The sequence below is a fragment of the Planctomycetota bacterium genome (assembly GCA_018242585.1).
GTDB lineage: Bacteria > Planctomycetota > Planctomycetia > Pirellulales > PNKZ01 > JAFEBQ01.
The window spans coordinates 1-115,343 of sequence record JAFEBQ010000007.1 but is presented as its reverse complement, the minus strand read 5'-3'; the positions used below and the strand labels follow the sequence as shown (position 1 = coordinate 115,343).

The window sequence follows — 115,343 nt, the reverse complement described above, 5'->3', positions numbered from 1 at the left end:
ATACAACGACGGCACGTTGATCAATGTGCCAACAATGCGACCGTCGACGCTTTCCAGCACCCAGCCCACCGGCCAATGGTCCTTCACGCGCGGCCAGACCGGGTTCTTCAGCCACAGATCGCGCCAGTCGCTCTCTTGCAAGCTCCCCAGCGAGTTCTGCCACTCGACGCGCGAAATCTGATCGTACTCGTCCAGCGTGGCCAGACGAATGCGCGGCGATCGAGTGAGCGTGGCGGTGGACATGCTTAGGTGCGGTAGGTCAAAGGGAGGGATCGCAAGCCGCGCAGCCCCAAGTTGTCGCGCCACGACAAGGGTTCATCGGTCAGTTCCAGCACGGGGAACCGCCGCAGCAAGGTCTCGAACGAGATCACCGCTTCGATTCGCGCCAGCGGCGCGCCAAAGCAGAAGTGGGCCGCCCAACCAAAGGCCAGGTGCCGGTTGTCGGGGCGATCGAAGTCAAGTCGATCGGGTTCGGGGAACCGCTCGGGGTCGCGGTTGCCCGCCGCCATCACGGCGATCACCGCTTGCCGCTTGCGAATCAGCTTGCCGCCCAGCATCGTGTCCTCCGGCGCTAAGCGCGCCGTGTGCTGACTTGGGCTTTCGTAACGCAACAACTCCTCGACCGCGGCTGGCATGATCTCGGGCTCGCGGCGCAGGCGTTCCATCTGGTCCGGGTTGCGCAGCAGCGAGAGCATGCCGTTGCCGATCAGGTTTGTCGTCGTCTCCAGGCCGCCGACCATCGTGACGATGCAGTTGGCGATCACTTCGTCTTCGGTCAGCCGGTCACCATCGATTTCGGCGTTCAACAACGTATGGACCAACCCCTCGCGCGGCGTCACGCGCTGCTCGCGGATGCGCTCTTGGAAGTAAGCCGACAGGTTTTCGACCGCGCGCTGCACGCCGGGCAGCCGATCGGGATTGTGTTGAAAATTGCCCAACATTTCGGCAAACGTCACCGACCAATCCTTCAGGTTCTGATGATCTTCAACCGGCACGCCCAGCATCTCGGCCGTCACGATCGCCGGCAGCGGCTCGGCAAAGTCGGCCAGCATGTCCAGCCGGCCCGTGCCGCGGGCGATGATGTCATCGACCAGCTTGGTGGCGATTTCCTGGATGCGATCATGTAGTACGCGAACCCGCGCCGGCACAAACGCCCCAGCGGCCAGCTTGCGCAACCGCGAGTGGGCCGCGCCGTCGCGGAACAGCATCTGCTTGACCATCACGGCCGCGATCGGGCTCACCTCGGGCGCGCCCAGCGCGGCAAAGAACTCGGGCGTCGGCGCGCGCTCAGCCGAGAACTTGCTGAGCACGGTGATCACGTCTTCGTACCGCGTGACGATCCACGCGTGCAGGTATGGATCCCAGTGAACCGGGTTTTCACTGCGCAGCCGAGCGTAGAGCGGGTACGGGTTCGCCAGCACTTCGGGATCGAGCAAGTGGTACAGGCTCAACGGCAGTTCAGCGGTTTCAACCACGGGCGTTCTCCTGCATGCGGCGAATCTCGGCGGCCAACGTCGCGGCCGTCGGCGCATTGAACAACTGACGCAAGGTGATCCGCGTGCCAAACATATCCCCGACGCGAGCCACCAACTGGGCCGCGAGCATCGAATGCCCGCCAAGTAAGAAGAAGTTGTCGGTCGGCGAGACGGTCGGCTGATCGAGCAGCCCGGCCACCAATGCCGCGATCTGGGTTTCGAGGTCGTTGTCGATTGTGGGCGCTTCGGCCGTGGCACGATGGGCCAACGTATTCTCGGCCGTCGGCGTCGGCAGTGCGGCGCGGTTCAACTTGCCATTCGCTGTCAGCGGCAACGCATCGACGCGAACGAACTGCTGGGGAATCATGTAGTCGGGCAACCGCGGCGCCAGGTAATCGCGCAGGTCGGTCGCATTGAGCTTTGTCGCGCCATCCAGCACCAGGTAAGCCACCAGCGTCGGGCCGGCGTCGGTGTCGATGGCGGCGACCGCGCTGGCTTCAACCCCCGGCACGCGATCCAAGTTGGCGACGATTTCACCGGGCTCGATGCGGTAGCCGCGGATTTTCATTTGATCGTCCAGCCGGCCCATAAAGGCGATTTCGCCATTGGCCAGGTAGCGGGCCCGATCGCCGGTGCGATAGACCCGCACGGCCGGTCCCGACTCGGGCTGGTACATCACAAAGCGGCTCTCGGTCAACTCAGGGCGGTTGTGATAGCCGCGGCCGACCAGCACGCCGCCGATGCACAGCTCGCCCGCCTCGCCCTTTTTGACCGGCTGCAAGTGCTCGTCGAGCAGAAACACGCAGCAGCCATCAATCGGCCGCCCGATCGACGGTGCCGCACAACAATTGGCGTCGGGGCTGACAATACCCGAGGTGGCGACGACGGTGCATTCGGACGGGCCGTAGTTGTTGACGACGGTGAACGGCAAGCCTTCGACCGGGCGGCGGTGCAACACATCGGCCCCGGTCAACAGCAGCCGGAACAAGGTGTTCGCGGGCCATTGGGAGTGCATCAGTTGCTCGGCCAGCACGGTCGGCACGAAGCTGATCGTGATTTGCTGGGCCAGAATCCAATCGCGCAGCGCGGCAGGCGAACGGCGGGTCACTTCATCGGCGATGTGAACCGTCGCCCCGGCGGCCAGATGCGGCCACACTTCCCAGGCCGTCGCGTCGAAGCCCAAGCCGGCCACCTGGCTGGCCCGGTCGCGCGACGAGACGCCGAAGGCGCGCGAGTGCCAGTCGATCAGGTTCAGCAGGTTCGCATGGGTGATCTCGACTCCCTTCGGCACGCCCGTCGAACCCGAGGTGTAGACGATGTAAGCCAGGCTGTCGGCAGCCGGCGTCATTTGCACCGGCACGCTTGGCGCGTCGGCCAGGTGTTCGACTTCCAGCACGCACCACCCGCCGGCGGACCAGGCCGACGTCTTGCGGCGGTGGGTCAAGACGATCGTCGCGCCGGCGTCATTCAACATGGTCATGGCCCGATCGGTCGGCACGGCCGAGTCCATCGGCAGGTAAGCCGCCCCGCTCTTCATGACGGCCAGTGCCGCCACGACAAAGTCGATCGAGCGATCGAACAGCAAGCTGACACAGCCGTCGGTCTTGACCCCTTCCTCGATCAAACGCCAAGCCCACTGGTTCGACCGTTGTTCCAGTTGAGCGAAGGTCAGCTCGCCATGCTCGTCGGTGAGCGCCACTCGGTTCGGCGTGGCCAGAGCGTGAGCCGCAATGCGCGCGGCCAGGGAAGCGGGTGTCGACCCCACGAACGTCGGCGAAACGTCGAGCGATTGATCAAACAGCAGTTCAGCAGACATGCTGGTTCTCCGGCGCATTGATGGTCCGCGCCCCCTGACACCGGGGGCCGGAATCTCCACCCTGAAACCTAGGTCGCGTCTGGGATGTCGGCAAACCACCAGACGACACGCCCGGCGCTCGCCGCACCGGGTGCGGGGATGATGCCGTAACGCAACGACAACCGACCGCCGCAGCGGCCGCCCAGCGCGCCAATCGGCACGCCCCGCACGACCGGAACTCCGATGTGGTTGCTCGCAGGCAGGCAAATGAAAAACACGTCCTCGCCATCGGCTAACCGGAATAGCTAGCCGGTGAGCCAGCAAGGGGCTAAAACCAAGGCGTTCACGCCCGCCCCTTTATGGAGTCATCGCATGCGCCGGTCGAATGTGGGAACCTGGTCAATATCGCTGGTCGTTAACCTGATCGTCATCGGCGTGGTTCACGCCCAGCAGGCTGTCGCTCCGGCCCCCGCGGCGCCAGATGTGGCCCAAGCGCCGGCCGCCGGGCAGACGCCCAAGGTTCCTGGTGACGATGGGCACGGCGTCTTGTTGCCCAATGGGTGGCGATTGATGCCAGTGGGGCGGCATACGACGCTCGCCGATCTGCCGCTGAACATCATTCCTTTGTCCGACAATCGCCGCGCGCTGGTGGCAACCAACGGCTACAACTCGCACCAGTTGACGTTGGTCGATCTGGCGTCGGGCGAGAAGCTCAGCCAGGTCGAAGCACGCGAAACCTGGTTCGGCCTGGCGCTTGACGCCCAGAGCGGCAACCTGTGGTGGTCGGGCGGCGGCGCTGGCAGTTACCATCGCTTCCGGCTGAACGATCAACGGCTCGAACCGGTCGGCGGCCCGGGCACCCAGCAACTTGTCGCCGACGCCAAGGCCGACGCGCCGGTGGCGATTGCTCAAGGGTTCACGTCGGGCCTGTATCTCGACGCGCCGGCCAAGACGATTTACACGCTGACTATCTTTCGCAAAGGGGGCAACAAGTCGTTCGCCTGGGGGGATGCTAACAAGACTGACGAAGGGGGGAGCGTGCTGTCGGCCGTCTCGCTCGATGGTCGTGTGCTGCGCAGCGCCCCCTGCGGATCGCGGGCCTACGACGTGGTGCGCGCCCGCAATGGCTTGCTCTACGTCTCCGATTGGGCCGATCGGCGAGTGCTAGTGGTTGACGCTGAGTCGCTGCGGACGATTGCCAAGATCCCGGTCGGCGATCATCCCAACCAGTTGGCACTGCACCCGACTGACAACCGGCTGTTCGTCGCGTGTGCGTCGAGCAATCAGGTTTCGGTCATCGACACATCGACGGGTGTGGTGCAAGAAGTCATCAGTACCGCCCTGTTCCCCAAATCGCCCGAGGGGTGTACGCCCGACGCGCTGTGCGTTTCGCCCGATGGCGAGACCTTGTACGTGGCCAATGCCGACAACAACTGCATTGCGGTGGTCGACATTGAAAAGCCCCGCCGCAGCGCCGTGGCCGGGTTCATTCCGACCGGCTGGTATCCGACCTCGGTGGCGGCAACACCCGACGGTAAGCGATTGCTGGTCGGTGTCGGCAAAGGAACCCACACCGCGTCGAACAAGCCCAGCGCGGAAAAGATGGCCGAGTTGAAAGAACGCGGCCCCGATGGCTATCGCAAGGTGCCGTTCCCGCACATTGGCACGACCCTGAACGGCGCGCTGTCGGTCATCGAGTTGCCCGACGATGACGACGACTTGCAGAAGCTGACCGATCGCGTGTACCAGAATTGTCCTTATTCCGACAAGCTGATCGCCGGCACGCCGTATCAGCGCAAGACGGCCATTCCGACCAAGGTGGGTGCGCCGTCGCCGATCAAACACGTGATCTACATCATCAAGGAAAACCGCACCTACGACCAGGTGTTCGGCGACATGCCGCGCGGAAACGGGGACGAGAGCTTGTTGATGTTCGGCCGGCAAGTGACGCCGAATCATCACAAGCTGGCCGAGGAGTTCGTGCTGCTCGACAACTTGTACTGCAACGGGCATGTCTCGGCCGACGGACATCCCTGGAGCACGATGGCCTATAACACCGATTACATTGCTCGCAACTGGTGTTTGACTTATTCGAAGCGCACGGGCATCGACGATGACGACGACGGCGATCTCACCAACGCGCCCAGCGGCTACATCTGGGACGCCTGTGGGCGGCACGGCAAGACGTACCGCAGCTACGGCGAATATGGCGGCCGGGTCAGCCAGCCGGACGGGACGTTCCGCATCGAAGGTCGCGTGCCGGGCCTGATCGGTCATACCTGCCCGACGTACGGGCTGCCCAAGGCCAAAGGCCAGAAGGTTCGCGACACCGATCGGGTGGCGACATTCTTGGAAGAGTTCCACGAGTACGAAAAGAACGGCAACCTACCGAACTTCATCGTGATGAGCCTGGGCGAGGATCACACCGAAGGAACCAAGGTCGGCGCGCCGACGCCGCAAGCGTGCGTGGCCTCGAACGATCTGGCCTTGGGCCGGCTGGTCGAAGCGGTGAGCAATAGCAAGTATTGGCCCCAGATCGCGATTTTCGTTATTGAAGACGACGCGCAGAACGGGCCCGACCACGTCGACGCCCACCGGACGCTCGGACTGGTAATCAGTCCTTACGTGCGACGCGGCCACTTGGACAGCACGCAATACGCCACGGTCAGCATGCTACGGACGATGGAGTTGATCCTCGGGCTGCCGCCGCTCAGCCAGTTCGACGCGGCCGCCACGCCGATGTTCGAGTCGTTCGACGCGACGCCGGACTTGAAGCCCTACGAGCACCTGCCGGCGCAGATCGATCTGTCGGTGGTCAACACCGTGGCTTCATACGGGGCCAAGCGATCCGAGCTGATGGACTTCACCGAATACGACCGCGTGGATGATTTCGAGCTGAACGAGATCCTCTGGCGAGCCGTCAAAGGGGTCGACGCGCCGCTGCCCCCGGCCGTACGACAAGCGATCGCGTACCGCGGCGAACTGCGAGAGTGATGAAGAGGGGCTAGGGACGAGGGGCTAGGGATTAGGGATTCGAGTGCAAGCCGAACCTTTCGGATCAAAGCGTAAGCTGATGCTGGGAAGCGCAGCTTGAAAGCGGCAGCTCAAAATATTTTGAAACGCGCTCGCGACCAGTGCTTCTTTTCCTAGCCCCTAGCCCCTAGCCCCTCTTCTACTTTCTCCGCACGTACGCATAGTACGCCCCGCTGAGTTCTTTGCCTGATGCGTCGTAGAGCCAGCTTTGCAGCTTGGTCGTGTGTGGCGTTTTGACTTCGACGGTAAAGACCACTTCCTGGGTGTCGGCCGAGATTGCTTCGGTGCGATCGAAGTCGTCGACTTGCAATCGGACTTTCGCGGCCGGCACTGCCACGCCGGCGGGCAACTTGCCATCGACGGCCACGAACTCGGGAACCGGCGCGGTGATGGCCGCCCCCGACTCGCGCGGCCAGCGACGTAAAGCCACTTCATAGGTTCCCCCCCGGACGAACTCGACGTTCCACGGACCGTTCACTTGCTTGCCAGCCCGCAGGTCGGGCATGTTGTCGCAATAGACCTTGGCCCAATCGGCCGAGCTGAGCGTGACCGGGTTCTCGTGCTCGCTGCCGAGGACAACCGGGACGTAATGGTCCAACAGCGGCCCGACTTCGCCCCACCACTTCTGATAATGCGCCCGCAGCGCGGCCAGCACGTCGGGATGCTGCTCGGCCACGTTTTTGGCCTGGGCCGGATCAGTCGCCAGATCGTACAGCTCTTCGCCGTGGACCAGTCGCCACCTTTTCCAAAGGACCGCCGACTCCCACTTCTCAGGATTCTCGCCGTACTGCACCACCAGCTTGCGCTCGCCAAACACTTCGCGGGCTCGTGACGTTGATGAGTCAGCGCGGTCGTTAGCGCCGGACTTGGCGAGCAACGGCGTCAGGCTGCGACCGTCGAACGAGCCCTTGGGCACGCCAAGATTGCACGTCTCGATCAGCGTCGGCAGCAGATCCTGCACCTGGGTCAGCGAGTCGACATCGCACGCCTGTCGCCAGGTGCCGCCGGGCCAGCGAATAAAGCAAGCCGCGCGGTGCCCCCCTTCGTAATAGGTTCGCTTACCGGCGCGCATGCCGGCGTTGTAGAAGTTGACGCCAGCCGTGCCGCCGTTGTCGTGGAAGTAAACCAGGATCGTGTTGTCGCGCAGCTTCAACTCGGCCAGCAACTGGTCCAACTGGCCGACGTTTTCATCAATGTTGGCGATCATGCCAAAGAACGACGCCAGCGGACGCTTGAGTCCTTGGGCCAGGTAGGGCTCACGATACTTGTCGGGCACCCACAGCGGCCCGTGCGGCGCATTCGTCGGCAAGTACAAGAAGAACGGTTCATTGCGAGCGTGGCGCTCCTTGATCCATTCGCGCGCCAAGCGGAACCAGACGTCGGTGCAGTAGCCTTCGTACGATTGCAGCTTGCCATGGTGGCTGAAGTGGCCATTGAAGTAATCGTTGCACCACGGGTCGGCAATCGACGTGATGCCCCAGCCCAGGTGAAAGACCGTCTCCTTGAAGCCGCGATGGTGCGGCAAGTTCGGGTAGCTATCCCCCAAGTGCCATTTGCCAAACAGGGCGGTCTGGTAGCCTGCGCCCGCGAACCACTCGGCCATTGTCGCTGGTGGCGAAGGCGCCGCCACGGCCGGGTCGGCGTCAGCGCCGGGCCACGCGCGACGAATGAACGAGCGCCCGGCACAGACGCTCGTCGCGCCGTTGCGCAGCGCATCGAGCCCGGTCATCAATTGACCGCGCGTTGGCGTACACATCGGCGCGACATGAAAATCGGTGAGCCGAATGCTCTCGTGATGCAGTCGGTCGAGGTGCGGCGTCTTCAGCGCTGGGTTGCCATGACAAGAGAAATCGCCGTACCCCTGGTCGTCCGCGAGAATGAGTACGACGTTTGGCCGATCAGTTAAATCAGCGGCAAAAGCGGGGCAGACCCAAGGGGAGCAACTTAGCACTACAATGATTAGCGTAGCTAGTTGGTGTGGCAATTGAGCCCTTAGCATGTGACGGGCATTGAGGCACGGTTGACGCATGGCAGGTTCCATGGGCGTGGGTTGAGGCATCGTTGTCGTTCGCGGTAATTGCCCCAATATCAGCGTCCCAGTCGCACGGGTCAACTTTTCCAATTGGGTAATGGCATGGCGCGAATCCGCCAAGCGCAACGCGAATTGCAGGTCGGGAGTGATGCTGGTGGGAAGCGGAAAGCGACCGACTCGTCGCGATTCACACGGGTTTGCGACCGTTCTGTAAGCTCGTCAAGATCATGGCTGAACATGTCGAAATACTCCTCGCGGCAAAATGGGGTGAGTTTGTTCATCCAATACCACGAAGACTTGCAAGATTCCCGCAACGGACTGCCAAGGCGTCCTCATCGGCTGGTCGGCCAGCCTGAATCCAAGACGTTGGGTGTAGGGTCAAAGCACAGCGATGGCCCTGTAGTTATCAATTGCTCCTCTTGGGGGCGAAAACCACTTGGGAACCGTCCGCCGGTAAACCATGATATTGGAAGGCCACGGTGAGTGACGCCAGCCGAACAATCCATTAACCTGGACCGTGCAACCACTTGCGTCGTTTCATGAGACCGCCGAGGACAAACTGTCGGAAAAGTTTCGGGATTTGTTGTCCAATAATCCAGCCAGCGAACCTTTAAGCAGTAACGACATGGATGCCACCCCCCTGCCCCCCGCCGATCCCACCGAAGCATATGTGCGCCTGGTCGCTCAGCATGACCGTTGGCTGGCAACCTATGTCTATAGTCTGGTCGGCAGCGCTGCTGATGCCGACGACATCCTGCAGGAAGTCAAAGTCACCATGTGGCGGCAGTTCCGTCAGTTCGAGTCTGGCACCAACTTTCGGGCCTGGGCGCGGACGATCGCCACGCACCAAGTGTTGAACTATCGCCGGGCCGAGAAGAAGCGCCCAGCCTCGGCGGTGGACGAACAGTTCATCGAGATCGTGGCCGCCGAACTCGACCGCCGCGCCGACCTGCTCGACCGACAGTCGGCGGCCTTGAAGACCTGTCTGGCCAAGCTGCCCGAAGCCCATCGCAATTTGGTTGTCTGGCGTTACTACGAAGATTGCGGCGTCGAGCAAATCGCCGAAAAAAGTCGCCGCTCGGTCGAAGCAGTCTATCGCCTGCTGAGCCGGATTCGGCATTCGCTCGGTGAATGTGTCAGCCGGCAAATGGCCCGTACGCACTAACCATGAAACCGACCGAATCGCAACACGACCGCATCCAACGCTCGTTCGAAGGGCTCCTTTCACCCGAGGAACAGGCCGCGCTCGAGGCCGACGTGGTGCGCGATCCGGTATTGCGCGAAGCCTACGTCGAGCAGTTGTGGTTGCATTCCACGTTGCGGGCCGAGCGCGACACGCTGACTTCGCTGTTCGAGCAGTCGCCGGCGACGGATAAGCCGGCCATTTCCACGCCGGTGATTGATCGCTGGCCCGTGGCGGCCTGGAGCGCCTTGGCCGCGGCCTGCGTGTTGCTGGCCCTGAGCGGTTGGATCTACAGCCAGGATCTGATCCTTCATCGCCCCGTGGCCATGTTGGCGCAGGCCGACAATTGCAAATGGGCTGGCTCCGAATTGCCGACCGCGGTGGACTCGCAATTGTGCGTGGGCAAGCTGGCGCTGGTCGAGGGAATCGCCACCATCCGCTTCAAAAGCGGCGCCACGGTGACGATGGAAGCCCCCGCGACCTTGGAAGTGTTGACGGCCATGCATTGCCGACTGGTCGAAGGAACGCTCACGGCCGAGGTTCCTGAATCAGCGCATGGCTTTACGATCGACACGGCCGACCTGAAGGTCGTCGACCTGGGAACCCGGTTCGGTTTGAGCGCCGGTTCGGCGGGCAACTCGCAGGTTCGCGTGTTCGAAGGCGAGGTCGAAATCGGCGGGCTGGCCAGCGGCGAAACCAAACGTCTGACCGAAGGGAAAGGTCTGCACGTCAATTCGGGCGCCACCACGCCAGGGCAGGAACCGACGCTTGGCCAGCAAGTGCAAGAAGAAGGTGGCTGGACCGCGATTCCGACTTCGTTTGGGCGTGGCAAGGACGGCTATGCGCGCCGTGGCGACGTCGGCGCGCCGATGGGGCCGCACCCCTTGATCATCGTCAAGCACACTGACCTGCCACTGGGCAAAAACAACGAACGCCGAGGCGTGATCACGTTTGATTTGTCGCAACTCGATGCCGCGAAGGTGGCCGAGGCGCAGTTGGTCCTCGACCCCGAGCCGAGCGGCTTTGGGTTTTCATCGCTGGTGCCCGATTCGCGCTTCGCGGTCTATGGCATCACCGACCCCGCGCTTGACAACTGGGATGAACAGGAACTGCGCTGGGACGGCGTGCCAGGCTGCGACGACGAAGGCCCCGCCACGGCCACGACTCGCAAGCTGGCCGAGTTCTGGATACCACGGGGGGGCTCGGGCGGGCCGCTGACCGTGCGCGCCGATACGCTGGTCGAGTTCATTCGTACCAAGTCGAACGGCCTGGTCAGCTTTTTGATCGTGCGTGAGACGGGCGAAACCGACACGTCGGGGTTGGCGCACGCCTTTGCCTCGAAGGAACACCCGAACGCGCGCCCCCCTACCTTGCGAATCAAGTGAACGGGTCATTCATGACAAAGCACGCCGTTGCCCTGCTGATTGCGTTGTGCGCCTCGACCGCTTGGGGGGCCGACGACGACGCCCAGCGCGCCGCGCTGAAGTTCTTTGAGAATGAAGTGCGGCCGATCTTGGTCAATCGTTGCTACGAGTGCCACGGCGCGAAGAAGCAAAGCGGCAGCCTGCGCGTCGACAACATCACTTATCTCACGGCCGGTGGCGACTCGGGGCCAGCCCTGGTAGCGGGCGACCCCGAGAAGTCGATCTTGATCGGGGCCATTCGTTATCAAGATCCTGACTTTCAAATGCCGCCGAAGGAGAAGCTGCCCGACCGCGAAATCGCGGTGCTCGAAAAGTGGGTGAAGCTTGGCGCGCCTTGGCCCGCGAATGAAGTGGCCCGCGAGCAGGCCGATGAATTCGGCTTTAGCGAGGCCGATCGGAAGTATTGGGCGTTTCAGCCGTTGACGAATCCAACCCCGCCCGAGGTGAAGAGTGATTGGGTGCGCAACAACGTCGACCAGTTCATCGCCAAGAAGCATGTCGAGTTGGGGCTGACGCCGGCGTCCGAGGCCGACCGCCATGAGTTAGTGCGTCGCCTGTATTTCACGTTGCACGGCCTGCCGCCGACCAAGGAACAGATCGACACATTCACCAGCAGCCGCGATCCGCAAGCTTATGAAAAGCTGGTTGACGAGTTGCTGGCCAGTCCGCGTTACGGCGAGCGGTGGGCGCAACACTGGCTGGACCTGACGCGCTATGCCGAGAGCGACGGCTACAACCAGGATGCGATTCGCCCGGCGGCCTGGGCTTATCGCGATTATGTGGTCAACAGCTTGAACGCCGACAAGCCCTACGACCAGTTCGTGCGCGAACAGTTGGCCGGCGACGAACTCGATCGCGACAATCCGCGGGTGCTGGTCGCCACGTCGTATCTCCGCAATCCGATTTACGAATACAACCAGCGCGACGCGCGCGGGCAATACGACGTCATGTTGACCGACATCACCGACAACGCCGGCGAGGTGTTCCTGGGGTTGAGCATGGGTTGCGCCCGTTGCCACGACCACAAGTTCGATCCGATCCTGCAAAAAGACTATTACCGTTTTCGCGCGTTTTTCACGCCAGTGCGGTGGCGCGACGACTTGAAGCTGGCCTCGCGGGAAGAAAAAGCTCGCTATGCCGCACAACAAGCCAAGTGGGAGGCCGCCACCGCCAACATTCGCGCCCAGATCGACGCCATTGTCGAGCCGTTGATTGAAAGGAGCGTCAAACGCGCCTACGAGCGCTTTCAAGCCGACATTCGCGCCATGGTCGACAAGTCGCCCGCGGAAAGGCTGCCGCAGGACTGGCAGGCATCGTATTTCTGCGAGCGACAGTTGCAATACGAACGCGAGCGGTTTGATCCCTTGAAATCGCTCAAGAAGGAAGAAGATAAGAAGCGTTATCAGCATTTGGTCGAGGAGTTGAAGAAGTTTGATTCGTTGAAGCCAGCGCCGCTGCTCGACGCCTTGGTGGCGACCGATGCCATGCGCGTGGGACCGCCGAACATTCTGAAGACCCGTAAAGGAGAAGCGGACATTCCGCCGGGCTTTTTAACGCTGCTCGAACCGAACGAGCCAACGATCGCGCCGCTGGAAAACTCCACCGGGCGGCGCTCGGCCCTGGCCGCTTGGATCACCCGCCGCGACAACCAACTGACGACGCGCGTGATTGCGAATCGCGTCTGGCACTATCTGTTTGGCCGCGGCATTGTCGAGACGCCGAACGATTTTGGCCGGCTGGGCAAAGAACCGTCCCACCCCGAGTTGCTCGACTATCTGACGCAACGCTTTTTGGCCAACGGCTGGAGCCTGAAGAAACTGCACCGCGAAATCTTGTTATCGGCGACCTTCCGGCAGACGGCGCGACGCGCCCCGCCCGAAGTGGCCGCCAAGGTCGACCCGGCCAACAAGTACCTGTGGCGGTTCAGCCCGCACCGACTCGACGCCGAGCAAGTGCGCGACGCCATGCTGGCGGCGAGCGGCGAACTGGATTTGAAAGCCGGTGGCCCCTCGACCGACGGCAACGGCACGCGCCGCTCGATTTACACGCTGAAGAAACGGAACAGCCAGAACGAGCTGTTGCGCAGCCTCGACGCGCCGGCCGGCTTTGCCAGCACGTCGGAACGTCAAAGCACGACCACGCCGACCCAAGCCTTGCTGCTGGTGAATGGCGATTGGGTGCTGAGCCGGGCCCAGAAGCTGGCCAGCCGCGCCTCGTCGATCGAAGAAGCCTGGCAACTCGTGCTCGGTCGTCAACCCACGGCTCGGGAATTGGCCAAGGCCAAGGCGTTCATCGCCAAGCGCGAAGCGGCGATCAGCGCGCCGACGCCCGAAAGTCCGGCCGACCTGGCGACCGCCGCTCAGTTCAAAGAGAACACCGCGCACGAGAATCTGGTCGCCACGACCAAGGAGCGCGAGGGGGACGAGTTCACCATCGAGGCGATCGTCAAGCTCGACAGCATCGACGTCAACGCTTCGGTGCGCACCATCGCCTCGCGCTGGAACAACGGCAAGGAGAACGTCGAGTCGTATGGTTGGAGCCTAGGCGTGACGGGTGAAAAGTCTCGCTTCAAGCCGCGGAACCTGATCATTCAATTGGTCGGCGAAGACGAGAATCGCAACATCGCCTACGAACCGGTGGCGTCGGATTTGCGCATCGAACTTGGTGTCACCTATCATATCTCGGTACACGTCTCGTGCGGCACTCATACGGTGACCTTCCGTGTCGAGCAAGTCGGCAAGGCCAACGCGCCGGAGTTGACCTCGGTGGCCACGCACGGTGTCGCCACCGGGTTGTGCCAAGGAGCGTCGGCGCCGGTGATCGGCGGCGTGAGCCGGCGCGCTCCCACGCACAACTGGGACGGACAAATCGAAGCGGCGCGGCTGGTGCGCGGGCTGTTGCCGGTCGAATCGTTGTCGGCCAATCCTGCCGACTGGGCCGACCAGCCGATCGTGGCTTGGAATGCCAAGACCGGCATGCTGCAAGGGCTGGCCTGGGCCGGTTCGCGCGGCACGGCCGAAGTGGTCGATCCGCGTCAGCAAGCCCTAATCGACTTGTGCCACGTTCTGCTCAACACCAACGAATTCTTTTTCCTTCACTAGAGCGGCATCATGCCTTGTCACAACTACGACATACCGGCCAACCGTCGTGAATTCCTCCGCCGCGCCGGCTGTGGCTTTGGCGCGGTGGCTTTGGCGGCGCTGATGCGCGAGCGCATCTTGGCCGCCCCACCTGCTGGCGCCGTGCCGACCGGCGGCGCCGCGGCCCGACTGATCAATCGCCCCGGTCGCGCCAAGAACGTGATCTACTGCTTTATGGAGGGTGGCCCCAGCCACCTCGACACGTTCGACCGCAAGCTGGCGTTGAATACGCTGGCCGGGCAAAAGCTGCCGGCGTCGTTCAAAGTGCCGGTGCTGGCCATGGGCGAGTCCGACGCGCCGATCTTCCCCTCGAAGCGTTCGTGGAAGCAATATGGCCAGAGCGGACTGTGGATTTCGGACTGGTTCGAGAACGTGGCGCAGCATGCCGACCAGTTGGCGGTGATCAACTCGTGCGTCTCCGACGGCATTAACCACGCGGGGGGCGTGTGCCAGATGAACACCGGTTCGATCTTTGGCGGCCGGCCGTCGCTGGGCGCTTGGGTGAACTATGGACTGGGAACCGAGAATCAAAACCTGCCGGGTTTCGTCGTCATCAAGGACAGCGAAGGAACCGTCGTCAACGGCGTGCGCAACTGGGGGAGCGGCTTCATCCCCGCGGTCTACCAGGGAGTCGAGTTCAACTCGGATGGCGCGCCGATCAAATACCTGGACAACCCCAAAGGGTTCACCACCGAGCGACAGCGCGACAAGCTCGACTTGTTGACCGACCTGAATCGAGGCTACGGCGCGACGCGCGCCGACAATTCGGAGTTGGAAGCCCGGATTCGGTCGTACGAGTTGGCCTCGGCCATGCAAGCCGAAGCGCCTCACGTGGTCGATTTGAGCAAAGAGACGGCCGCCACCAAGGCGCTCTATGGCATGGACCAGCCCGAGACCGCGGTCTATGGCCGCAATTGTCTGCTGGCCCGGCGGCTGGTCGAAAATGGCGTGCGGTTCGTGCAGCTTTACAGCGGCGCGGGGAGCAAATGGGATGCGCACAAGGGCATCGAGGCCAACCACGGCAAGCTCTGCCGCGCGGTCGACAAGCCGATCGCTGGCCTGCTGACCGATTTGAAGCAGCGCGGCTTGCTGGACGAAACCTTGGTGATCTGGGGAGGCGAGTTTGGCCGCACGCCGATGAGCGAACAGGGAGACGGACGCGATCACAACCCGAACGGGTTCAGCATGTGGATGGCCGGCGGCGGAGTGAAAGGAGGCCAGACGATCGGCGCGACCGACGAGCTGGGCCTGTACGCCGTGCAAGATAAGCTGCACGTGCATGATGTGCATGCCACGATTTTGCACCTGCTGGGCGTGGACCACACTCAACTGGTCTACCATCATAAAGGTCGTCCCGAGCGCATTGACTTGAACGAGGGACACGCCTACAAGAAAATCACCGGCTAGCCGTCGATTGACAGATCATGCCCGCTTTTTCCTTACCGAGGAGTCTCGCCATGCGAACCTGGGGCTTTACTTGCTGTCGAATCGTGGCCCTGGTGGCCTGGCTCGCAACGCTGAGCCAAGGGGAGCCGTCGGCTCACGCGGCCGAGTTGCACCTTGGCGCCGCCACGGCCGACATTACGCCCGACCAGCCGGTGCCGCTATCGGGCCAGATGCGAACGCGCATTTCACAGCGCGTCGACAGCCCGCTGCTGGCGTCGGTGTTGGTCATTGAATCGCGCGAGGGTGACCGTTCGCTCGATCAGGCCATCATGGTGGCGTGCGACCTGGTGGCGATTCGCGAAGGGCTGATCGAAGAGGTCCGTTCCAAGCTGAAGGAACGCTTGCCAGGCTTCGATCCACGGAAGCTGTTTCTGAGCGCCACCCACACGCACACGGCCCCCGAGATGGTCGAGGGGCGTTACGACTTGCCGGCCTCGGGGATCATGCGTCCCGATGACTACAAGCACTTCTTCACCGACCGAGTGGTGGCGGCAATCGAGCAAGCGTGGAATGGTCGGCGTCCGGGAAGCGTCGGCTGGGGGCTGGGGCACGCCGTCGTCGCACAGAATCGGCTGGCCGTGGCCCAGGACGGCACTTCAAAGATGTACGGTTCGACCACCACGCCAACATTCGCGCGGTTCGAAAGCTACGAGGACCACGGCGTCGAAGTCCTTTGTTGCTGGGACTCGACGGGCAAGTTGGTGGCCACGGCGATTAACGTGGCTTGTCCGGCCCAGGAAGTCGAAGGAAAAAGCACCGTCGACGCCGACTTCTGGCACCAGGTGCGCGAAGCGTTGCGCCAGCGACACGGCGACCAGTTAGTCGTCTTGGGCTGGACCGGAGCCGGCGGCGATCAGTCGCCCCATCTGATGACCCGCAAGGGGGCCGAAGAGCGGATGCGAACACTGCGCGGTCTGGATCGGCTGCAAGAGGTCTCGCGTCGGATCGTCACCGCCTGGGAAGACGCTTACGCCGGCGCGGTGCAAGAGAAGCATGCGGACGCTCCGCTGGTGCATCGCGTGCAAACGCTCCAACTGCCGGTGCGGCAAGTAACGCAGGCCGAGTCCCTCGCCGCGCGATCGAAAGTAGCTGAACTGGCGGACGACCCCGCCGCGCTTCGCGTGCGTCAATGGCATCAAAAGGTGGTCGATCGTTTCGAGCGGCAAAAGCCCGATGATCTGTTCTCGACGGAAGTTCACCTGCTCCGTTTGGGAGACGTGGCCATTGCCACGAATCAATTCGAACTTTACACCGACTACGGCTTGCAGATGAAAGCGCGCAGCCCGGCGCTGCAAACCTTCGTCATTCAGCTCACCGGGCCTGGATCCTATCTGCCCACCGAGCGCGGCGTTGCCGGTGGCGCCTATGGCGCGGTGATTCAAAGCAACACGGTCGGTCCCGAAGGCGGCCGCGTGTTGGTCGAGCGGACGTTGGAGACGCTGAACGAGTTGTGGGGCAACAAGTAGAGGGTCGAAGGCCGCGGCCAGTGCCTTCGCCGGCGGTCTTGTCAACACGATCACGTCCGTGTTACCTAGCGGCAGGTTCCCACCTTCGCCATCGGGAAGTCGAGGCAGATCGAACACTCGATCTGCGCCGCGAGGTGTGTGCTGGAATCGATCCGCGGAGATGCTCTTTAATCGAAGGTTCACCTGCATGAAGCCTACTTGCTCAATCGCAACGCTTGCTTTCCTAGGCTTCGTGTTGCTACCCGTCCAACTTCCCGCCGCCGAAGGCGTCTCAAAGTCCCCGGCTGAGTCGCCAACCATCGTCGCGGCGCGGAAGGAGCCCCCACTCTGCCTAACCGCGAACAACATGTCGATCGCGACGGGCACGCCATCGCTCGTGCTGATGTCGAGCGGCTCGATGCAAATTCCGATCTGGTCATTGTCGGGCGGCACGGTTGGGCAGTCGGTCGTCGGCCTGGTCAGCGGCTTGCCCAGCGGGTGCGCCGCCGTGAAGGTCGAGATCGTCGTCACCACGACCGACGCGACGACGAGCCCCAGCTTCGAGGATGTCTACCGGGTCCACCTCTCGCAGTTGGTGGCCGATGCCCCCTTCACGGCCCGGTATTATCTGGGCAATCCCGTGCGAACGGCACTCCCCGCCGCGCCGTTCTATTCCCGCAACATTGTCCTGGAGTCGTATTACGAAGTGACGCCCGACGCGCCCCTCTGGGTGCGCGTGCAGCGCGAGCCCGGCGATCCCGCCGACACGTTTACTAGCCCCACGGGTCTGGCCATGGTCAAGGTGACACCCGTGGATGCGCTCGCGAAGCCCCAGGTCGTGCAGGACGTGAGCGGCTACAACTCGTGGCCGATGATTCAGGCCCTCGGCGAGAAGCTCGTCTGTGTCTATAGCCGAGGCTCGGGGCACACGATCGGAGAAGACGCTCGCGCCGTTTACGCCCGCACCTCCACCGATGGCGGAAAGACCTGGACGCCCGAAACGGTGGTGGCCAACACGCCCGGCTATGGCGAGGTCGAGGTCGGCAAGGGGCTGGACTCCACCGGGGCGATGCTCCTGTGGGTGCGTCGAGTCGGCAAGGAGTGGGGACACGACCTGTACCACACCACGGATGGGGTGACGTTCAAGCTCCTGGCGACGCCGAAACTCGCCGTGACACCCGTGCAGATCACCGACATCTTCGCGGTCCCCAAGGTCGGGCTCATGGCCCTGTGGTTTGGCGGGAACTACGCTGAAGACGAGAGTCACTCGTGGGGCACGCTGACCAGCAGTGACGACGGCGTCACCTGGGCTCAAACTCCCGTCGAGTCCGGGCTGACCAAAGCGCAATGGCCGACCGAGCCCGCCGCGGTTTACCTCGGCGATGGCAAGCTTCTCGCCATCGCCCGAACCGAGCAGGGAGGCTCGACCTCGACACGGGCGCAATTCCAGATGGTCTCGACGGATTACGGCGCGACGTGGAAGCGCGCGCAAACGAACATCGGCGATGTCCTGATCTCCACCCCGAGCTTGATCCTCGACGCCGAAACTGGTTTGCTGAGCAACTATTACTATCAGCGCGGCAAGGGTGGTGTCCTGCGGCGCCGAGTCGTTGATCCCGCCAGCGTGTTCGGCAATCCGCTCCACTGGCCCGCGTCCGAGGCGGTCGCCAAGGGGAGTCAGGCTACCATCGACGCGGGCAACGTGAACGCCACCGTAATCAGGGGCACGCACTATCTGTCGTTCTACTCTGGCAAGGCGCCGGACACCGCGGTCCAGGTCTCCGCGATCCCGGCACCGAGTGCGGAAAATTCGCCACCCTGCCCTTCGCGCCCCGATGGGCCGCGAAAATAAGATGAAAAGCCTCCTCACCGCCTGCCTGCTCTTGCTTTTCGCCTCGCATGCTCATGCGCGGGAAACCGCGACCAACATCGAGCAGGCCTGGGACATCGTTTGGAGCCGGTTTTATCTGCCGAAGACTCAGACCTTCGGCGATTACCTCAGCAGCTATGAGAAAGGCAGGGAACAAGCCCATTTGCCCACGGCACACGAGGTGAGGCGGCAGTATCCGAACCCCTGCGGCTACGGCACGGGCATGGAGGACGGCGCGATCCTTGGTGGCGCGATGCTCAGCATGCTGTGCGACCGCTTTGCGGTCACCAAGGACGACTCGCTGCGTGAAAGGGCCGCGTGTGTCTTCGCCGGCCTCAATCGCTGTGTCACCGTGCATGGCGTGCGCGGCTTTGTGGCTCGCAATGTGTGCCCGGAGGACGCCACGAGCACTTACATCAACTCCTCGCGCGACCAGGTGACGCACTTCGTCCACGGCCTGTGGCAATATTATCACAGCCCGCTGCCAGACGAGACTACGAAGCAGCAAATCCGCGTCATCCTCGCCGCTGTGGCGGAACGCATGATCGCTTTCGTCACGCCGCAGAACGACTTCGACTTCTGCCGCGCCGATGGCACGCATTGTCCGCTTGGCATCTGCCGCATGTGGAATGTGCAGCCGCACGAGGCCGCCCGCCTGCCCATGATCCATGCCGCCGCATGGGATGTGACGCGCGAGGATCGCTATCGCGAGCAATGGCGTAAATATGCCGCCGCAGCCATCGCGCAATCCGCCACTCCCGGCGCGGAGAAGCCGGCCTACGCTTTACTGCAAATGCAGTGCTCGCTGGAGGTTCTCCACGCTCTCGAGCCTGATGCGTCGCTCAAGGCTCTGATTCATCAGCGCATGACGCACGTTCGTGATCTCGCCGCGAAGCGATTCGCCAGCGTCCTGGCGGCGCTAGCGAAGAAAAGCCCCGAGGACATGCGCATGACCGGCCCCGATTGGCGCACAGTACCCGAGTGGAAGAACCAGAAGGGGTATCCCAATCCGCAGTGGGGCCCATTCCGCGAGATTTGGCATCTCACGCGTGAGGCAGGCGAATCCGCGCTCATCCTGCTCATGGTCGAGCCACCGACGCTCACCGTCGAACAGCAGGCCTCGCTCGAGAAGTTTCTGGGGGACTTTGATTACACGCACAACGCCAGTTGCGGCATCGTCTACCACCTCGCCGCCTTCTGGAAGGCCCGCCGCTGCCAACTGCTCGCCCCTTGAGATTGATCCACACAGGATTCCGCGACCATGAAATGCCTGAGTCTCCTTCTCACTCTCTGCCGCAAGCCATGCGTGATGTGGACGACATGGTCCTCTCGAACCGGCCGCTCACATGATGAAAGTCCCTCCGCAGTTCGACGACTCGCGGATGCACCTTTTGCGCTTCGGCGTCGAGTCGTGCGGGGCAATCCCTTTGACCCGACGACACTGGTTCCGTTTACCCGTGGCATGTTCAGGATAACCTCCATCCTTTCCCTTGTTTTTGCACTCGTGGCTGACGTTTCCGCGGAGATGAGGCTCCCGATTGTGGGCACGGTCGCAACTGGACCTGCGATGGATGTGGCGGTGGTGGGCGACCGTGCATTCGTGATCGGAGGAGGCAAACTGCATGTGCTCGATATCGTCACACCTGACCAACCGAAAGTGCTGGGTTCACTGGATGGACTGGGCAACACGCGACAGATTGCCGTCTCCAATGGAGTGGCATTTGTGTCGGCGCGAGAGTCGGGGCTGTTTGTCGTGGATGTCCGCGACACGCAGCCGAAACTGATCACGCGTTACGACAGTATCGAATTTGCCACCGGCGTGGCGGTCGCGGGCCACGTCCTGTTCATCGCCCAGCGGCAGTATGGCGTGGAGTTGGTGGATGTGACTGACGTGCGGCATCCCCGGCATCTGAGCACTGTCCGCACGGGCGAGGCGCAGTCGATCGCATATCACGACGGCATGCTCTACACCGGAGTGTGGGGCAGCTCCGAGGTAGTGACGGTGGACGTGCGAGATCCGCTTCATCCGCGCCTGGTTTCCAAGGCGCCGCTGGACGGCTACGGCGACGGACTCGCTGTGCATGGCGGCCTCCTGTTTGCCGCAACCGGCCACCACTCGCGGCAACCGCACCGCAACCCGGAGGATGCCGGCTACGGCATGGGTCATGGACTCGAGCTCTTCTCGCTCGCCGATCCGGCCCAGCCGAAGTTCTTGGGCCGCGTGAAGTTTCCGCGGTTTTACGCCGTGGGCCTCGATATGTGGGGAGTGAAGGTGAAGGGGAAAACCGCTTTCGTCTCCGATACCCACAACGGAATGTTCATCGTGGATGTGAGCGAACCAGCGGCGCCAAGGATCGTCTCGCGCACGGAACTGCCGACACCGCCGGGCAAACCGCACGCGGATTGCGTCGGTGGATTCGGGCTGGTGAAGGATTACATCTACGCTGCGGGTGCCACGACCGCGTTGCACATCATCGAGGCCATAGGCGTGGCGCGTCCGGTGACAAATGAACTCGGCGTCCTGCCCGCCATTCCAGCGGCAGAACCCACCTCGAATCCGAACATTTTCCGCCCCGGAGGCCAGGTCCATGCAGTGGCTGTGCGAGGCGACCTCGCTGTCGCGGCTTGTGGCAGCGCCGGCATTCACGTGGTTCGCACCGGAAAGGCGCTCTCGCCGTTGAGCGCGACGCCCACCGAGGGCTTCGCCTCCGACGTTGCCATCGTCGGCGACTCCGTGTTTGTGGCCGAAGGCGAGGCTGGCATGGCGATCTACGACTTGGACAAGGACGGACGCCTGACGAAACGCGGCCGCTACCCGGCAAAGGCGCTACCGGTGAGACATCTCGCGCTGCCCGCGCCGGGGCGATTTGCGCTGATAGAAGTGGGCGGCAGCACGCTGCAGATTCTGGACGTTGCGGATCGCAGCCGCCCTCGCCTTGCGCTGGAGGACAAGAGGTTCGGACTGCTCTATGGTAATCAACTCTGCGATCAGCTCGTGGACGGACGCTACGCCGCGGCATTCTGGCATGCGAGCGGAGTTCACTGGTATGACCTCGGCGGGACTGAGCCGGTCTTCGCGGGGCAGCATCCTGCCGGCCGGTTCGATATGCTTAATGGACTCAGCGTTTTCCAAGGGGAGGTCGTGACGCCTCGCCATGGAGGGCTGGTCTTCTTCGCGCAGAACGTGACAGGCGATTTCGATTCGTTGCCTGTCGTCCGTATTTCCGGGGTCCGCTTGTCAGGAAGAATCTCCGTCAGCGGTCATCGCCTCGCCCTCGCGAACCGAGCCACTGGCGAAGTGTTCATCGTGGATGTGACGGATCGCTTGAAACCCAAGTTGATCGAGAAGCGATCGACGGATGGAAACCCGGGGCTCATCAGTTTCACCGCGAGTGGAGTCCTGATTCCCGCCGGTTACAATGGCTTGGAGTTTTGTCCTTTGGCGGAGTGAGATTCGCAGGCTCGTGACTTGGAAGGTGCAAACCGGATCAGGTCTTTTGTTGCATGGTTCGACTTTTTTTCTAGCCGGATGTGTAGGCTGAATCGAAACCCACCCTCATGGAACAGCGCACCACACGACGACAAATGCTCGGGACGATGATGGCCGGCGCTTCGGGCGCCTGGGCTGAAACCAACCTGTGCGCTACCGAGCCGCGAGCCGCTGAGCGTGCGAAAGCAACGACCGCCGATCCACGAATCCGCGGGCCGTTCCCGATTCTATCGACACCCTTCACCGCGGCGGGCGAGGTGGACTTTGAGGTGCTCGCCCGTCAAGCCCGCTTTGTGGATTGGGGCGGGTGTCCGGGCATGATCTGGCCGCAGTCGGGCGACAGCGTGGATCTCCTCAGCCGCGACGAAAAACTCCGCGGGATGGAAGTGCTGGCGGAAACATCGCGCGGCTTGCGCACGGCGCTCTGCCTCGGCGTGCAGGGGAAGGACACCGAGGAGATGCTCGTCTTCGCGCGACATGCCGAGCGACTCGCGCCGGCGGCGATCATCTCGCGGCCGCCGGATGCCGGCCGGACGGAAGACGAGTTGCGCCAGTATTGGCGCGCGCTGGCGGCAGTCACGCAGCGTCCCGTCATCCTCCAGACCACCGGGGGCGTCGCTTACCAGGGGCCGATTCCCTCCGTGCCTCTGCTGGTCGAGTTGGCGAAGGAGTTTCCGCATTTCGGCTACATCAAGGAGGAAGCCGCGCCGGTCATCGCCCGCACACGGGAGTTGCTGGTTGCACGGCCGCCGATTCGCCGCGTCTTCAGCGCGCGGGGTGCGCACGGCTGGCTGTATGAGTCGCATCTCGGCACCGAAGGCTTGATCACCGAGCGCGCGGTTTACGCCGATGTCCTCGCCCGAATTTGGGAGCTGCAACAGAGCGGCGCCGCCCCGGAGACCTTGCGCGACATGCACGCGAAGCTGCTGCTCCTGTTCAATCTGGGCCAGCACCTCCCCGGCGGCGATCTGCGCGGTTTTCAGCTCTATCTTTGGAGAAAGCGTGGCGTGTTCAAAAACATGATCTCGCGCCAATACGGCCCGAACCGGACGATCCCTGGGAAGCCCATCTTTTCGGACCAAAAGCTGAACGAGGAAGAGATCGCGGAGATCGACTTCCGCTTCGAGGCGTTGAAGCCGTATCTGAAAACCAATCCACCCCGCTTCGACAACGTCACGAAGTGAGCCCTCCTTGCCCATGAGATTTCTCCTGTTGACTCTCGCCCTTTTTGCCGTGCATCGCGCCCGCGCCGCCGAGCCGGCCTTTTATGCCGCTGCGTGCGAAGGCACTTACCCGCGTCACGTTCAAGGCATCTGCACCAATTTGCGCGACGCCATTTATTGGTCCTGGACTGATGCCCTCGTGAAAACCGACCTCGACGGTCGCGTGCTCAAGAATGTGCCCGTGGCCAGTCATCACGGCGACCTCTGCTATCATGCCGGCCGCGTTTATGTGGCGACGAACCTCGGTAAGTTCAACCAGCCCGCCGGGCAAGCCGATTCGTGGGTCTATGTCTATGACGGCAACACGCTCGCCGAACTGGCGAAGCACCGCGTGCCGGAGGTTGTCCATGGCGCGGGCGGCATGGCGTGGCACGATGGCCGGTTCATCATCGCGGGCGGGCTGCCGACGGGCCTGAACGAAAACTACCTTTATGAGTATGACGAGAGCTTCCGGTTCCAGCGGCACCATGTCCTCGCCAGCGGCTACACGCTCATGGGCATTCAAACCGTCGCGTATGCCGAGGGCGCGTGGTGGTTCGGCTGCTACGGCAAGCCGCAGGTGCTGCTGCGCGCGGATGAAAAGTTTCAATTCACCGGCAAATGGGAGTTCAACGCTTCCGTCGGCATCGCGCCCATTACCGATGGGCGCTTCCTCATCGCTCAAAACACGGCCATCAAGGGGGATGACGGCAAAGTCAAAAGTAACCAAGCTCGTGTCGTCATTGCCCGCGCCGACGAAAAGGCCGGAATGGAGATTGAAAAGCCATGATCGCATTTATCCACGCACGTCTGAAAGTCCCGTTCATCGTTTGCTTTACGCTGTTTCCCATCCTCGCCTCGGCACAGGACAAGCCCGTGTTCAAAGCGGGCGCGGCCACGAGCAACATCACGCCGCCGCTGGGCATGGAGATCGTGGGAAACTTCGCGCCGCGCCCCATCGCGAAGCACGTGCATGATGAACTGCACGTGCGCTGTCTGGTTCTCGATGATGGCACGACGAAGCTCGTATTTGCCGTGGCGGACACCATTTCACTCGCGCGCGATGTCTGGGACGAGGCGAAGCAGAAGCTCGAGGCCGCCACGGGCATTCCGGCCTCGCAGATGATGTTTTCCGGCACGCACACGCACTCGAGCGTGTCGGTACTCACCAACAGAGATCCCGCGCTGGACTACCGCAGCTTCGTGATCTCGCGCGTGGTGGATGGCGTGAAGCGCGCGCTGAACAATTTGGAGCCTGCCCGCGTCGCGTGGGGCACGGGCAAACTGCCCCAGTGGGTCGGCAACCGCCGCTGGCTGCTGAAGGAAGGCTTTGAGAATCCCAATCCGTTCGGCGGAAAGGATCGCGCCGTAATGAATCCCAGCAGTGCGCTCATTCCGCACTTCGCCGGCCCGGCCGGACCGACGAACCCCGAGGTCTATTGCCTCTCGGTGCAAGCCACCGACGGTCGCCAGATTGCGCTGATGGCGAACTACTGGCTGCACTACGTCGGCGGCGTGAACAAGGAAGACTTGTCGGCGGATTACTTCGGCGAATTCTGCCGCCGCGTCGAGCAGGCCCTGGGCGCGCCATGTGTCGGCATTTTGGCCAACGGCCCCTGCGGCGACGTGAACAGCAACGACTACAGCGGCAAGACGCCGGCAGTGAAACGCGAGCCGTATGAGAAGATCAAATTGGTCGCCAACGATCTCGCGCAAGAGGTGCTACGAGTTCGACAGACACTCGCGTATCAGGATTGGGTGCCGCTGAAGGCCGCCGCCAGCGATTTGGAACTTGCCGTGCGCCGTCCGACTCCGGAGATGATTCAGTGGGCCGAAGGCGTGCTCGCCAAGCCGAAGGGCGCCGCGCCCGTGCATCGTCTGGAACAGCCCTACGCCGAGCGCGTGCTGGCCGCACGCGACGCGAAGCCAGACACGGTCCAGGCCGTCATCCAGGCCTTCCGCATCGGCGATCTGGGCATCGCGTCCATCCCATTCGAAGTCTTCACCGAAACCGGCCTCGAAATCAAAGCCCGCAGCCCGTTCAAGGACACCTTCACCATCGAACTCGCCAACGGTAGCAACGGCTATCTGCCCACGCCGAGACAGCACGACCTCGGCGGTTACGAAACGTGGCTCGGCACCAGTCGCGTCGAACGCGACGCCTCAGAAATGGTCGCCCTGAGAGTTCTGAAGATGCTGCATCAAGTGCGCACCGCGCCGTGAGACAAGCAAAGCCCATGATTCCCCAGCGCAATTCCCGATTCTTCGGCTTCAGGGGTGCATGCGCATCCCTGCTCGGAACGCTTGAAGTTTTTCGCACGGCTACCATGTCGGTAGGCCGGGCGGGTGGATCCCCCGGGCAGCCTGACCGCCAATGGCCTGCGGATCGCGACGGGCACGCCTTCGCCCACCGGAACGAAAGGCGGTCAATTCAGCAACACGCGATAAACATCGAACCTATGTGTACTGGCTGCTCGAGATGAAGAGGAGTGATCCCATGAAGAAGCATAATCCGTTCCTCGCTCGATGGTGGTTCACCGAGCTGAAAAGCTGGGAGCCAGGTTTTGTGGGCAAGGAAGAGATCGGCTACGTCGAGTTCGAGAAAGTTAGCCTCGGCCTGTTTCACTTTCGCCACGTTCTCCGAGCGCTCGCCACCTTCGCGGCCCTGCTCCTGATTGGGGGACGCCAGGCGAATTGCAACGCCCAGACCATAACGCCGCCCTGGGTGAAGGTCGCCGAGGATCAGCGAGGCTTTGCGGTGATGCCTTCAGGTAAGCCATTCTTGGCTTGGGGCTTCAACTACGACCGCGATGAAGCAGGCCGCCTGATCGAAGATTATTGGGATGCGGAGTGGAAGAAAGTTGAAGAGGATTTTGCCGAAATGAAGGCTCTGGGAGCGAGCGTCGTTCGCATCCACTTGCAGTTCGGCAGATTCATGGCCGGCCCGACACAAGCCAACGAGAAGTCGCTCGACCGACTCGGCGACCTGTTAAAACTCGCCGAGCGTCTTCACCTGTATCTCGATTTGACGGGCCTCGGTTGTTATCACAAGCAAGACGTTCCCGCTTGGTATGATCAGTTGAGCGAAGTCGAACGATGGGACGCCCAGGCCGAGTTCTGGCGTTCCATCGCCAGTCGTTGCCGGGACAGTTCGGCGGTTTTCTGCTACGACCTGATGAACGAGCCGGTCGTGCCGGGTGGGCGTCGAAAAGGCGGCGAGTGGCTGGGTGGCGCGTTCGCGGGGAAGCACTTTGTGCAATTCATCACGCTCGAGCCAGGTGACCGCCCACGCCCTGACATCGCCCGAAGCTGGATTCGACACCTGACCAAAGCGATCCGCCAGGTGGATCAACGTCATCTGATTACAGTGGGCTTGGTGGACTGGAGTCTGGACCGCCCTGGGCTGACATCCGGCTTCGTTCCCAAGGAGATCGCAGGCGACCTCGACTTTCTCTGCGTTCATCTGTATCCAAGAGCCGGGAAGCTCAAGGAAGACTTGGATACGCTCGCGGGTTTTGACATTGGCAAGCCGGTTGTGATCGAAGAGACCTTCCCACTGAAGTGCTCGTCGAAAGAGCTAGAGGAATTCATCGACGGTTCAAAGCAGCGCGCCTCTGGTTGGATCGGCTTCTATTGGGGGCAGACGCCGGAAGAGCTTCGCAAATCAACGGGCATTGGCGAGGCGTTTACTCTTCAATGGCTCGAACTGTTCCAGCGAATGGCAAGAGAGCGGTAGTCGCCAAATACGAACCAACCGTTCGCGACATGGCTCCACCACGGCTTGGGGAACTCGACTGCTAGTGCGGCAACGCTGGTTGGGAGGCCACCGCGGAGTTGGGGAGTTGTACGGTAAACGTGCTGCCACATCCCAACTGGCTTTGAACGGTAATCTGGCCGCCGATCAGTTCCGCCAAGCGGCGGCAGATCGTCAAACCCAGTCCGCAACCCTGTCGTCGGTCACCGGCGAGGGCGCGCAACTGGGCAAACTCATCGAAGATCCGCTCCAGATCTTCCGTCGCGATTCCGACACCGGTGTCTTGCACTCGAATCTCGATACCGCCGTTGAGTGCATGACTGCAACGAATGGTTACAGTACCGGCGTGTGTGTACTTAATCGCGTTTGTCACGATATTGTCGAGAATGCGAGCCAGCTTGGTCCGGTCAGTGCAGAGCCACACATTGCCGTCGGGCACGTCTTGAATCAGTTGCAATCGCTTCGCTTTTGCTTGGGGAAGGGCGCGGTCATGCTCTTCGCCGAGTAGCTCGTTGAGGTTGAACGTGCTCGAATGCAATTCCGTTGGACCGGCCCGCAATGCCGACATCTCGAGCACGTCCGTGGCAAGATCCCTGAGGAACACGGCATTGGTGTGAAGCATTTGCCCCAACTGTGGTAGCTCGGCCGGCGCTTGCTTGGCTTGTTGAATGAATTCGGCAATGATGCTGATAGTTTGCAGCGGGCTACGAATGTCATGAGATACCGAGGCCAAAAAACGCGATTTGCCCTCGCTGGCCTCTTCCGCCGCTTGCCAGCGGCTATTCAACTCGGCGTTTTGTTGGATGATTACTTCATGCGATGCGATCAACTCGCGATTGATCGCTTCTATCCGGTCATTCTGCTGCCTTAGCGAAGCCGCTTGGGCATCTAATTCCTCGGCCGCCAGGATCAGAATGTGTAGTAATCCTGTCGTAACGATCAGGGTCAATCCCGCCAGCACGCGATTGAGAAAGAATGGTTCGTGGAACGAGAACATGCCGGGAGAGGCTTGGAGGGCATAGACCACGAACGAGGCCACGAGCAGCACCACGGTCAAGCCCCACAGCAGCCGGCGCTTTCGCGCGGCAGCCGCGAGCACCGGCGGCAAGATGTACAGGATTGAGACGTTGAGGTCGACCCATGTCACCGCGTCGACGGCGACTCCCAGAGCGGCGAGAGGAATTGCCGACTTGGCGGCAATCTCCACTGGCCAGTTGGTCAATAGCGCCGATACGTTCGATTTAGTTTTCATAACCAAACCGCCGTCGGATTCGCGCCGACGCTAACGGAAGTCATCGCAATGCTCATCGTGGAGCGTTCCGCGGCATTGTATCCCCGCGGTCGCCAAGTGTCATTATGCATCCGGTAAGTGAAGGTTGCGCACTCTGGGAGCGAGCCAAAGCATGCGCGCGCGAGTGTCCCGCTCGGAGAGAAGTGCGCCAATGTTGACGACGTGACGACGTGCGAAAAAGGGTGATTTCTCGACCTGACTGAACCGCCTCGCCATAACCTCGCTCTCTCTAGCGGTGAAATGCGCCTCGCGATGTTGGAAAGTCGGCCGCCACCTGACGGACCCGTCATCTTCGGACGTAGCTGGCGTTTTTTGTAGGCTCGGCCTTCGGCACCCATTTGAATCGCGCTGTTTGTTCGAGAGCCCTCGGCAACGCGATGGTAGCACCAGGACTGGCCCTTGGAGTGGGCGAAGAGTCAACGAGTCCGTTTCGCACGTGGTACTCTCTTGGCTGACGCGGTTTCTCGTAACGACGTAATGGGGCTTGGGCGATTGACCACGTCGGCGATCGTGACACGCGCGAAAGCCTGTTCCATCGCGGCAAATGCCTCGTCTAATTCGCGGTGCAACGGACACAGGTCGGTGTGCGACGCGAGCCCCAGCGGGCAGGCGCGAATGCGCTGCAGCGGTCCGACCGCCGTGATCACATCGAGGATGGTCATCTGGTCAGCTGGACGATTGAGCGAGTATCCACCGCGTGGCCCGGGTTGCGAGCGCAGGATTTCGGCCTTGATGAGCGCTTGTAGCACTTTATGCACATAACGACGCGGCACATGGATTGCTTTGGCGATCCGTTCACTGGCGTGTGCGCGCCCCGCATCCTGCGCCAGCCAAACTGTCGCACGCAACGCATACTCAGCAGTCTTCTGTAACAACTCCGAGGCCCTCCCGCGACAAATCTACACCTTGACATATAGGTTTGCAAGCGTACCATGCCGGAAATGGAAACAGACTGGCCCGCCTCGGCCATGTTTCCGTACGAACGGTGGCCACCGGCTTTTGACGCCGCGGCGACTTCGGGAGTAGCGAACGATGCATTATCTCTATGGATCGAAGCCAGGTGTCCCGAAAAAGCTGGTGGCAACATTCGGTTCGGAACAACAGTTGCTGGCTTACGTGCGCTGGGCCACCCTCGCGGAACACGATAAAGAATGCAAGTTCGAACAAGGGAGCGCACTTGCCAGCTATCGAGGTTGGAGCCAGGCGGATCATCACCAGGCCGAGGAGGAAGCAAGTTCGGTGCCGCACAACCCTTCGCCAAATATGCTCTGAGGCGCGATCCGCATGGCTTGGCGACAAAACGTGCCGCGGCTTCACCCCGTCACATTGATGCTCGTGTGACCTATTGAGAAGGAGTGTGGATATGACGACGACACACCTGGACGTAACACAGACGGTTGCCGATTGGTCGTCGCGCTACCCCAGTGTAGCGCCAATCTTCACGAAGCACCAAATCGACCTTTGCCGCGACGGCGGCAAAACAGTGATCCAGGCTTGCCGCGAACAAGGGATCGAGCCGAAGGCTCTGCTCGGCGAGTTGGCCGGTGCCGCGCAACCAGCGTTTTGCGAGTTGGGCGCGGACTGGGAAAACGCCTCGATCGGTGAGCTGTGCGACCATATCGAAACGGTCCATCATCGGCATTTGCGGCAGGAGTTGCCGCGGCTGAATGACTTGCTTCAAAAGGTTGTCGAGACTCACCAGGCCGCGCATCCCGAGTTGGACGAGCTACGGCAAAGCTTTGCACGCCTCCGCGGCGGCTTGGAGCGGCATCTTCTGACGGAAACGACGGTGGTCATGCCCGCGCTGCGCGCGGTCGAGAGAGATGGCCTACCGGCAGGTTCGTCACCCGAATACTTGACACAGTTGCTGCGGCAATTGGAAAACGACCATGCCATGATCGACAAGGAACTGAAGCATATGCGGCAGGTGACCCGCGGTTATACGCTGCCACCCAACACCTGCGCGACCTACGGCGCGATGTTGGATGGGTTCTGGGAATTGGAATGGCATCTGCACAAAGGCATCGACGAGGAAGACGAGATTCTGTTTCCCAGAGCGCGTCGGCGTGACGCGGCACTGCGCGGCGCCTAGTCGCCACCCGCGCGAGAGAATCGGCGTTTTATGCCACGCCGCGGCATGACCAAGGGGCGAGGGCCGCGGCAATGAGCTTCGGAACGAGAAGTCGGGGTGACGGTAAAAACCAAAGTCGTTTGAAAGGAGGGATTCGCTCATGGCAATTCCACATGCAAAGAACGGCGAGATTGTTGATGTATACCCGTTGGGTTCCAAATTAGGCGATACCAAGACAACCACCCTGGTCAAAACGCAGGACTTGGAAATCCTCCGGTTGATCGTGCCGGCAGGAAAGGAAATCCCGCGACACGAAGCACCCGGCGAGATCAGCGTTCACTGCCTGGAAGGGTGCGTGGCGTTTACCGCGGTCGGGAAAACCCAGGAACTGTCGGCCGGCCAATTGCTCTACCTTGCCGCCGGAGAGCCGCATGCGCTCAAGGGCCTGCGGGATTCTTCGCTGCTAGTGACGATCCTACTGACTCAAAAGGCAACACCGCACCAGAGTTTCGACGTCGTACAAGAGGCGTCCGAGGAATCGTTCCCGGCCAGCGATCCGCCCGCGAAGACAATCGTTGTTCGGCCGTAGAACCGCTCGCCGCGTGGGAATCTCGTCATGGACCATCGATCGCAAGTCGCGGGGGATGAGCGTGAGTCATTCGAGGTTCGCGTTCTCCGTCAGGACCGGCCGGACGGCGCGAGCTACTGGCAGCACTTCCGGCTCGGTCGGGAACCGGGTCTGAACGTCACGGCGGTGCTCCAGCGGATTGCCGCACATCCCGAAACCGCGTCGGGAGAACACGTCGCTCCCGTGACCTACGAGGCCAATTGCCTGGAAGAAGTCTGCGGTTCTTGCACGATGCTCATCAATGGCCGCACGCGCCAAGCGTGTAGCGCGCTGGTTGACAAACTTCTGGCGGACTGCCCCGGCCGCATCGAGTTGCGGCCGTTGAGCAAGTTTCCGGTCATCCGCGACCTGCTCGTCGATCGGCGGCGCCTGTTTCGAGCCTTGGAGAAGGTTCACGCCTGGCTCCCCGTTGACGGGTATTACGATCGGGGGCCTGGCCCCCGCCAATCGCCAAGCGAGCAGCAGCAGGCTTACCCCTTGAGCCAATGCATGAGTTGTGGTTGCTGTCTGGAGGCCTGCCCGCAGTACTTGCGGGTCGAGCTATCGCGAAAAGCAGGCGAGTCCGACGCCGACTTCGCAGCGCGCGAGAAAGTGGCTTTCGATCAGGCGTTTTTTGGCGCACATGCCATGAATCAGGTGGTGCTCTTGAATTCTCATCCGGCCGGCAGCTTTCAGGCGACCGAGCGGCTGGAGATAGCCATGTCCACCGGTGGAGTACAGATGTGCGGCAACGCCCAGAACTGTACCGCTGTTTGTCCGAAGCATATCCCGCTGACCGATTCCTGGGGACGCATCAACCGGGCGACGACGATTCGCGCCCTGCAACGGTTATTCGATCACTAACAACCTCCCCTGCTCAGGTAGGTGACTCATGCTACAACTCAAGCGAGTTTACGAACGGCCTTCTCGAAAGGACGGTATGCGGGTGCTGGTCGATCGACTGTGGCCACGCGGCCTGACCAAAGAGCGCGCGGCGGTAACACTGTGGTTGAAGGACGTGGCTCCGAGCACGGAACTACGCAAGTGGTTCGGCCATGATCCCGCCAAATGGAAAGAATTCCAGGCCCGCTATCGAAAGGAACTTCGAGAGAAGAAAGAGAGCCTGGAGTTGCTGAGGCAGAAGAGCGAAGAACAGATCGTCACCTTGGTGTATGGCGCCCGGGATGAAGAACACAACGAAGCGATCGTCTTGAAAAAGGTCATCGAGGGCCGTCGCTGATGCCAGTCCACCTCGGCCGAGGCTTTTGGACGAGCAAGACGGCGGGAACCAATTCGCTAGAAAGGAAGGCGCGATGCGTTATTTGGCTCTCGCCACCGACTATGACGGCGTGATCGCCAGCGATGGGCGAGCATCCGACATGGCCATAGCGGCGATCGAACGTGTGCGGATGTCGGGCCGGCGCGTGATTCTGATCACCGGCAGGCGATTGGACAATCTCCAGGAGAGTTTTCCGAATCTCTCGCTATTTGACTACGTTGTCGCCGAAAACGGCGCCACCGTTTACGATCCCCGCTCCCGTGAAGAAACGCTGCTCGCGGACCCACCCTCTCCAGAGTTCATTGATCGACTCCGAGAGCTAGGGGTCAACCCATTGGACATTGGGCGAGTGATTGTCGCCACCTGGTTGCCTCATCACAATGCGGTGCTGCAGGCGATTCAGGAAATGGGGTTAGAGTTGCTGGTGGTTTTCAACCGCGCCGCCGTCATGGTGTTGCCGCCTGGGGTCAACAAGGCGACTGGGATGGACTATGCCTTGCGCAAGCTGGGGCTCTCCATGCACGAGGTCGTCGGTGTCGGCGACTCGGAGAACGACCACTCCTTTCTTGCGCGGAGCGAATGCGCCGTGGCCGTGGCGAACGCGGTGCCTTCGATTTGCAAGCTCGCTGACATCGTGACGGAAAACAAAAATGGCGCCGGCCTGGCGGAGCTGATTGACGACCTGGTCTCCAACGATTTGAGTCGCATGCACGGCCGAATCCGCAAGAATCTAGTTCCGATTGGGCGGCGAGTCGACGGCGCCACGGTGACCGTGCCTCCCTATGGCCAGAATATCCTGATTGCCGGGCCTTCCGGAAGCGGCAAGTCCACCGTCACCGCTGGAGTCATCGAGCGGCTCACCAAGTTGGCGTATCAGGTATGCGTCATTGACCCCGAGGGAGACTACGGAACCTTACAAGATGTCATCACGCTGGGAAATCAAAACCACGCGGTCTCCGTGAACGAGGTGCTGGCACTCCTCGAAGATCCAAAGATTACGCTCAACGTCAATCTGCTGGGCATTCCACTTGCCGATCGTCCTGGGTTTTTTGGGCAACTATTTCCGAACTTGCATGCCATGCGGACTCGCACCGGCCGGCCGCATTGGATCGTCCTCGACGAGGCTCATCACCTGATCCCGGCCGAATGGTCGCGCGTCGGCCGCGCCCTGCCGCGGGACGTGGGAGAAACCGTGCTGGTGACCGTGCATCCAGAACACATCGCGCCCCTGGTGCTAGCGACGGTCGATACGGTCATTGCGGTCGGGCCTTCGCCGGACAGAACCATGAAGCAGTTTGCCGACGCAATTGGCCAACCTCTCGCCTGGCCTGACGGCCTGACGTATCAAAAAGGGATGGCCGTCGTCTGGTTTTGGCGGCAGGACGCGGCCCCGTTCCCCGTCGAAATCTTGCTCGGGCAATCCGAGCGAATCCGTCACCACCGCAAGTATGCCGAAGGCAACATGCGCCAGCACAGCTTCTTTTTTCGAGGGCCCAAGAACCGCCAGAACCTCAAGGCGGCGAATCTGGTCACGTTTTCACAGATTGCCGAGGGAGTCGATGAAGAAACATGGCTGTTTCATTTACGCCGGGGAGATTACTCGCGTTGGTTCCGAGCCGCCGTGAAAGATAGCTACCTGGCGGATCAAACCGCGCGGATCGAACAACGACAAGACCTGCGTCCGGCTGAAACCCGCAAGTTAATCCGAAGTCTTATCGAAGCGCGATACACCTTGCCCGAGTAGACTGCCACGACGCCGCCACGATGATGATAGAATCACACGGTTTTATCCCATCGTGGAAGTCGCTGCTCGAAGGCGTGGCATCGAAGCGCAAAACACTCGTCAAGTAAGGATTGTTTGGCGACGCCAAGGCAAGGTTGATACGGCGCGAGACAGGACAAAACCACAAGACAGGAATCATTCGCATGCGCGTTCGGCGGAAGGAGCTTCTGCTTTTTACGGCTCCCATCGTGTTGGCGCTTGTCGCCGCGTACGTGCAGTGCGCTTTCGTCGGGTTGCCGGCGGTACCTCCCATCGAGAGCAGCGCAAATAGCCAGCCTGTTCCGCCTGGCTTTTCTGTCGGGTTACGCCTTACACATTACGTCAATCTGTTCTTGATGATTCTGCTGGTCCGCAGCGGATTGCAGATTCTCATGGACCATCCACGGCTCTACTGGAACGTGCATTGCACTCCGGGCACCGAATGGGCCCGCTTTACGCCGGTCGAGGTACCGAAAGACCAGGTGTGGACCGCAAAGCAAGATGCTCGTCACCTCTCTCCCTGGATTGGTTTGCCCGGGTACCGACATACCATCGGCATGGCGCGGCACTGGCATTTTCTCAGCGTGCTGTTTTGGGTGGTCAACGGCGGGGTTTACGTCACCTTGCTGTTCCTTGACGGCCATTGGCGCCGGCTGGTCCCCAGCGGTTGGCATGTCTTAACTGACGCCTGGGCTGTTTTTGTTCACTATGCCACGTTCCACTTGCCGCCGGAGCCGGATGGCTTTTATCAGTACAACGCCTTGCAGCAACTCTCCTACTTCGGCGTGGTGTTCGTACTGGCGCCGCTCGCCATGATCACCGGCCCCTCCATGTCGCCCGCGTTGACGAATCGATTTGGTTGGTATCCGAAGCTTCCCGGCAATCGCCAAATTGGCCGATCGCTCCATTTCCTGATTATGTGCGCGTTTGTCATGTTCATCGTCATTCATGTGGCGATGGTTTCGATCACGGGGTTCGCGCGGAACATGAACCACATCGTGCTAGGCACGGACGCGATCAGCATGAGCGGCGTTTTTGTCGGCATGTCGGGCCTGGCGGTCATTTTCGTCGCGAACGCGCTCGCCAATTGGGCGGCGTGGCGGCACCCACGCGTGGTGCAGCATGCCGCGCGCGCCATCGTCACGCCGATCATGAGCTTTTTCCTTGATCGGCCCTCGCCGTGCGCGGAGTTTCGCCGCGAAGACATTTCGCCCTTTTTTTGGGCCAATGGCAAGGTGCCCACGAGCGATGAGTGGAAAGAGCTCGCGGCGCACCGCTTCCAAGACTACCGGCTAAAAATTCATGGCCTCGTGGAAAACCCCGTCGAATTGTCGCTGGATACCCTGGGAGCACTGGGGAAACAGACCCAGATCACGCTGCACCATTGCATTCAAGGCTGGTCGGGCATCGCGGCCTGGGGCGGCGTGCCGTTGGCGGAAATCATCAAGCTGGTCCAGCCCAAGGCCAATGCCGACGCGGTGGTCTTTTACTCCTTCGGCGAAGGAGGCCACGGCGGCGAGTTCTACGATAGCCTGTCGATGGCAAACGCCCGACATCCGCAGACATTGCTCGCCTATGAGATGAACTTCCAGCCGTTAGGCGAGTTGCACGGAGCGCCCCTGCGGCTGCGAGTCGAGAACCAACTCGGCTTCAAGATGGTCAAGTGGATTCGCGCCATCGAGTTTGTCGAGAGTTCCCGATCGGTCGGCCGTGGCGAGGGAGGCTATAATGAGGACCAAGAATACTTTGGCGAACTCGCCAGCATCTGAGCGGCGACGCAGCCAGGCCGGCGTGATTCGCGGCCAAGGAGGCAAACAGCAAGTTGCCAGGAGAAGCCAGTCTGGCAATTGGATTGTCGAAGCATGCGGCCAGTAGCGGACTTGGTATCGAGCCGCGCTGGAATCGTAGCGACAAGGATGGCACGAGTCGCGCGCGGAAGGTGAATTATGTGGGCTGATCCTACCATCGGCGAAACTAAGGACGGCGGCATGGCTGTCCAACGATGGGAAAATGAAGGGGGGCGAGTCCTCCTGGACAATGGTCCGGCGAACATTGGATCTTCGCGCACCACTCCCGCGGCCAAGACGCTTCCCAAAGTGTTCATCGTCGGCGGCGGCTTTGCTGGCATCGCGGCGGCCAAAGCGTTGGCGGGCGCGCCGGTCGATGTCAGATTGATCGATCGCCGCAATCACCACGTGTTTCAGCCCTTGCTGTACCAGGTCGCAACGGCCTCGCTGTCGCCGGCGGATATTAGCGCGCCCATCCGGACGATCCTGCGCGACCAAGAAAATTGTCAGGTCGCGATGGCCGAGGTCACCGGCGTGGACATTGCCGGCAAACGGCTGATGTTGGCCGGCGGGCACGTTGGCTACGACTACCTCATCCTGGCGGCCGGAGCGACGCATGCCTATTTCGGGCATGAGGAGTGGGCCGCGATCGCTCCCGGCTTGAAGAGCATCGACGACGCGACCGAACTGCGCCGGCGCATCCTCCTCGCTTTCGAGTCGGCGGAGTACGAGGGGGATGAAGCCGAACGCCGCGCGGCGTTGACCTTTGGGATTGTCGGCGCGGGCCCTACCGGCGTCGAACTCGCGGGCGCGATCAAGGAAATCGCCGGGCAGACGCTGCCGAGAGATTATAAGCACATCGACACGCGAACAACGCGCGTCATCCTCTTTGAAGGGGCTGATCGTGTGCTGCCCCCCTTCCCCAAGGAACTGAGCGCCCGCGCCCAGCGCGACCTGGAGCGCATGGGCGTGGAGGTGCGCCTGAATTCGATCGTGACCAATGTCACGCGGCGCGGCGTTACCGTCGGCAATGAGGTGATTCCCGTGCGCAATGTTTTTTGGGCGGCGGGCGTCAAGGCCAGCGCTCTCGGGCAATCATTGGGCGTGCCGCTCGACAAAGCGGGGCGCGTGATCGTCGGGCCTGATCTGACGATCCCGGGACACCCCGAGGTGTTCGTCGTCGGCGACCTGGCGGCGGCCAAGTCCGCGGATACGGGCAGACCGGTGCCAGGCGTTGCGCAGGGCGGCATCCAGATGGGCCGCTACGCCGGATCGACGATCGCACGCGAGGCCGCGGCTCGGACCGCGCGAACGGCGCGATCGGCCTTTGTCTACCGCGACAAGGGTTCCTTGGCCATCATCGGCAAAGCGAAGGCCGTCGCCCACATCGGCCGGTGGAAGGTCGGCGGCTTTCTCGCTTGGCTCCTTTGGGGCGGCGTCCACATCCTGTTCCTCATCGGCTTCCGCAACCGCCTCCTGGTCCTGAGCAGTTGGTTCTGGGGCTGGCTGCTTAACGCCCGCGATGCTCGCCTTATCACGGGCAATTCACGACTTGATCTCCGGGTTCCCCACCCTCCCGACTTCATCCCAGACAACCCGGCCGCGGAAGAGGGCGACGGCTCCACGCATAGCCCTGATTGACGCGCGTAGGAGTTAGACGAATGTCGGGCTCACATCACAGTTGCCTCTACCAGTCGAAGGTGGTCGCGGTATCCGACCATTGATACGCGCCCGCACTGCTCCAAGGCGGCTGTCATCAGCCTCAAAACGGCGGTGACTTTTGGCATGACCGCCGCGCCAGGTCAACGAGCGAAGTCTTGCGGCACACACTCCACCACGCAGCGGAACCCATCGCAGCGCCAACGACGCGTGGAGGGCTGATTGCCGCGAAAGGAGGAGAGCAGCGGCTTGGGCGCGCTGCTGCCCCACGAGGCGCCCCGCAGGACGTGATCCTGCTGTTCCGCGTTGAACCAGTCGTCACACCATTCCCAGACGCTCCCGCCGAGATCGTGGATGCCGAGTTCGTTCGGCGGGAAGCTCATCACGGGTGAGGTGATGGCGAATCCATCCGCATAGCCGGCGACGATTTTTTCCTGGGGATACTGCGTCCGGCATTCCTCATCAGCGTAGTTGCCCGCGCCTTTCGTGGGCGGCCATTGCCTGCCCCAGGGATACACTTCGGGAACCTTGCCGCTCAGGCTTTCGGGCGTGACGCCGCCGACAGGCTCTTGGTCTCCGATGCCAACCGCGATGCTCCACTCGCGATCCGTCGGCAGGCGATACTTGCGGCCTTCCTTTTTGCTCAGCCATTCGCAGAAGGCAGTCGCGTCGTCCCAGCTCACGTTCACCACGGGATGGTCGTCACCGGCGCTTGCGGTACGGCTGCCAAGTTTCACGTCCTTCCACAAAGCGTCCGCGCTGGGATTCTCGGCAACATAGCGCGCATAGTCGGCGCGGCGAGTCTCATGGATGCACATGAGCGTCCGCGTGCCCGGAATGGGTACAAACTTCATCCCGAGGCGATTAGTGAAAGGCTGGGCGGCCGCGGCCTTCAGCGATACATGGCCCGGCAACGCGCCGGGCACGTGATTGAAATCGAAGTCATTCACCGCCTCGGCGGCGAGTGTGGCGACGCGATGGTGCAATTGATAAACAGCGGGCCGTGTGTCGGCAACACCGTCCACGTAGCGGTTGCACAGGAAAACCACGAAGGTGCGCGAGTAAGGGTCAATCCACAACATCTGTCCGGTCCAGCCCGTGTGACCGTAGCCGCCGATGGGGAACAACGCCCCGCGCGCGGGAGTGTAGTCATGCGGCGGCTTGCGGTAGGGTGTGTCGATGTCCCAGCCCAGCCCGCGGCGCACCGGCAGATTGCCCGCGTCGGGGCTGACAAGCCCGGGTGGGCTTTGCACACTGGTCATGAGCCTCACGGTATCGGGCTGGAAGACTCGCTCACCATCGAGTTCGCCAAAGTTCAACATCATGCGGGCGAAGCGCGCCACATCCGCCGTGGTCGTGAAGAGGGAAGCATGAGCCGCCACTCCGCCGGTGACACGCGCCACGGTGTCGTCCACCTGCCCGCGCGCGGGCGCGCTCGATGGCGCGACACGCTTTAAGCGATCACCGCTCGGACGAAACACCGTGTCGTTCATGCGCAGCGGGAGGAAAATCTCCGTGGTGCAGAACTCATCGAACTTCCGGCCCGTCACGCGCTCGATCACGCCGCCGAGCACCATCGTGCCGGCGCTGCTGTAGGAAAACCTGGTGCCCGGCTCAAACAACAGCTTGGTGCGGCACGCCTGGGCGATGGCATCGGCGTGACTGCCAAAGGGCGGCAAGGCCGGATTCAGATTCACCGGGAGGCCCGAACTGTGCAGCAACAGATGCCGGATCGTCACCCGCTCGCGGCCCTCGCCGGTGAACTCCGGCAGATGCTTCGCCACCAGGTCATCCACGGTCATCAATCCGCGCTCGACGCACAGCATCGCCGCGCTCGTCGCCGCGACGACCTTCGTGACGGAAGCCACGTCGAACAGGGTGTCCTCCGTCATGACCTCCGCGGCGGGCTTCGTCGCGCGTTGACCGAAGGCCTTGTGATAGGCCGTGCCATCACGTTCAACCCACACCGCGGCACCGACGATTATGTCCTCAGCGACGGCCTTCTTGATGGCAACATCGAGTTCGAGGAGTTTGTTGGCGTGGAATGCCTTCGGAGCCGTGGGGGCGGTCTCCTTGTGCTGCGACTCGCCATCGGCAAACGTGGCGAGCGTGAACGCGGTAAACACAGACAGATAGAAGAATCGCGGCATCGGAATTCAGTTCGCTTTCACAAAACGCACAATCACGTCCGCCCCTTGCCACGGCGCGGTGAGTTCGATGGGCTTTCCACCGCTTACTTCGTCGCCTTGCGCGGCCACGCCATCAGCCGCGCGGAACCATTCGACGGCAAACTTCCCGCTCGCGGCGCTCAAATCCACCACGAGGCGCGCGGGCTTGTCGGCAATCGACTGTGTGTGCTGGTCATCGGCGCCATCCGCGTGCGGGTGGAAGATGAGGAATTCGGTGTGCCCACGTCGCGTGAGCTTCGGAGCGCGCGCGCCGGTTGCGCCATCGGCGTCCTTCACGAGCGCGTGGTCCGGCGAGAACTTGCCGAGATCGATCTTTCGCTGCTCGAAATAATCGCGGATGACTTTCACCGAGTCGAGGCCGGTGAGTGCCTCGGTGAACGTGGTCCCCGGCCGCTTGCCACGGGTGGCGGCGCGCGCGCCGGGGTCAGTGTAGGGATGCACGGCCCACCAGCATCCGCCGTAGTTGGCGGAGCCGCCGGAAAGCAGCCAGGCCCAGAAGAGACGGCGCTGCCAGAAGTCCATGTGCGCCGGATCGCGGCGGGGGCCGTGATCCTGCTCGTAGCGGTCCTCGCCGAGGAAGACGGGCTTGTGGAACGCCTGGTAGCGTCCGTATTCCAGCGCGCCGAGGTCGTGCTCATGCTCGATGTGAATGTAGGTGGCCCAGGCTTCATCGCCAAAGGCGAACGGCAGCCGCCGGGCGTGTCCGGCGGAGCGCGGATGCTGCCAGGGATCGTGCTGCTGCAACCACGCTCCCGCCTCCCGTGCCATCGCGTTGTTGTTTGGAAAGCCATCGCCGAAGTGCGCATCGTTCACGATGAGCCAGAAAATCTGCGGATACGCGGCGTAACGAGCGATGAGATTCCGCAGCAAGCGCTCGCGCTGCGCGGGCTGGAGCGCGGCCCAGAGGCGGTCGTCGGTGTGGTAGCCCGCCAGCGGAAACAGGATGAGCTGCACGGCCACATCCGGGTGAGCCTCCAGCAGCATCCGCAGCCGCCGATCGGCGCACTGGAGATTGTCGAGTCGAAGACGGTCGCTACTGTCATCCACGAAGAACCAGCGCCTCCACGCACTCCTGCTCTCCTGGAAGCCCTCCTCGCCGCCGGCCAGAAAGCAGCGCAGGGAGGTGATGCCGCGCTCCACATCATCGCGAACGTAATGGGCGGCCACCTCGTCGGGAACGGGCGCGCCGTTGCCGTCGTGCGCGCAGAGCAGGAAGTAGGCGGTGTCGCTGAGGTTGAGAAACCAGTGCCCGTCCTCGGTGATCCACTGACGCGGATTCTGCGGGTACGGCAGCAAACGCCCACGCAGCTTCGAATCGACGACTTCGAACGTGCCGCTCGCGCCGTCGAGCTGTTTGTCCGTCGCGCAGCGCGAGGACCAACTCCACTCCCCCACCTCGCTCGCATACACTCGCGCGCGCCAGGCGCCATCTCCGTCGTAGAAGGCGTGAACCGCCTTCGCCTGCGGCGCTCCCGATGGCGGCGTGAAGGTGACGGTCGCCAGCGTGTCGAACGGATTTGCAACCGTGCCATCGCCTTTCAGCGTGACTTCATGCACGCCGAACTTCACCGCCTTCTCCGTGTTCACGGTGAAGTTCCGCGCGCCGTCCGACTGCTTGCGCGGCGCGCGCAGTTCCTGCGAGTGAAGCGGAAAGGTTGCCGTCGCGGCGAGCAAAAGTGCGAGTGAAGTGAAGGGAATGAGGCGCTTCATCGGGTGATCACATGGGGGCGGTGGAGAAAGCCAGCTTCAGTGCTAGAGCAAGTTTTCAGTTTGAACCGCACTTGATCGGCTTTCCCCCCAAAGGCTGATGACGAGGCCGTCACAGCTGGCTAGACGCAGGCCGGCTTTCATTTGTCTATTGAACCATCAAGCAGACTGCTCCGCAAAAACTCGAGCACTTCGGACTCGAACTGCGGTTTTGAATCCCCTGCGCCCACGGCGTGGTTGTCATTTGGGAAGATCACGAGTTTGGACTTTACGCCAGCCTTTTGCAGCGCCTCGTGCATGCTGCTTGCCTGGACTTCGGGGATGAGAAAATCCTTCGCTCCAAAGAGCAACAGGAACGGGGCGGAATGGCGGTCCACATGACTGCGGGGAGAAGCTGCCTCCGCGCCGGCGGAGCCGACGACATCTTCCACCAGCCAATGGACTGGTTTGCCGAGCTGCCAGCGGTCGGCTTTCGGATCGGGGGGCTGGCCGAAGACATTGCAGGAAGGCAACGGAATCGTGAGGTCATTGGGGCCCGCGATGTTCACCACGGCGTTCACTCGGCTGGAATAGGAAGCAAGTTCCGGGTCTGAGTTGTCGCGCGTCTCCATCGTGCCTAGTAGAGCGACCAAGTGTCCGCCTGCCGAATGACCATAGGCTCCCAGGCGTTGAGGCTCGATGCCAAAAGCCTCGGCATGACGGCGAATCCACCGCACCGCGCGCTGACAGTCGTCCAAAGCCGCGGGGAAACGGTTCTTCGCTGGTGCGGAAGGATCCTTGAATCGATCGGCACTGTTGCACAGACGGTAGTCAATGGAGAATGTCGTGTAGCCCTGCTGCGCCAACCAGCGAGATGACGCGGCTAAGTCGGAGCGTTTCCCATCCACCCAGCCGCCGCCATGAACCACGATCACGCCGGCGCGAGTCTCTGGACTGCCAGGGGCTGGTGGATAGATGTCCAGCAGAAGTTTTTCGCCATCAACACATCCATACTCGCGCACCAGTGGGGCAGTCGCGGCATTGCCGGCGGGGGCGGTTTGGGCGCAGGCCGGGGACGCAACGAGGAGAACGGGCAGCAGGTGAAACCAAAAGCTCGCGCGGAGGGGCAGGTGGCGTTTCATGGGGTTAAGTCTATCCTCAGCGTGGCCCTTTCAGCGAATGGAAAACTCCCAGAACAGTTCCTCCGATTTCAAGTACTCCCGTACCAGACCATCATGCACGGGTGACGTGCCTGTGGTGTGGTCAAGGAGCGCGGCTTTCTTTGTCTCATATTCTTGCGGCGTGAGTTTCAGTCGCATATTCGGTTCCTGGGGCAATGGGTCGCCATGCACAACGTAGGAGAGGAAGCGACCTTGAAACGCCGCCTTGCGCGACGCTTCTAGCGCCAGCCAAAAGGCGGCGCGATGATCCCCGTGCTTGTCCGATTCGTGCGATACAAAAACCTCCCGCGGCTTTCGCGCGCGGATGATCTCCGCCAGATCAGCGACCACGCTCGATTTCACATACAGCGCCGAGCTGCCGTGGGCGAGGGAATGGTAGTCACGCGCGATCAGACCATACGTCTCGCGCTGCTGTGTCAATATCTGCTGGAAGACCGCGCTGCCATCCAGTCGCCACATTGTTTCCAAGCCGCCGTCCGGGTAACCGAGAAACATCAAATCGTCATGCGGTACGCCGAGGCGTTTCAGCGCGCTTGCGGAGTGCTCCTGCCGCAACGCGCCCGCCTTCATGAAGTCATCCGGCGCGAGCTCGTCTGGCTTCTTTTTTGCCACGGCGGCCGCGAGCGCCACGTACCCGTCACCGTTCGTCAAAACTACCACGGTTGCTCGCTTTTTCTCCTCGACAGCGCGCAGGATGACGCCCGCGCAGCCGATGACCTCATCATCCGGATGCGGCGCGACAATCAGTACGTCACCCACGGCCCCAGCGCGAGTGGCAACGGCGAGAACAAGGACACCCGCGAGGAAGCGGGGGTAATTGAAAGTGGGCATGGCTTTGACTTTCGCCTTTTTCGTCTCGGGAGAGTGCCAGCGCAACCAGGCGGCGCAAGCCTTTATCACTGATCGGGTTTTCCCAAGTAGCCTCCGCTCGGATAAGCTTCGAGCGGCAACCGCCTTGCCATCTTAACCGAAGTCCTCGCTGAAGTATCGCGGGCGCTCCTGACGCTCGGCAGCCGCCACCCGCCGTAAAGCTGATTCTGGCGTCGTTTCGCTGATCCGTCCACCGGAAAGTCGCCCCCCCGTTCCCCAACTTAAATCGGCGCTGTAATCGACGTTCAGCCTGAACGTCGCCGCGTCGGCCGCCGCACTACCGCGCACCACAAGGCTGTCAGGGGCGAGTAAATCACGGCTGGTACATTCCTGGGCAATGAGAGCCGGCAGCCGCGCGCCTTTCTTCCAGCCGTTTGCCTGGGCCTTGTAGAGCGGCAACACGTGCCGCTCGGCGGTCACGGTGACGACATCGGCGGGCGGAATGTCCAGCCGCGAGATTTATGCCAAGCCGGTGGCACCTGAGGCCGTGAAGCTGACTTCGAGTTGCCAGTCGGCCACAATCCTAATCGCAACCTGGGGCAAGTCGCCCGCGCGTGTGGAGGGCACATTAGCCATGCTCCACAACAGGGCGAAAACGCTCAGGCAAACATGATTGGAATTCATTGCAATACCCGACTGGTGGTGTAATTGCCGCTGAAGTTCGTCGCCTGGTCGCCTTCCGAGGCAAGCTCACGGCGTTTGCAATGTTGGCGACTGGTAACAAGGCGATGCCGGCGCTAGTCGCGCTGGCGCGGCAACGCCACGAACACCCAATCGTCGTTCGTCGGCGCGGAATAAACATGTCCGTCGCTCTTCAGCACGGCCACTGATTTGCCTTCGCGAGGATCAAACCAAGCGAAACGCGAAAACGACGAGGCTTCTGACGGAGCAAGCCTGATTTCGCCGCCGACCGGCAGGTAGGCCACGAGGCTTTCTTTTTTCTTGTCGGTCGCAATCGCGATGAACCTGGTGGGGTCGTCGCGCCCCGGTTGCGCCGCGAGCACCTCGGGGGCAGGCCGCAAGTTCCACCATTCCATCCCCTCGAATAAATCAACGACGTGTTTCATCTGCGCGCCGCCCGGCAGTTCCAGCGCTTCCTTCCACCTCTTGGCGACGCCACTTCCCGCGTGAGCGGCCGGCGTGCCGCCACTTTCGGTTTGCCAACTCCAAATGCCATGCGCGCCGTACGTCACGCCCGCGATCGGTGCGTTCAGCAGGCTCCAATACGTCGCCCGGCGAACGCTGTACGCCGAGTGCGGTCGTTTCGATTGATAGGCGATATGATCCTCGTACGGCGGTTCCAGGTTGATGATCGGCCGAATTGGTTTCGTGTTCCAATTCTTGGCAGCGGGCCCGTCAACCAGCCACTGAAGCGTCTTGACGTCGTCGCCGTGTCCGCTTTGGTAGCTAAGGAAGCTCAGCCACTTTTCGTCGCGCCAGCCGTTGTTATTCCAGGGCCAATTCATTCCCGTCGGGTGTGTCGTCACCACGGCGTCCGGAAAGTCCGCGAACACGCGCCGCCCAATCCGCCGCCACCGGGTCGACTCTTCCGGCGTGTACCGATTGTCACCGGCCAAAATCCACACGACGGGTCGCTTTGTATAGCGCTCGACCTGAAAGCGACAGAGCCGCACCAGATCGTCTTCGTTGAGTTCAGTTCCGGCGTCCCCCTTCGTATGCGCCCAAGCCAAAACCGGGGCGGCGACGAGGCTGTGTCGCTCGATGGCGTCGAAGTAGCGATCAAGCCGGGCAAAATAATGTTCGTTAATCGCGAGCGGGTCACGGCTGGTGTACGCGATTTGCCCTGCGGCATCCGCTGGGTTCACGCGCCACGGACAAATGGCGTTGAATTGTACGACGCTGAAACGCTTCGCCTTGCGGTCGACAAGGTATGTATTCCAATCGTCAAGCGACGCGACGGCAGGTCCGCTCCAGACGGTGTCGGCCAGCCAGAAAAATGGCCTCCCGTCTGTTGTTTCCAAGCAAGTCTTCCCCGACACAACGCGCAACCGCGGTGGAGCGTCGTCGGCGAAAGCGAGACAGGTAAACAGGTCCGCGACGAGTGCCGAAGCGACGAACAAGAATAAGCGCATAGTGAGGAATGTTTGAGCGCGCATGACAAGAAGATGACTCCGCCGAGTTTTCCCAAATCGCCTCCGCTCGGATAAGTCTCGAGCGGCAACCGCCTCGCTATCTTAACCGAAGTCCCCGTTGAAGTATCTCGGGCGCTCCCGACGCTCGGCAGCCGCCACCCGCCGTACAGCTGATTCTGGCGTGGTTTTGCGCCCGCGGTCGCGGTAACTGCGAAGGGCGTTGGCGTTCTCCGCGAGGGCTTCAGCAAGCGATTGTTCGAGCAGCGACCGCAAGTCGGGGAACATCAACAAGCGCGACGTACGCCGCGATTTCAGGCTGTCCGCCATGCTTGCCGCAGTCGACGTTTTCGGAGGAAATACGGAAGCACTGCTAGCTGTGCTTCGCGCCAATCGCGGCGAGTGTCCACCGGAAAGCAACACCTGCCTGGCGATGCCAAGTTGGCCTTGTTGCATCCCTTTCGCGGCATTGAATTACGTGCTCGTTGAATTACTAGGTTTCTGTGAAATCTCAAGTTCCCCGAGTCGATGAATCCACGCGGGGCACTCTCTTTCCGCGACGTTTGCCAGCATTGTCAGCAGGCAGCGCTGAAGGGCCAACTCGCTCCATGACAACCTGTCGCTTATGGCCCTCCGCATAGTACTGTTGACGATGATCGTGGCGTGCGCGGCGCGGACATTGTGCGCGCAGCAAACGCTCGAAGCCGATGGCAGCGATTACGAACGGCTCGTTTTACCATACACCCCGGCTTCGATTCTCGCGCCGCAACCTTCTAATCCTGAATTGCCGCCAGCGCCCTCGGACGTTGACCGCTTTCAGCAACTCGAAGCCAGAATCCAACTACTGGAAGACGAGGCCAAGCAAAAAGCCAAGGCCGACAACTCGAAGCCGCTAGTACGGACATCGCTCGAATTGCAACTCGACGCTTACCGCGTCGCACAAGATGCCACCAACCTGCAACAGGTGGGAGAAAGCCCCAACGGGCTCGCGTTCCGTCGGGCACGGTTTGCGTTCATGGGGGATTACAGCGTGGCCTCGTATCGCTTCGAGGTCGACTTTGCCCAGCCAGGCCGCCCATCGTTCCTGGACATGTGGGCGGCCATCAATGCGCTGCCAATCCTGGGGCAAGTGAAAGCGGGCAACTTCTTCGAGCCATTCGGGCTCGAGCGATTGACGTCCAATCGCTATGCGCCGTTCATGGAGCGCAATTTGCCCGACCAGCCGTTCGATCCGCAACGTAATCCCGGCATCCAAGCCATGAATCAATGGAATGGCGAGAATGGCACCTGGGCCATCGGAGTGTTTCGCGCGCGCAGCGATAATTTCGCGGATTCGACCAGCTTTGGCGGCGGCCCGGCGGTTACTGGCCGACTCACTTGGCTGCCCTATTACGACGAACCAAGCGGAGGGCGCTATTATACGCACGTGGGGACCGCCTTTAGTTATCGTTCGGCGCTCAACCACTCCGTGGTGTTCGAGGCCCAGCCCGAGGCTCGCCTCGGCGCGGCGTCGCCAAACATTCCCTTTTTTCTCAACACCGGCCCGATCGCGGCCAACGCCTTTTCCTTGCACGGCTTCGAGTTCGCCGCCTCGCGAGGGTCGTTGTACGTGCAGGGGGAAGCAACGCTGATTCCGGTGCAAACCATCGGCAACGGGACGGCGGTGTTCTACGGCTGGTATGCCCAGTCGGGATACTTTCTGACCGGAGAACACCGGCCCTATCGACGAGAGGCGGCCACGTTTGATCGCGTGCAGCCGCTGACTGAGTTCTTTCGCGTGCGAACGCGCCGTGGAATCGGCATGGGGTTGGGCGCGGTGGAAATCGCATCACGCGTGTCGCAATTGAATCTCAGCGATCAAGGGATCGCAGGTGGTCGAATGACCGACGTGACGATTGGTCTGAATTGGTATTTGAATCCCTATACCCGAGTGACGACCAATTACATTCACCCGATTCTTTACGACCTAATTGGCGTTGGCCAAGCGGACGTCTTTGGCTCACGAATTCAGTTTGATTATTAGCGCCAACACGCATGGCATCTGCTGGCGGCCATTGGCTTTTAGAAGAACCGCGGTTGCAGTCCTTGCTTCGGCGTCGTGGACGACGATCGGTGAGCCGATATGGGGGCGTTCATCAGTAGAGCGATTCGTTGATCGGCCTCCCTACCAAATGCCTCCAGGTCCCGCCAATTGCCCCGAGGTGGCCGGAATAACGACGCGGCCCACGGTAGATGTCGCCATTGGGGGTCTCGGCAAGCCTCGCTGGTAATCATGTACCGTCCTTCGCAAACTATGATCCAAGTCGCCGCGCCCCCCCCGCAGCGCCCGGGTTTCTAGGATTGTGTACGCTTGGAAAGTTTTATCGCCACGAAGCCAATGGCATTCTTATGGATTAGCTGATGTCTGATGCTGATCCTGCTTCACGCCTGCAACGCGGCGGCCCAGCGTGGTTTCATACGACGCGGTGGTCGTTGGTGCTTGCTGCGCAGGGAAAGGCGAGTGGCGACGCGAGAGCCTCGCTAGAGGCGTTGTGTCGACAATATTGGCAGCCGCTATTCGCTTACGTGAGACATCGGGGGTATGCCGAGCACGACGCCCAAGACCTGACGCAAGCTTTTTTTGAGCGTTTTTTGGAAAAGGGTTGGTTGGCAGTCGCCGAACGCGATCGAGGAAGGTTCCGCACGTTCTTGCTAATGGCACTCAAGCGTTTCCTGGCGAATGAATGGGATCATTCACACGCCCAGAAGCGCGGCGGCACAGCCACGGTCATTAGCATCGAAGCTGCCGAGCACGCTTCAATTCCCGACCCTCGAGACCCATCCGCAGACGCGCTGTTTGAAAAACGCTGGGCACTCGCGTTGATTGAGTCGGTGATGCGGCGACTGCGCGAAGAGTACGAATCTGCGGGTCGATTGGCTCAATACGAACTCCTCAAGCCGCAACTCACGGCCGAACGCGGGACAATCGACTACGATACCCTGTCCCAAAAGCTGAGTATCGCGCCAGCGTCGGCCCGGAGCGCCGTTCACCGCCTGAAGAAGCGGTTTCGCGAGCTCTTTCGTGACGAGGTAGCCGGCACGGTAGCTGACCCCGCGGATATCGATCAGGAAATGCACGCCCTCATCGCCGCTTTGGGCGCGGGCTAGTTTTTCGCATTTTTTGGCCACGAACCCTCGGGCCTTCTTATTGGAATAATATGAGCCAAGGCGCTTCCCACCACTGTCCACGCTGCGGAGACTCGCTTGCCAATCAAGCGATTGACGGTCTTTGCCCACGTTGCCTGGCCGCAATCAACTTTGCGACCGACACACTGGCGCCCGAGGGCTGGAGCGAGACGCAAGTCGAGCCTTTGGCCGCCGCGAAAGTTGCGGAGCATTTCCCAAACCTCGAGGTGATCGAATTGCTCGGGCGCGGCGGTATGGGAGTTGTCTACAAGGCGCGGCAAAGAGCGCTCGGTAGGCTTGTCGCCCTGAAGTTAATGGCCCCCGAATGCGCCGCCGAACCGAAATTCGCGGAACGATTCGTTCAGGAAGCCCAAGCGCTAGCCGCGCTGAATCATCCCAACATCGTCACGATTCATGATTTTGGACAGGCCGGCAGCTTCTACTACGTGCTGATGGAATTCGTCGACGGGGTGAATCTACGCCAGGCCATGACGGCGGGCCGGTTCACGCCGGAGCAAGCACTCGTGATGGTGCCTCCTATTTGCGAGGCGTTGCAATACGCGCACGATCACAAAATCGTGCATCGCGATATCAAGCCCGAAAACCTCCTGCTCGACAAGCAGGGGCGGGTGAAGATCGCCGACTTCGGAATCGCCAAGATACTGGGACGCGAATCGTCGGATTTAGGCGTGGTGGAATCGCAGCCAGCCGGCACGCCGCGCTACATGGCGCCCGAGCAGTTGACAAGGCATGTCGCGGACCATCGCTCCGACATTTACAGCCTGGGTGTCGTGCTCTACGAAATGCTGACTGGCGAATTGCCGGGACCAAAGCTACAGCCCCCGTCCAAACGGGTACAAGTCGACGCGGGGATTGACTCGATCGTACTGCGGGCCTTGGAAAAGTCGCCCGAGCTGCGCTTCGACACGGCGACGGAGTTTCGTACACAGGTCGAGAATTGGATTCACCGCCAGGAAAGCCCCGCGGAACAATCAGGCCTCCGCACGGCGGCCGTTGAGGCCCGCGCGGTCGCGACAGGTCGCGCCGCGCGGTCGTTCGGCAAGCTTGGGTCCGTGGGGGCCGTGATGGTCGGAGTGGCCATGGCGTCGACGATGATCGTGGTTGGTCTGAAACGAGGACACCATGAACAAGTCGGCAATCGACTCGCAATCGAGGCCGACCGGCAAAAGGATTCGACGTCCGAGGGGGCCATTGAAAACGCACTTGCTCCCGCCGACTCGATCCCCCCAGGTTCATTCTTTGAAGTGCGCGAGGGAAAGCTGCTGGCCTTGGTGGAACAGCTCACGTCGAGGTCGGCAACCGATCAGGCCGTCGGCAGGTTGCGGATTCGCGTACCCGCCGGAAACCACGATCTGAGTCCATTTCGCGGCTTAACGGCGCCACGGCTCCTGACGAAGGTGTCCGGTGATTTCACGGTGCAGGTTAAGGTCACCGGAGATTTCAAGCCGGGCCTGAAGACCATGGGCAAGGGCCACCCCTTCCAGGCAGCGGGGATTCTGATTTGGCAGGACAATGACAATTTCTTGCGCGTCGAACGGAACGCCTGGCGACAAGGGGATTCCTTCTGGTGCTATCCTCCACTCATCGAGTATTGGCGCGACCACGAATACGCCGGAATGAACGTCCCTGCGGTGTCGGCGCAGTTCTTTACCGGCGAGTCCACCTGGCTCAAGGCGGTTCGGGGGGGCAGCCAAATCATGGTGTCAGTTAGCCATGATGGCGAGAAATGGAACGATGTCAGGAGCTTTGCCGTGGAACTGGCGGCGGAGGTGCGGGTGGGCGTAGCGGCGCTGAATACCTCTGACGAGCCGTTCGTCGCCGACTTCGAGGACTTGACCATTACCAGGGATGGGGCCGCTTCGACGGTCTTCTTTAAAGACAGCCGGAATAATGGCGATCTGGTCGAGGTGACTGGCATCGTGGGAGGCGCGGATCGCGTCAGCGTTCTACTTGAACCGACGTCAAAGTTCGGCGGCGAACCGAACGCGAAGGTCGAAGGAAATAGGCCATCCAACTGAACTCAAACCGGGAGCATGTGATGAAACGCAATGCCTTAGCATCTGTTGTCTTGTTGGCGCTGGCGGTCGTCACGATGGCCACGGCGGCGCCGGAGGCCGCCCATACGAATTCGTCGCAGGACGGCGAACTGGCGGCTGACTTGGAAGCGCTCCAAGGGACTTGGGAACTGGCTACCGGCAAGGAAGTCCAAGGCGCCGCCGGTTCGCGCAGCGTGAAGACAATCACGGGCAATCGTGAAACAGTCCGACGGTATCGGCTTCCTACCGGCGAGTTGTCCAGCGAGCACACCGTCGAGTTTACATTACGTAGGAGCGGAGCTGTCCGTGTCTTCACGTTTTTCCCAGTCGGAGGCGAGCCCGAGCAAGGGAGGTCTTACGTCTACCGGGTCGACCACGACGATTTCTTCGATGTCCCAGGGCTCTTGGCAGGCCACGATTTCGACAACTATCAAGTACTTCCCAAGGTGTGGCATTGGAAGCGCGTCGTCTCGGACAAGGCGAGCGAACTCGACACGCTCCCATCGAGCGCCAAGCCGGCGGCTTCGGCTCCCCAGGCAGCTCTTCAAGAACGAGCCGTTGCCGTCGACGCAGGTTTGCAAATTAAAGAACCCTGGCGAGCCAACGAGGCAGCCGCATGGGGAGCCGTCGTTGACCCAGACAAAGACTGCGATATCAGCAAGGGCGTTTTGAGAATCCAGGTTCCACCGACAAACCATGATCTCAACCCCCTGCGCGGGCTGTCCGCTCCGCGCGTGCTACGACCGGTTACTGGCGATTTTGAAGTCAGTGTCAAAGTCACCTCTGACCTTCAACCTGGAATGACCGCGGTGGGTAAAGGTTCTCCGTTCAATGGCGCGGGTCTTTTGATTTGGGAAGACGCGGAGAATTTCCTGCGAATCGAACGTAACGCCTGGCGGAACGGCGATTCGTGCCTTTGTTATCCGCCGTTGATTGAATATTGGCACGAGCGACAGTACTCCGGCGCCAACAAACAGCCCGTGCCAGCGGCGGAGTTCTTTCCAGAGGCTTCCACTTGGCTAAAGGCAACTCGACGTGGTAACCGCATTACCGTCTTCATGAGCCATGACGGCAAGAAATGGAAGGAAGTAAGGTCGTTGGACGTGAAACTCGCCACGGAGCTTCAGGTGGGAGTCGCGGCCCTCAACACCTCTGACAAGCCTTTTCGAGTCGAGTTTGACGACTTCATCCTTCGTCAGAACTAAACAGCCGATGGAACGCGGAACACCGGGAGGCAGGTTAGTAACGAGGCCAGCTCTATTTGACGGCGCGTGCGACAGCCTGCGTTAGCTTCTACTGACGATTGCCATTCCCCAAAAGAGAAACCGCGGAGCCCCGTCGCGAAATACACGACAAGCCTCCGCGGCGTGGTGGTCCCTTCTCAAGCGGCCTTACCGTCGAAATCGCATTTGCGCGCCGACGTCCATATCGGCGGGGCTGGGAATGTCGGTGGGGAAGCCGTTGCGAGCCATCACCCAGCGATTATTCGACCAGGTCATCCACTGTCCGGCCGGCGAGTAGAAGAACCATTGGCCGTTCACGTTGCGATAGCGCCAGGGAGTTGCAGGCCCGTTGCTTCCCAGATCGCCTGGCGTCGGCGCCGTTGGGTCAACCGCTGGATCGGTGAACTTGGTTTGCCGCGTGCCCCCTGGAAATTCGGTGAACTTGGCATCCGATTCTGGATCGGCGTATTCCGAACCCAACGAAGCAGTCAACATGGCTGGCTTGCCATTGCGACGAATATAAACGGCGACGTCGTCACCAGCCCCTTTCATGTTCACATAGCGAATCACGTCCAGGTAGGTGAATATCTTTTGTTCATCGAGTGCGACGAACTGGTCATTGGCCCGCAGGCCGGCAATGTCGGCGGCACTCCCCGGGTCAACGGAGCGAATCCAGACCTTGCCCTGGTGGTTGTCGCTCAGGTTCACGCCCAGACGGGCGCGCGATTGACCGGCGGGCGTGGCGTCGATCGGCGCGGAATCAGGCGCATCGGCAGGCGGAGGCGGCGGGGCTTGCGCAGGGCTTTGCTGTGCCTGGACTAGGCCGGCCAAAGCGATCGCCGCAGTGGCCAGGCCAGCCGTCAATGCCGCTTTCCATTTCATACTCAAGGTGGAGCGCATGATGGGTTTCTCCATGTGGAACGGTGAGGCCCAAGTTCTCAGGGGCCATGAGGCGTCTCGAAAGAGCATGCCTGGAACCTATGCTGCATACGGCGCGCCCAATCACCACGGCGATTCTTGACTCGTGTAAAAGCGGTGCGCATCGCTCGGTCGCGCTTTTCGATCGAGGTCGTATGGAGCCGAGGGGCTCGCCTTCTCTTGGAGAAAAATGCCGCCTGTGACCTCGTTGCGGCCAAGCTGCCCGCCAGGCGACCAATCGATTGTGCCGGTCGAGTCGCGACCTCGATACATCAACGAGAGGCATCAAGGAAAACAGCGCGCCGCGCTTTTGCGAGGCATTTTCAAGGGTAATGGTCTGGAGCCTGGCGGAGCCGAGTTGTTGGCATACGACGTGCAATGTCGTTGCTGGCCAGTGTTGGCAATCGTGAGCGATCGCGAATTCTTCATTTCGACGCCGCGGGACGGCACGCGACATTTTGTCGGGCGGCACTTGAGTGCGATCGTCGCAAGTTGAATCTCGTCCGGCGACGACGCGACATGGGAGCCCAGACATGAGTGCGAACATCGAGCCTGAGCCAGCCCAGGAACAACTTGTCCCTGCCGGGGGATCAGCGCCGTTGAACTCGGCCGGTTCGCTTCGCGACGCTCCGTTCAGCATCGAGCATCTGGAAGAGCACGCGCGCGCGCTGGCCGCGGCTCATGGCACCACGGCCACGCATCGCGATCAGCGCCGCATGTGGCGCGAATTTGAATCGAACAGCGCGATTCTCGAATCGGTTTACAACACCATCGTGGCCGCTGCCCGCTCGGGACAGGAGATTACCCCTGGTTCCGAGTGGCTGCTCGACAACTTTTACATCGTTCGTGAGCAACTGCGCGAGATTCGCGAAGATCTTCCCCGCCGGTTCTATAACGAGCTGCCCAAACTCTCGGCCGGGCCAATGGCCGGGGCGCCGCGGGTCTATTCCCTGGCGCGCGAGCTTGCCGCCCACACCGACAGCGCCATCGATGCCGCGATGCTGACGCGCTTCATCCAGGCCTATCAGGAGATCATGCCGCTGACAATCGGGGAGATGTGGGCCATTCCCATCATGCTGCGTTTGGCCCTGGTCGAGAATCTGCGGCGGCTGGCCGACCGTCTGCGCGAGACTCACCAGCATCGACATTGCGCCAATGCCTGGGCCGATGCCATCGTCGAGGAACGTCCGACCGATCCACCGCAATACCTTTCCAAACAAACCAGGCAGAGCAAGCGCCTGGCGGCGCCGTTGGTGGCGCAATTGGTGCAACGCTTCCGCGATCAGGGACACGACCTGTCGACTTGTTGGCATTGGCTCGAACAGCGCCTGGTTGACGAAGGAGCGTCTATCGAGGAAACCGTCCGCCTGGAACACCAACGGCAAGCGTGCGATCAGGTCTCGATTGGAAACGCGATTACGACGATGCGGCTGATGTCGGCCATGGACTGGGAGGTCTTCTTCGAGGAGACCAGCCTGGTGGAGCGCGAACTGCGGCAAGATCCCAGTGATGTTTACGCCCGCATGGACTTCGCCACTCGGGACCGGTATCGCCACGTCGTCGAGTTGCTAGCGCGACGGTCAAAGGTGTCGGAGCTTGAAGTGGCGCGGCGGGCGGTGAATGAATCGCGCCGCCTCGATGGCGACCCACTTGGCGGCCATGTTGGCTATTACCTGGTGGATGAAGGGCGTGGCCAACTAGAGGCAAACCTTGGTTTGCGCCCGTCGATCGCGCTGCGCGTGAAGCGGGCGTTAGCGGCACACGCGCAAGGACTCTATGTCTTGACGCTGGTGGCGACCTGGGGGCTAGGCATGGCGGCGCTGCTTGGCGTTGCCCGCCTAGTCGTCAATTCAGTCGGCGCGTTGGTCCTGACTTTTGTAATCAGCGCGGTTCCGCTTACCGAGTTGGCGGTCGGCATCATCAACTATGTGTTGACCTTGTGCCTGCGCCCCCGTGTGTTGCCCAAGTTCGACTTCCAACAGGGGATCCCAGCAAGGTGCGGCGCCGTGGTGGTAATCCCGGCATTGGTGGTCAGCAAGGAAAGCGCGCGAGCCTTGATCGAACGGCTTGAGATTCATTACCTGGCGAATCCCGATCCCCACCTGAGTTTTGCCCTGCTCATTGACCTGAAGGACGCCCCTGAACAGTCGATGCCCGAGGATGATTCCTTGCTGGCCGTGGCGGCAGCGGCGATTGAAGAATTGAACAATCGCCATGCCGAGAGTCGCCAGCAACGATTCTGGCTTTTTCATCGCCAACGGCGCTGGAACCCGTCGCAGAACACCTGGATGGGCTGGGAGCGAAAACGTGGCAAGCTTGCCGAGTTCAATCGGTTGTTGCGCGGCGCGACCGATACCAGCTACGTGGACGTTCCCGGTTTGCCCGAGGAATTAAGGCGCGTTCGCTACGTGATTACACTTGATGCCGATACGCAACTTCCCTTGGGTGCCGCGCGGAATCTGGTCAGGACGCTTGCTCACCCGCTCAATCAGGCGCGGTTCGACTCCTCGCGGGCGCGGGTCGTTCGTGGCTACACCATCTTGCAACCTCGGATCAGCATCGCGCCGCGGAGCGCGCGGCGATCACGCTTCGCGCGCATTTACTCAGGCAACCCGCACGTCGACCCGTATGTAACCGCCATCTCCGACGTCTATCAAGACGCCTTTGGCGAGGGGAGCTTTATCGGCAAAGGCATTTACGATCTCGATGCCTTCGAGGCCGCCACTCGGCAGGCGTTTCCGGACAATCAGATTCTGAGCCACGACCTGATCGAAGGCTGTCATGTTCGCGCGGGGCTGGTGACCGACATGGAGTTGATCGATGACTATCCGGCGCACTACCTGGGCTACACGCGACGTCTGCACCGTTGGGTGCGTGGCGACTGGCAGATTCTTCCCTGGTTGTTTCATCGCGTCCCTTCGGCACAAGGCGCCGCGGTCAATCCGTTGTCATTGATTTCGCGTTGGAAGATCCTGGATAACCTGCGCCGCAGCCTGGTGCCGCCGGCGGTCGTGCTGATGTTGCTAGCCGGCTGGTTCGTGACGCCCGCGTTAGCCGGTCTGTTCACCATGTTGGCAATGGCGGTGGTTGCGCTGCCGCTCTTGATTCAGGCGCTGTCGCTGTTGGCGCACCGGCCTCGTGGCAGTTCGCTGGGGCGGTTTCTGATCAATGGCATGGGCGAGTTGCGGCTTTCAGCGGCCCAGGCGCTACTCGCCCTGGCGTTCTTGGCGCATCAGGCCCAGGTGATGCTCGACGCGCTGATACGGAGCTTGCGGCGCGTCTACTTCAGTCGAACCCATTTGCTGGATTGGGAATCCGCTTATGTTACCGAGCGCCGGCTGGTGAGCGGCTGGAAGCAGTTTCTCGGCGAGATGTGGCCGGCGTCGGTGTTGGCGCTGGTGACCTGTGCCGCTCTAGCCGTGACCGCGCCAATTTCCGTGTTGTGGATGGCAGCGCCGATTCTGGCACTGTGGCTAGTCTCGCCGTGGTTGGCGTATTACGTCAGCCAGCCTCCGCAGCTTGCCCCGCCAGAATTGAACGACGCCGAACGAAAGGAGTTGCGAAGGATCGCCCGGCACACCTGGTTGTTCTTCGAGCAATTCGTCACCGCCGATGATAACTGGCTGCCTCCCGACAATTATCAGGAGCATCCCAAGCCGGTGGTTGCCCATCGCACCTCACCCACCAATGAAGGGATGTGGCTGGCGTCGACAATGACCGCACATGACTTCGGCTACCTCGGTTATGAAGAACTTGCGGAACTGCTGGAACGCAACCTGGATAGCTGGCAGAAACTCGAACATCACCGCGGGCATCCCTACAACTGGCACGACACGCAAACGCTGGCCCCGCTGACGCCGGCCTATGTGTCGACCGTCGACAGCGGCAACCTGGCCGCTTGCGCGCTTGCGGTGCGTCAAGGGTTGTTGGCGCTGAATCGTGAATCATTCCTGGGATCGCGCGCGTTTGCCGGACTGGCCGACACGCTGGCCTTGACCATCGCGGCCATGCATGATGCCGGGTTGGCCGATCGTCGGCCGACGTTGGCGCGTGATGCCGAGCGACTTCTTCGTCGGGTCAGTTCCGTGGAGCAGAAAGCGCCAGATACCCCAACTGGCTGGTTGGCGGCTTGGCAAGAACTGGAAGGGGGTGTGGCGGCGTTGCTCAAACAACTCACGGCGGCGAGACCTCCGGCCGCTGGGATCGGTTCTTCGATACCGTCCCTGTGGGAGGCATGCCTGGCCGCGCTCGAGCGGCAGTCGGCGCGGATGCGTCAAGAATTCAGTACTTTTTTCCCTTGGGTTGAAACCTTGGGCCGTTGCCCCATCAACATCCCGGCTCCCACCTGGCTCGTCGAGCAACGGGCCATGCAATCGAGGCTGGATCGCGCATTCACGCTCATTGGGATCGATCATTTGCCCGAGGAATGCGCCGACGCGATGGCCGCGTTGCGGTCCACCGCTTCGACGATCTATAGCGGATCAGTCGCGCGGCGTGCGGCCGAGCAATGGATCGACGAGCTGGAAACGCAGATCGAGGCAGCCTCGACCTCGGCGCATCGCGTGCTTGCCCGTTACCGAGAACTGGCCGAGCGCTATCAAGAACTGGCGCTGAGCATGGACTTCACGTTCCTGTTCGATCAGCCGCGCCATCTGTTCTCGATTGGCTACAATCTGGCCACTGGGCAATTGGACCGGAGCCATTACGACTTGCTCGAGTCCGAAGCGCGCCTGGCCAGCTTTCTGGCCGTGGGCAAAGGGGACGTTGACGTGCGTCACTGGTTCCACCTGGGCCGCCCGGTCACCAATGTAGCGGGGTCCAACGCGCTCCTATCGTGGGGCGGAACGATGTTCGAGTATTTGATGCCGAACCTGTTCCTCCGCGAATACCCAGAGACCCTGTTGAGTGAAAGCTGCCGGGCGGCGGTCGACAGACAGATCGAGTTTGGCCAGCAACGGAATGTGCCGTGGGGCGTCTCCGAGTCGGCATTCGCGGCGTTCGACAGCGCTAACAACTATCAGTATCGCTCGTTCGGCGTGCCCGGCCTGGGGCTGAAACGAGGACTGGCCGACGACCTGGTGGTCGCACCCTATGCGACCGGTCTGGCGCTGATGGTGAAGCCGCGCGAGGCATTGGCGAATCTACGAGCCCTGGCCGAGGAAGGGGCGCTTGGTCCGTGGGGGTACTACGACGCGATCGACTACACCGCCAATCGCCAGTCAGGGGATGAAAGCAAATCGATCGTGCAGTGCTACTTTGCCCATCACCAGGGGATGCTGCTGGTGGCGGCCGCCAATTGCTTGCTCGAAAACCGAATGCAGCGACGTTTTCACCGCGAGCCTCGGACCCTGGCAGCCGACCGGCTGTTGCAGGAAGGGGCTTCCGTCGCGGCGCCGATCGTGACGCCGCACGGCGACGAGTTAGTCGAAGTTCCCTGGGTGCGTGAACCCGATCGCTCGACCAGCCGCTGGATCACCACGCCACACACCAGCGGCCCCCGCACCCAGTTGCTCTCCAACGGCAAGTACACCGTCATGATTACCAACGCGGGGGGCGGTTACAGCGCTTGCGAGGACACGCGCCTGACCCGGTGGCGATCCGACTCGACACGTGATGCCTGGGGACAATTCATTTATCTCCGGGACCGCCGTCGCGGCACGCTCTGGTCGGCTGGGTATCAGCCCACGTGCGTGACCGCCGAGAAGTACGAAGTTCTCTTCTCCTTGGACAAGGCCGAGTTTCGCCGCCTGGACAATGAGTTGGAGACACACCTGGAAGTGGCGGTGTCACCCGAGAACAATGCCGAGCTGCGCTCGCTGGCCATCGCCAACCATGACGATCGCCCGCGGACACTCGACGTGACCAGCTATGCCGAGATCGTGCTGGGCTCCGCCGCCGCCGATGTGGCCCACCCCGCCTTTCAAAAGTTATTCATCGAGACCGAGTACCTTGCCGGCCAAAGAACGATTTTGGCAAGACGTCGACCACGTTCGGCACACGAGGCTGCCGCCTGGGCGATCCACGTGTTGGCCATTGATGAAAGCCAACATCCCGCAGTGGCCGGCGACATCCAGGTCGAAACCGATCGAGCACGATTTCTGGGACGCGGCGGCACGGTGGCTGCCCCGGCTGCCTGCCAGCCTGGGACGCCGCTCTCGGGTACGACCGGCCCGGTATTGGATCCGATCTTCAGCCTGCGCTGCCCCGTGCGAATTGCGCCGGGAGAAACCGTGCGGCTGGCGTTCACAACGGCCTACGCGCAAAGCCGCGAAGAAGCGTTGGTGTTGGCTGATCAGTATCGGGAATACCGCATGGTGTCGCGGGCTTTCGAACTGGCCTGGGCCCACGCGCAAGTGGCGCTGCGGCACGTCCATCTGACGGCGGGCAATGTGCATCTGTTTCAGCGGCTGGCATCGTTGTTGCTTTATCCCGACGCGATCAAACGTGCGCCGCCAGTCATCCTGGCCGCCAACACGCAAGGGCAGGCCGGCCTGTGGCGGTATGGAGTTTCAGGGGATTTTCCCATCGTGCTGGTGAGAATCTCCCAGGCGAACCAAGACGGCCTGGTGCGCGAGGTGTTGTTGGCACACGAATATTGGCGGTCCAAGAACTTTATTGCCGAGATGGTCCTGCTCAACGAGCACCCCACGAGCTACATGGACGCGGTCCATGAGCAACTGACACGTCTCGTGGGCGAGTCTGGCGCTTGGGGGCTGCTCAACAAGCGTGGCGGGATATTCGTTCTGCAAGGTTCACGAATCCCCGAAGCAGACAAGACGCTGTTGCTGACCGCGGCTCATGTCGTGCTGCATGGCGACGCGGGCTCGCTCGAACGACAGCTCGAGTTGACGCCCCAGCGAAAGCGTCCGCCGGCGCTCTTGGCGGTGTCGCCCAAGCGCCCCGCGACGCCACGGGAAGGATTGCCAGCGCCGCGCTCGGCACAACAACCCTCCTTGTTGTTCGACAACGGCTACGGTGGCTTTGACCGGCCGAAGCATGAATACGTCATTCAACTCACGAATGGCAAGTCGACGCCGGCCCCGTGGAGCAATGTTATCGCCAATGCCACGTTCGGCTGCGTGGTTACCGAAGCGGGCGGCGGGTTTACCTGGTCGGAAAACAGCCGCGAGAACAAGCTCACCGGCTGGTCGAACGACCCGGTTAGCGATCCGTGTACCGAGGCGATCTATCTGCGCGACGATGAAACCGGCGAACTCTGGTCACCCACCCCGTTGCCGATCCGCGACACGGAACCTTACACCATCCGGCACGGTCAGGGCTACTCGGTGTTTGAACATGTGTCGCATGGTGTCGCCCAGTCGCTGCTGATGACAATCGCCGCCGAGGAGCCGGTTAAGATTCTGCGGCTGACGCTGCGAAACGAGTCGCCGCGGCGCCGCAAGCTGTCGGCCACGTGCTGTGCCGAATGGATCCTGGGAGTGGATCGCGAGCAGATGATGTTGCACGTCGTCACGGCCATCGATCGCCGGACGGGCGCGCTGTTGGCCACGAATCATTACCATCCGGGCTTTGCCGAGCGCGTGGCGTTCTTGCACGTGGTGGATCGCGTCTGCACGGTGACGGGTGATCGCACCGAGTTCTTCGGCCGCAATGGCCAGTGGGGGCGGCCCGCCGCGCTCGAACGCGTGACGCTGTCGGGGCGCGTGGGCGCGGGGCTCGACCCGTTCGGCGCGGTGCAAACCCGGCTGGATTTGGAGCCCGGCGAAGAGAGCGAAGTGGTCTTCCTGCTCGGCCAGGCCTCTAGTCCAGCCGACACCGAGGCGCTGCTCGCCCGCTTCAATGATCGACAGCACGTGGCGCAAGTCGCCGCTCGCACACGCCAGAATTGGGACGACACCCTGTCGGCGATTCAAGTCCAGACGCCCAATCCCGCGCTCGATCTGCTCGTCAATCGTTGGCTGCTCTATCAAACGCTGAGCTGCCGCTTCTGGGGGCGGTCGGCGTTTTACCAGGCCGGTGGCGCCTATGGTTTCCGCGATCAATTGCAAGATTCAATGGCGCTCGTCTACAGCCGTCCCGAGTTGACGCGAGAGCATCTGCTGCGCGCGGCCGGTCGGCAATTCGAGGAAGGAGACGTGCAGCATTGGTGGCACCTGCCGCGGGGCCACGGTGTCAGGACACGCTTCTCGGACGATTACTTGTGGCTGCCGTTCGTGGCGGCCCACTACTTGCGCACGACCGGCGATACGAGCTTGCTCCATGAAGTCGTGCCGTACCTTCATTCGCTGCCGCTCGAACCCAACGAGCACGAACGGTACGAATTGCCCGAGCAGTCGGCGCAAAGCGAGTCGTTTTACGGTCACTGCCTGCGGGCGATTGATCGCGCGCTCCGTTTCGGCCAGCACGGTTTGCCCTTGATGGGGGGCGGCGACTGGAACGATGGGATGAACAAGGTTGGCGAAGGAGGGCGGGGAGAAAGTGTCTGGGTGGCGTGGTTCTTGCTCGATGTTCTCGATCAATTCGTCCCCATCGTCGAAGCCTGGCGCGAGACGGATCGCGCCGGCGAGTTTCGTCAGCAGGCCGCGCGCTTGCGCCAGGCCATTGAAGACCAGGCCTGGGACGGGCAGTGGTATCGCCGAGCCTACTTTGACGATGGGACGCCCTTGGGAAGCGCGCAAAACGACGCCTGTCAGGTCGATTCCATCGCGCAATCCTGGGCGGTCATCGCAAATGGCGATCCCGGTCGCGCGCGCCAAGGCGTCCAAGCGGCCTGGGACAGGTTGGTGCAGATTGACGACAAATTGGCACTATTGTTCTGGCCGCCGTTTGACCATACCTCGCTCGAGCCGGGCTACATCAAAGGCTATTTACCTGGCATTCGCGAGAATGGCGGGCAATATACCCATGCGGCAATTTGGCTGGTCCAGGCGTTGGCCATGCTGGGTGACGGCAACCGCGCCATGCAGTTGTTCAACTTATTGGCGCCACCCCACCACAGCGACACTGAATCGGCGGCCCGGCGCTACAAAGTCGAACCGTACGTCGCCGTGGCCGACGTCTATAGCTGCCCTCCGCACCGCGGACAGGGTGGCTGGACCTGGTACACCGGCTCGGCCGCCTGGATGTACCGTGTGGCCGTGGAGCAATTGTTGGGCTTGCGGGTCTCGGGCCAGTCGTTGCACGTCGCGCCATGTGTACCGGCCGATTGGGCGCAATTTGAAATCACCTTGCGCCGCGGCACGGCCAGCTACCACGTTGTTGTCTCGAACCCAACACGGAAGCAGTCGGGCGTCGCGACAGTATCGCTGGACGGCAAGCTATGTCCGCAAGGCGATGTGCCCCTGATCGACGATGGTAATCGGCACGAAGTGCGCGTCGAAATGGGTTAGCCAGAAGCTCAAGTGTCCATGGGCCGATGCAGTACTGATCGTCGGGACTAGCGCGAGCGGTATCGAGAAATCGAGCCGTCGTCCAAACGACGATTGAGCAACGAAGAAAGCTTGCGTGTCACGCATTCCGCGGGGGTTTCGTCGCTGCGCTGATCGACCACCAGCGCTTCTTCACCACGTGAGGCGCGAACAGTCAACTTGGGGATCAATCGTTTCTTCAATTCCGCCAATTGCATGGAGATTCACTTTCCTTGTTCGAGAGCGCCCCGCCAATACCACCAAGAGGGCAAACCACGTGCCATGTTCGATGGCACTGGTATTTAATCGGGCAACCGGCGTTCAAGCGATGCTGGCCGACAGGCTGTCGGGGGGCGTGCGCTGCCCCCTGATTCATATCTAGCCAAGACGGTCGTCCAACAATCATCGCGAGTCGCCGCGGCATTGCCTTGAGTAATGGTCTCACGCTAATGCTATCAACGACATGTTCGCCATCCATACCAAGCAAGCGCCGTATATCACCTATGCGATCGGCGCTCGGATTCTCGCCGAGATGGTGCCCGACGCGCTGTATTGGGACACCGCCGATCCTTATCACTATGTGCGGCTTGAACAGGATGCCAGCTCGGTATTGCATTCGTATTTGATTGTCGGTGGCGAAGATCACAAATCAGGCCAGGCCCAGGATGGCGCCGAGCGGTTCGCGCGACTCGAACATTGGGCGCGGGAGCGATTCCCGTCGATCGAGGAGATCGACTTCCAATGGGCCGGTCAGGTCATGCAGTCGATGGACGGCGTGGCCTTCATCGGCCGCAACCCGCTGGACCGAGACAATGTGTTCATTGCCACGGGCGATTCAGGCGTTGGGATGACTCACGGCACGATTGCCGGCATGATCCTCAAGGATCTGATCCTGGGACACTCCAATCCTTGGACTTCGCTGTATGACCCGGCCCGAGTGCCGGTGCGGGCGTTGCCATCCTTCATGCGCGAGAATCTGAACGTCGCCAGCCAGTACGCCCAGTGGCTCACGCCGGGCGAGGTCGACTCGGTCGACGAGATTGCGCCCGGGCATGGGGCGATTCTGCGCGAGGGGCTGAATAAGGTTGCGATCTTTCGCGACCAGGATGGCAAACTTTGCAAGTTGTCCGCGACATGTCCGCATTTGAAATGCGTGGTTGCCTGGAACGATGCCGAGCAGACTTGGGATTGCCCGTGCCATGGCTCGCGGTTTGATCCGCGGGGCCACGTGCTGAATGGCCCCGCGAACGTCAATCTCGCCCCCTGGCCACACTACGGTAAATAGGACCACTTCCAAGGAGCTGTTGCATTCCTAGGTGAAGTTGGCCACGCACCGCGGCTATCGTGAGCAAACAAAAAAAGCCAGGCCCGGGCGTTGGCCTGGGTCTGGCTTGGGGTAAGCGAGGTCAGCCCGTCGTTCCGTCAACGAGGTTAGGATCCGGCGCCAAACGCCGTACCCGAGACTCCAACCGCGCCTGTCGCGACACCGGCCGTGCCGAAGGCGCCGTTGAAGCCCGCGACACCATATCCATACGCCGGTTCACAGCCGACAAAGCCGCAGGTGCCCGAGCAGATCACGACGCACTTCGAATTGACGATCGGATAGCCCATGAAGGCCGAATCGCAGAAGTCAAGCGTGTCGAAGAACGCGGTGCCCGAGGTGGCCGCGCAGTGGCCGACAACGCCGCCAAATTGAAAGCTCTGGTTCAGGTTGGCGATAGCTTGGCCGACGTCGGCCAATTCGGTGACGACGGCTTCGCGCACGGCGCTGAGGCCCGAGATCACGCCGATGACCAAGATGCTGGCGTAGAGGATCGCCTCGGCCGAGATCAAGAATCCACCTTCGTCCCGCCAAAACCGCGACAGTGATACGTTCATTCTCTCTCTCCTTCGCAACAGGGAACACGAAACACGAAGCGCGGGCCACCATGACCAGCGCCTGGCAATCAGACTGCGCCGGGGCGCAGTTTGACCGGGCCCCACCATCGGGCCACGGTCAACCGATTGTTCGATACGTCCTCTCTCGATCTGTGCGTGGCGCGACCGCTAGTCGGGCGGCACGCCATGCCTTCCACATGAGCTAAAAAGAGCGAAACGGCGAACGTCAACTTTCCGATCGACTGGAGAGAGGCAAACTCGTTCGGCAAGCATGGCGACGTTCGCACGTTTCGCCCGTGGTGAATGGTTGTGGGTTCCTCAGCGTCTTCGATGTGTTGAGTTATGCGAGCAAATCGTCACCGTTGGGTGACGTGTTCGGTCAGGTTGTGAATCGGTTTGCCATTTCGGCGGCCAGCATCGACCGCCCGCGTCGCCAGTGAGGGAGAGCTCACCGGCGACGCCGTGGCGGTCACAGCCAGCGTGGCTAATCGGGGGAACCAGTCGTCTGGGCCGGTGCGCTGCATGGCGCGGCGGGACCAATCGACAAGTGCGTGTTCGGTTGTTGGGTTGACTCGGTTGCGGTTCAGCCGACGCGCTATCCGCGCGAGGGGCTTGCCGGGCAGCGCCATGGGGCGCGGCAGCCGAGCGTCGTCAACTTGGGGCCTGGCTCGTCCGAGAAGCGTTCGGTTCGCACACCCGCGGGGCGAGTGTCATCAAGAGCTCTCTCCAAAACGAAGTCGGGCCAGAAGTCTTTGCCGTCGCTCTTGGCAGCCGTCACCATCGGCTTCACCATGCCAGTCGCGTCAACAAGATTGAGTCTCGTCGCGAACGCGAAAGCGCGATACACAAAGTCTGGCGACGACCGAGTGGCGCGGAGGTGAGAGCATGGTGAAGCGCACGCTGCGCGCTGATGAGTGCCGCGTTGATCGAGTGGCCATGCCGAGTGGCTGAGCGCGCTCTTCCAGCGCGAGCGAGGAGGCTCGACTTTCCCGGTGGGCAAGCGCGCTGTGGCCTTGCCAAGCAGCTACCCAGATGTCGTCGAAAGGGCCGAAAAAGCCGGGTGAAACCCTGGTGAATTGCTGGTGAAGGTCTGGTGAAGCGGTGGTGAATGACGTTCGGTCGCCATGTTCCCAGGCCGCGAAAATCTCGGCGAAATACTGCGATCAGCGATGTTTTGACGTGGCCCAACATGTCGCCTATCCAGGAATCGCGACATTCCGCAAGCAAGGGCACAGGACGCCGTTTATTTGGCTGCCCAGCGTCGAATCTGCTAGGGTGAACCTTCCCGCCGGTTCATCGCGGCTGCCGCGCCAACAACATCACCAGCCAATTATCCCCCGAGGATTTCATGAGCACGCATCGCACGTCCATCTGGTTGCTATTGGTGGCGCTCGTGATGGTCGCTGGGCTGGGCGCTGTGTGCGCGGCCGAACCGATGGTCAGCGTGGCCACGTTCGACGTCGACGCAACGCCGCCGTTGGGTTCAGCCATGGCGTATGATCCGGTCAAGCGTTTGGACGAGCTAACTCTGCGCTGTCGCGGCATCGTCCTGCTGGGCTCGGGCGAGCCGATTGTGCTGTGTGCGGTCGATTGGATCGGCATTGCCAACGAAGGGCACGACGCCTTTCGCCAGGCCTTGGCCCAGGCTGCCGGCACAATCCCCAACCGCGTTGCCGTCCACTCATTGCACCAGCACGATGCCCCGCGCTGCGACTTCACCGCCGAAAAGGTGATCGCCGAGTTGGGCGTGTCGGGCTACACGCGGTTCGACGGGCCGTTTCAACACCAAGTCATCGAGCGGGCCGCCGACGCCATTCGCGCCGCGCTCCCCAAGGCTCAGCCCGCGACGCACTTCGGCTATGGTGAAGCGATCGTCAAGGATGTGGCTTCGAATCGGCGCGTCGAGCGCCGCCACGATGGCACCGTCGGGCGGATGCGCGGCAGTAGTTGCAAGATCGAGGAACTGATCGCCCTGCCCGAGGGGCTGATCGATCCGGCGGTGTCGCTGCTCAGCTTCTGGAACGGCGACAAGCCGATCGCGCTGCTCAGCTCCTATGCGTGCCATCCGCAAAGCTACTACCGCTTGGGCATTCCCAGCCCTGACTTTCCGGGCATCGCGCGATTCATCCGCGGCCAGGATGTCAACCAGGCGCTGCACGTCCACTTTACCGGGGCCGGGGGGAACATCGCGGCGGGCAAGTACAACGATGGCAGCCAGCCGAACCGCATGATCCTGGCCACGCGCCTGGCCAGCGGCATGCGCGAAGCGTACGAACAAACCAAGCGCACGCCGCTGATGCCAGTGGATGTCGCTTGGAGCAGCGTTCCGGTCAGTCTGCCCCTGTCGCCGCGGCTGGACGAGGCCGACTTGATCGCCAAGCTCCGGTCCACGGCCGCCAAGGGATACATTTCCTACGCCGATCAATTGGCCTGGTTGCGCCGTGTGAAGTCGGGGCACCAGATCGATGTCACCTGCCTGCGCGTGGGGGACTCGCGGATGTTGCATCTGCCGGGTGAGTTGTTCGTCGAGTATCAACTGGCGGCCAAGGCGATGCGCCCTGACTTGCACGTGATGATGGCGGCGTACGGCGATTACGGTCCCGGGTATATCGGCACGGCGGCCGCGTATCCCGAAGGGGGCTACGAAACCGGTCCCACGTCAAGCAGCGTCGCGCCCGAGGTCGAAGGGGTGCTGATGAAAGCCATGCGCCAGTTGTTAGAGAAAGAATAGAGCAGGCGCTTTTCAGTAGCCCAGCTTTCTGTAGGTCAGGCCAAGGCCTGACCTGCGGCTATGACTCCGCGAGACGTGCGACTTGCTTCTGGACCCTCGCCCCTTGCGGGAGAGGGTGGTTCGCGCGGCAAGCCGGGTGAGGGGGGCGCGTCAGGCTGGCGCGATTTGAAGTGGAGCGTGGATCCTCATCCGGCCTATCGGCCACCTTCTCCCCGGTGGGAGAAGGGATAGCGCTGGCCCGGTGATGCTGCTGGGCGCAGGCTCGCGGTACGCACGGGGTGCGTACCCTACAGGAGTGACCTGCCGGACTTCAACAGGCATGCCGTCATTCCCGCGCAGGCGGGAATCTAGAGTTTACGGCCGGCGATCTGGATTCCCGCCTGCGCGGGAATGACGGAGCGCGCGGGGCGTTCCACTACTTGCACGCGTTCAGGGCCATTTGCCACGTGGCCAGTTCGCGGTCTGACTTCTCGGCCAACGTCGCGGCTAATCGGGAGAGCTTGGGGTCGAAGTACGCGGCCAGCGCGAACATGTCGCGGGCCGAGTGGGGCTCGAACGGCGCGCCGGTCTGATAGCCCTTTTGCCCCGCCGCGGCCCGTTCGCGGTCGAACTTCACTTTCGAGTTCACGAACTCGGGGTGCGTCAGCTTTCCCTCGGCGAAGGGCACCACGAAGTCGACCGACTTCTTCAGCGACGCCCCGTTCGGGGCCACATACGTATACAGGTTCTTGATCCCGTTCCGGTCGGCCACCATCGCCAGCGACAGCAGCGGCTCGAGCGTATAGAGGTGATAGTGCAGCGCGTCGCGCTCGTGAAAGTCAAAGCTGGTGCCGTCGGGGTACAGATCGCCGGCCACCTGCTCGCGGAAACCTTCGAGCACCTGGCTCATCAACGGCTTGTCATTGAGCACGATCGCCACCATGCCGACTAGTTTCAGGCGATGGCTGTTCCAGTTGTTAAACAACGTCGCGGACCCCGCCTTGCGTTCGGCGATCTGCCGTTCGGCCATCGCGCGCAGCCACTGCTCGACTTGCTGTTGCTCGGTTTTTGAGAAGCCCGCGCGGGTCAGGTCATAAGCCATCAACAGTGACTCGACCCGGGTGGCGTCGATCGGATTGCCCGGCGGTTCGGCGGTCGTGACCCAGGCCAGGATGAACTTCTTGGCCTGCTCGCCGTACTTCTGATCGTTGCTCAACGTCCAGGCATAGGCCAGGTCGACCAGCTTGGGCATATCGCGCAAGGCCGCGACCGTGGCCTTCTTCTGCGAATCGCTATCGAGCAACCCTTCGGAGCGAATCTCGCGCACCGGGCCAGGCTCGTCGCCGAGCGCCTTGTCCGCCCGATCGTGAACCGACTTGGCCAGCAATTGCGCGTCGCGATTGTTGGCGACCAGGGCGATCAGCTTTTGCTTCTGCGCGGCCGTCAGCGCCAAGCTCGGCGCCACCGCCGCCGGCTTGGCCGCCAGATTGACCACGCAGGCGAGCGCGATGAACGCCAAACGAGAAGCCGCGAGTCGGTCAATATTGAAATACGTTCGAGTCATGGTGGCGTGTCAGATCGGTAGGCCAGCGATTGGTAGTAGTCGATCCAGTGACTGTCAGGAAGTAAGTATTCTTTTTCGTAGCCCAGGCGTTTACGCCTGGGATCGATGGGCCGAAATATCCCATTAGCCCGGTTCACCGGGCTTTCATTTACCCAAGCAGTGCGGTTACTGATAAGCCCCGTAGAACGGGGCTAAAATGCGGGAAACTCCTACGCTTGCCCCAGGCGTAAACGCCTGGGCTACGGAAAAGTGTCAGCTTCATCTCGTCACCAACACGCGTCGTTGCACAGATGACATCGTTCGGCAGTCAGCCTACTACTTGGCTTGAGAGCTAGAGAAACCACGCGTGAATTACCGGCGTCTTAGTCTCGGTTGCACTACGACACAGGGCGATCAGCACGCGTCACTATCCTGAGGTGCAACCGACAAAGCGTTCACGTAGCCGCGGCGGTGAAGAGCGGCTCGATCACTTCGCCGTGATTGAGGACCAGCGGGCGGTTGAGCCGATCGCGGAAGGTGGCGTCGGGGGGCACGCCCAACAGATGATAAATCGTCGCGCCGACATCCTCGGGGGCGTAAGGCTTGGTCATTGGGTAAGCGCCGTGCCGGTCGGACTTGCCGATCACCTGGCCGCCGCGCACGCCAGCGCCGGCGAACAGCCCAAAGAAGCAGGGCCCCCAGTGATCGCGGCCCGCCTTCGTGGCCCCGGGCGGCGCGTTGACCTTGGGCGTGCGGCCGAACTCGCCCATCATCACCACCAGCGTCTGGTCCAGCGCGCCCGTCGCCGCCAAATCTTCCAATAGCGCCGACATCCCCTGATCGACCGGCGGCAGCAGGTTCTTCAGCGACGGGAAAATGTTGCTGTGATGGTCCCAAGTCTGCGCCCCGCCGATGTTGACCTGGACCACCGGCACGCCCACGTCAACCAGCCGCCGGGCCAGCAACAGCGATTGACCCGTGCGGTTGCGGCCGTAGCGATCGCGCTCGGCGTCGGACGCCTTGTCCAGTTCAAACGCCCGGGCAAAGCGGCTGGAAGTGAGCAGCGAGAACGCTTGCTGTTGTTGATCGGTCAGCCGGCGAATCTCGGACAGCTCGGACAGCTCGCGCTGGCGCCGATTGATCTGGTCGAGCAACTCTTGCCGGTCGTTGAACCGACCGACGTCGATGCCCGACATCAGCTGCAAGCTCTGGACCTTGAAGTCCTTGGCGTTGGGGTCACCGACGATCTGCCACGGATCGTGCTTGGGGCCGAGCATGCCGGCGTGCTGCCCGGGCCAGGTCAGCGGGCTGGCCATCATGAACGTGGGCAGATTGACCCCGGTGGGCAGCTCGTCCGTTCGCGGACGAAAGTAGTTCAAGGCCGACGAGTAGCACGGCCAGTCATCGCGCGAGGCAACCTTGTCGAAGAAACCTCCCGGCTGAGTGTGCCCGGTCAACATCCAGTGAGTCGACATCAGGTGATTGTTATCACCGTGCGACAGCGAGCGGATGATCGCGTACTTGTCGGCCTGCGCGGCCAGTTGCGGCAAATGCTCGCAAATCTGAAAGCCGGGCACCTTGGTGGCGATCGGCTTGAATTCGCCGCGGATTTCATCCGGCGCGTCGGGCTTCATGTCGAACGTGTCGTGATGACTCGGCGCGCCGGTCATCCAGACCAGAATCATCGACTTGGCCTTGGGCGTGTTCGACGGTCGCGGCGCGCTTTGACCAGCGCTTCCCAGCAAAGAGTTCAGCCCCAACCCCATCACGCCGGAATAGCCGACCTGCAAAAACGCGCGGCGACCCGTCAAGGCGGCAGCCGGCGGCGAGATCGAGCTGAGGTCGGGCGTGGGCATTCAGTAGCCTGGGCGGGTGGGTGCGTGGCGTGCGGCGAAAGCGGGAGAGCCGATGTCAGTAGCGGCGTGGTCTCATCAGTGTATCTCGATGGTTGCGCAAGCGTCAATCTGACTGCGCCGGTGGTCCCATGCCAGATTACGAATGCAAGCCCAACCCTGGGCAAAGTTTGCCGCAAGTTGGGCGGCTGACTACCATGAATCTATTCGGCACTTCGCTTCATAGACGCATAGTTCAAAACAAGCAACGCTCAACAGGTTAATCGTCGCGTGGGCGCTTACCTTACACCCTGGGTTCCCAGCGAGTCGCGCCCGTTCGACGCGCGGCAGGCGGCGCATTTGCTGCGCCGCGCTGGCTTCGGCGCCTCGCCCCAGGAGATCGCCGCGGCCGTGGCCCAGGGGCTCGAAGCGACCGTCGACGCGCTGTTCGATCGGGCCGACGACGAGGAAGCCGAGTTTCAACAGGCGTTCGCCGCCATCGAGTCCGGCTTCGTCAATCTGAGCGACGTCGGCTATGTCCAGGGGTGGTGGGTCCACCGGATGTTGCGCACGCGGGTGCCGCTCAAGGAAAAGCTCGCGCTGTTCTGGCACGGCCACTTCGCCACCAGCATCCACAAGGTCGAAGACCCGTACCTGATGCACCGGCAAATCGAGACGTTGCGGCAACTGGGGGCGGGGAGCTTTCGCGATCTGGTGCTGGCCGTGGCCAAAGACCCGGCGATGCTGGTTTACCTGGACGGTCAATCGAGCACCAAGGAGCATCCAAACGAGAACTTCGCCCGCGAGTTGATGGAGCTGTTCACCTGCGGCATCGGTCATTACACCGAGCAAGATGTCCAAGCCGCGGCGCGGGCGTTTACGGGCTGGCACCGGCAAGGGGCCGAGTTCGTGTTTGAGGGCGAAGTTCACGACGGCGGCCGCAAGGAGTTTCTGGGCCAGGCGGGGAAGTTCGACGGCGGCGACATCGTCGAGCTGTTGATGCAGCAGCCGGCCACGCCCCGGTTCATCGCCACGAAGCTGCTCCGGTTCTTTGTCACGCCCGAGCCGCCGGACGCTCTGGTTGACGAGGCGGCCCAGTTGCTCGACCGGACGCAGTTGAACATCAAGTGGTTTCTGCGGACGTTGTTTCTGTCGGAGTATTTTTTCTCCGACACCTGTTACCGACGGCGGATCGCCAGTCCCGTCGAGTTCGCCGTCGGCACGGCCCGCACCCTGGGCGTTCGTATTTCTGGCACCGAGGTTAAGGACTATCTCTCGGCGATGGGGCAGAACTTGCTCGCGCCCCCCAACGTCAAAGGCTGGGACGGCGAGCAGAAATGGATCAATTCGAGCACCTGGCCCAAGCGGCTGGACTATGCGCGCTTGGTGGCGGGCGCGGCCAGCGAGACGCCGTTCGGCAATGACCTTAATATCTCGGCGATTGTCCCCGACGAGATGATCACGCCCCCGCAAGTCGTCGAGCGACTGGCCGAAGTGCTGTTCCAGGGGGAACTGCCGGCGGAACTGAAGCCCAAGTTGCTCGACCTGCTGGTGACCTTTGGCGAGGAGCGGAACCCGCAGGTGTTCCGCGACGACCTGGGATCGCGACACGATCGGATTCGCGCTGGCATCGCGGCGCTGTTGTGTACGCCGGAATACCATACGTGTTAAGTCACGCAGAGTGAGACGACAGCCATGTTGACACGGCGACATTTCTTGGGTCAGGGGGCGACGGGGCTTTCGGCGGTGGCGCTGCAGGGCATGATACCGGCGCTGTTTGCCCGGGCCGCCGAGTCAGCCGCCCAGGCCGACAAGTCGGATCGCGTGCTGGTCGTCGTGGAACTAGCCGGCGGCAACGATGGTTTGAACACCGTGGTGCCGTTCGAGAATGACTTGTATTACAAGAACCGGCCCACGCTCGCCGTCGCCAAGGAGCAGGCACTGCGGCTGAACGATCAACTGGGGCTGCATCCGGCGCTCGCGCCGCTGCACCCGTTGTTCGACAAGGGGCAACTGGCCGTGGTGCAAGGAGTGGGCTATCCCGAGCCCGACCGTTCGCACTTTCGTTCGATGGAAATCTGGCACACGGCGTCGACCGGGCGGTCGCGAACCGGCTGGCTGGGTCGCTACTTCGATCGGCCGGGACAGGCAACGCCGCCCAGTACGCTGGCCGGCGTGGCGCTGACCGACCAGTTGCCCCAGGCCTTGCAGGCCGAGCGCTTCGTCGCGCCGGTCGTCAGCTCGCTCGAAGCGCTCGACTCGGCCGTGCAGGACACGGTCGTCTCGACGGCCCTGCTGCGCGAGCTGAGCCAGTCGCGCGGCAAGGCCAACGGCGCCGCGGCCTTCATCAGTCAACAGGCGAACGAGACGCTGCAAACCGCCGAGCAGCTGCGCAGCGCGGCGGGGCGCTATCAAGCGACCGTCACCTATCCCGAGACGCCACTGGGCATCCAGTTGCGCCGCGCGGCACAGATTATTCAAGGCGATCTCGGCACGCGCGTGCTGTTCGCCTCGCAAGATGGCTACGACACCCACGCGACCCAGGCCGACCCGCACCAGGCATTGCTGACGGACCTGGCCGGCGCGTTGGCCGCGTTTCAGAGCGATCTGGCGCAACTGGGCCTGGCCGACAAGGTGGTGACCATGGTGTTCAGCGAGTTCGGCCGCCGCGTCGACGAGAACGCCAGCCACGGCACCGATCACGGAGCCGCGTCGTGCCTGTTCACGCTGGGGCCACAGGTCAAAGGGGGCGTGATCGGCGAGCACCCCAGCTTGGAAAAGCTCGACGACGGCGACCTGATCTATCACACCGACTTCCGCGCGGTCTATGCGACGATTCTCGATCGCTGGCTGATGAGCAACAGCGCCGAGTTGCTCGGCGCGAAGTTCGCGCCGCTGGACTTCTTGCCAGCGGCAAACACTTGAGAGCGTTTCCCGGCAATTCCGCAACCGCCGTTGACGTGCCGAGCTCGATTCAGGGCCGGATTACGGAAAGATTGGATTCCGCCCCGGTCGCTAGGGTAAATTGAGTGGCCTCAGGCATCCGCCGTCACCCCCGCCCGATCACGGAGTTCAGCATGTCACGCCTTGCCCCGCGCTTGATCCCTTGCCTGCTCTTGTTGTTGGCCGTTGCCGCGCCGGCGTCGGCCATGCGCATTACGAAGGATGTTCCCTACGCCACGCCGGCCCTCGAGCGACAGGTGCTCGACATCTACGCCCCGGACGACGTCGGGCAAAAGAAGCTGCCGGTCGTGTTCTGGATTCACGGCGGCGGCTGGCAGCAAGGGGACAAGTCTGACGTCGCTCTGAAGCCGGCGTTCTTCGTCGAGCGCGGCTTTGTCTTCGTCAGCACGAACTATCGCCTGTATCCGCACGTCGAGATGGGGGAGCTGATTCGTGACGTGGCCCGCTCGCTCGGCTGGGTCCACAAGCACATCGCCGAGCACGGCGGCGACCCCAGTAGGATTCTCGTCGGCGGCCACTCGGCCGGAGCGCAACTGGCGGCGATCATCGCGACCGATGATCGCTACTTGAAGGCCGAGGGGGTGCCGTTCGCGGCCTTGCGCGGCTGCATTCCCGTCGACGGCGACACGTATTATCTGCCGGCGATCATCGCCGTGGCCGAGCTGCGGGCCTATATGCACGGGCTGCCCATGCCAGGCAAGTCGGGGCATCGCGTCAAGTTCGGCAACGATCCCGAGAAGCACCTCGACTTTTCGGCCGTGACGCACGTGGCCAAGGGGAAGGACATCCCGCCGTTCTTCATCATGTTTGTCAGCGGGCATCCCGACACGTCGGCCCAGGCCCGACGGCTGGCCATGGCGCTCGAGTCAGCCGCGATTCCCGTCCGACTTTACGGCGGCCGCGAGACGACGCATAGCAAGCTGAACAACGACATCGGCCTGGCGGATGACCTCGGCACGAAAGCGCTGGTGGAGTTCGTCAACGGCGTATTGAAGTGAGGACGAGATTCTTTTACAGACTCTCATATATGGGCGCGAGTGCCATGCTCAAGGAGTAGGTCAGGCCTTGGCCTGACGCAATTGTGCGCACAACTTTGTCAGGCCAAGGCCTGACCTACGGTTTACCAGTCAATTCGGGTGCCATGTTCAAGCCCTCCAGGTTTGAGCGTGTGAAGCGTGTAGCGGCATGCTCAAGTCTGCTGACTTGAGCATGGCACCCGGAATCGAGGATTCGTCGGAGGTTGGCGGTCCCTTCCCGGGACGGTAAAACGATGGCTGATTCACGCAACGCTATTCAACCATGAATGCCAGGATGGGAGAACTGATATGTCCACCGAAGCTCAACGCCCCGCCCAGCATGTCGCCGGCGGCGGCACGTCGAATCGTGACTGGTGGCCGAAGGAATTGCGGCTTGACCTGCTGAGCCAACACTCGGCCCGGTCGAATCCCATGGGCGAGGACTTCGACTACGCGGCGGAATTCAAAACGCTGGACCTGGCGGCCGTCAAGAAAGACCTCGCCGCGCTGATGACCGAATCGCAATCCTGGTGGCCCGCCGACTTTGGCCACTATGGTCCGCTGTTCATTCGCATGGCCTGGCACAGCGCCGGCACCTATCGCACCGGCGACGGCCGTGGCGGCGGGGGGCGAGGCCAGCAACGCTTCGCGCCGCTGAACAGTTGGCCCGACAACGTCAGTCTCGACAAAGCCCGCCGGCTCCTCTGGCCGATCAAGCAAAAGTATGGCCGCAAGCTCTCGTGGGCCGACCTGATCATTCTGACCGGGAACGTCGCACTGGAAACGATGGGCTTCAAGACGTTCGGCTTTGGCGGCGGGCGTGAGGACGTGTGGGAGCCGGACCAGGACGTCTATTGGGGCGTCGAGAAGACCTGGCTCGGCGACGAACGCTACACCGGCGATCGCAACCTGGAGAACCCGCTGGCGGCCGTGCAGATGGGGCTGATCTACGTGAACCCCGAAGGGCCGAACGGCAAACCCGATCCGGTGGCCGCGGCGCGCGACATTCGCGAGACGTTCAAGCGAATGGCGATGAACGACGAAGAAACGGTGGCGCTGATCGCCGGCGGGCACACCTTTGGCAAAACTCACGGCGCGGCTCCGGCCACGAACGTGGGGCTCGATCCCGAAGCGGCCGGCCTCGACGAGCAAGGGCTGGGTTGGAAGAACAGTTTTCGCAGCGGTGTCGGCGGCGACGCGATCACCAGCGGCCTGGAAGTCACCTGGACCACCACGCCCACCAAGTGGAGCAACAACTTCTTCCAGAACTTGTTCGGCTACGAGTGGGAGCTGACCAAGAGCCCGGCCGGCGCGAACCAGTGGGTAGCCAAGGGGGCGAGCGCGACGATTCCCGACGCGCACGATCCGGCCAAGAAGCGGCTGCCGACGATGTTGACCACCGACCTGGCGTTGCGCATGGACCCGGCCTATGAAAAAATCTCGCGGCGCTTCTTGGGGCATCCCGAGCAACTGGCCGAGGCGTTCGCCCGAGCCTGGTTCAAGTTGACGCATCGCGACATGGGTCCGCGTGCCCGATACCTGGGGCCGGAAGTTCCATCGGAAGAATTGATCTGGCAGGACCCGATTCCGGCGGCGAACCATCCGCCCGTCGATGCCAAGGACATTGCCGCGCTCAAGAGCAAGGTTCTGGCCGCCGGGCTGACGGTCTCGCAGTTGGTCTCGACCGCGTGGGCGGCGGCGTCGACGTATCGCGGCTCGGACAAGCGCGGCGGGGCGAACGGCGCGCGGATTCGCCTGGCCCCGCAAAAGGATTGGGCCGTCAACCAGCCTGCTCAACTGGCCCAGGTGTTGAAGAAGCTCGAGGAGATTCAAGCGGCGTTCAACGGCGCGCAATCCGGCGGCAAGCGCGTTTCGCTGGCCGATCTGATCGTGCTGGCCGGTTGCGCCGGTGTGGAGCAAGCGGCCAAGAACGCCGGCCACGAAGTGACGGTCCCGTTCACGCCGGGACGGATGGACGCTTCGGCCGCGCAAACCGACGTCGAATCGTTCGCCGTGCTCGAACCGATCGCCGATGGCTTCCGCAATTACTTGAAGGGGAAGTACACCGTGTCGGCCGAGGCATTGCTGGTCGATAAGGCCCAGTTGCTGACCCTGACCGCGCCCGAGATGACCGTGCTGGTCGGCGGCCTGCGGGTCTTGAACACGAACGTCGGCGGGGCCAAGCACGGCTTGTGGACCAAGCGGCCCGAGGCGCTGAGCAACGACTTCTTCGTACACCTGCTCGACATGCGAACCGAGTGGAAGCCGACGTCGCCGGCGGCCGACACGTTCGAGGGACGCGACCGCAAGACGGGAGAAGTCAAAGAGACCGGCACGCGGGTCGACCTGGTCTTTGGCTCGAACTCGCAGCTTCGTGCCCTAGCCGAAGTCTACGGCAGCGCCGACGCCGGCAAGAAGTTCGTTCAGGACTTCGTGGCCGCGTGGGACAAGGTGATGAATCTCGATCGGTTTGACTTGAGGTGATTTGGATCGCTGGCTGGCCAAGTGGGCGACTAGTGTCCGACACTCCGCGTACTACGGCAATGCGGCAAGGCATATTCGCTTCGGTGTGATTCGAGCCGGCGCAGGTTTGTACAACCACCATGTGCATATTTGCTCAACCAGTAATGTCCGTTAGCAATACGCAGATTTTTGCGCGTATTTCGTCGCGAGGCACACAATTCCTGGCCTACCAAATGGACTATGAGTCACTCGCTGACAACGCGATGATTCTGCCGATCCCGGTGAACAAGCCGGTGCGAGACGATAGCTTGCGATTCATTGATTTGTATGATTACCCGGACCTGTTCGACGATCTGGATAGCGGCTTTCCGTATAAAGCCCCTGTAACATTCTCGATTGGCTGCTCTGCCGCACGACACCTCATGTCGCGGCAGAATTTGCAGGTTTTCGAGGTCGGCAATTACATCGCTTCATTTGTGCCAAACCTTGTCGACTTTTCACGCCTCGATCCACGATTTACCCTTCCCCAGACCGTTTGGTCACGGCTCCCGCAATACCAAGATTATGGATTCGCGGTGTTTCAGCTTGCGGCAGGATCGTTGAAGCCGCATCCGATGGCATTTGAATTTCAAAGGGCCGGCGATTCGGTTTACTTTCCGACGATGCATATCCATGACGGAGTAGTTCACGACACCGAGGAATTTGATCACGTTCTCTATCTGCAACATGCGGGCTTCGACAGCCGAGTTTATGGTTACGACAATTCCGACGTGATCGATGAGTCGACCGGCTTGGTGCGATCCAAATATATTGCGAAGCGGTTTTGTAGCATTGCGCGTTCAGCTGGAATTATTCAATCAGACTTGCTGGTGCATCGAAGAGTCATTCGCGGCAACCATCCAAATAGTGACACTTGGCTTTCGACTGCGGGTGACCCGGAAAACCCAACATTGAACCTGCGTCCGTGGTTGTCATATGTTCCTTGGCTGCTCACCTCCGGAGCGGTGTTCTGGCTCTTTGCGCGACGCTACCGATTGAAGAAGATGAGAATCGCCGACCAGCCGACCGCACAGAGTTAAGTCAGTCGTGATAGTCCTTCACTTGCCTCGGTCAACATCGACTGAAGCGTCGAAAGCGGCCGCAATATCTTCATCAGTAGTACCATCATGCTTGACTTTGAATACGAACGAGCCGGTCAGAACAACGATATTCTGGTGGTGGTCCTCTCGGGCACCCTCGACGAGCAGACGTGCGGCTACCTGATGGAATGCGTCAAAGAGGACGTGCTCGAAGGCTCCACGAAAATGATCTTGGACTGCGAGCGGCTCGATTTCATTTCCAGCATGGGCTTGGCCATGCTCGTCCGGGTGAGCTCGCGCATGAAGAAACTGAACGGCGACGTGAAGCTGGCGGCCGTCCAAGGCCTGGTGGCCCAGGCGATTCACGCCGTCCGGCTGAATCTGCTGTTTCAGATTTACCCGACGGTCGACGATGCCATTGCCGCCCACGGCGGGTGAAGGAAGGGAGCATGCCTATCGGCCAACGTACGAGCGGGGGTTTGAATCGCGTTAGGAATCGTTGAGCCGATCGCCTCGTTACGCTCGCGAAAGTTGGTAGTGGGTCAGTTTGCATTTAAGACGTTGGGTGGCAAGGGCAGAGCGCCGCGATGCCATGTTCCAGCCAGCGGACTTGAGCATGCCGCTGGGCGTCTGGCTCAATGGAATCGTGGTTGCTACTTGGCCAACTGTCGATCGATCCATTTCCGCAACTGGTCGTGGTCGACAAAGCCGACCCGGTGGGCGACGGCCGCGCCGTTGTGGAACAGATAGACATCGGGAATCGACGACACGCGATAATGTCGCGCTAGGGCGTGGTTCCGCCCGACGTCGATCTTGACCACCGCCACCTGGCCGCTGCTGGCCAGTCGATCGAGTTCCGGTTCGAGCATCCGGCAGGGCGGACACCAATCGGCGCCGAACTTCACGATCACCGGTTGCTTGCTTTCGAGCACCGTGGCCCGAAACCAGGGGTCGTCGGGCGTCGCGCGAATCGGCCCGAAGCCAAAGCCCGACTCATAGGCCAGGTATCCGCCGGCGCCGACGGTCAAGAGCACTACCACGGCATTGAGCAGGAAGTTGAAGCGGTTCATCGCGATTCTATGAGGTGATAACGAGTGGTTCGGCCCAGGCAAGTCTACGTCACAACTTGACCGTGCCAGGTCGCGGAACCGTGCAAATCGATGCGATCGCCCTGGGGACGGGCCGCGTGGACAGCCGGGCAGATCGCCCCCTTCATCTCCCTCTCCAAGACCGGCTCGCCGTCAGGTGCGGTGTGGTTCGCGACCAGGATTAAATTGCACTGGTCTGGTCGGCAGCTTAAATTGATTGACGCCGCCTGCCTGCCATTGAAACTCCCGCCTGATTGCCGCCACCCTCCCTCGCAAAGGACCATTGCCATGAACGATGGGCTGCGACGTTCTCTCCTGGACTCATTCATCTCGCGACGACGCTACTTGTTCACCGCGGCCAGCGGCATGGCGACGGCGCTGTTTCGCGGGCTGGTCGGCAATGCGTCGGCGGCCGAGCCCGCGCCCGGCGCGGCCCCAGGGGCGAGTCTGATTCGCGACGAGAATCAACACGCGGGCGCGACCGACTGGCAACTCACGCGCGTCCGCGCCGACAGCGAGGGCTTTCGCTCGCCGTGGATTGAAGGGTATTGCTCCAAGCAGAGCGTGCTGGCCGGTGAGTCGCTTGACATCATGGTGTCGAGCAAGCCGGCCCGGCCGGTGTTGCTTGAGATTTTTCGCACCGGCTATTACGGCGGCCGCGGGGCGCGGCACATGCAAACGCTCGGCCCGTTTTCCACTAAAACGCAGCCCACGCCCGTGCCCGGCGCCAAGGATCTGATCGAATGCCAGTGGGAGCCGACGGTCACGTTGACCATTCCCAAGGACTGGCCCAGCGGCGTCTACCTGGGCCGATTGACCACGCAAGTCGACGAAGCCAAGGAGCCGTACTGGCAGAGTTACGTCGTGTTCATCGTTCGCGACGAGCGCCCGGCGGACATTCTGTTCCAGTGTTCCGACAACACGTGGCAGGCTTACAACCGCTGGCCCAACAAGTACTCGCTCTACACGCATCCCAAGGACGGACAAGGCCCTTGGGCCGATGTCAGCTTCGATCGACCCTACGGCCGCGAAGCGCAATACACCGGCGTGGTGAACGACCCATTGACGGTCGGCTCGGGCGAGTATTTGCCGCTCGAGTTTCCGTTGGCCTATTGGCTCGAGCAGCACGGCTACGATGTTTCGTACTGCACGAACAGCGACATGCTCACGTCCGAGCGCGGCCTGAAGTGCAAAGCCTTTATCAGCGTCGGGCACGACGAGTATTGGGACATCCGCCAATATGAAAGCGTCATGAAGATGCGCGACGCCGGCGTGAATTTGATGTTCTTGTCCGGCAACTCGGTCTGCTGGGTCACGCCGTTCCGAGCCAGCGGCGACGGCCGGCCCAATCGGATCATCTTCCGCGGCGGACCCTACGGCGGCGACGCCCCGCATGCGCCCAGCAGGGCGGCCAAGCATGGCCCCTTCCCCCATCACGGGCCCGACGAGGGTTTGTTGATGGGGGCGAGGAACGTCGAACCTGTCAACGGCGGCGGCGATTGGGTGATCGTCCAGCCCGAGCATTGGATGTTCGCCGGCACGGGAGTCAAGCGCGGCGATCGCATCCCGGGCCTAATCGGCTGGGAGTATCACGGCAACCCGCCCAACCTGCCAGGATTGGAAGTCGTGGCCGAAGGAACCGCCTGGCAAAGCGGTCAGAATCCACAGCACTGGACGGCGACGATCTATCCTGGGCCGAAGGGCAACTTCGTGTTCAACGCCTCGACGATCTTTTGGGTACAGGGGTTGTCGTCGCCGCCGGGTCACACGTTGCCCTGGTCGCACTGGTCGCGCCCGCACGGCCCCGACGAGCGCGTGGAGAAGATCACGCATAATCTCTTGCGCCGCGCGATTGCCGGGCAAGGTGCGTAGTACATCGCCCGTCGTTAGTTGTCCGTTGTACTCTGGGCGAGGGCCCTTGCGTTCGCAGCGGGTTGTTCCAGGTTGCCGACGCCGGCGTGCTCGTTCGACTGGTTTCCCGCAGGAGGCGCGATGGAGTTTGGCGCCTGCGCCGCTGGGGACGTAATCGTGGTGTTGATCACCAATAAACCATTCCGAATCGATTGAATCCCCCTCGTTTTTCGCAACTGCGTCGGCCTCAAATACTTCTGATTCGCCTGCTGGGAAAGGCGGCATCATCGGCGACCTGATTTTCCAAATACCCGCCAAGAAAATTGTTGACGATTTTGTCAAGCAGGTGTAAATCAGAGGTCAGCGACGTTGATACGTCGCGCGTCAATGCGATCGAATGAAGGGCGTGGCCCGCGGGCGCTTAATCGCCGGCCGCGCCGTTCCGATGGCGGAAGGACGCAAGGTTGTGATGGTGTGAAGTCGCTCGATCCGGTCTCTTACCGCGGAGGGCAATTCATGCAAGATCCGCCTGGTCGGTATCGCTGAGAGGTGGTGCGGCGCACAATCGCCTGCGTCCGCCCCTCAGTTCCGGTCTTCTTTTTACAGGCACAACGCATCAAGATAGTGAGATTCTCAAGGCAACAAGGCCCCGCAATGCCCTCCGGCGTTGTGGGGTTTTTTTGTTGAAGAGTGAAGCCGACGTCACGCTACGCCCCGTGCGTGGACATTGTGTTTTTCGCGGCGTCGTGGCAGCGGCGAATCAGCGTCACGTGATTGCCCGTCTCGTTGTACGAGACCTCGTCCATACTCTTGTGCATCATCAGCAAGCCGCGCCCGTGTCCTTCGTCAAAGCTGTTCGTCACTTCGCGATCGAGCACTTCTTGCGGCTTGAAGCCGTGTCCTTCGTCACCGATGTCGAAGCGGGCGCCGAATGTTGAAAGGTGCGTCGTCACGGTGACCTTGCGGTTGCAGTACGGCGGCGAGGAGCACCGCGCGGCAATCCGTGGATGGTCCCCTTCGGGGGACAGCAACGGCTCGGCCGCCATTTCCTGCTGGCTGAGCTCTAGATTGCCGTGTCCCATGGCGTTGGTGATCGCTTCTTCGAGCGCCAGCCCGACGTTGATTCGTTCGACGGGGTCGAACAAGCCCATCTCGGCCAACTGCTGTTGCACCACATCGACCAGCGGCCGAATCAACGAGGGGTCGTTTTCCAGGATGAAGTAGCACGTCATCGCGCCGATGCAGCGCACCACCCGCTCGCGCCGGCGATCGGCCTCGCGCCGCGCGAGAACCCGCTGCACCGTGTCGGCCAGGATTTCGGTTTGTTGCGACTTGGGAACGTAGCAGGCGGCCCCTTGCTCCAGGGCCGTCACGGCCAACGTCTCGTTGCCGAAGGCGGTCAGCAGAATGATCGGCACGTCACAGAATCGCTCGCGAATCACGTTGACCAGTTCCAGCCCATTCATCTCGGGCATCATCAGATCGGTCAACACCAGATCGGGGGGCGCGTGCTCGACGCGCTCGACGGCCTGCACGCCGTTTTCAGCGAACTCGACTTCCACTTCCCCCAGCGTTTTGAGCAGCCCTCGCACCAGATGCCGCTCGACCACCGAATCGTCAACCACCAGAATTTTGGTCATGCTGGCTCTCCCTCGCGCTCATGTCAGGTGACAGACGAGGGCTTCGTGCCGTAACGTGCCAGGCGCTCGCTCCATGAAACATAGAGTGCCCTGCCCGTGAGGCATCCCCTGGCACCAACTGAATTATACCGTCGCCGTTCTTAAATAATTGCACACTTCCGGGACAAGCTAGCTCCAGGGGGAGGGGCTGCGGCTCCCCCTGGAGCGCGGCATTCCTCGGGAAAAGCGGTCGCGGCCGGGTTGGGCCGGCGCTCGACGGACCAGATGTGCCTCGCCGCACACGAAGATTACGAAGCCGTGTTGGCCTTGGGCTTGGCTTTTGGCTGGGCGGGCTTGGGACTTTGGAACAACGGCGCGATGTTCAGCGCGTTCCAGACTTCATAGTCCTTGCGTAAGCGCGCAACAATGTCGGGCTTGGCGCTGGCCAGATCGGTTGCTTCGCCCACGTCGGCGTCCAGGTCGTACAACTCGTCAGGCCTATCCCGAGTGAGCAGAAGCTTGTAGTTTCCCTCGCGCTCCGCGCCCGAAGCGCCGCCGCCGGTGCGCCAGAACATCCGTGGGTGCGGGACGCCGGTTCGTTCGCCCGTCAGGTACGGGATCAGGTTCACTCCGTCGAGCGAGTGCTCCTTGGGCACTTGGGCTTCGGTAATCGCCGCCGCCGTGGTGAAGAAATCGAGCGAGCTGACCGGCGGATCGTATTGCTTGCCGCGAGGCAGCCGCGCCGGCCATCGGGCGCAGCGAATCGATCGGCAACGAGACGCGGCTTCATCGGCCACGCTGTCATCGACCGCGTCTCGGCCTTCCGCGTTAGGGCTGGCGCTTTTGCCCGAGGTCGATGGTATTGTCCCAAAGCCGAAAGGGGGCGAAGTCGATGAAGGCAAGCGTCCCGCCGACAGCGGCGTCACCCGCCGCGTGCCGGAGGTGAAAGCGAAGAAGTAGGCGGTGACTGCGATCGGCGCGTCTCACTTCTTATGCCCGGCGGCTGGGTGCTCGTGATTGGCCGTCAGCGGTTTGCCCGTCTCAATCAGCACCGACGAGAACTGGCGATACAGCGTTTTGAGCGAGACGTGAAAAATGCCGTGCTTCGTCTCGAAGCCGTTCTCCACGCCGGGCGTCCCCTTGGGGGTGAAGTCGTTTCCCCACGGATTCCACATGGTGACCTGGTCGGTGGCGTGATCGTACTTGAAGATCGCGTAAGCGTGGCCATAGCCGAGTTTGGGAACCTTCTGGTGACCCTTGGGCGGGTTGTCGCTCATGCCGACGCCGACCAGGTGGCCGCGGGCCAGCGCGGCAGGAATCGCCTGGCGCAGCTCGGCCAGCCTCGCCTTTTCGTGCTCGGGGTCGCGGAGCGTGATCCGCTCGACCTCGTGGCCGGTGTACATCTCGATCACCTTGCCGGTCGAGCCACCCGAGGCGATGGCGTCGGTCACTTCGCCGGTGCGTTTGGCGGCCGGGGCCGTGGCGCGCATCCGCTGGCCAAACGCCTTTTCCAGCACCGTCAGCCACAGTCCGTCTTCCAAGCTGGCGGCTGAGTTGTTGACCAGCATCTCGGCGTCGGACACATGCTGGACCGTGATGTTCGTGCCGTCAGGAAAGCGGACTTCAAAAGCGCCGTTCGATTGGGGCGAGATCATCTGCTTGAGCTTGCTGGGGTGATGGGCCGCGATGTTCCCCGTGACCGAGAAGAAAAAGCAGTCGCCGATCGAGCCTTGCCGCATCGCCTTGAAGTCAGGACCGTCGCCGGCAAACAGCCGATGCGTCAGCGTCGTCAGCGCCTTGAGATTCTGCTGGAAGCGGGGCTCGTAGCGATACTCCTTGGCCGCTCCTTGGGCCGCGTCGAGGGCCTTGATCGGCCCTTGGTCCGCGCCGTGCAGCAGGCTGGCCTCGCTGACCGCGTACTCACCAGGCGTGGCCGCCACGCGCATCCGCTCGCGCTGCTTGATGGTCGCCAAGGCCGCCGCCGCTTCCCCTTTGATCTGCGAGCGGTTCATCAGCGTGTCGATCTCTTTGGCGTCCAGCTTGCCGTCGTGGTTCAAGTCCCACTCGGCGAAGTGGGCCTGAACCACTTCGGCAAACGTGCGGGTCGCATGACTGCCGGCCTTGTGAGCGGGGGCCGCGGCCGACGCCGCCTCGCGCGGCTGGGCCAGGGCTGGGTGACACGCCAGGCCGACGGCCAGAACGATCAGCCACTTGGAACGATGAAGCGTGCGCATGGTCGATGACTCAACGTGCCAACTCGCTGTCAGCTTTACGCAAGCGTTTCTGGGCCGGTTCGATTGCATTCTGACGAGAGTGCAATGTTTCTTGCTCTTGTCGCTAAAAGAGTGAAACACCCGTCCCGCCAACTCAGTCTAGTTCGCCAACGAAGCCGCTTGAAGCAGGCTGTCAAAAAGTCTCGCCGCCGCGCTGGGTCAACGGCCAAGTGTCTGGTCTTCGCCCGCCGGGCGTTCCCAGTCGATCGCCGAGTCACGCCGCACCCAGATGTAGGCGGTTTTGCGCTCGGGGCCGTACGGTAGTTTCACCTGCCGGTAGTCGCGATGGAAGCGCGGGTCGGCCGCCATCTGTAGGCCCGAGACGAACATGGGCTGCGGGCTGCCGATGTGAAACACGATCAGCTCAGGCCGGCGGTCGAGCACGTAACGCCCGTCGCCGTGGTCGTGAGCCAGCCAGCCGTCGCTGGTCGCCGGCGGTTGCCGGGCAATGTGCCGATCGCACAGCCCCAACATATCGAGCGCGGGAAACTCGGTGTAATAAGGCAGGCACCCGGCCGCGGTGACCGCCATCAACGGCCGCGCGTCACCAGCCCGGCGGCGCAGCTCGAGCGCCAACTGCTGGCCGCCCCATTCCCAGCGCTCTTCGTTGGCGCGACGACATTCGGCGTCGCGCGACTCGATGATCGCCGACGCAGCCAGCAGCGCTGCCGTTCCAGTCAGCAATGCGAGTGGCCGCAAGCCGGCGCTTGCTAGCCACTGCACTCCCACGACCGTTAAGCAGGCCAAGCAGACTGCGACCGGGCCGAACATGCGATAGGCGGGAAAGACGTCGCCGCCGATCGCCGCCACGTAAGCCAGCCAGATTGCGGTCAACGTGGCCAGTAGAATCACCGCGCGACGACGGTAGCCCCGTACGCCGGCCACGACACCCATCGCGGCGGCCACGAACAACGGCAACACCACCCAGCAGCCGTGCCGGACATAGTCGAGCCCCAGCCGCAGTCGTTCGACGCTCGGAGCCAGCTTCACATAGGCCGTATTCGGCAGCCAGTCGTGGTAATACCAGAGTCGAAACGCAAGCTGGCCACCGACGGCCAAAGCAGGCAGCGCCGCCAGCACCAGCGCCATCCGCAGCCGCACGAACCCGGCCGCGACCGCGACGATGATCGCCACGAGCAACAAGCCATCGGGACGCGTCAGGCACAGCAGCCCGAGCGGCAGGCTGGTTTGCCACAGTTGACGGTTCGTCGACGTGTCACCTTCGAGCAGCTTGATCGTCGCGGCGATCGACCCGATGAGAAACATGCCAAACAACGGCTGTTCTAGCCCGGCGATCGACCACACCGCCAAGGGGGCGCTCAACGCCGCCAAGGCCGCCGCGACCAGACTGGGTATGAATGACGTCGTGCCGCGTCCGCGAATGCTTGATGCGAACAACCAGGCCACGGTCGCCCCGGTGCAAATCATGCCGAGCGCGCGAGCGGCCGTGACCAGATCGACGCCGACCGCGCCGCTGGCCGCCATCAGCAGCACCCAGAGGAGATTCGAATAGCCTTCGACCGATTCGCCGTCGGTCCAGGTCAGCCCCTGGCCGCCGAGCAATCGCGCGGCAAAGCGGAGCGAAATGAATGCGTCGTCCGAGAAGAAGGGGTAGTAGTAGCCGGCATGCGCGACCAGAATCGCCACGGCCACGTAGAGCATGCTCCGCATGAAGGTCGCTCTCCCGGTCCCCTGCCCTGAAAAAATGCGTTGATCTGACCAGAGCAATCCTCTTGAGCATACATCGCTCGGTCACCCAAGTCGGCGGCTCTGCCGCCGTGAACGGTGGCAGAGCCACCGGCTTGGAAACGCCGCATTGAATCAGGAATCGCTCTTGCCAGCGAATATGATACAGTGAAAGCATCACTGCGTCCCGCATCGGCGCGGCTCAGCCGGGCGATTCAAGGCACGTACGACCGATAGGTCGACAGGGGGTAACGATGTTCCTGTTCGCTCAAGCGATGATCGAGAACCACGCGGTGGCCCAGTCGGGTATCGGGCTCGGCTCGGCGATTGCGGTCGTCTGCTCCTGGCAGCGGAACCGCTCGATTCTGTGGGCGATCTTGGCCGGACTGTTGTCCTGGTTTTACGTCATCTACTTCGCATTGACCCGCCGAGACGACGAGCGGAGATGAGTTGAGATCAATAGGCTGCCAGCAAGGTATTTTGTCAGAACTTGTGGCAGTGTGCCAATTCGATTCGGTGTGTCGCACAGGTGCAAGTATGTCTCAGGCCGTCCGGGGCCATTGATATTGGCCATAGCCTTATGCGCCGCAATGGTTGCCATCGTGAAGGGGTAAGTCGGCTGCGAGCCATGCTGCTCGTTGCCGGAATCGGTATCGCCGTCGTGATTGCAATCACGCTGGTGATTCGCGTCATCGCTGATGCCCGCGCTAGGTCTGACAAGCTGCGCTGTTCGCAGCTGCCAGCCGCGCTGCGTACCAAGCTTGCCACTGCCGACTGTCCGTACGATTATGCTCGACCGTCTTCAAACCATGTCGGTGGTGTCAACGTGGCTTACTGCGATGGTCATATCCAGTTTCTTAGCGACGAGACGGAATACTTCGTCTACTGCCTTTTGATGTCCCCGGACGGAAAGAGCGCAAAACCTCCAGGAAAGACAGACCCTATCAAGACCGGATGGTTTGGCCTTTCCGTCGACGTGAGCAGGCTCAATCGGTAGCGCCTGTATGTCCGTTACAGTTCAGTAGGTCACGCCTTGGCCTGACATCGTCTCGCTTGCGTTGCGCGAGGCCCGAAGCCAATCGAGTTGAGACCATAACATCGTCACGCCCCAGCCTGACCTACGGGCTTTCTCATAACTTTTGCCAGCATGCCCAATCGCCTTAGCCGCCAAACGGAAACTTATGGCACGCAGTTAGGGTACTACCCGGTATAATGCGGCTCCTTCCTGCCATCGTCCCCCCGGGTGCTGTCGAGTCATGTCGAGTTTCTATTCGCTGCTCTTCGTCGCGCTGACCGCCACGCCGACTCCGGCGGCTTCGTCGCCGATCACTTACGCCCAGCATGTCGCGCCGATTCTGTGGAGCAACTGCGCCGGGTGCCATCGGCCCGGCGAGGTGGGCCCCTTTTCGCTGTTGAAGTACGAGGATGCCGCTAAGCGAGCCGACTTCCTGGCCTCGATTACCGCCGAACGAAGGATGCCCCCTTGGAAGGCTGCCGAAGGATTCGGCGAGTTCAAGGATGAGCACCGGCTGACTCCGCAAGAAATCGACCTGATCGGCCGGTGGGCCGCGGCCGGAGCGCCGGAAGGGAACCCCACCGATCTGCCCGAGCCCCCCAAGTTCGTCGACGGCTGGCAACTGGGCGAGCCCGATCTGGTGCTAGAGATGAAAGAAGAGTTCACCGTGCCAGCCGACGGCCGCGACATTTACCAGTGCTTCGTCATTCCGATTCCCATCGACGAGAACAAGACCGTGGCGGCCGTCGAGTTCCGGCCGGGCAATCGTCGCGTCGTCCATCACGGCATCTTGTACTTGGACTCGAACGGCGCCGCCCGAGCCAAGGACGACAAGGAGCCCGGCCAAGGCTACCGCAGCTTTGGCGGCCCGGGCATCTTGCCGACCGGCGGCCTGGGGGGCTGGGCGCCGGGCGTGACGACGCGGAAACTGCCCGAAGGGGTCGGCAAGTATCTGCGCAAAGGGTGCGATCTGGTCATGCAGATCCACTATCACCCCAGTGGCAAGGTCGAACAGGATCGCTCGCGCGTCGGCATTTACTTTGCCAAGACCGAGGCCAAGCTGCTACTCGGCGGGCTGTCGATCGTCAGCCGGGGATTGAACATTCCGCCCGGCGCCGACAAGCATCGCGTGACGGCCAAATGTGAACCGCTGCCCGTCGATATCAAAGCCCTGGCCGTTTATCCGCACATGCACCTGCTAGGCCGACAGATGAAAGTCTATGCCGAAACGCCCGACGGCAAGCAGTTGCCGATGGTGTGGGTGAAGGACTGGGACTTCAATTGGCAAGGTTCCTACGTGTTTGCCCAGCCGCAGCGATTGCCCAAGGGGTCGGTCATTCACGTCGAAGCCGAGTACGACAACTCGGAGAGCAATCCGCACAATCCGAACTCGCCGCCGAAGTTGGTTACCTGGGGCGAAGAGACCACCGACGAGATGTGTCTGCTCACCTGCGTGCTCGTGACCGACACGATGGACGATCTGCGCCAGATCGTGAAGATGCGAAACGGCTGGCTGGGGGCGGCCCTGGCGGGCGGGGCGAACCTCGCCGACATCGACGCCCTGACGAAGACCACTTCAAGCTCGCCCGACGATCTGATCGTCTCGGTCCTGTTGGAACAGGTGCTCAACAAGGGCTTCAAGATTCCCGATGTGGGGAAAGGGCAACTGACCCAGTACGACAAGAACGGCGATGGCTGGATGGACCGCGCCGAGTTCGACGCTGCGCCGGCCGTAGTTCAGGTCTTGATTCGCGAGACAGCCAAAAGCCACATCCGCGAAGAGCTCGCCCGCTTGAAGAAGTGACCGAGTCGCCGAACGGCGGCGGGTTGCTTGCGCGGCGGAGTTAGTTAGCCATTCAATCGTTCGAGTAGCCGTTCCAGACAATCGACCAGGAGTTCTTGTTCCGATCTCATTGTCGGGCCGCTTCCAAGCGTTGCCGCAAGCGGCGTTCGACCTCTTCGGGACCGGCGTCGGGAAATTGCTGACGAATCCCCTCGCGCGCCACTTCGCAGGAAAAGGCGTGCAGGTCGAGCGCGATCTTCAGGCGCTGCTCGCCGGCCATCGCGCGGTAACGCTCGATCTGTCGAGCCAGCGCCGCTTCGGGAGTCGTGAGGCTTCTCGCTCCGTGGTAGTTACGTGGCACGTTAGTTCTCGTCATTGTCGCAAGTTACATTTTCGTCTTCTCTGAATTCTTCGACTAGCTGACGAACGACTTCAGGCGTGTACCGCGCCTCGAGCATCATTTCGTCCAAGAGATCGTCTTCACGGCCTAATGGATAACGCCTGTGCACCTGCGTCAGAAGCTTGTTAACATTACCGGTAATGCCTGCGTGAAAAAGGATGACGTTTCTCCACCACGGATCATGAAAATTATCTACCAGCACCTCCAATTGCTGGCCGGAAACGACATGTTCGGCGGTTAGGTATTCCTGATAGGAGAGGTGACCAAGAGAGTATTCCCCAACTCCTTCGGGCACAATAATGCTATCGCAAAGGCGAAGTTCGTCGATAACGTCTTCGATCGCCAAGTTCTCGTATGTCTTGGCGAACGACGCATTCCAAATCTTTGCGGCGGTCCGTTTATCGAATCGACGACGGTGCTTCAAGTGGAGGGAGTACGCGAGCCGCTTAAGAAAATGGCGCTTGTCGGACTTGACTATGCGTCTAGGACGTTTAACTTGCCGCTGACGGTCCCATCGCTCCAATAGCAATTCAAACCTTCGCTCATACACTTCTGCCCGGGAGTGTGGCAGGCCGAAGTCATTTTCATGTAGCGAAGCTACGATTGTGGCCGTCATCGGATTGGCACACACAGCCCGAATATGGCTGTTCTTGCCAAAGAACACCCTGATTTCGTCGAGTTTGGTTGGGCTCAACTCGAACCATTTATTCATGAACGCGTCTAGCTGCTCTTCAGTAAACGGAAGTAAGTTCGTCACGGCCCATATGGCGGGTAGTTGCAGATTCGCGATATCGCGCGACGTAATAATCAGTCTAGGCGACTTACTTGCGGCCTCGGAACGTAGGGTCTCAAAAGCAGTCTCAAAAGGTGTTCCCGCGTTCATCGCGCTGAGTTGCCTGTAGTCCATCGCGCGAATTGGGCGACTGATGCCTAAATGGCATCCTTTCTTCTTTGTATCATCGCGGAGGAGAATCACGTCGTGAAATTCTGTCGGCACACGACATTCGCGACCATAGCTTCCGTCAACTCGCACTTCTTTGGGAATATGAAGCATCGCAAGTATTTGCTTGCCAAGTGCCGGCCCGAAAGTCGCAGCTTCGTCGGCGCCGTCAATAATGACCAGTTGTGTCGCGGACAGAACGTCCGCAATCGGAACGCCTGGGTCGGTGGCCTTTAACGATTGAAGAAACGCATCCAATGCCTCGAAGAGACTTGTGTCAGGTGATTCAATGCGACTGCACGGAAAGTAGATGCAGGAAATTCCCTTCTCAATCGCAGCATCCGCCAACCGCTGAGCAAAGCACGTCTTTCCAGAGCCCGCATCGGCAACTATTGCAATGTGGTTTTCTGCACTAACCAATACGTCCGGACACACGTCAGGTATCACGAGCGCACGAGGTGAGGTTTCGTCTGAAGAGGGAACAAACATATCTTTATCACAGACGCGAACGAGCGAATTCACCACTGCGCCGCTCACCGCAATATCGTCGATGAGCGCACAATCTTTGGCTGCCTCTGCTCCGGAGATACGTTCCTGCAATTTCTCAATGAACGCAGCGAGATTTGGTCGCCGAAAACTGACGTCCTCCAGTAGCTGAGTGGATTCTGCTTCGCTGGTTGCACTACTACTTTTCGTTTTCGAGTTAGCGCCGCTATAACGACTCTTGATCGGGTCGAGGAGTGGCGGAACGGTATGAAGCTTGGGCACCTGGCAGTAAAGCGCTTGTATCGCGTTAAAGTCATCGCGGCGAATAGTGAATCCGGTGCGTCCACTTAATTGCAGCTTGCCTGATAGCAATGAGCCGAAGTCGCCCCCAACAGGAGACGCACTAAGATTCACATAAAACGACTCGAGGGGCCTTTGCTGGGCCAATTCGAACGCATGCCATTCGCGGTGGAGGGAAACGTAAGCACGCGTCGCAGTTGATAGGCTCGTGCCTGGATATGCGAGTGTTGCGTATAATTCTGGTACGCAATCGTGAATGAGCGCCACAAGTTTTTCCGGACCGATGATTTTCGACTGTCGTCGGACCTTGTCGAGAAGGAGATCTGCATCCGCGAGTGGCGCATCAGGCAAGTTATACGTGGTGATAAACAGAACTTCTTTGGGGAGTTCCTTTTGGTTGGTTAATGGGCTAAGGACCTTGGTTTCCGCGCAATGCAATAGTTGCTGCAAGGCCGTACTTACCGACGACTCCGACGAAAATGAGCCCGAGAATTCAGAATTCTTGACTTGTATGACGCTGAGAATTGGATCACGGAACGAATCGGGCATCACAAAAATAAAATCTTTCCCTCGCTCAAATGGCCCATGAACATGCTCGAGGTGGGTTGCTCCCATAGCCTTGAGTAGTGGAATCACGATGGTTTCGCGGAGCTGCCGTTCGCTCATTAGACGTAATGCAGCCAGCACGCGATCTTTTGTGGCAATTTCAGCGGGTTGCGCTTTTGGCATTTGAGTTCTGAATGCGTTCGAAGCCATAAACGAGCGTTAGTTGTGGATCGCGGCGCATTGTTGCGGCAGAAGCAACACTTAGCTACCCGATACAGACGGTGTGCGCCTGGATCGGCAACACGCAGGCCGTGGCGATGAAGCATTATCTGCAAGTCACCGACGAGCACTTCGAGCGGGCCATTCGTGAGCCCGAAAGCGCGCTGCAAAATCCGGTGCAGCACAGCGCCGAAACAGCGCGAAACGAGTCGCAACCGTTACCCACCGCGCAACAAAAAACCCCGGTTTTTCCGGGGCTTTCTGTGTCTTACGACATAATGAACATTTGTACAGCTCCCCGTTAGGGGCTGCCTTCGTAAGAGTACTCTCTTTTCCGAATGCGGTAAAGCATTTTGCGGCAGAACTTTGCCGAGTTCGAGCCACGCCCGGTCGCCCAAAATCGAAAGGAACGTTACGAACGCGGATCGCCAAGAATTAGCAGCTTTTTGCGCGCGTGCCGTTAACCGCAGGCGTCCTATCTGTCGCATAGCGCTCTCTGCTTTTGGGTTAACGGCGGCCATTCACGCCTCGAGGGCCGATGTGATCTGCCTTTGTCTCTGATCTCGCACGGTTTCTGCCCACTCTGTGGGGCCGAACGGCGGTGCTCACTCTCTCTTCTTTCGTCTCTTCCTGGGCTTTGCCACATGGGGTTTCCAGGGGCCGTGCCACGGGTCGCCGGGCGACCGTTAGATTAGTCTGCCGCGACCGACTACCGATTGCGATAATCCAACATGCAGATTACGCAGCCCACCCATTGATTCGACACAGGCACAGCAGGACATCAACGGTGAAAGTCGCTGCCGCACGGTCCGAAAAAATCACCATCGTGTCAGCCACTTGGTGCTGAACTTGGTTTCTGGTAACTGCTGCCAGATACGCTGCTGCCGCGATTCGTCGTTCAGGCGGCGCGGCAACATCATTAATAGCATTGCGTATGGCATTGAACTGATTGTTGAAGTCGGTCGGACTGTTAACAGGATTATTGTTGTGCAAGTTGGTTACATCGGCGTGAAATGTTGCAAGAGGGCTGTGGGCATTTACGATGCCGTTGAGCACCTTCGCTCGTAATCCCATACCAACAATGTTCTTCGCGATTAGCTCGGTCTCGATCAATCGACAGAGATTCGAGATAAGGCTCCAGTGAGTCAGACCAAAACTCTGGCTGACCGGCAATCCAGGAATTGCCTTGAGGCGACGACAATCGATGCGCTCCGCATTGCTAATCAGGTAAAGCAGTTTCGATTGCGGTTGAAGTGCTGTCCAATCTGCTCTGGCTGGCGCGGAACCAAATGGAACCTGCCATAGGTCTGCATATAGCGAAAGCGGACTCTGATTCTGGTAGACATCGACAACCTGCCAGAAGTTCGACTGAAAGATATCGGATTCGTATACGCCCCAGTCGTCCTCGCCAATCGTCAGACGGGTCTCCGCTTGCGCGAGCTCAAAATAGTGCATTGCAGAAGGGAAATCGTTGGCTCGCAGGTATGCAAGGGCAGCGTTGAACGCCATCGCTCCTTTGTGAACTTCGCAGTTATTGGCCTGTTCGTATTGCAATGCGATCGAGTAACAATCATGGAATAAGGTGATCGCGAATTGATAGTCCTGCCGGGCGATTGCGATCATCGTCGCCGCCGCGAGTTCCCCGAAGATCTCGTTGTCACTTCCTTGCTGACGCGGACCCGCCGGCCGATTTGCAAGATTGCCAGCGACATTCTGAATAACGAGACCTGAAACGATGTTTTTTGCGCCGTAAATCTGCTGCCAGTATCCCTTGGTAATCATCGGAAGACCTTCAGACCGGTTGACGGTTTAGATTCAGAGTGTTTTTCGCCTGATGCTGTTTATACTGCAAATGCAACCGAGATATTAGGTAGTGTCTAATTGCTGCAGGCGTTCATTTACCCTTCATTTTTTGCCTCACTGGCTTTGCCCAACCTGCCTTTCAGTGGCCGTGCCAAGGATCGCCCGGCAACCGTTCAACCAATGCGCTGCGCACCGCCGCCATCGCGACAACAGGGTCGTACCCAAGACCGGGCCGTAGCAAGGGACCGATGTCCCCCATGAACGCCTTGTCCTGCTCTTTGTTGTACAGATTCTCTTCGTAGTGGGCCCGCGTGATCTGGTGGTGCTCGCGCCGCATGTATTCCAAGAAGCAGTCGACTACCGCCTGGGGATCGATCAGGCCACGGTCAAGGCAAAGCCAAAGGTCGAATAGGTCGCGACCTTTGCGGCGCTGGTAAAGCGCTCGCATTTTGGTCCCCATCAGTTCGTTGTTGGCGAAGGTGACGATTTCGCACGCCCCCGCGAACCACGGGTTCTGTACATCCAGCGGCCGGCGCTGCAGGCCAAGGATCGCAAAATGCTCCCGCGTATTGATCTCGACCTTGAGCCGCAACGGGCGGACAGGGGCGATTTCCGATTCGAAGCGGTAGGTTAACGTCACCGTGCCTGGGCCCCTATCTCGATGTGGCTCACCTAGCCAAGGGTCGAGTTTGGCTCGAATTGCATCCAGGATCGATCCGATGGGGGCCGCCTCGGTTTGCACCAAGTCGATGTCTTCAGAATAACGCGCCGGCTCCAGAACCAATTTGTGAAGCGCCGTGCCGCCGCGCAAAGCGAGCTTGCTTGCGAGTTCCTGATCAGCAAACAACTCGACAGCAGCGCGAGACAGCACCAAGTCTTGTTCGACTTGTGCGTCATCCGCCCAGGGCACAACGCTGCGCCACGCCGTGATGTTTGCTGGAGGGATCACGCTTCAATGTCCAAGGGTTGATCGACGAGAACGTGCCAACGACGGTCTTCCTGGCCTTCTTTCCCACGCCGGTTCGACCGCAATTGTACCGGCTTCGGTGATTGATCATCGACCCAACTCTTAAGCGTCCCCGCCAACCGCCGGGCATGGACTCGATCAAAGATGTATCCAAGTCGCTGCGCGTTCGGTACATCGCCGACGACTTTGGCGGCGGCAACGAGTCGCTTCGGATCAATCTTGCCCGCCAGTTCCGCAATCACCGTCGCCACGTTGTCGAGTTGGCCAGCGACCTTGGCGAAGCGTACCAGGTCGACGGCCGTTGCTTCCGGCGTCGAAACGCGCATCGAACCCGTGGGCGTTTTGACGTTCGTCGTGGCCACTTCTTCCACGAAGCGGCTCTTGAAGAACCGAATGTGCGAGCGCCCCACCGTGATCGGTCGAATCGGTCGGTCCGTGATGACCTGTGATTCCTGGGGTTGGTGATGGGATGCGCCGTGCAATCCGGCAGCCGTGAGCAGCCCCACGTAGTACGGCCGTCCCATTGCGGCCATCAGCGGGTGAATGAACCAAGAGGCGGGAGGCCCCCCCGCCGTTGCGTATTCCAACGGAACGACAACGAAGAAGTACTCCTTGGCCTGGGCGATACGCCCACGCGCGGCCAGCCGTTGCAGGGCCTTTTTCGTCGCCTCGGGCGACAGGCCACTCTCCGCGAGTGCCTCCTTGCGGAGGAACGCGTATTTTCCGCGGGCTTGTTGGGCGTCGACCCAGTTTTCCAGCGTTGGAGAGGCCATTGGACACCAAAAACGTAGTTTGCACAAAGGGATAGAATGTGTCCCTTTACGCAAACAAGTATACAACGCAATTTGAGACCAGACAAAGCCCGAAAACAGGCCAATTCACGCGGCTCGGCCCCTTGCTACGACGTCTTATCTTTTGCGACCAAGCGACCCATTCACGTCATCATTCTCGACATCCTTCGGCGGAGAATTGTTGCTCGTCTCCGGTTCCAGACTTGGGGGGCAACCTTTCTCCTTTCTTCATTCCGGAGGCTCCTATGAATCCTGCAAAACGCGACCGAATTCGGAACGCCCTACGTTCTCTGGCTGAATCACATGCCGCCACGATCAAGCTCATGGAGGAGATGTCAGCGCTCATCAGTGAAGAGCTGGCGCTCGACCCGTTCACCTTCTGGAAATCCCGGCCAATGCAGCCAGATTCTGCAAACCCCAACGACGGACTCCAGATCGACCGGGAACATTTTACGATCTCCTTCGATGGTCGGACCTGCTTCTTCGGGAATTCGCTCGGCTTTCGACTGCTGGAGCGACTTGCACGTCGTCCGAATGTCTACCTGAGTTACGAAGAACTCCTAGCAGCGGTCTGGGATGGTGTGCGTACCGATTCCGCTGTTCGAGCTGGCGTTAAACGTTTACGGGACAAGCTTCGGCGTCTCGAAATGGCCAAGCTCGCCGATGCAGTCGATGGCTCGGTCTCTGGTCGCTACGCCCTGCGACTCAATAACTAGTCGTGGAAAATGTCACAGCTTTGTCACAGGAATGTACCGCGCCATGTCACAGCCATCGCGCAGACTTACTGATGTGGCGAGCCAGGATGCCGTTGTTGTTTTTTGCATGGAGGTGATTGAACTCGAAATGTAAAGCGAACCCCATGATGGATCAGCAGCCCCCCACACCAGTTATCCGCGCGGCCCAGTACGTGCGCATGTCGACCGAGCACCAGCAGTATTCAACCCTCAATCAAGACGACACGATTCGCGAGTACGCCGCCCGCCGCGGGTACGAGATCATCAAGACGTATGCCGATGAGGGAAAAAGCGGGCTAAACGTCGCCGGCCGGGAATCCCTGCGCACTTTGATCGCCGATGTGCAGGACGGCCGTGCGGACTATAAGGCGATCCTGGTGTACGACATCAGCCGCTGGGGACGATTCCAAGACGCCGACGAAAGCGCCTACTACGAATACCTCTGCAAACGGGCCGGCATCGAAGTCCATTATTGCGCCGAGCAGTTTGAAAACGACGGCGGCCCGACCTCGACCATCATCAAAAGCGTCAAGCGCGCAATGGCGGGCGAGTACAGCCGCGAGCTGTCCAACAAAGTCTTCAAGGGACAGTGCCGGCTGATCGAATTGGGCTATCGCCAAGGGGGCACGCCTGGCTATGGCCTACGCCGGATGCTGGTCAACATGACCGGCGAAGAAAAAGGTGTGCTCACTCGCGGCGAGTACAAGAGTCTGCAAACGGATCGCGTCATTCTTGTACCCGGTCCCGAGGAAGAAGTCCGAACGGTCAATTGGATTTATGAAGCCTTTGCCCAACAGGGAAAGCGCGAAAGTGAAATTGCCGCCGAGTTGAACGCGCGGGGCTTGGTCACCGACTTCGGTCGTCCCTGGACGCGATGCACCGTGCAGCAGGTGCTGACCAACGAAAAGTACATCGGCAACAACGTCTACAACCGGACGTCGTTCAAGCTCCAGAAGAAGCATGTCGAAAACACGCCCGATATGTGGGTGCGCGCTGACGGCGCCTTCGAGGGGATCGTCTCCCCCGAAGCATTCTTCATGGCCCGCGGGATCATCCAGGAACGAGCTCGTCGCATCTCCGACGAAGAAATGCTCTCCCGTCTCAAGGAACTGGCGAAGCGACATCTGACTTTGTCTGGGCATCTGATCGATGCAGCCGACGAAATGCCCAGCAGCGCATCGTATCGCTCCCGATTTGGCAGCCTGTTGGCGGCGTATCGCCTGGCTGGCTACGAACCTGAGCGGGATTTCAGCTACGTCGAAATCAATCGCGAACTCCGGGCCCTCTACCCCAACCTGTTTTCTGATGTGATGCGCCGGCTGGATGCGGTCGGAGCAACGGTCACACGCGACTCGACGAGCGACCTGTTGGTCATCAACGGCGAGTATAGCGCCACGATGGTCCTGTCGCGGTGCCGCCAAACTCCTGCCGGCTCGCTCCGCTGGCTGATCCAAGTCGATCAACGGCTTGCCCCTGACATCACGATCCTGGTTCGCATGGACCCGGCCAACAAGGAGCCCGCCGACTTTTACCTGCTCCCAATCATGGACATCGCCGCGCCAAAGTTGCTGCTTTGCGAAGCGAATGGCATCCATTTGGACACTTACCAATTTGACAACTTGGACTATTTCGCGGAGATGGCAGCCCGCAGCAAGATTGAGGTAGCCGCATGAACGCCAAATACGACCCCGTCGTCCGCATGATCCCGATCAAGCAGATCAATGTGCTGAACCCGCGTGAACGGGGGAAGAAGAAGTTTTCCCAGATCGTGGCAAACATCGGCACGCTCGGGCTCAAAAAGCCGGTGACCGTTTGCCACGTTGACGGGCATAACGGGGACGCACGGTACGATCTGGTGTGCGGCCAGGGCCGGCTCGAAGCGTATGCCCAACTCGGTGAAGAGACGATTCCCGCCATTGTGATTGAGGGAACGAAGGAAGACTTGCTGTTGATGAGTCTCGCGGAAAACCTGGCCCGCCGCTCACACTCCACCGTCGAACTGGTCCGCGAGATCGGCGCACTCAAGGAACGTGGCTACTCGCACCACGAAATTGCCCGCAAGACCGACCTCGACCCCACCTATATCAGCGGCATCCTGAAGCTGCTCGCCCGTGGCGAAGAACGGTTATTGCAAGCCGTCGAGAAGGGGCACCTGCCGGTCAGCATCGCGATCACGATCGCCACCTCTGACGACAAGGCCGTGCAGCGCGCCTTACAAGACGCCTATGAAAAACACGATCTGCGTGGCAAGGCCCTGTTGCGGGCACGGCGCTTAATCGAGAGCCGCCGGGCGCGGGGGAAGCGGCCACGAAGTGGCACTCGAAAGCCGTCCACGACCCCCGTCTCCACCGAGAATCTGCTCAAAACCTACCAGCAGGAAACCTTACGGCAAAAGATGATCATTCAGAAGGCAAAAATCTTCGAGACCAAGTTGATGTTCTCGGTCTCGGCGCTCAAGCAACTATTTCAAGACGAACATTTTGTGACGTTGCTACGCGCGGAGGGGCTCGACACGCTCCCGCAGTTTCTCGCTGCCCAAATCAAAGGAACCGATGAATGACCGCCGCCAATCGAGTGCGCCTGGCTTGCCGACCCGAGGTCGTGGAAGTCCCCCTCAACAAAATCCTCCCCACACGCCGCTTCAACGAGGGTATGCGCAATACGGTCAAGTTCCGCTGCATCGAAGCTTCGCTCAAAGAGCTGGGACTGATCGAACCACTGGTTGTCTTCCCCCAGCCAAACAGCGACCGGAGCTTCATGCTGCTGGACGGGCATTTGCGGCTCACCATCCTTCACGAACTCGGCGTCGCCACCGCCAAGTGCCTGGTGTCTGGCGACGATGAGGGGTTCACCTACAACCATAAGGTGAACCGTCTTTCGGCAATCCAAGAGCACTTCATGTTGTTGCGCGCGATCAAGCAAGGCGTGACCGAGGACCGGATCGCCCGCTCGTTAAACGTTGACATCTACAGCATTCGGCAGAAACGTGACCTACTCGAGGGGATTTGCCCGGAAGCGGTTCAGCTCTTGAAGGATAAGCGAGTGACTGGCGAGGCGCTTCGAGACCTTCGCAAGGTTAAGCCGATGCGCCAGATCGAAATTGCCGAGTTGATGTGCGCCATGCACAACTTTTCCGTTGGTTATGCCAAATGCCTGGTGGCGGCAACTCCCGAAGATCAGATGATCGACGGGGAAAAGAAGGAAACCCGTGGGCTCTCCCCTGACGACATCGCCCGCATGGAACACGAAATGGAGTCGCTCGGCAAGGAGTTCAAGCTGATCGAAGAATCCCACGGTAAGAACGTGCTGAACCTGGTCCTGGTGGTGGGCTACCTCAAGAAATTGATGGACAACGCCCGCGTGGTACGGTTCATGTCGCAGAATCACCCAGAGATTCTCGGCGAGTTCCAAAAACTGATCGAAGCCAAGAACATCGATGATCAGATACTTCAGTAACTTGCACTCAATTCACCTATTATTTGATGCGGCAGGAGCAACGCAAAACCCAAGCATGCCTTGGGTTACCTACCGCCGGCAAATTCCGCACGAAGCGCGTCGTCCGGCCGCGCTTTTGATTCGATTAGGTGCACAAATCGTTCGAACTTTTCCAATCTACTATCAACGCGCGTATTGATTTCGTCGGTTATTGCTTGCAATTCTGTTTCCGCGATTTCCCGCGTTCGAAACATGAGGGTCTTATCCGGACTCCTTGCGAGCGCGATTTCACCGTGGTCGTAAAGGCTGAAAAGCTCGTCAACGGTTTCCTTAGGGTTTAATTTGAGCTGCCTAATTGCCGCGGCCGTATTGCCGATTCGCGTGGCACTGGCAAGTCTTTGAAGAAACAGGGTTCCTGCGGGACCGCGTGGTTCAAAGCACTTCAACCTGCCTGGTCCTCGTGCCAGGACCTGAATCGCACCGATCCGTTCAAAGGCATAAAACAAAGCATATTCTTCGTCCCGCCCCTGAAACTCTGTCCACGGACTAATTGTCTTCAGGTCTGCGCGCCCGGCGTTACATACCTCCGTCCACACCTCACGAACCTGTTCAATCGTTCGACGCGACTCGTCGATCATGTCTCGACGAACCTTGCTGTTCACAGAGGTGTAGAGCAACTTGCCAAATGACGGTTTTCCATCTCGCCCTGCGCGTCCTACTTCCTGGTAGTACTGCTCAAGTGACTCCGGCAGAAGGAAATGGATTACGCCGCGCACGTCCGGTATGTCCACTCCCATTCCGAAGGCGCCAGTCGCGACTACCACCCGAATCTCACCGCTTGCAAATCGGGTTAAGGTCTCTTCCTTTTTGTGCAGCTCCAAATCGGCGTCGAATGGGGCGCAACAGTGCCCAAGTCCTGTAAGTCGTTCTGCTAACGCGCGAGTTCCCTGTGTCTTGCTCTTCTTGCGATGCGCGTAGATAATTGCCTTCTCACCGCGATGAGAATCAAGAAGCCGATCAAGTGCAGCAAGCTTTTCGTTGCCGTTTTCAAAGGAGTCGAAGGCCAGGTCAAGATTGCTCCGCAACATGTTACTACTGCGCACTACGTCAGTATTCTTGAGTCGAAAGTCTTTCAGAATCTCCGTCTGGCTGTTGGGATCAAGCGTTGCTGTGAGGCATAAAATCGTCGGCCAACTGTCCCTTCCGAAGCAGCGATCTAATAATCCAGGCAGATTCTTGTATGGGGGGCGAAAGTCATGGCCCTCCCTGTGCCCAACCCATTTCATAACGATTCTCTGTTTGGCGAATTTCGAAAGTCGTTGAAGGACTGAATGTTGTTGAGTTCGCGTTCGATTCGGTGGTAGTAAACCGAGTCCAACCAGCCGCGAAATCGGCGTGATCGAGTTAACGCGAAAAGTCGCGCGAACTGTTAACCAAGAGCGCGCAACAGCGACGCCCCAAAACCGCGCGCCGCAGGTTAACAAGCGCGCGACAGCCATGAACCACGCGCCGACAACCGGTATGACGTAGGCTTGGCCCGGGGGCGAGCGCCACCCGGGGTGCCAAAATGAAGGCATCCCTATCATCACCAGGGACTTGCGCCATTTTACCCAGATGACGAACGTTTTTCAGTCTTTGCTGCTGGTAATCGCCGGCGCAACCCAGAAAGAGCTGGCCCGCCAGGTCAAATACCTGAAGGTCGAGAACGAAATCCTTCGTTCCAAGTTGCCAAAACGCATCACGGTCACCCCGAAGGAACGCCGCCGGCTGGTCCGGTTTGCCGAGCGACTTGGGAGCGCGATCCATCAATTGGCCACGATCGTCGGGCCGGGAACGCTGCTGCGCTGGATTCGTGAGGACAAGGGGAAGAAACCCCGCCCGCCGGCCAAACGGGGACGCCGTCGCACCCCCGAGCAAATCCGCCGGCTGGTTCTGAAGCTGGCCCGCGAGAACGAGTGGGGGTACACCCGGATTCTCGGCGAGCTGAAGAAGCTCGGGGTGCGGACTATTTCCCGCAACACCGTGAAGCGGATTTTGAAGGACGCCGGCTTCGATCCGGGGCCGCAGCGCGGTGAGGGAACCTGGGACGATTTTATCAAGACGCATGCGGCGTCTTTGTGGCAGTGCGATTTCTTCAGCAAGCGGGTGGTCACGCTCAAGGGGGTTCGCGAAGCGTTCGTGCTGGTGTTTTTGAACGTGAAAACGCGGCAGGTCGTCCTGTCGCCGGCAACGCTCCATCCCAACGATGAATGGGTCGTCGCCCAAACCGAGTCATTTGTGCAGCAAGCCCGCGACCAGGGGCTCCCGGTTCGCCACCTGCAGCATGATAATGACACCAAGTTCAGCCGCTCGTTCCGGCAGATGCTCAAACGGTTACGGGTGGTCGCGAAGCGCGGCGCCCTCCGTGCGCCGAACACCAACGCGTTTGTCGAGCGGTTCATTCAGTCGATCGGCCAGGAATGCCTCGACCGATTCGTGGCGTTTGGGGAAAGGCATTTGGATTATTTGTGCGCAGAGTATCTGGCCCACTATCACGAGGAGCGGCCGCACCAGTCGCTGGACAACGAGCCGTTGCTCAAACGGAAAACACCTGGCCGGCCGCGGACTAAGCAGAGTTCTCTGAACAAGCAAGTCGTAACGCTGGCCGAAGTGCGCTGCAAGCGGCGGCTGGGCGGCTTGCTGAACAGTTACCACCGCGCTGCTTAGCGGCGACACGAGTTCTTCGTTCGCAAACTCACACCGCTATTGCGCTACCGGTACGCACTCATGCTGCTTCGGCACAACGAAGCCGCTGTCCAGCCTCGCTCGCTTCCAACTTGCGACAAGCACACTTTTGCGGCCTCGAATCGGTCCCGACCTGTGACCAATCACGCTTCTTGGTACGCGATCTAATTCTGGCACAGGACGATTCGCTTGCAGTCTTCGGGAATTTTGACTTTCAACAGTTCAACCGCCATGTCAGCCAGTTCCGCCAATTGCGAATCCGAATACTCGACGCATGGCGCGACACGTGATTCTTTGCATGCTAGTTGGTCGTATTTTGTTTCGACCACTTTCGGGCGCACGTCGAAAATCGCAGCGCCATAAGTATTGAATAAGGCACGAGCCGTGCAATCTTGATTGCATGCCGGAGCCGAATGACGGAATACCCAGTTGATGGGCAAGTAAACGGGGCTCGTGCGGTGCTCCAAGCGTTCGCGAGTCTCCAACATGATTTGCCGTAGACCGTAAGCATTGGCCAAATGTGAAGTGCCTGTATCAGGAGCTATCAGCAATGCCGGGTTCTTCCGCATCATAGCCATCAACGCCCGCAATGAATCTTGCGAACAATCATGCGGCATGATCTCGGCACCAATGTCTTTCAGGCCATGAACTTCCTTATCGCCGTGAATGATAAAATGATAACGCCCCAGCTTCGCCTTCACCGCGTAAAATATCCTGGCGATGGCAGGCAATGGCAAGCGCCGCAGCGCTTCATGCGACCCTTGTGAGATAACGATAAAATCGGATTGATCGAGGGCACTCTTGGGACCACCGACACTGAGGCGCATATCGGGCCAGATGGTCCTGTCCTGCCAGCCAGCTCGTTGCACGAAAGTGCGAGCCGAGTCGCCATTCAGGAACACTTTGTATTCCGGCAAAGCTTGGAATGAGGCCAGTCGTTTGTTGCTACGCACCGAGGGAGCATGCTTGCTCATAAAGTGCGACGTGAAGAACCCTTGCGACCCCACGGCGTTGAGGATTTTGTCGGCCCAGGCATCCGAAATATTCAAATTGCCAATAGGCCAGACAAAATTCATGTCGTGCGGCAGGATGCGAGCCAAGAAGCTCAAGCCCTCGAAGGCGGGAGCCTGTTTCGAGGGAATCAGCAGCGTAATCTCGTATTCCTGGGCCAGGAACCGCATCGCTGGCGTTGCAATTAAGTTTTCGCCTAGCCCGGTTGAGCCCAAATAAAGCAGGGGTTTCCTGGCCATCCTCTTTTCCTGACGCAGCGAAAGCTCTTGTTCAGACGACGCTGAACCGTCGGACTGCTCTACTTGGCAAAATCCTGTTTTTCCTATGTCGAGTTGAGCCGACTCAATGAAAGAATTCTCTGAATACCACGGCACCTGCGGACGACAATCCGTTTCAGGCAGCCATTTGAGAACTACTTCACGGGTTTTGCGCGACTGTCTCCTCCATGCAGAGTTGAGACCTAACGCATCGCTCCCCTGTGAATCGCTGCCACGTTGGGAGAAGTCGTTGGTGCCATTCTTCAGAGATGTCATCCGCTTGTCGAAGCAGGCGGCTGCGCGGCTCACTTACAACGTCGACACCTACGTGACTTGCAATCGCCTGAATCGTCGCCAACGGATCGCGACATAAATCTTCGTACCACACTTCTAAGGGAGCGGCGATTCCGCGACGAAAAAAATCAACCCAACAGGTTTCTTCATCGAGGAGACCGACGGCATGTCTTAGGATCAACTCCGGCTCGAAAGGCGGGGCTGGCGCAGGTCGATCCCCTGGTTCGAGCTTCCATTGATTGGTAACCTCCTTGCGATAACAACTGATTGCTTGGCGCAAGATGTTCCGACGTCGCAACCAGACCCATCGATCAATGGGTGGGGCCGCGCCGAGTCCCACGCACAAATAGCGCCATTGCCCCCACGTAATCTGGCAACTGGTTACGCCATTGGCCGAGCGGGTGTGCCTGAGATAGCTTGCGTAATGCCCCTGCCAACTGCTGTTGTCCCAAGAGGGCGTTCGATTAGGAAATACCCGGACATCGTGCAGGCTGGTTGCCGTGAAAGCGAAATGCTCCCAGCATGCCCCTAGTGCCTGGGTCGAGCGGAGTAACTCGCCAAGCCAGTTCGAGCCGGATCGAGCAGTAAAGGCAACGAAGTAGTTCATCGGCGGCATCCGCACACGGCGAGGATCACCTCTTCGAACTCGCGGGCCATTTGTGTGGATGTGATATTAGCCAATGCCCATTCGCGTGCAAATGTGGTGCGTTCCCGAGTCGCCTCGTGCAAAGCTTCGCGTATGCGATTGGCAAGTTCGTCGGCTGTCGGCTCGTCGGAGAGATGCGCGACTAATTGCCTCCCAGCGGCTTGCTCAAACTCTGGAACCGCGCCCGTGACAGTTGTGACTACAGGAACTCCGAAGAGCAAGGCTTCGATCAGCGCCATACAACTCCCCTCGTACCGCGAGGCGTTGAACCAAACATCGATCGCCCCTAGCACGTCGGCGATGTTGGTCACTGCCGGCAGGAACTCGACTTGCCCTGGGGCAGCCGCCGTCGCTTGCCGCCGGCAACAATCGTAGTGGTTGCCCTCGCCGATGATTGCCGCCAGATAATTTGAGCCGAGTTCGCGAACCGCAACGGCCGCCAATTCAGGCCGCTTCTCTGCCACAATCCGCCCCGCATAGGCGACCACGATCGTGGCTTCATCGATGCCCCAGAGTTGCCGCATCGCAGCGCGCGAGACGCGCGGAACGAGCCTGGACGGACTGCAACCATTATGAATTACATGCACCTTCGATCGCAAATCAGGCGGATACGAATGGACCGCGGCATCAGAACAAGCCGTGAAATGCGTGGCAACGGGGCGGGCAGCTTGAATCGTACGCGCTGTCCACCCTTCGAGCTTCGTGTTATGCGCCTGTGCGATCACCGGGCGACCATGAAAACTCAGCCCTGCGTAGACACTGCTTTCAGCAAATCCCCAGATAATCACAGCATCGGACTCGTCAATGACGTGCTGTGCCACGCTTTGCCACGTTCCTTGCAGTACCGGACAGCGCCCCCGAAAGATCTCCTCATAGGTTGAAAACACGGGCTGCGGCGAGCGCAAGGCAATTCCTGAAAACTGAACCCTGGTCGCCGCTGCCACCGTGTCGGCAATGACTTGGCCAACTCCGCCCATTGGCAACGAAGGCACCAGAAACCCGACGCGCGGCATGTCCGCCAGCGGCTGTTTTGGTTGGCGGTCTTCTGTCGCTACTGTGCAGCCGTTGAGCGAGGGACGTGCGCAAGCTCCTGTGGCGGGCGATGATAACAGGCTCGGTGCTGAACTTGCTCGTTGCTGATGAGCCGTTGATCCAGCAGTGATACGCTTTCCGTTCACATGTCCATGCACTGGTGCAGACGAAATAGCTTGAGGGGGCAATGCCTGGCGAGTTACCGACTCGCTCGATCCAGCGATGTGATATCGGCCCATGAATCCACGGCCATCGGGATGCCACAGGTGAAACAGACCGGGACAGCGGCTGCGCTCGATTTTTAAGGCCTTTGCAGCGCGTCTGAAAAGGTCATTGTCTTCGCCCCCCCAGGTGGTAAACGATTCATCCCAACGCAGCTTCTCAAAATCCGTTCTATGAAACCCACATAAGCCGAACCCTTCCGTTCGCCACCAGCCAGGGGCCGATTGATTCGGAGAGCTTCCTTGGCGAAGCGAATAGCAGATCGGAAAGTAAGCGCGGCCTGGTTGCGCGTGCCTTCGGACCGACGCACAAATGTCTTTTGGCACGAGAATGTCGGCGTCGAGAAAGAAAAGAATTTCACCGCTGGCGACTGCTGCAGCGGCGTTCAAGCCGCGCGACCGATTGAAGGGCATGGGAACTGCAACAATCTTTGACGGCAGTCTCGTAGCCTTCAGTACATTCGCCAAATCCAGATCATCGGAACCGAAGTCAGCAATTACGACTTCACAGATCGTGTCGGCGGCTTCGTCCAATAAAGTGAGCGCGTTGATAAAATTGTTGGCGCGATTCCGTAACGACAAGCAAAACGAAACCCTCGCAGCGTCAGTCTGGTTGGCATGGCCGTGTGACTGGTCGGCAGCTCCGTTTCGGATGGTCGACGGAACCGGACGCTTTTCCGCAGCAGCGGAGGCAAGGCTAACATTTGGTGGGAATTCTCTGGGTGCTATGCACGGCACTTCGCGCATGCAGCACAGCGAGCATATTGAAGCATTGACAAGCGAGTCACGCGCCACAACACGACTGTGTGTGCAAAAGAAGTCACCAGACAATGCCTCGATTCGGTACACACAATGTTCAAGAAGTGAAATCCCAACAGCGTAGTCTTGCATATCAAACGGTTTTTGACATCGGAGACGAATCGCGCGGACGACCTTGCGGGGTCGAACGCAATAAATGCAGACTTGTACCCAACGGGCTATTAGCGAGGCTTCTCGCCCTGCTGTTGAAATTGGCGTAACGCGTTATCATTGTTGCAAATGTTAATAATTCCGAGACTTACGCCACTAAACAGGCATGTTAATCCTATAACACCACGCCATTTAGCGTAAATACGGTGGCGGGAAACTAGCCCAACAATGCACGCCATAATGGCAGCAGATCCAAGCCACATAAGTATTACGCCCATGTGCCACCACTGCGGATAAGCGGCGGAGAATACAAAAACAAAAACGGAAATGCGTACATGTGCAAAGTGCCCATATTCTAGATACTTCATCTTCCAAGATACATCTTGTTAGAACCACTTTTTTGGGACACCCTCTTTGTCAGCTTCTCAACCTCACCAAATAAATCGCTCGATCATTTTGTCGGCTTTAAACTTTTGATAATATCCTCAATTGATACATCTGGAGCTGCTCTAGCAGAAAGTACGTAGGAATCGAGGTGATGGTCATCCCCAATATCCGGTGACCAATCAGACAGCTCGCCCGTTTTATCAAATAAGTAACAGGGCGGACCGGATGGTAACGTAAGGGAATTCGCTGGTTTACCGATCCACACGATATATTCCACTCCGGCATTCGCAACTCTTGCCAGCTTCCGTGGAGGCGGCATCACTTTAGCAAAGCTCACTATGTTGCGGGCGGTTTGTGGTGGTGTCGTACTGTGCTTTTCATATGCACAAAATAATATATACCCAACAGATATTGCGACAATTCCAGTTATCCAAGCGCGACGTTTCCACATGCCACGTTACCTTGTTGTGTTCGGCCGAGAACCGATGAATTACGAATGAGGGCCGTCAGAAATATCCTACCATTCTGCGGCAGCACGTCTCACAACTCTCTCTGCATGCCGCACCTATCCAGTTGACCACGGGGATATACGTTTCCCAGGTAATACATTTGTTATTGGCAATTAGATCATTTAGGGAATCGCTCGGGCTGGAATGTTGCGCCTGCTCGCAAAGCCAGTCGTGAAATGGATTCGGTGGTGGTGGAAGTGCACAGTACGCGATTATCGCTAGATCTTTCGCTTCTTTTGCGAAGCCTGCAATTTGCGCTGGCAAGCCGCTGCACGTTTTCGCAATTCTGCATGACACCCAGCAGTGTTTGAACTTATCCGAGCTGTCTTCGTAATAGGCCCACGCGAGCTGGGCTTGTGGAAATGCACAGGCAGTTAATAAGCCCAAAATAGCTGCGGCAACAGTTGCGCTTGCTGGCTCCATGCCTAATGGATCCGTCGCATTTGCGGGGGAATCATCTGCGTAGCCATATCGATCAATGCCGATAACTCGCGGATATACGTCAACTGTCAGCCATCGGCCCAATAAAGGACTTAAGTCGCGACGTCGCACTTTATAAAGATCAGTTGTCCAGTCATAGCAGTATCCACAGTACAAGCAATCGAAATGAATCAGGCTATCAACGTCGCGCAGTATAAATGTCGATTCCATTACAGTAGCGTTGCCATATGCGCTATAACCGTAACGCTCCTGGACAATACCGCTCGCGCTGGTGATTGCGATCGTGTTCCAGTTAGCATCTTGGATCGCGTAGAGCCGTTCATCGAGTGTGCCACTGATCGAACGATCGCGCAACACGCAATCGTCGATGTAGCGCAGGCCCCAAACGAGCTGGCGGTCCGGCGTCGTCGAAGCATCGACTCGCTCTTCGATGTCTTGCCACTGGCTGGTGTAGTAAAAGTGCCGCGTTGACGAACCGGTCGTTGTCGTCACTCGCCGCCGCTGGCCATCGTAGGCGTAGCGAGCCACGACTGCGCCGCCGTCGTTTACCTGTACCAGACGTTGCCAAGCGTCATAGGTCAGCAGGTAGCTTTTCGTTGGATCGGCCGGCTGCGGCGTGACCGTCATGTTGCCGCTCCGATCGTACCGCAGCTGCGCCCAGTTCGGACCCGCATCGTTGATGAACGCGGTGATCTCGTTCACGCGATTGCTGATGCGCTTTTGATCCAGATTCCAGCTGGTGTTCCCGTTATTATCCTGTCGATAACGTCGCCAATTTCCCGTGGCATCAAGGCCCCACCTCTCGGCGAATGCCAGCGTGCTTGGATTGATAGCCGTGCGATCGCTGTTGAGTTGCCCCCGCTGCAGGTCGACCAACTCCTGCAACCCGTTATAAGCATAGAGTTCGTCCTGGTAGACCGGCGGCGATTGGGACGCTGCCACAGGATCGAGACGCCAGACGCGGTTGCTCGCGCGGTTGTAGCCGTATTGAATTTGTGCAACGGGAGAACTTGTGCCAGTGTTCTGCCACAGGCAGTTGATCACGCGACCGAATTGATCGAGCCCTTCATAAGGGTTCGCGCCACTGCCTGTGATCAAGGTCCATTGCAATTGCGGTTGCGGCGAGATGCTTTGGACGAAAGTGCCGCGGCCCAGATATGTGTAGCCGACCAGCGTCGTGCTGTCGGTGTCGACGATCGAGGCGATCCGACTCAGCGCATTGGCATCGCCGCTGGGATAACTAAACGAAAGGGTGCGACCATTGGGATATGTGATCGCTGTGGCGCGCGTGGTGTTCGCGGTGCCGTCGGCATAGCCGTAGCCGACCTTCGGGCTGGTCCACATATTGACCGCCCCCGAATGAGACTGGTACTCAGTCGTCAGTTGCTTGAAGTTATTGTATTGCAACTGAATCTGATTGACGATGTTTCCCGCGTTAGCCGTCGCGCTGTCAAAGCTGGTAATCGTGCTGGGAAGGCCCCGAACATCGTAAGATTGGGCGATTTGCCGCACAGCTGGATCAATTCCCGATCCAAGGAATGACACGCAATCATTCGTCTGCCGGCCGAGTAGATCAAAAACGAACTGGTGAATCGTGCCGTTCTGGTCCACCGTTTGCTTGACTTGTGACTGCCGGTTATAGCTGTATTCAACCCGATCGGGATCGCAGTCGGCTCCGGCCGGTGCGCTGGAGTCGTCGCTTTCGGGGTAGGCGACCGCTCGCATTAGATCGCTGCGGGCAACATCGGAGTCGACGAGCGTCGTGCCGTAAAAATAGCGGGTGATCTGATCGCCTGTTGTCGAGTTGACCGCCGTTAGCGTGGCAATTCCACCATCGGGAGCGTAGGTGGTAAGCGTGGTTCGGTCTGCATCGGGCGCGCAATTCGTCGGCGTGCCGCTAACATAGTTCTCGATCCGCGTGACCACCCGGCCCAATGCGTCGAATTGTTGCTGAGTGATGCTGCCGGCAGGATCAATAGTTCGCGAAGGATCGCTGGCGGAATCGAACTGATAAATGGAGACCAAGACCGTATCGGAACTGTCGGGAGGGAGATCGGGTCGTGTGAACGCGACGTTGTCATTCGTGCCGTAATTGGCGGAGGCGATCTGACGGCCGATACCGTCGAACCAACTAGCGACATAGCTGGCTCGGGCCAGCGGTTCCGAGCCGCTGTACGGGTAATTCAACACTCCCCCGCCGGTTGCACTGTCAAACCGTTGGAACGCCGTGGTCTGGACCGCATTGCTGGCTTTGTCATACGTAATCAGCGTTTGTTCAAAGATTTTATCGTCGCCAGTAATCAACGGTACGTCGCCGATCGGCTCAGTGCCGCTGCCGGTATAGTATCCTGAATAAGTCGCGGTGTGGCGACCAACACCGTCGTAGCTGCTCTTGGTGAACAATTGCGAACCCGCCGGCAGCTGCTTGATTACGTTGCCAGCCGGATCATACCAGGTGTTGTCGACGAGCGCGGGGCCCACTGCGCCGGTCGAGGGATCGACCCCGTAGGTCAACGTTTGATAGATGTTTCCCTGATCATCGTAGCGCGTTTGAACGCGGCCGAGAAGCGTGCCCGAAGCACTGCCGAAATATTGATCGGCTTGAACGACATTGTTAAGGTTGTCGTAAATAACCTGCTGAAACGTATTCAACTCGCCAGCGGTTGTCTCCCGACGATCACGCCAATCGTAACCATACTGGGTAATGCGCGAGGTCGAAACGTCGACGTATTGCGTGACTTGGGTGAGATTGCTGTCGCCACCATCTAGGCCATTGTCGTACTGATTCTGGCCAACGATCACCATGTTGTTGCCAGTTGCGCCGCCACCGGCAGGGTCGTCGTCGGTCGCTCCCGTATCGTCGGTGCCGATGTAGGTCGCAACCGTCAATCCGCGTGCATCGAAAACCGTACGAGTGATGGTCCCGCCGGGACTGACGACACGGTTCTGACGGTCCATGATGTCATAGCCGTACGTCACCTCATTGTAATTGACTCTAGGCAGCCCCTCCCCTTCCGTCGGAATCGTATGATAGGCACGCGTCGCAATCAGTTGCCCTTCGTCGTTGTACAGGTTTTTGGTCCATCGGACCCATGGGCTTTGCGGAAAACTCTCACACGAGGTGAGCCGGCTGCACGTGCCGCTGCGGACCGCCTGGATTTGGTCGGTCGTCTGGCCGGACGCGTTTTGAATCGTAATCGAAACGGGATTGATCAGTGTGTAGCTGTAGTTTCCCGATAAGCCCGTCGCGTAACCTCGCCCGTTCAGGATCGTCAATTCGGCGTCTTCGTAGACCGTCCAAGTCGCGGTTCGCACCGACACACCATTCACGTTATGCACCGGACCGAGAACCTGCGTGACGCGTCCTTGCGAATCGTATTCATAGTCGGTGATCAGATTCAGTCCGCCGCCCGCTGGCGTGCTCCAGCCAGGAGGCACATCGCTGTATAGACTGGTGTCAACATCCTGGATGCTTTGCGTGATCGTCCCCAAAACAATATCGTAAAAATTGCGCGCAATGAAACCGCGAGGCCCCATTTCCCAGGTGAGATAACCATTGGCATCGCAGCGCTCGATCCGTGAATACGCCTCACCGGTGCCGTTCTGATCGAGTGGAATAACGGGAAGCGTGGTCGTTCGTTGGAGAACCTGTACGGTGCCATCATACCACTGATAGTCGAACATCGTCTCAATGGCGCCAGTGCCGTCGTTGTTTCGATACACCGTGGACTTCGAGACGACATTGACCGTGATCGTGGGGCTTGTCGGGCTATCCGACCGCTGAACGTACTCATAAGAAGTTTGCAATACGGGCGTGCCCAGGTTGCCTTGCTTGCTCGATGTATTCTTAGGATAACGCGCTGCCGGGTCGGGTGCTTGGTAGAACTCGGCGAGTTCGATCAAGCCTTGATGGTCATAAAGCGTGACATCGAGCGTTCCAACTCCCTCGGAATAATCGACGACGGCTGACGGATGGGCGTAGAAAACCTGATTGTCATCTGCATCGAATTGCCAGTACTGAACCCAGCGCTGACTCCCCGAGCGAAGTTCCTTGAGCAGGACTTGCCCAACGATATTGGTGTAGACAATGTTCTGGTTGCCATCGGGCAGAGTTTCCGTCGTCTTGGTTTGCCAGAGATTGTAGTCGGACGTACCCGTGATGCCGCTCGATTCATAGGCGAGCTGATACGTTCGCGTCCCACCTCCAACCGATTCGAGTGTCACACGCTGTTGGTCGTCGAACTCGAAGTAGTTTGACGCAAAAGCTGCAACCTGTGAGTTTGTGGCTGCCAGAGGATTGCCGACGGCGGCGGCCAGCCGCACGAAGTCATCTGGCTCAATCACGAACTTCAACGCATGCGCATGCGTCGGATCGGTATAGTACCGATAGTAATTGGTGCTTTGATCCGACCACGTGGTACCGCTCGGAATTTGGACCGTAGCAGTCTGGAGATCGCCGATCGAGCCAAACGTTGAAGTGCCGTCGTAATAGGTATACGCGGCGCGCTGCACGGACGACCAGGGACCGCCATTTACCTGCCGGCGAAGTGTGACATATTGCAGGTTCCCGGCATTTACTCCAGTTGAGAGGTAAGCATAGTCAAACGCTTCGGTGACGGTGTTCCCGCTACTGTCCGTGTAACTTCGCTGAACCTCGCCGATCTGACTGCCCGAATAGGCGGTCACATAAATTGGCGCGCCGCCAATCGTGTGCAGCTCCTGCAATGTCCCACCAGGGTAACTCGTTTGATTGAAATCATGAAAAACCCAGACTTCGCCGTCGGGATTAACGAGGGTAAATGTCGAGTCGTTGTGAGTCAGCGTTTGCAGGCCACCGTACCGTGCTTGATAAGTTCCATCCGATTGTTGGTCGAACCAGACGTTCCAATTGGCACCGCGAATAGCCACGATCACCGTCGGCGATATTTGCGTCAGATAGGGCCATTGTTCGACGAGCCAGTTGTAGCCATTACCGTAGTTGTAAACGCTCGCCATCTGATTGCTGTAGGTCCGGGTGTGGCCCCAGGTAGTCGCAAATCCTGTGGCCTCAACGTCGGTGACCGAGAGCTGAATCTCGCCATTGGAATAGCGCACGGGGTCAGCTGTTTGGCCGGGAGTTGACGTGCCGCAAGAATCGCAGCCGCATCCGCAGCCACAATCATCTTCCTCATAGCCACCGCCGGTGTTGACGCCGCCGTAAAAGAAATAACCTGGCGGATACCAGAAGCCGAATTGACCGCCACCTCCCGGCCTCACTGGACGTTTCACCGGCGGTTTTACGGGAGGCTTCACGGGAGGCTTGACAGGTGGCTTAACCGGCGGCTTCGCTGGCGGTGCCGGAGGCTTGGGAGGCATGCCAGGTTTACCGGGAGGCTTACCGTTGCCACCTTTGCCCGGAGCAGGCCCTGGTTGGACGGGGACTGGTGGCGGTCCTGAATCTGCCGCTGCCATGAGGACACGCGGTTTACTCTGAAGCGCAGGCCTGACTCGATGGGCGATGGGAAGATATGTCGCGATAATCGTGGTTGGCCAGCGGCATTCAGCGGCAGTCTTGCCAGAGATTTGGTCGAGACCTAGTGAAAATTGCGTTTCTCCAAGGGCAACGCTCACTTGCTGCCAAAAAGGTGATGGCTTCGAGCCAACAAAGAACACACGCGCCCTACGAGTCGCATTGCCGCCGACGGTGAACACCAGACACAACTTGGTGAACCCACACATTTCGGTGAGGTCGAGTTCCCACCGTTCCTCTCCAAGAGTCGAAGAGGTTACCCGTCGCAAATAGTAATCGGCACCGAGATTGGCACATTCCGGATTTGAAATCGGCTCCACCGCGCCCAACGAAATCTTGTACCAACGATCCTCGCGCCCCTGATCAGCCATTGCGAATTCCTTTCGTTAGCCATGCGTCCAAACTTTATTGACTTGTACAACGCGACGGTGACATCTATTTGTCATTGACTTCCCAAATAGTTCGATCTTCTCCCATGAAATCGGCCGCAATTCGATTGCCCCACGTGCTGGCTCCGTAATACAGCGTTGATGTCGTGCCAACATGCTGCGCCAGACTGGGGGTATGGACAAAATATGGCAACTTCGTCTGGCGGCACCAATAGCCGATAACGCTGTCAATATTGCGATTACCCTCGTTAGGACCGGTCCGACGGTGATTCCAGACGACCGGGCTGCTGAGCAGCGCGTCTGCCGCGGCAGGCGAGAACACATACGCCTGAGCGCCCCACGTATCCCAGCCACGATCTTCGACGTGAAAGCCGGCCGGCTTGCCCCTGGCATAATGGCTAGGACAGAAGAGAGAAATGACACCGACCTTTTCAGCGGGCCAGAGTGAATGCTCGAGGTATTCGCGCACGCCGCGACAGAACACCACATCATCCTGGCACATCAAATACGCTTCAGCCTGACGCTCGCGCAGCACCAGTTCGGCCAAACCGAGCAGCCAATTGGGGAATGCTCCAAACTGCGGAGCGCGAACGGAAGTGGGCAAGGAGCGAAATTGCTCAGGAATATCCGCACCAGCGTCAGCGAATACTCGAGGTTGCTCCCAACCGGCGGAAGCCAAGCTTGCCAGCGTTCGAGCCAGGGTCGGCTCGTGCCGACCCGCGGTCGTCACACCTACAGACCAGTGCCAGTCCTGACCCATACTGTCCCGCCCAATCAAAGTTGTACGGCAAGTTGCGCGTCGAACTAATGACGCCTGATCGTCCCTCTGGAATCTTAAATCGCAAATGAGATCAAGAACCGGCCACCGAATCCCAAAGAACACGGTGAGTGTAAGGATATTATCGCCGACATTGCCGTTGTCAACAAAATTACAATCTTGTTGTCTTGTGCAACAACCAGCTACTTATGCAGCGCGATTTATCTATCAGCATGATGTGCCGGAACGCTTGTTTTGGATTCGGCGAGAAGTTCAATTCGCCTTCGTGAAGATGTCGGTGCCATTCTATCTATCTCAACGGCTTCGGCCGCGATAAACCGGGC

At 60.4% G+C, this 115,343-nt stretch carries 77 protein-coding genes (1 of these 77 running past the window's edge); 44 read left to right on the top strand and 33 right to left on the bottom strand.

Annotated features, from left to right (window positions below):
- The 3 genes in view from JSS27_03665 to JSS27_03655 are tightly spaced (at most 2 nt apart) and all read right to left on the bottom strand, a layout consistent with a single transcriptional unit that may run on beyond the window.
- Positions 1 to 243 carry the 5' portion of a hypothetical protein gene (locus JSS27_03665; GenBank protein ID MBS0208032.1) on the bottom strand. It extends 879 nt beyond the left edge of the window, so the window shows 243 of its 1,122 coding nt (coding positions 1-243); the start codon lies at positions 241 to 243; its stop codon lies off the left edge, out of view.
- Positions 244 to 245: 2 nt separating this feature from the next.
- On the bottom strand, positions 246 to 1,475 hold the full coding sequence (locus JSS27_03660) for a cytochrome P450 (protein ID MBS0208031.1): 1,230 nt from the start codon (positions 1,473 to 1,475) through the stop codon (positions 246 to 248).
- Positions 1,468 to 3,291: a non-ribosomal peptide synthetase gene (locus tag JSS27_03655; GenBank protein ID MBS0208030.1), complete on the bottom strand. Its 1,824-nt coding sequence runs from the start codon at positions 3,289 to 3,291 to the stop codon at positions 1,468 to 1,470. The genes JSS27_03660 and JSS27_03655 overlap by 8 nt, the downstream gene beginning before the upstream one ends.
- A gap of 351 nt (positions 3,292 to 3,642) precedes the next feature.
- Here JSS27_03655 and JSS27_03650 point away from each other — a divergent pair, with 351 nt between their 5' ends.
- Positions 3,643 to 6,264 carry a beta-propeller fold lactonase family protein gene (locus JSS27_03650; GenBank protein MBS0208029.1) on the top strand — a complete coding sequence of 874 codons (2,622 nt, stop codon included), beginning with the start codon at positions 3,643 to 3,645 and terminating at the stop codon, positions 6,262 to 6,264.
- Positions 6,265 to 6,442: 178 nt separating this feature from the next.
- Here JSS27_03650 and JSS27_03645 read toward each other — a convergent pair whose 3' ends face one another.
- Positions 6,443 to 8,254, bottom strand: coding sequence for an arylsulfatase (locus JSS27_03645; protein ID MBS0208028.1), 1,812 nt, complete (start codon positions 8,252 to 8,254; stop codon positions 6,443 to 6,445).
- A gap of 706 nt (positions 8,255 to 8,960) precedes the next feature.
- Here JSS27_03645 and JSS27_03640 point away from each other — a divergent pair.
- The 12 genes from JSS27_03640 (at position 8,961) to JSS27_03585 (ending at position 27,271) form a co-directional block, all read left to right on the top strand.
- Positions 8,961 to 9,500, top strand: coding sequence for a sigma-70 family RNA polymerase sigma factor (locus JSS27_03640; GenBank protein MBS0208027.1), 540 nt, complete (start codon positions 8,961 to 8,963; stop codon positions 9,498 to 9,500).
- Positions 9,501 to 9,502: 2 nt separating this feature from the next.
- A complete protein-coding gene (locus tag JSS27_03635; protein MBS0208026.1) occupies positions 9,503 to 10,903 on the top strand; it encodes a FecR domain-containing protein in 1,401 nt (466 codons plus the stop codon).
- Between the two features lie 11 nt (positions 10,904 to 10,914).
- The gene (locus JSS27_03630; protein MBS0208025.1) at positions 10,915 to 14,043 is read left to right on the top strand and encodes a PSD1 domain-containing protein; all 3,129 of its coding nucleotides are present in this window, start codon (positions 10,915 to 10,917) and stop codon (positions 14,041 to 14,043) included.
- A gap of 9 nt (positions 14,044 to 14,052) precedes the next feature.
- Positions 14,053 to 15,489 carry a DUF1501 domain-containing protein gene (locus JSS27_03625; GenBank protein ID MBS0208024.1) on the top strand — a complete coding sequence of 479 codons (1,437 nt, stop codon included), beginning with the start codon at positions 14,053 to 14,055 and terminating at the stop codon, positions 15,487 to 15,489.
- Between the two features lie 50 nt (positions 15,490 to 15,539).
- Entirely contained in the window at positions 15,540 to 16,994 is a 1,455-nt protein-coding gene (locus JSS27_03620) for a hypothetical protein (protein MBS0208023.1), read from the top strand.
- A gap of 187 nt (positions 16,995 to 17,181) precedes the next feature.
- Positions 17,182 to 18,825: an exo-alpha-sialidase gene (locus JSS27_03615; GenBank protein ID MBS0208022.1), complete on the top strand. Its 1,644-nt coding sequence runs from the start codon at positions 17,182 to 17,184 to the stop codon at positions 18,823 to 18,825.
- Positions 18,826 to 18,901: 76 nt separating this feature from the next.
- Positions 18,902 to 20,077, top strand: coding sequence for a hypothetical protein (locus JSS27_03610; protein ID MBS0208021.1), 1,176 nt, complete (start codon positions 18,902 to 18,904; stop codon positions 20,075 to 20,077).
- A gap of 333 nt (positions 20,078 to 20,410) precedes the next feature.
- The gene (locus JSS27_03605) at positions 20,411 to 22,294 is read left to right on the top strand and encodes a hypothetical protein (GenBank protein ID MBS0208020.1); all 1,884 of its coding nucleotides are present in this window, start codon (positions 20,411 to 20,413) and stop codon (positions 22,292 to 22,294) included.
- A 107-nt stretch (positions 22,295 to 22,401) separates the two neighbouring features.
- On the top strand, positions 22,402 to 23,517 hold the full coding sequence (locus JSS27_03600; protein ID MBS0208019.1) for a dihydrodipicolinate synthase family protein: 1,116 nt from the start codon (positions 22,402 to 22,404) through the stop codon (positions 23,515 to 23,517).
- Positions 23,518 to 23,530: 13 nt separating this feature from the next.
- Positions 23,531 to 24,325: a hypothetical protein gene (locus JSS27_03595; GenBank protein MBS0208018.1), complete on the top strand. Its 795-nt coding sequence runs from the start codon at positions 23,531 to 23,533 to the stop codon at positions 24,323 to 24,325.
- 59 nt (positions 24,326 to 24,384) lie between these two features.
- Positions 24,385 to 25,758, top strand: coding sequence for a hypothetical protein (locus tag JSS27_03590; protein ID MBS0208017.1), 1,374 nt, complete (start codon positions 24,385 to 24,387; stop codon positions 25,756 to 25,758).
- Positions 25,759 to 26,296: 538 nt separating this feature from the next.
- Positions 26,297 to 27,271 (top strand): cellulase family glycosylhydrolase, encoded by a 975-nt coding sequence (locus JSS27_03585; GenBank protein MBS0208016.1) that lies wholly within the window; start codon positions 26,297 to 26,299, stop codon positions 27,269 to 27,271.
- A gap of 61 nt (positions 27,272 to 27,332) precedes the next feature.
- Here the strand turns inward: JSS27_03585 and JSS27_03580 are convergent, their stop codons facing one another.
- Both JSS27_03580 and JSS27_03575 read right to left on the bottom strand, forming a co-directional pair.
- Positions 27,333 to 28,541 carry a HAMP domain-containing histidine kinase gene (locus JSS27_03580; protein MBS0208015.1) on the bottom strand — a complete coding sequence of 403 codons (1,209 nt, stop codon included), beginning with the start codon at positions 28,539 to 28,541 and terminating at the stop codon, positions 27,333 to 27,335.
- Between the two features lie 455 nt (positions 28,542 to 28,996).
- Complete coding sequence (locus JSS27_03575) at positions 28,997 to 29,455, bottom strand: Rrf2 family transcriptional regulator (GenBank protein MBS0208014.1); 459 nt, start codon at positions 29,453 to 29,455, stop codon at positions 28,997 to 28,999.
- A gap of 157 nt (positions 29,456 to 29,612) precedes the next feature.
- Here JSS27_03575 and JSS27_03570 point away from each other — a divergent pair, with 157 nt between their 5' ends.
- The 8 genes from JSS27_03570 (at position 29,613) to JSS27_03535 (ending at position 37,727) form a co-directional block, all read left to right on the top strand.
- Positions 29,613 to 29,852: a hypothetical protein gene (locus JSS27_03570; protein MBS0208013.1), complete on the top strand. Its 240-nt coding sequence runs from the start codon at positions 29,613 to 29,615 to the stop codon at positions 29,850 to 29,852.
- 91 nt (positions 29,853 to 29,943) lie between these two features.
- Positions 29,944 to 30,672 (top strand): DUF542 domain-containing protein, encoded by a 729-nt coding sequence (locus JSS27_03565; GenBank protein MBS0208012.1) that lies wholly within the window; start codon positions 29,944 to 29,946, stop codon positions 30,670 to 30,672.
- A 139-nt stretch (positions 30,673 to 30,811) separates the two neighbouring features.
- Positions 30,812 to 31,240 (top strand): cupin domain-containing protein, encoded by a 429-nt coding sequence (locus tag JSS27_03560; GenBank protein ID MBS0208011.1) that lies wholly within the window; start codon positions 30,812 to 30,814, stop codon positions 31,238 to 31,240.
- Between the two features lie 27 nt (positions 31,241 to 31,267).
- On the top strand, positions 31,268 to 32,122 hold the full coding sequence (gene sdhB, locus JSS27_03555; GenBank protein MBS0208010.1) for a succinate dehydrogenase iron-sulfur subunit: 855 nt from the start codon (positions 31,268 to 31,270) through the stop codon (positions 32,120 to 32,122).
- A 28-nt stretch (positions 32,123 to 32,150) separates the two neighbouring features.
- Positions 32,151 to 32,498, top strand: coding sequence for a DUF488 domain-containing protein (locus JSS27_03550; GenBank protein MBS0208009.1), 348 nt, complete (start codon positions 32,151 to 32,153; stop codon positions 32,496 to 32,498).
- A gap of 73 nt (positions 32,499 to 32,571) precedes the next feature.
- Positions 32,572 to 34,281 carry an HAD family hydrolase gene (locus JSS27_03545; GenBank protein ID MBS0208008.1) on the top strand — a complete coding sequence of 570 codons (1,710 nt, stop codon included), beginning with the start codon at positions 32,572 to 32,574 and terminating at the stop codon, positions 34,279 to 34,281.
- Positions 34,282 to 34,463: 182 nt separating this feature from the next.
- Entirely contained in the window at positions 34,464 to 36,068 is a 1,605-nt protein-coding gene (locus tag JSS27_03540) for a molybdopterin-dependent oxidoreductase (GenBank protein ID MBS0208007.1), read from the top strand.
- 219 nt (positions 36,069 to 36,287) lie between these two features.
- Positions 36,288 to 37,727, top strand: a complete 1,440-nt coding sequence (locus JSS27_03535) for an NAD(P)/FAD-dependent oxidoreductase (protein MBS0208006.1) — start codon at positions 36,288 to 36,290, stop codon at positions 37,725 to 37,727.
- 161 nt (positions 37,728 to 37,888) lie between these two features.
- On the opposite strand, the gene JSS27_03530 is transcribed toward JSS27_03535, so the two are convergent.
- The 6 genes from JSS27_03530 to JSS27_03505 form a co-directional block, all read right to left on the bottom strand.
- Positions 37,889 to 39,895, bottom strand: coding sequence for a serine hydrolase (locus JSS27_03530; GenBank protein ID MBS0208005.1), 2,007 nt, complete (start codon positions 39,893 to 39,895; stop codon positions 37,889 to 37,891).
- A 6-nt stretch (positions 39,896 to 39,901) separates the two neighbouring features.
- A complete protein-coding gene (locus JSS27_03525) occupies positions 39,902 to 41,644 on the bottom strand; it encodes a DUF5060 domain-containing protein (protein MBS0208004.1) in 1,743 nt (580 codons plus the stop codon).
- Positions 41,645 to 41,781: 137 nt separating this feature from the next.
- Positions 41,782 to 42,762, bottom strand: coding sequence for an alpha/beta hydrolase (locus tag JSS27_03520; protein MBS0208003.1), 981 nt, complete (start codon positions 42,760 to 42,762; stop codon positions 41,782 to 41,784).
- A gap of 30 nt (positions 42,763 to 42,792) precedes the next feature.
- Positions 42,793 to 43,632 carry a PIG-L family deacetylase gene (locus tag JSS27_03515; protein MBS0208002.1) on the bottom strand — a complete coding sequence of 280 codons (840 nt, stop codon included), beginning with the start codon at positions 43,630 to 43,632 and terminating at the stop codon, positions 42,793 to 42,795.
- 132 nt (positions 43,633 to 43,764) lie between these two features.
- Entirely contained in the window at positions 43,765 to 44,091 is a 327-nt protein-coding gene (locus JSS27_03510) for a hypothetical protein (GenBank protein ID MBS0208001.1), read from the bottom strand.
- 317 nt (positions 44,092 to 44,408) lie between these two features.
- Entirely contained in the window at positions 44,409 to 45,653 is a 1,245-nt protein-coding gene (locus JSS27_03505; protein MBS0208000.1) for a DUF4038 domain-containing protein, read from the bottom strand.
- Between the two features lie 733 nt (positions 45,654 to 46,386).
- On the opposite strand from JSS27_03505, the gene JSS27_03500 reads away from it, so the two are divergent.
- From JSS27_03500 to JSS27_03485, 4 genes are all read left to right on the top strand, one after another.
- The gene (locus JSS27_03500) at positions 46,387 to 47,784 is read left to right on the top strand and encodes a hypothetical protein (protein ID MBS0207999.1); all 1,398 of its coding nucleotides are present in this window, start codon (positions 46,387 to 46,389) and stop codon (positions 47,782 to 47,784) included.
- Between the two features lie 377 nt (positions 47,785 to 48,161).
- A complete protein-coding gene (locus JSS27_03495) occupies positions 48,162 to 48,908 on the top strand; it encodes a sigma-70 family RNA polymerase sigma factor (GenBank protein ID MBS0207998.1) in 747 nt (248 codons plus the stop codon).
- Positions 48,909 to 48,958: 50 nt separating this feature from the next.
- Positions 48,959 to 50,965 (top strand): protein kinase, encoded by a 2,007-nt coding sequence (locus JSS27_03490; protein MBS0207997.1) that lies wholly within the window; start codon positions 48,959 to 48,961, stop codon positions 50,963 to 50,965.
- Positions 50,966 to 50,985: 20 nt separating this feature from the next.
- On the top strand, positions 50,986 to 52,188 hold the full coding sequence (locus JSS27_03485; GenBank protein ID MBS0207996.1) for a DUF1349 domain-containing protein: 1,203 nt from the start codon (positions 50,986 to 50,988) through the stop codon (positions 52,186 to 52,188).
- Positions 52,189 to 52,374: 186 nt separating this feature from the next.
- On the opposite strand, the gene JSS27_03480 is transcribed toward JSS27_03485, so the two are convergent.
- Positions 52,375 to 53,106 carry a PDZ domain-containing protein gene (locus JSS27_03480; protein ID MBS0207995.1) on the bottom strand — a complete coding sequence of 244 codons (732 nt, stop codon included), beginning with the start codon at positions 53,104 to 53,106 and terminating at the stop codon, positions 52,375 to 52,377.
- A 551-nt stretch (positions 53,107 to 53,657) separates the two neighbouring features.
- Between JSS27_03480 and JSS27_03475 the strand changes: the two genes are divergently transcribed.
- Positions 53,658 to 62,474, top strand: coding sequence for a glycosyl transferase family 36 (locus JSS27_03475; protein ID MBS0207994.1), 8,817 nt, complete (start codon positions 53,658 to 53,660; stop codon positions 62,472 to 62,474).
- Between the two features lie 47 nt (positions 62,475 to 62,521).
- Here the strand turns inward: JSS27_03475 and JSS27_03470 are convergent, their stop codons facing one another.
- The gene (locus tag JSS27_03470) at positions 62,522 to 62,710 is read right to left on the bottom strand and encodes a hypothetical protein (GenBank protein ID MBS0207993.1); all 189 of its coding nucleotides are present in this window, start codon (positions 62,708 to 62,710) and stop codon (positions 62,522 to 62,524) included.
- 245 nt (positions 62,711 to 62,955) lie between these two features.
- Between JSS27_03470 and JSS27_03465 the strand changes: the two genes are divergently transcribed.
- Positions 62,956 to 63,777 (top strand): FAD-dependent oxidoreductase, encoded by an 822-nt coding sequence (locus JSS27_03465; protein MBS0207992.1) that lies wholly within the window; start codon positions 62,956 to 62,958, stop codon positions 63,775 to 63,777.
- Between the two features lie 146 nt (positions 63,778 to 63,923).
- On the opposite strand, the gene JSS27_03460 is transcribed toward JSS27_03465, so the two are convergent.
- Entirely contained in the window at positions 63,924 to 64,370 is a 447-nt protein-coding gene (locus JSS27_03460) for a hypothetical protein (GenBank protein ID MBS0207991.1), read from the bottom strand.
- 1,396 nt (positions 64,371 to 65,766) lie between these two features.
- On the opposite strand from JSS27_03460, the gene JSS27_03455 reads away from it, so the two are divergent.
- Positions 65,767 to 67,101, top strand: coding sequence for a hypothetical protein (locus JSS27_03455; protein MBS0207990.1), 1,335 nt, complete (start codon positions 65,767 to 65,769; stop codon positions 67,099 to 67,101).
- Positions 67,102 to 67,516: 415 nt separating this feature from the next.
- Here the strand turns inward: JSS27_03455 and JSS27_03450 are convergent, their stop codons facing one another.
- Positions 67,517 to 68,644, bottom strand: a complete 1,128-nt coding sequence (locus tag JSS27_03450) for an alginate lyase family protein (GenBank protein MBS0207989.1) — start codon at positions 68,642 to 68,644, stop codon at positions 67,517 to 67,519.
- Positions 68,645 to 69,078: 434 nt separating this feature from the next.
- The gene (locus JSS27_03445; GenBank protein MBS0207988.1) at positions 69,079 to 70,479 is read right to left on the bottom strand and encodes a DUF1501 domain-containing protein; all 1,401 of its coding nucleotides are present in this window, start codon (positions 70,477 to 70,479) and stop codon (positions 69,079 to 69,081) included.
- Between the two features lie 267 nt (positions 70,480 to 70,746).
- On the opposite strand from JSS27_03445, the gene JSS27_03440 reads away from it, so the two are divergent.
- From JSS27_03440 to JSS27_03415, 6 genes are all read left to right on the top strand, one after another.
- Complete coding sequence (locus tag JSS27_03440) at positions 70,747 to 72,126, top strand: DUF1800 domain-containing protein (protein MBS0207987.1); 1,380 nt, start codon at positions 70,747 to 70,749, stop codon at positions 72,124 to 72,126.
- Positions 72,127 to 72,150: 24 nt separating this feature from the next.
- On the top strand, positions 72,151 to 73,380 hold the full coding sequence (locus JSS27_03435; GenBank protein MBS0207986.1) for a DUF1501 domain-containing protein: 1,230 nt from the start codon (positions 72,151 to 72,153) through the stop codon (positions 73,378 to 73,380).
- A 152-nt stretch (positions 73,381 to 73,532) separates the two neighbouring features.
- A complete protein-coding gene (locus JSS27_03430) occupies positions 73,533 to 74,417 on the top strand; it encodes an alpha/beta hydrolase (protein MBS0207985.1) in 885 nt (294 codons plus the stop codon).
- 327 nt (positions 74,418 to 74,744) lie between these two features.
- Positions 74,745 to 76,919: a catalase/peroxidase HPI gene (gene katG / locus JSS27_03425; GenBank protein MBS0207984.1), complete on the top strand. Its 2,175-nt coding sequence runs from the start codon at positions 74,745 to 74,747 to the stop codon at positions 76,917 to 76,919.
- 143 nt (positions 76,920 to 77,062) lie between these two features.
- Positions 77,063 to 77,977 (top strand): hypothetical protein, encoded by a 915-nt coding sequence (locus JSS27_03420; GenBank protein ID MBS0207983.1) that lies wholly within the window; start codon positions 77,063 to 77,065, stop codon positions 77,975 to 77,977.
- Between the two features lie 87 nt (positions 77,978 to 78,064).
- Positions 78,065 to 78,415 carry an STAS domain-containing protein gene (locus JSS27_03415; protein ID MBS0207982.1) on the top strand — a complete coding sequence of 117 codons (351 nt, stop codon included), beginning with the start codon at positions 78,065 to 78,067 and terminating at the stop codon, positions 78,413 to 78,415.
- Between the two features lie 215 nt (positions 78,416 to 78,630).
- On the opposite strand, the gene JSS27_03410 is transcribed toward JSS27_03415, so the two are convergent.
- The gene (locus JSS27_03410; protein ID MBS0207981.1) at positions 78,631 to 79,047 is read right to left on the bottom strand and encodes a thioredoxin family protein; all 417 of its coding nucleotides are present in this window, start codon (positions 79,045 to 79,047) and stop codon (positions 78,631 to 78,633) included.
- 306 nt (positions 79,048 to 79,353) lie between these two features.
- Between JSS27_03410 and JSS27_03405 the strand changes: the two genes are divergently transcribed.
- Positions 79,354 to 80,937: a hypothetical protein gene (locus JSS27_03405; protein MBS0207980.1), complete on the top strand. Its 1,584-nt coding sequence runs from the start codon at positions 79,354 to 79,356 to the stop codon at positions 80,935 to 80,937.
- A gap of 686 nt (positions 80,938 to 81,623) precedes the next feature.
- Here JSS27_03405 and JSS27_03400 read toward each other — a convergent pair.
- From JSS27_03400 to JSS27_03385, 4 genes are all read right to left on the bottom strand, one after another.
- Positions 81,624 to 82,556: a response regulator gene (locus tag JSS27_03400; GenBank protein MBS0207979.1), complete on the bottom strand. Its 933-nt coding sequence runs from the start codon at positions 82,554 to 82,556 to the stop codon at positions 81,624 to 81,626.
- A gap of 287 nt (positions 82,557 to 82,843) precedes the next feature.
- Complete coding sequence (locus JSS27_03395; protein MBS0207978.1) at positions 82,844 to 83,332, bottom strand: hypothetical protein; 489 nt, start codon at positions 83,330 to 83,332, stop codon at positions 82,844 to 82,846.
- Positions 83,333 to 83,518: 186 nt separating this feature from the next.
- Positions 83,519 to 84,769 carry a hypothetical protein gene (locus tag JSS27_03390; GenBank protein MBS0207977.1) on the bottom strand — a complete coding sequence of 417 codons (1,251 nt, stop codon included), beginning with the start codon at positions 84,767 to 84,769 and terminating at the stop codon, positions 83,519 to 83,521.
- A 198-nt stretch (positions 84,770 to 84,967) separates the two neighbouring features.
- Positions 84,968 to 86,479 carry a hypothetical protein gene (locus JSS27_03385; protein MBS0207976.1) on the bottom strand — a complete coding sequence of 504 codons (1,512 nt, stop codon included), beginning with the start codon at positions 86,477 to 86,479 and terminating at the stop codon, positions 84,968 to 84,970.
- A gap of 269 nt (positions 86,480 to 86,748) precedes the next feature.
- Here JSS27_03385 and JSS27_03380 point away from each other — a divergent pair, with 269 nt between their 5' ends.
- The 3 genes from JSS27_03380 to JSS27_03370 all read left to right on the top strand — a co-directional run bounded on the left by JSS27_03380 (position 86,749) and on the right by JSS27_03370 (position 89,313).
- Positions 86,749 to 86,943 (top strand): hypothetical protein, encoded by a 195-nt coding sequence (locus JSS27_03380; GenBank protein ID MBS0207975.1) that lies wholly within the window; start codon positions 86,749 to 86,751, stop codon positions 86,941 to 86,943.
- A gap of 179 nt (positions 86,944 to 87,122) precedes the next feature.
- Complete coding sequence (locus JSS27_03375; GenBank protein ID MBS0207974.1) at positions 87,123 to 87,491, top strand: DUF1559 domain-containing protein; 369 nt, start codon at positions 87,123 to 87,125, stop codon at positions 87,489 to 87,491.
- A 259-nt stretch (positions 87,492 to 87,750) separates the two neighbouring features.
- Positions 87,751 to 89,313 (top strand): ascorbate-dependent monooxygenase, encoded by a 1,563-nt coding sequence (locus JSS27_03370; protein ID MBS0207973.1) that lies wholly within the window; start codon positions 87,751 to 87,753, stop codon positions 89,311 to 89,313.
- Between the two features lie 106 nt (positions 89,314 to 89,419).
- Here JSS27_03370 and JSS27_03365 read toward each other — a convergent pair whose 3' ends face one another.
- Both JSS27_03365 and JSS27_03360 read right to left on the bottom strand, forming a co-directional pair.
- The gene (locus tag JSS27_03365; protein MBS0207972.1) at positions 89,420 to 89,653 is read right to left on the bottom strand and encodes a hypothetical protein; all 234 of its coding nucleotides are present in this window, start codon (positions 89,651 to 89,653) and stop codon (positions 89,420 to 89,422) included.
- 1 nt (position 89,654) lies between these two features.
- A complete protein-coding gene (locus JSS27_03360; protein ID MBS0207971.1) occupies positions 89,655 to 92,147 on the bottom strand; it encodes an NACHT domain-containing protein in 2,493 nt (830 codons plus the stop codon).
- Positions 92,148 to 92,281: 134 nt separating this feature from the next.
- Here JSS27_03360 and JSS27_03355 point away from each other — a divergent pair, with 134 nt between their 5' ends.
- Positions 92,282 to 92,488, top strand: coding sequence for a hypothetical protein (locus JSS27_03355; GenBank protein ID MBS0207970.1), 207 nt, complete (start codon positions 92,282 to 92,284; stop codon positions 92,486 to 92,488).
- Between the two features lie 433 nt (positions 92,489 to 92,921).
- On the opposite strand, the gene JSS27_03350 is transcribed toward JSS27_03355, so the two are convergent.
- From JSS27_03350 to JSS27_03340, 3 genes are all read right to left on the bottom strand, one after another.
- Positions 92,922 to 93,965, bottom strand: coding sequence for a hypothetical protein (locus JSS27_03350; GenBank protein ID MBS0207969.1), 1,044 nt, complete (start codon positions 93,963 to 93,965; stop codon positions 92,922 to 92,924).
- 160 nt (positions 93,966 to 94,125) lie between these two features.
- Positions 94,126 to 94,935: a nucleotidyl transferase AbiEii/AbiGii toxin family protein gene (locus JSS27_03345; protein ID MBS0207968.1), complete on the bottom strand. Its 810-nt coding sequence runs from the start codon at positions 94,933 to 94,935 to the stop codon at positions 94,126 to 94,128.
- Positions 94,932 to 95,726: a type IV toxin-antitoxin system AbiEi family antitoxin gene (locus JSS27_03340; protein ID MBS0207967.1), complete on the bottom strand. Its 795-nt coding sequence runs from the start codon at positions 95,724 to 95,726 to the stop codon at positions 94,932 to 94,934. Before JSS27_03340 ends, JSS27_03345 begins: the two co-directional genes overlap by 4 nt.
- Before the next feature lie 263 nt (positions 95,727 to 95,989).
- Here JSS27_03340 and JSS27_03335 point away from each other — a divergent pair, with 263 nt between their 5' ends.
- The 4 genes from JSS27_03335 (at position 95,990) to JSS27_03320 (ending at position 99,934) form a co-directional block, all read left to right on the top strand.
- Positions 95,990 to 96,460 carry a winged helix-turn-helix domain-containing protein gene (locus JSS27_03335; GenBank protein MBS0207966.1) on the top strand — a complete coding sequence of 157 codons (471 nt, stop codon included), beginning with the start codon at positions 95,990 to 95,992 and terminating at the stop codon, positions 96,458 to 96,460.
- A gap of 197 nt (positions 96,461 to 96,657) precedes the next feature.
- Positions 96,658 to 98,151, top strand: coding sequence for a recombinase family protein (locus JSS27_03330; GenBank protein MBS0207965.1), 1,494 nt, complete (start codon positions 96,658 to 96,660; stop codon positions 98,149 to 98,151).
- A complete protein-coding gene (locus JSS27_03325) occupies positions 98,148 to 99,038 on the top strand; it encodes a ParB N-terminal domain-containing protein (protein MBS0207964.1) in 891 nt (296 codons plus the stop codon). Before JSS27_03330 ends, JSS27_03325 begins: the two co-directional genes overlap by 4 nt.
- Positions 99,035 to 99,934 carry a ParB N-terminal domain-containing protein gene (locus JSS27_03320; protein MBS0207963.1) on the top strand — a complete coding sequence of 300 codons (900 nt, stop codon included), beginning with the start codon at positions 99,035 to 99,037 and terminating at the stop codon, positions 99,932 to 99,934. The genes JSS27_03325 and JSS27_03320 overlap by 4 nt, the downstream gene beginning before the upstream one ends.
- Positions 99,935 to 99,999: 65 nt before the next feature.
- On the opposite strand, the gene JSS27_03315 is transcribed toward JSS27_03320, so the two are convergent.
- Entirely contained in the window at positions 100,000 to 101,001 is a 1,002-nt protein-coding gene (locus JSS27_03315; protein MBS0207962.1) for a hypothetical protein, read from the bottom strand.
- Between the two features lie 526 nt (positions 101,002 to 101,527).
- On the opposite strand from JSS27_03315, the gene JSS27_03310 reads away from it, so the two are divergent.
- Positions 101,528 to 102,619, top strand: a complete 1,092-nt coding sequence (locus JSS27_03310) for a DDE-type integrase/transposase/recombinase (GenBank protein MBS0207961.1) — start codon at positions 101,528 to 101,530, stop codon at positions 102,617 to 102,619.
- Positions 102,620 to 104,065: 1,446 nt separating this feature from the next.
- On the opposite strand, the gene JSS27_03305 is transcribed toward JSS27_03310, so the two are convergent.
- From JSS27_03305 to JSS27_03285, 5 genes are all read right to left on the bottom strand, one after another.
- Positions 104,066 to 104,806 carry a hypothetical protein gene (locus tag JSS27_03305; protein MBS0207960.1) on the bottom strand — a complete coding sequence of 247 codons (741 nt, stop codon included), beginning with the start codon at positions 104,804 to 104,806 and terminating at the stop codon, positions 104,066 to 104,068.
- A complete protein-coding gene (locus tag JSS27_03300) occupies positions 104,803 to 106,989 on the bottom strand; it encodes a glycosyltransferase (GenBank protein MBS0207959.1) in 2,187 nt (728 codons plus the stop codon). Before JSS27_03300 ends, JSS27_03305 begins: the two co-directional genes overlap by 4 nt.
- 469 nt (positions 106,990 to 107,458) lie before the next feature.
- Positions 107,459 to 107,845: a hypothetical protein gene (locus JSS27_03295; GenBank protein ID MBS0207958.1), complete on the bottom strand. Its 387-nt coding sequence runs from the start codon at positions 107,843 to 107,845 to the stop codon at positions 107,459 to 107,461.
- A 55-nt stretch (positions 107,846 to 107,900) separates the two neighbouring features.
- Positions 107,901 to 114,224: an RHS repeat-associated core domain-containing protein gene (locus JSS27_03290; GenBank protein ID MBS0207957.1), complete on the bottom strand. Its 6,324-nt coding sequence runs from the start codon at positions 114,222 to 114,224 to the stop codon at positions 107,901 to 107,903.
- Positions 114,225 to 114,288: 64 nt separating this feature from the next.
- Positions 114,289 to 114,846, bottom strand: a complete 558-nt coding sequence (locus JSS27_03285; GenBank protein MBS0207956.1) for a hypothetical protein — start codon at positions 114,844 to 114,846, stop codon at positions 114,289 to 114,291.
- Positions 114,847 to 115,343: the final 497 nt, after the last annotated feature.

Excerpts from the sequence above, each read along its gene's own strand:
- JSS27_03655 (MBS0208030.1), bottom strand. The coding sequence starts at position 3,291 with ATGTCTGCTGAACTGCTGTTTGATCAATCGCTCGACGTTTCGCCGACG.
- JSS27_03650 (MBS0208029.1), top strand. The coding sequence starts at position 3,643 with ATGCGCCGGTCGAATGTGGGAACCTGGTCAATATCGCTGGTCGTTAAC.
- JSS27_03640 (MBS0208027.1), top strand. The coding sequence starts at position 8,961 with ATGGATGCCACCCCCCTGCCCCCCGCCGATCCCACCGAAGCATATGTG.
- JSS27_03635 (MBS0208026.1), top strand. The coding sequence starts at position 9,503 with ATGAAACCGACCGAATCGCAACACGACCGCATCCAACGCTCGTTCGAA.
- JSS27_03630 (MBS0208025.1), top strand. The coding sequence starts at position 10,915 with ATGACAAAGCACGCCGTTGCCCTGCTGATTGCGTTGTGCGCCTCGACC.
- JSS27_03625 (MBS0208024.1), top strand. The coding sequence starts at position 14,053 with ATGCCTTGTCACAACTACGACATACCGGCCAACCGTCGTGAATTCCTC.
- JSS27_03620 (MBS0208023.1), top strand. The coding sequence starts at position 15,540 with ATGCGAACCTGGGGCTTTACTTGCTGTCGAATCGTGGCCCTGGTGGCC.
- JSS27_03615 (MBS0208022.1), top strand. The coding sequence starts at position 17,182 with ATGAAGCCTACTTGCTCAATCGCAACGCTTGCTTTCCTAGGCTTCGTG.
- JSS27_03605 (MBS0208020.1), top strand. The coding sequence starts at position 20,411 with ATGGATGTGGCGGTGGTGGGCGACCGTGCATTCGTGATCGGAGGAGGC.
- JSS27_03600 (MBS0208019.1), top strand. The coding sequence starts at position 22,402 with ATGGAACAGCGCACCACACGACGACAAATGCTCGGGACGATGATGGCC.
- JSS27_03595 (MBS0208018.1), top strand. The coding sequence starts at position 23,531 with ATGAGATTTCTCCTGTTGACTCTCGCCCTTTTTGCCGTGCATCGCGCC.
- JSS27_03585 (MBS0208016.1), top strand. The coding sequence starts at position 26,297 with ATGCCTTCAGGTAAGCCATTCTTGGCTTGGGGCTTCAACTACGACCGC.
- JSS27_03580 (MBS0208015.1), bottom strand. The coding sequence starts at position 28,541 with ATGAAAACTAAATCGAACGTATCGGCGCTATTGACCAACTGGCCAGTG.
- JSS27_03570 (MBS0208013.1), top strand. The coding sequence starts at position 29,613 with ATGCATTATCTCTATGGATCGAAGCCAGGTGTCCCGAAAAAGCTGGTG.
- JSS27_03565 (MBS0208012.1), top strand. The coding sequence starts at position 29,944 with ATGACGACGACACACCTGGACGTAACACAGACGGTTGCCGATTGGTCG.
- JSS27_03560 (MBS0208011.1), top strand. The coding sequence starts at position 30,812 with ATGGCAATTCCACATGCAAAGAACGGCGAGATTGTTGATGTATACCCG.
- sdhB (MBS0208010.1), top strand. The coding sequence starts at position 31,268 with ATGGACCATCGATCGCAAGTCGCGGGGGATGAGCGTGAGTCATTCGAG.
- JSS27_03550 (MBS0208009.1), top strand. The coding sequence starts at position 32,151 with ATGCTACAACTCAAGCGAGTTTACGAACGGCCTTCTCGAAAGGACGGT.
- JSS27_03545 (MBS0208008.1), top strand. The coding sequence starts at position 32,572 with ATGCGTTATTTGGCTCTCGCCACCGACTATGACGGCGTGATCGCCAGC.
- JSS27_03540 (MBS0208007.1), top strand. The coding sequence starts at position 34,464 with ATGCGCGTTCGGCGGAAGGAGCTTCTGCTTTTTACGGCTCCCATCGTG.
- JSS27_03535 (MBS0208006.1), top strand. The coding sequence starts at position 36,288 with ATGGCTGTCCAACGATGGGAAAATGAAGGGGGGCGAGTCCTCCTGGAC.
- JSS27_03530 (MBS0208005.1), bottom strand. The coding sequence starts at position 39,895 with ATGCCGCGATTCTTCTATCTGTCTGTGTTTACCGCGTTCACGCTCGCC.
- JSS27_03525 (MBS0208004.1), bottom strand. The coding sequence starts at position 41,644 with ATGAAGCGCCTCATTCCCTTCACTTCACTCGCACTTTTGCTCGCCGCG.
- JSS27_03520 (MBS0208003.1), bottom strand. The coding sequence starts at position 42,762 with ATGAAACGCCACCTGCCCCTCCGCGCGAGCTTTTGGTTTCACCTGCTG.
- JSS27_03515 (MBS0208002.1), bottom strand. The coding sequence starts at position 43,632 with ATGCCCACTTTCAATTACCCCCGCTTCCTCGCGGGTGTCCTTGTTCTC.
- JSS27_03500 (MBS0207999.1), top strand. The coding sequence starts at position 46,387 with ATGGCCCTCCGCATAGTACTGTTGACGATGATCGTGGCGTGCGCGGCG.
- JSS27_03495 (MBS0207998.1), top strand. The coding sequence starts at position 48,162 with ATGTCTGATGCTGATCCTGCTTCACGCCTGCAACGCGGCGGCCCAGCG.
- JSS27_03490 (MBS0207997.1), top strand. The coding sequence starts at position 48,959 with ATGAGCCAAGGCGCTTCCCACCACTGTCCACGCTGCGGAGACTCGCTT.
- JSS27_03485 (MBS0207996.1), top strand. The coding sequence starts at position 50,986 with ATGAAACGCAATGCCTTAGCATCTGTTGTCTTGTTGGCGCTGGCGGTC.
- JSS27_03480 (MBS0207995.1), bottom strand. The coding sequence starts at position 53,106 with ATGCGCTCCACCTTGAGTATGAAATGGAAAGCGGCATTGACGGCTGGC.
- JSS27_03475 (MBS0207994.1), top strand. The coding sequence starts at position 53,658 with ATGAGTGCGAACATCGAGCCTGAGCCAGCCCAGGAACAACTTGTCCCT.
- JSS27_03470 (MBS0207993.1), bottom strand. The coding sequence starts at position 62,710 with ATGCAATTGGCGGAATTGAAGAAACGATTGATCCCCAAGTTGACTGTT.
- JSS27_03465 (MBS0207992.1), top strand. The coding sequence starts at position 62,956 with ATGTTCGCCATCCATACCAAGCAAGCGCCGTATATCACCTATGCGATC.
- JSS27_03460 (MBS0207991.1), bottom strand. The coding sequence starts at position 64,370 with ATGAACGTATCACTGTCGCGGTTTTGGCGGGACGAAGGTGGATTCTTG.
- JSS27_03455 (MBS0207990.1), top strand. The coding sequence starts at position 65,767 with ATGGTCGCTGGGCTGGGCGCTGTGTGCGCGGCCGAACCGATGGTCAGC.
- JSS27_03450 (MBS0207989.1), bottom strand. The coding sequence starts at position 68,644 with ATGACTCGAACGTATTTCAATATTGACCGACTCGCGGCTTCTCGTTTG.
- JSS27_03445 (MBS0207988.1), bottom strand. The coding sequence starts at position 70,479 with ATGCCCACGCCCGACCTCAGCTCGATCTCGCCGCCGGCTGCCGCCTTG.
- JSS27_03435 (MBS0207986.1), top strand. The coding sequence starts at position 72,151 with ATGTTGACACGGCGACATTTCTTGGGTCAGGGGGCGACGGGGCTTTCG.
- JSS27_03430 (MBS0207985.1), top strand. The coding sequence starts at position 73,533 with ATGTCACGCCTTGCCCCGCGCTTGATCCCTTGCCTGCTCTTGTTGTTG.
- katG (MBS0207984.1), top strand. The coding sequence starts at position 74,745 with ATGTCCACCGAAGCTCAACGCCCCGCCCAGCATGTCGCCGGCGGCGGC.
- JSS27_03420 (MBS0207983.1), top strand. The coding sequence starts at position 77,063 with ATGTCCGTTAGCAATACGCAGATTTTTGCGCGTATTTCGTCGCGAGGC.
- JSS27_03415 (MBS0207982.1), top strand. The coding sequence starts at position 78,065 with ATGCTTGACTTTGAATACGAACGAGCCGGTCAGAACAACGATATTCTG.
- JSS27_03410 (MBS0207981.1), bottom strand. The coding sequence starts at position 79,047 with ATGAACCGCTTCAACTTCCTGCTCAATGCCGTGGTAGTGCTCTTGACC.
- JSS27_03405 (MBS0207980.1), top strand. The coding sequence starts at position 79,354 with ATGAACGATGGGCTGCGACGTTCTCTCCTGGACTCATTCATCTCGCGA.
- JSS27_03400 (MBS0207979.1), bottom strand. The coding sequence starts at position 82,556 with ATGACCAAAATTCTGGTGGTTGACGATTCGGTGGTCGAGCGGCATCTG.
- JSS27_03390 (MBS0207977.1), bottom strand. The coding sequence starts at position 84,769 with ATGCGCACGCTTCATCGTTCCAAGTGGCTGATCGTTCTGGCCGTCGGC.
- JSS27_03385 (MBS0207976.1), bottom strand. The coding sequence starts at position 86,479 with ATGCGGAGCATGCTCTACGTGGCCGTGGCGATTCTGGTCGCGCATGCC.
- JSS27_03380 (MBS0207975.1), top strand. The coding sequence starts at position 86,749 with ATGTTCCTGTTCGCTCAAGCGATGATCGAGAACCACGCGGTGGCCCAG.
- JSS27_03375 (MBS0207974.1), top strand. The coding sequence starts at position 87,123 with ATGCTGCTCGTTGCCGGAATCGGTATCGCCGTCGTGATTGCAATCACG.
- JSS27_03370 (MBS0207973.1), top strand. The coding sequence starts at position 87,751 with ATGTCGAGTTTCTATTCGCTGCTCTTCGTCGCGCTGACCGCCACGCCG.
- JSS27_03360 (MBS0207971.1), bottom strand. The coding sequence starts at position 92,147 with ATGCCAAAAGCGCAACCCGCTGAAATTGCCACAAAAGATCGCGTGCTG.
- JSS27_03355 (MBS0207970.1), top strand. The coding sequence starts at position 92,282 with ATGAAGCATTATCTGCAAGTCACCGACGAGCACTTCGAGCGGGCCATT.
- JSS27_03350 (MBS0207969.1), bottom strand. The coding sequence starts at position 93,965 with ATGATTACCAAGGGATACTGGCAGCAGATTTACGGCGCAAAAAACATC.
- JSS27_03340 (MBS0207967.1), bottom strand. The coding sequence starts at position 95,726 with ATGGCCTCTCCAACGCTGGAAAACTGGGTCGACGCCCAACAAGCCCGC.
- JSS27_03335 (MBS0207966.1), top strand. The coding sequence starts at position 95,990 with ATGAATCCTGCAAAACGCGACCGAATTCGGAACGCCCTACGTTCTCTG.
- JSS27_03330 (MBS0207965.1), top strand. The coding sequence starts at position 96,658 with ATGTCGACCGAGCACCAGCAGTATTCAACCCTCAATCAAGACGACACG.
- JSS27_03325 (MBS0207964.1), top strand. The coding sequence starts at position 98,148 with ATGAACGCCAAATACGACCCCGTCGTCCGCATGATCCCGATCAAGCAG.
- JSS27_03320 (MBS0207963.1), top strand. The coding sequence starts at position 99,035 with ATGACCGCCGCCAATCGAGTGCGCCTGGCTTGCCGACCCGAGGTCGTG.
- JSS27_03315 (MBS0207962.1), bottom strand. The coding sequence starts at position 101,001 with ATGTTGCGGAGCAATCTTGACCTGGCCTTCGACTCCTTTGAAAACGGC.
- JSS27_03310 (MBS0207961.1), top strand. The coding sequence starts at position 101,528 with ATGACGAACGTTTTTCAGTCTTTGCTGCTGGTAATCGCCGGCGCAACC.
- JSS27_03305 (MBS0207960.1), bottom strand. The coding sequence starts at position 104,806 with ATGAACTACTTCGTTGCCTTTACTGCTCGATCCGGCTCGAACTGGCTT.
- JSS27_03300 (MBS0207959.1), bottom strand. The coding sequence starts at position 106,989 with ATGCAAGACTACGCTGTTGGGATTTCACTTCTTGAACATTGTGTGTAC.
- JSS27_03295 (MBS0207958.1), bottom strand. The coding sequence starts at position 107,845 with ATGTGGAAACGTCGCGCTTGGATAACTGGAATTGTCGCAATATCTGTT.
- JSS27_03290 (MBS0207957.1), bottom strand. The coding sequence starts at position 114,224 with ATGGCTGATCAGGGGCGCGAGGATCGTTGGTACAAGATTTCGTTGGGC.